The following is a 113815-nucleotide window of genomic DNA, read 5'->3' as shown; positions in this document are numbered from 1 at the left end:
CGGAAATAACCGCGATCGAACCAATAGTCGTGCATATCGTCGGCGATGTTCCGGAGCTTCAGCAGCGACGGGATCATGATCGCGCCGTCGAGGTCGTAGGGCACCGGCGTATAGTCGTAGATGAGAGCCTCGAAGCCCAGCTGCTTCATCGCCTCGAAGGCCTGGTCGATCCGGCCGTCCAGCGTCTCATGCGCCGTAAACTGCCGTCTGATCGTTCCGATGTCGTCAAGCATGGGCTGCTCCCGGTTTCGGCGTGGCGCCCTACCCTATCACTTCTTATAGCTGGCACGGAACGCGATTTACGGTAAAAAATTAACCACGCCCAAATATTGAGCAAGGGGTATTTTCTGCTGGAGCAATCAATGTGGCGTGAAATACAGCCGGACGCGCGATTTGAGATCGATGCCGGTGGCTATCGCGTCGTCGCCTATAGCTTCGGGACCGGCAACGAGACGGTGTTCTGCCTGAACGGCGGTCCCGGTCTGCCCTGCGATTACCTGCGCGAGGCGCACTCCTGCCTGATCGACAAGGGCTACCGCGTCGTCGCCTTCGACCAGCTCGGCACCGGCGCCTCCGATCGGCCGGACGATCTCTCGCTCTGGACGATCGGCCGCTATGTCGAGGAGACCGAAACGGTGCGCAAGACGCTCGGACTCGGAAAGGTCCACATGCTCGGCCATTCCTGGGGCGGGTGGCTGGCGATCGATTATGCCTTGACCTACCCCGAAAACCTCAAGACGCTGATCCTCGAGGATACCGTCGCCGACATGCCGCATCTGATCTCGGAACTGGAACGGCTGCGGGCAGCGCTTGGTCCGGAAACAGTCTCGATGATGCAGAAGCATGAGGCGCAGGGGACCTACGATCATCCGGAATATATCGCCGCCGTCACCATCCTCAACTACCGCCATGTCTGCCGCCTGGCCGAATGGCCGGCGCCGATACGCCGTTCGCTCGACGACTGGAACATGGCGCCTTACGCGACGATGCAGGGCCCGAACGAGTTTCTTTACATCGGCAACCTCAAGGACTGGAACCGCATCCCGGATCTGCCGCGGCTGACGCTGCCCGTGCTGATCACCACGGGAGAGCATGACGAGCTGACGCCCGCCTGCGCGCTCAGGATGAAGCTGGCGCTGCCGAATGCCGAGCTCCGGGTGTTCGCCAATGCCAGCCACATGCCCTTCTATGAGAACCCGCAGGACTATTATCCGGCGCTTCTCGATTTCCTCGACCGGCACAAGGCAGCCTGATGAAAATGAAAGCGGCTCAAACCGGACGAGGACAGAGGGGCGGCCGTGCTCATGTATCGCTATAAATTCGTTCTGACCCGACCGCTTCAGTTCCTGCCCGTCATCTTCGGCATCAGCGTCATCACCTTCATTCTGGTTCGGCTGATCCCCGGCGATCCGGCGCGCAACATCCTCGGTACGCGCGCCACACCGGCTGCCCTTGCCAGCATCCGTGCCCAATACGGTCTCGATCAGCCGATGTGGCTGCAATATGTCTATTTCCTCAAAAATCTCGCCAATGGCGAGATGGGCAAATCGATCCTCTACAAGATCGACGTGCTGAAGCTGATCGTCACCCGCATCGAGCCGACGCTTGCCCTCGTCGCCGCAAGCGTCGTGCTGTCGGTGCTGATCGCTGTGCCGATGGCGGCGATCGCCGCACGCAATGCCGGCCGGGCGCCGGACCATGCGGTGCGCATCGTCTCGACCTTCGGCATCGGCTTTCCGCCCTTCTGGTTGGGGCTGATGCTGATCATCCTCTTCAGCGTCGAACTCGGGCTGCTGCCGGTTTCCGGCTACGGCGCGACGCTCGGCGACAAACTTGCGCATCTCGTGCTGCCGAGCCTGACGGTGGCGCTGTCGCTCTCGACCGTTTTGACGCGCAGCCTGCGCGCCGCGATGATCGAGTCGCTGAAATCAGATGTCGCGACGGCGGCGCGCGCCCGCGGCATGCCCGAAGGCATCGTCTTCTGGCGGCACGTGCTGCCGAATTCGCTGGTGCCGACGATGAACCTGCTTGCCGTCAACATCGGCTGGCTGATCGGCGGCACGGTTGTGGTCGAGAGCGTCTTCGCGCTGCCCGGCATGGGCCAGCTCCTCGTCAGGGCGATCTTCTCGCGTGACTATATGGTGGTGCAGGGCGTCGCGATGGTCTTTGCCTGCGCCACCGTGCTGATCAACTTCATCGCCGATATCGTCACCGTTGCCGTCGATCCGAGGGTGAAGCTATGAGCGTCGAGGTGACAACACCCGCGTCCCCTGGCCGCCTCCTCCTCGGCCGGCGGCCGATGTTTGCCGTCGGCGCCGGCGTGCTGTTGTTCTTCATCCTGCTGGCGCTTGGCGCGCCTCTTCTCGCGCCCTATGACCCGATCATGCAAAATGCCGAGGTGCGCCTGCAGGCGCCTTCGCTGCTTCACCCCTTCGGCACCGACAATTTCGGCCGTGACATCCTCTCCCGCGTCATCTGGGGTGCGCGCATCGATCTGCAGATGGCGCTGATCGGCGTCGTCTTCCCGTTCCTGATCGGCACGACGGTCGGCACCATCTCCGGCTTCTTCGGTGGAATCGTCGATGCACTGTTCATGCGTCTGGTCGATATCATTCTTGCCTTTCCCTTTCTCGTGCTGATGCTGTCGATTATCGCGATCCTCGGCCCAGGACTCGGCAGCTTCTACATCGCAATGGCGCTGGTCGGCTGGGTCTCCTATGCGCGGCTGATCCGGGCGCAGATGCTGGTGCTGAAGAGCAGCGATTACGCAGTGGCCGCCGTCAGCCTCGGCTTCAGCCGCAGGCGTATCATGTTCCGGCACCTGCTGCCGAACGCGATTGCCGGCTCGATCGTCTTTTCCATGTCCGATGCGACTCTGGTGCTGCTGAGCGGTGCGGCCGTCAGCTATCTCGGCCTCGGCGTCCAGCCGCCGATCGCCGAATGGGGCGTCATGGTCGCGGAGGGGCAGAGCTTCATCACCACCGCCTGGTGGATCACGCTGTTTCCCGGCCTCTCCATCGTCTGCCTTGCCTTCGGCTTCAGCATGCTGGGCGATGCGCTCGGCGAATTGCTGGGAGTGCATGAATGAGCGGTCCTGTGCTCTCCGTTCGCGATCTCACCGTCAGAGCGCATCTCGATTCCGGCCCGCGCACGCTGCTTGATGCAGTCTCGCTCGATCTCGGTCGCGGCGAAATTCTCGGTCTCGTCGGCGAGAGCGGCTCGGGCAAGAGCCTGTTCTGCCGCTCGCTGGTGCGCCTCTTGCCCTCCTCGCTGCTGAAGATCGAGAGCGGTTCCATGCTGCTGGAAGGACGCGACCTGACGCGGATCCATGACGTTGAGATGCTGAAGGTGCGCGGCGGTGAGATCGGCATGATCTTCCAGAACCCGACCAGCCATCTCGATCCGGTCATGCGGATCGGCAATCAGATCGCCGAGGGCATCCGCTATCATCAGGGCCTTGGTGCCCACGAAGCTCGCGCCGCGGCGTTGGAAATTCTCGCGCAGGTCGGCTTTCCCGACCCCGGCCGGCAGTACGACAGCTATCCGCATGAATTTTCCGGCGGCATGCGCCAGCGGGCGATGATCGGTGTTGCCCTGTCCTGCAATCCGAAAATCCTGATCGCCGACGAACCGACGACGGCGCTCGACGTCACCATTCAGGCGCAGATCCTGCGGCTGCTGATCGATATTCGCGACCGCCGCGGCCTGTCGATCATTCTCATCACTCACGATCTCGGCATCGTCGCCCAGACCTGCGACCGCATCGCCGTAATGCGTGGCGGCAAGCTCATCGAAGAGGGGCCGAAGCGGACGATCCTCGCACAGCCGCAACATCCCTATACGATCAACCTGATCGACAGCCACCCGTCGATATCAGGCGGGATGCCGGCGCCGGCGCTCGAGATCGCCGAGGCACGCGCGCCGGCGAGACCCTTGCTCGAAATCGATGATCTGCACGTGCGTTTCAGAGCCGGTGGCAGCCTGGTCAAGGGTGGCGCCAAGACGGTCAGCGCCGTTGCCGGCGTCAGCCTGCAGATCATGCCGGGCGAGACGGTCGGCATCGTCGGCGAATCCGGCAGCGGCAAAAGCACGCTTGCCCGCGCCGTGCTCGGTCTCACGCCACTTTCCTCGGGTCATGTCACCTTCGACGGTGTCGATCTCACGCTGCAGAAAAGCGCTGGCCTGGCAAAGCTCAGGCGCGAAACGGCGATGGTGTTCCAGGACCCCTATAATGCCCTCAATCCCCGGCTGACGATCGGGCAGATGCTGGCCGAGGTGCTGAAGGTGCAGGGCAAGGTCGCCAAGGCCGATATTCCGGCGCGCATCGGCGAACTGCTCGATCTCGTCGGCCTCGAGCGCGAATTCGCTGAGCGCAAGCCGCGCAGCATGAGCGGCGGTCAGTGCCAGCGCGCCGGCATCGCCCGCGCGCTTGCCGTCGAACCGAAGCTGATTATCGCCGACGAATGCGTGGCGGCCCTCGACGTCACCATCCAGGCGCAGATCATCGAGCTTTTCCGCCAGCTCACCGCGAAGATGAACCTGACGCTGGTCTTCATCGCCCATGATCTGGCGATCGTGCGCAATCTCTGCGAACGCGTCGTCGTGATGTATCGCGGAGAGATCGTCGAGGAGGACCGCTCCGACGAGGTCTTCGCGCGGCCGAAGCATGCCTATACCGCGGCGCTGATCGCTGCCATTCCCGACATCGATCCTGACAAGCCGCTGCTGCAAGGGCACCGGCCGCAGGGACGAGGCGCAATCCATATCCATCAGACGCATGCCATAACAAAGAAGGGAACGAACTGATGCCAAACAGGTGGAAATCAATCGGGCTTGCCGCCATGCTCGCTGGCCTGACATTGAGTGCAAGCTATGCCGAAGCCGCCGGTGTGCTCACCATCGGCCGCCGCGAGGATTCGACGACATTCGATCCGATCAAGACGGCGCAGAACATCGACAACTGGGTGTTCTCGAACGTCTACGATGTGCTGATCCGCGTCGACAAGACAGGCACCAAGCTGGAGCCGGGCCTTGCCGAAAGCTGGACCGCCTCCAATGACGGGCTGACCTACACCTTCAAGATCCGCGATGCGAAATTCTCGGACGGTTCGCCGCTGACGGCGGAAGACGCGGCCTACAGCCTGCTGCGCATCCGCGACGACCCGGCCTCGCTCTGGAGCGATTCCTACAAGGTGATCGACACGGCGGCTGCAACCGACGCGCATACGCTGACGATCAAGCTCAAGAATCCGTCGGCGCCGTTCCTGTCGACTCTGGCGCTGCCGAACGCTTCCGTCATTTCGAAGGCGGGCATGGAAGCGCTGGGCGCCGATACCTATGCCGAAAAGCCGGTCGCATCCGGCGCCTTCACCGTCGAGGAATGGCGGCGTGGCGACCGCATTATCCTTAAGAAGAACCCAAACTTCTGGCAGGCCGACCGAGTCAAGCTCGACGGCGTCGAATGGATCTCCGTGCCCGACGACAATACCCGGATGCTCAACGTCCAGGCCGGCGAGCTGGATGCGGCGATCTTTGTACCGTTTTCCCGGGTCGAGGAGCTGAAGAAGGATACAAGCCTCAACGTCGACGTCGATTCCTCTACTCGCGAGGATCATCTTCTGATCAACCATGCGCACGGCGCGCTCGCCAAGAAAGAAGTCCGCCAGGCGCTCGACTTGGCGATCGACAAGAAGGCGATCGTCGACGCCGTCACCTTCCGCCAGGGCACGGTTGCCAACTCTTACATTCCGAAAGGCGCGCTTTATTATTTCGCCGATAATTTGCAGCGGCCCTACGATCCTGAAAAAGCAAAGGAGATGCTGCTTGCTGCTGCTGGCGCTTCCGACCTGACGCTCAATTATCTGATCCGCGCCGGTGACGAGGTCGACGAACAGACGGCCGTGCTGGTCCAGCAGCAGTTGCAGAAGGCCGGCATTACCGCCAACCTGCAAAAGGTCGACCCGAGCCAGGAATGGGACATGACGGTTGCGGGCGACTACGACATCTCCGTCAACTATTGGACGAACGACATCCTCGATCCGGACCAGAAGACAACCTTTGTTCTCGGCCACGATTCGAACAATAATTACATGACCAACTACAAGAATGAGGCGGTGAAGGAGCTGGTCGCCAAGGCGCGTCTCGAACTCGACCCGAAGAAACGCGAAGAGATGTATGTCGATCTGCAGAAGATGGCCAAGGACGACGTCAACTGGATCGACCTCTATTACAGCCCCTACATCAACGTCTCGCGCAAGAATATCGAGAACTTCCACCAGAACCCGCTCGGCCGCTTCTTCCTGGAAGACACGGTCAAGAACTGAGTTCGGGCAGCTCGCAAATGCTCCGCCGCCGTAGGGGCGGCGGAGCCTGATTTATTGCTGAAACAACCAGCTGGCACGGCTTGCTTATTCGGCAGCCGCCAGCTTGTCCTGCGTTTTGGTCTCGAAATCGCTGGCGTCGTGGCGCTCGTGCAACTGGCTCGACGGGTCGCCGGAGAGGCGGTTGACCATCCGGCCGCGCTGCACCGCGGGCCGGCTATAGATATTGTCGGCCCAGCGCAACACGTTTTTATAGTCCCCGACTTGCAGGAATTCCGCGGCCTCGTAGCTCCAGCCCTTCACCAAGCCGCCGTACCACGGCCAGATGGCAATATCGGCGATCGTGTATTGACTGCCTGCCACATATTCGCTTTCGGCAAGACGGTGATCGAGCACGTCGAGCTGACGCTTCACCTCCATCGCGAAGCGGTCGATCGCATATTCGATCTTGGTTGGTGCATAGGCGTAGAAATGGCCGAAGCCGCCGCCGAGATAGGGCGCGCTTCCCATTTGCCAGAACAGCCATGACAGGCATTCGGCACGCTCACTCGGCTCGGTCGGCAGGAAGGCGCCGAACTTCTCGGCGAGATAGGTGAGGATGGCGCCGGATTCGAAGACGCGGACCGGCTTCGGGCCGCTGCGGTCCATCAGCGCCGGGATCTTGGAGTTGGGATTGACGGCGACGAAGCCGCTGCCGAACTGGTCGCCCTCGCCGATCCTGATCAGCCAGGCGTCATACTCCGCACCGCCATGACCGAGCGCCAGCAGTTCCTCGAGCATGATCGTGACCTTCTGGCCGTTCGGCGTTCCGAGCGAATAGAGCTGCAGCGGGTGGCGGCCGATCGGAAGCTCCTTCTCATGTGTCGGTCCTGCGATCGGGCGATTGATGTTGGCGAATTGGCCGCCATTCGCCTTGTTCCAGGTCCAGACCTTCGGGGGGATATAGTCGGAGGTACCGCTCATCTTTTAAACTCCTGGCATTGATCAGACAGAGTGCGACGCCGGTTGGGTCGTCGCATTTTTCCTGACATAGCAGAGGCGATGAGGTTTTGTCACAGCTATCGGAGCGGCTTCACGCAATCGTCAGAGCCTTGGCAAGGTTGATGAAAATCTGCCGATTCAGGCCGCACCCTCGCCTTCATGATTGACCGCCGTCCGGGTACCGGAGGAGAACATGATCAGCGCGAAGAGCGGTTCGGTGCCGAGCGCGCGCGCCCAGTGACGGATATTGCGGGGAATGCGGATCGCATCGCCAGGTTCGAGCCGATAAAGCGCATCGCCGAGCTTGTGTTCGCAACTGCCGGAAACGACGTAGAGGATCTCCTCGCAGTCGGGGTGCGAATGCAGCTGGTTGCGTTCGCCGGGATTGATGCGACAGGTACCGAAGGTCATCTCGGCGCCGGGCGTGCCGTCGCCGGTGATCTTCCAGTTGAGTTCGCCCCAACTGGTCGGCATGAATTCACCGCCAGCTTTCCTGAAAATCACATCGGTATCGCTCAAGGCTGTCCCTCCCTGTCAGAGATTGGTGGTGACGCCGGCATTCGTGCGTCTGTAGAATTCGAAGAGCTTCATGATCTCGCGGGCGATTTCGAGCGTGCCCCTTGATATCTGGGTGCCGGCAAGGATCGCATCCGTCAGATGCAGGATCTCGGGCACATAGCCGAGATAAAAGAGATTGTTGTTATAGAGCTGGCCGAGCGAATGCTCAGGCTCATAGAGCAAAGCGGCATTCTCGTCCGGCTGGATGAAGCTTGCGGCGCGGCCATAGGACGGCAGGTCCGCCTTGCGGAAATACGTCAGACGGCTGCCGTTTTCGATGATGGCGTTGGCGCCTTCGCCGATGATCTCCACGCGCTCGAAGATGCTGCCGCCCGACTGGCCGGCGGCGAGGTGCAGCGTTCCGATCGCGCCGGAGCGGAAGCGCAGGCTGGTGACGCTTGCCCCGGCCAACGGCTCCCACTCATAACTGGCACGCTCTATCTCGCCGCCGAGGAAACTGAGGATCGCGCCTGGATGGTAGATATGGTCGAGAAAGCTCTGCATCTTGACGAGATCGGCGCGGTCTTCCGGCCTCGGCAGGCTCTGGGGATAACGGACATTGATCGAGGTCAGCCTGCCGAAACCCGGCGAGCCGATCAGATCCTTGAGTTTCTCGATCGTCGGAAAGAAGGTCTTCTTGAGACCGGTCATCACCATGCGGCCGGCCGCCGCACTTGCCGCCTGCAGCATTTCGATATCGTCGATGCTTGCCGCTGTCGGTTTTTCCATCCAGACGTGCGCGCCCGCTGCAAGGGCGTCGAGCGCCAGATCGGTCGCCTGGACCCGGCCGTCGGGATGATAGGCGGTGACGAGAAAGACCAGCTCCGGCTTTTCTCGCTCCAGCATCTCGCGATGATCGGTATAGGCCTTGCCGGCGCCGAAGAGTTTTGCGAATTTCTCGGCGCGGCCGAGATCGAGATCGCAGATGCCGGCAAGTTCCACCGGCGCATATCGCAGCGCCGGATAGACATTGCGATAGGCATGGCCGCCGGCGCCGATGAAGCAGGCCTTGATGCGATGGTCGAATTCGAAATTGTAGCGGATTTCCCGCTGGACGTGATGCGACATGGTCAGCCCTTGATTGCCCCCTGCGTCAGCCCCTCGGTGAAGCGGCGCTGCATCAGGATGTAGAGAAGAATGATCGGCAGGAACGAAATGACGGTGCCCGAGAAGACCAGGCGATAATCGGAGGCATAGGTGCTGGCGAAACGGACCAGCCCGAGCGGCAGCGTCTGTACCTCGGGGCTGATCAGCACGATCAGCGGCAGGAAGAAATCGTTCCAGGTGGAAAGCGCGCTGATGATGACGAGCGCTTGCACCGCGGGTGTCGAGATCGGCAGAAAGACCTTGGTGAGGATCTGGAAATGCGAAGCGCCGTCGATCTTGGCGGCCTCGATCAGATCGTCCGGCACGCCGATGAAGAAGCTCCGCATCAGGAAGATGCCGAAGGGAATGCCGTTGCTGACCTGCACCAGCACGATACCAGCAAGCGTGTTGACGAGATTCAGTCCGAAGAGCACCTGGTAGAGCGGGATGACGATCGCCTGGACCGGCACGGTGAGCCCGAGGATGAAGGCGTAGAACAGCCATTCCCGGCCGGGGAATCGGATCTTGGCAAGCGCATAGCCGGCCGGCGCGCAGGTGATGAGCGACAAGGCGACGACGCCGACGAGGTTGATGAGGCTGTTGCCGACGAGGTCCCCGAAGCCGCCGATCTGCCAGGCGTCGAGATAATTCCGCCACATCAGGTCGGCGGGCCAGGTGAAGGGATCGGCCTGGCCAATCTCGGCCTCTGTCTTGAAGCTCGAGATCACCAGCCAGACGAAGGGAGCGAGGATCAGAATCAGGACCGGGGTTAGCGCCAGCGCCACCGGCCATTCGCGATTGCGCACACTCATTGGGAAAGCCTCGCGCGCCAGCGGTTGAAGACGATGGTGATGGCGATCGCAAGCAGGCTGAGCAGGATGCAGAGCACCGCCGCAAGCCCGTGATCCTGGGACTGGAAGGCAAGCCGGTAGATGTAGGTGGTGATCAGTTCGCTCTGATAGAACGGGCCGCCATTGGTCATGACGAAGACCGTGGCGAAGCCTTTCAGGCCATTGATCATCGCCAGCGAGACGACGAAGGTGGTCACCTCGCGAAGCCCCGGCAGCGTGACATAGATCAGCTTCTGGAAGGCGTTGGCGCCGTCCACTTCCGCCGCGTCGTAAAGCGAGTGGTCGATATTCTGCAGGCCGGCGATGAAGAGCAGCATGTAGAGGCCGAAGCCCTGCCACGAGCTTGCGACATTGACGGAGAACAGCACCAAAGCGGGATCGGAAAGCCATCCTCGCGTGAACGCGCCGAGCCCGATCCGCGTCAGGGCCGTGTTCAGCAGGCCGAAAAACGGGTCGTAGATATTGGCCCAGATGACGCCGACGACGGCGAGCGACACCAGATGCGGCAGGAAGAAAGCGGTACGGAAGAAGACTTGTGTCACTCTCAGTCTGCTGACGGCAAGCGCCAGCAGCAGACCGAGGCCGCCGGCCATCACCACATGATAGGCCAGCCAGAGGAAGGTATGGACGAGGCTCTTCCAGACGATCGGATCCTGCGCCGCCTTGGCGTAATTGTCGAGGAAGACGAAGCTCGCGGAGGTATTGAAGCCGGCGGAACTGTTGAAGCTCAGCCAGAAGGTGGCGGCGATCGGCAGCAGCGTGAAGACGGCATAAAGGGTGAGCGCCGGCGCCATCAGCCAGAATGCGGTGCCGGCATCGCCATCGGCTGAGCCGGACCCGGCTACCCGGCGTTTGGACATACGGGCGGATGTGCCACCCGTATGTCCCGCCATGGCGGGGACGGTGCTGAGAGGAGCCACGACCTTGCCGCCGGGCGTTTCTGGGATGACCACTATTTCGCCTCTGCCATCTTCGCCTGGATCTGCTTCATGCCGTCCTCGCCGCCGATCTGGCCGGAGATCAGGCCCTGAATGACCTGGAAGTAGGTGTCGAGCACGGGGCCTGGCAGATAGACGCTCGGATTGTAGCCGACGCCGCCTGCGGCAGCCGCGAAGATGTCCTTCAGCACGGGGGTCGGCGGCTCGACACCGGGAATTTCGCGCGGATAGATCATCGTGCTTGCCGGATCCTGCGCGCGCTTCTTCATCACGGCATCCGAAAGCATGAAGTCGATCCACTTCATCGCAAGCTCCGGCTGCTTTGAGTTGACCGGAACGAGCCAGCTCCAGCCGACGCCGCCGGTGGGGATATCAGCACCCTTGATGTCAGAAGGCATGGGCGCATAACCGGCGTTGGCGAGGTCGTAGCCGGCCTTGCGGGCATTGGCGGTGAACCAGGGACCGGCAACGAACATGGCCGCACGCTTGTTGAACCAGAGGCGCGAGGCGCCGTCGAGATCGAGGCCTGCCATTTCCTTCTTGATATAGCCCGCCTCGATCAGCTTCTGCAGCCGGACGGCGCCGGCGGCGACCGATGGGTCGTCGAAAGCGATCTCGCGGCGCAGCGCCTTGCCGATCACTTCCTTGCCGCTCGCCGATTGCAGTAGGTTGCCGAAGAGGTGGCCGGCGCTGCCCGGTGTGCGCGGACCGATGGCGATCGGCTGCAGCCCGGTTTCTTCGATCGCCTTCATCAGCGTTTCGAACTCGGCCCACGTCGCCGGCATTTTCCAGCCCGCCTGCGCGAAGAGATCTTTGTGATACCAGATGCCGAGAGCATCGAGCCCATCCGGAACCTCGTAGATTTCGCCGCCGAACTGGCCCTTCAGCTCGGTGTAGAGCCAGGGATAGATCTCATCCTTCCAGCCGCGCTTTTCATATTGTTCGGTGAGCGGCACGACCTGCTTGGCGTTTTTGACGACGCTGATGCGGCCGATACCGGAATTGGTGAGGATTACGTCAGGCCCGGCATCCGACTGGATTGCCGCCTGCACCGCGCCGTTGCTGATCGTGCCGGTCGGCGGCATGAATTCAACCGTTACACCGGGATTGGCCTTCTCGAAATCGGCCTTGATGCCGTTCCAGAGCTGCGCGACCAGCGGTTCGGTGATCTGCTCCGGACCCCACATTTTCAGGGTCTCGGCATGCGCCGGCAAGCTTACGGCGATCATCGCCGCCAGTGCCGTTGTCCGGGCCAGAAATTTCAGCATTGTTCCCTCCTCCGGGCCGCTCCTTGGCCACGTTTTCCGCTCGTTGAAAGGAGACCTCCCTCTCCTTCATTCACCCGGCTAACGCGCCGGATTTTCTTTCTGAAAGCGCGCCATGACGGCCTGCTGGACGTCGCTGATATGCGCGTGCATCAGCGCCTTGGCGCCGGCGATGTCGCGCGCCCGGAAAGCCTGCAGGATCTGATCGCGCTCCTCGGCGGCCCTTTCGGCCAGGTCACGACTCTCATTGGCGATCGAGCGGCAGATCTGGATCTGCAGCGCGAGCCGCGCCAGCGTTTCGACCAGCGGCGCGCTTCCCGAAAGATCGGCGATGGTCTCGTGAAATTCCTTGTCGCGGATGCCATAGGTCGCCATGTCGCCGCGGCGCAGTGCCGCCACCGCCTCATCCAGGATGCGCTCGAAGTTTGCGATATGCCGGTCGCTCATCTCCGGAACGGCGAGCTCGACGGCGAAGCATTCGAGAGTCTTGCGCAGATTATAGAGGTCATCGATCTCCTTCGGCGTGAAGCTGCGCACGAAGAAGCCGCGATACGGCCTGATCTCGATCAGTCCTTCCTTGGCAAGCGTTCCTATGGCCTCGCGGAACGGCGTGCGGCTGACCTGCAGGCGCTCCGTCAATTCCTTCTCATCGATCGAGACGCCGCTCGGCAGTTCGCCGGAGACGATCAGGCGAACGATCTCCTCGTAGATCCGTTCACGAAGGGTGAGGTGGCGAGGTGCGTTCATGATTTCTGTTTCCGTCTGGCGTTCATGATTTAAGTATGCAATATGCGAAAGAATATACAATATGGAAAATACAAAAAGCAGGAACTTTATCGAAGTATGTGAAAATTGATCGAAAAGAGGAGGAAAAACAATGGGAAAGGTCTATATCGTCGGTACCTGCGACACCAAGGGCGCTGAATTGAACTATGCCAAGGAGGTGGTTCTTTCGGCCGGAGCCGATGCGGTGCTGGTCGATGTCGGCACGCTGGGGGACGGCGCGGACGCCGATATCAAGGTGCGCGTAGTCGCCCAATTTCATCCCGCCGGTGCGGCGGCCGTCCTTGGACAAACGGACCGGGGGACAGCGGTTTCGGCCATGGCCAAGGCGTTGACGGCGTTTCTCAATTCGCGTGGCGACATCGGTGCCGTGCTCGGTCTTGGCGGAACCGGTAATACCGCACTGGTCACGGAGGCGATGCGGGCACTGCCGATCGGGGTGCCGAAACTGATGGTCTCGACGGTCGCCTCAGGCAATGTCGCGCCCTATGTCGGGCCGAACGACCTCACCATGATGTATTCGGTCGTCGACGTCGCCGGCCTGAATGCCATCTCGCGCAAGGTGATCGGCAATGCCGCCAATGCGGCGGCCGGCATGGTCCGCAACCCCATTCCCGCCTCGGCGGATGACCGGCCGGGCATCGGCATGACCATGTTCGGCGTCACCACTTCCTGCGTCACCCAGGTTCGCGAGATGCTCGGCGAGACGCATGAAATCTACGTCTTCCATGCCACCGGCGTCGGCGGCCAGTCGATGGAGAAGCTTGCCGATTCCGGTCTGCTGCAGGGCGTGATCGACGTGACGACGACGGAGGTTCCCGATCTCCTTGTCGGCGGTGTTTTTCCGGCGACCGAGGATCGCTTCGGTGCCATCGTCCGCACCGGCCTGCCCTATGTCGGCTCGGTCGGTGCCGTCGACATGGTGAATTTCGGCGCGCGGGAAACGGTGCCGGCAGCCTTCCGCGACCGCAGGCTCCACATCCACAACGCGCAGGTGACACTGATGCGAACCACGCCGGAAGAGAACAGCAGGATCGGCGCCTTCATCGTCGACCGGCTCAACCGGATGCAGGGGCCGGTTCGTTTCCTGCTGCCGCTTCAGGGCGTTTCGGCAATCGACGCCGCCGGTCAGCCGTTCCACGATCCCGAAGCCGACGCGGCACTGTTTTCCGCCATCCGGACCGGCTGGCACGACGCGCCGAACAGGCGCCTCGTCGAGGTCGATGCCCATATCAACAGCCCGGAATTTGCCGTCGCACTCGTCGCCGGCTTCCATGAGATCCATGCCTGAGGAGAGAGTTTTGACCCGTATCGATAGAAACGACATATTGACCAAGCTTCGACGGAAGATCGCCGAGGGCCGGCCGATCATCGGCGGTGGCGCCGGCACCGGCCTTTCCGCCAAGAGCGAGGAAGCCGGCGGCATCGACCTGATCGTGATCTATAATTCCGGCCGTTACCGCATGGCCGGGCGCGGCTCGCTGGCCGGCCTGCTGGCCTATGGCAATGCCAATGAGATCGTCAAGGAGATGGGCCGCGAGGTGCTGCCGGTTGTGCGCCATACGCCGGTGCTTGCCGGCGTCAACGGCACCGACCCCTTCATGCTTCCCGATCACTTCCTCGACGAATTGAGGGCAATGGGTTTTGCCGGCATTCAGAATTTCCCGACCATCGGGCTGATCGACGGCACCTTCCGCGCCAATCTCGAAGAGACCGGCATGGGCTTCGATCTGGAAATCGACATCATCGCCCGCGCCCACGCCAAGGACATGCTGACGACCCCTTACGTCTTCAGCAGCGACGACGCCGTGGCCATGACCAAGGCCGGCGCCGACATCGTCGTCTGCCATCTCGGCCTGACCACCGGGGGCGCGATCGGCGCCGAAACGGCGCTGACGCTCGACGGCTGCGTGGAAAAGATCAACGCGTGGTCGGATGCCGCAAGATCGGTGCGCAACGACGTCATCGTGCTCTGCCACGGCGGGCCAATCGCCATGCCCGCGGATGCGGCCCATGTGCTCGCCCGCTGCAAGGGCTGCAACGGCTTTTACGGGGCAAGCTCGATGGAACGCTTGCCGACCGAGGTCGCGATCAGGGCGCAGGTCGAGGACTTCGCAAAGATATAGGCGCGGCTTCGTCCGGCTGCACGCCAACGGCCGGCGATGAGCTATGGCATGACCATCGCGCCAGAGGCTTGCTGGGAGCGAAGGATCTGGTCCAGCTGTGCGACGAGGGCGCGGCTGCCTTCCACATCCTCCGCCAACCTGGAGAAAACATCCGCCATGCCGCGGAAGATGGTTGCCGCCGGATCGCCCTCTCCGAGGAAATCGGCAATCTCCTGCATTTCGGCAACCCAACGATAGGCCTTGGGATACATGTCTGGAATGGATTTCGACAGCTTGCGGTCGAAATCGGGAAGGCTTTCGGAGAGCTCGGCCTTCAGGCTCTCAACCGCGCCCGAGCGCGATGCGGCAAGCAGCATGGCAGCGCCAAGGCCGATAAATCCCTTGTTGATGCCGGCATAACACATTTTCAGCGCCGAAGCTGCGCCGAGCGGTCCGTCCAGCCTGCGGACCCGTAAGCCGTAATCTTCGAGCAGTCTGCTTCGCTCCGCGCCGTCGCCGCTGACATAAAGGGTCGGACCTGATTTTCCGGCAACCGGCGGCCCTCCGATGATAGCGCCGTCCAGCACCGTCACGCCGATGCCGTCGAACCGGGCTGCAAGCGTCTGCATTGTCTTCGGTGCAATTGCATTGAGGTCGATGAAGGGCGGCGCCGGCGTCCTCGCCGATATGTCGGCAACCAGTTCGGCGACTCTGAGTGCCTCAGCTGGCGGAACGATCGACAGGATCAGCTCGGCTTCGGTCAGCTCTTGGCGGCCGACCGGCACCATGCCGGTTGTCTTGGCTCGCACGATCGTCTGCTCGCTTCGGCCATCGAGGCAAGTCAGCACCGTAGCGCCATGCTCGATCAATCGTTTGGCGACCGCGCTTCCCATTGCGCCCGCTCCGATAATGGCAAAGCTCGGCATCTGAAACCTCGATGTTGTGACGGCACCCGCATGAGAGTTACCGCCGATCGGGCGGTCGTCAACTGCGACAATGCGGCTGAATTCTCGCCTTGAGGCGGCCGATGGTTGCCAATATGCCGGCGGCAGTCCGGCTTGACTTTAGTCAAAGCAGACGCTGTGGATAGCCTTATGATCAGGCAAATGACTCGCATTCGAGGATATTGATCTCAATGTATCGCACGATCATCTGCTGCATCGGCATGGGCTCGAGACAGACGGCCAACCGTCTGCTGCGCCGGGCTGCGGCGCTGGTGGATGAAGGCGGAACGATCGTCGTCATGCATGTCATCGAGAATATCCCGCGCCACCACCTGACCGGTGTCCCTGAGGAATTCGAGACGGCTGCCATTATCGACGCCGAACGGAAACTTGCGTCGCTGTGCAAGGAGCTGGACATCCCGGCGATGATCGAAGTTCGCATCGGCGTTGCCGCCTCGCTGCTCGTCTCGGCCGCAAGGGAGAGAGCAGCCGATCTCATCCTGCTGTCATCCCACGTGCCCGATATCACCGACTATGTCTTCTCCTCGATCGTCGAGAAGGTCGTGCGCCATGCAGGGTGCTCGGTTCTCATCGACCGGCGCCTCGATCATGCCGGAGAAGATTCTGCGGCTCAAACAGAAGACGTCGTTTCGCTCTGATCCTGGCGAGCCTCCGCCGATCATGGCATGACGGGATTTTGACGCTTGGCATCCCCTCCCCTGCGGCGGCCCGGCAACCTATATCAATGCCAACCCAACCAGCAGTATTCACTGCCCGACCGGAGATATGCATGAGCCAGGATCCTTATGAGCTTCTGGGCGTGAAGCGAGATGCGACGCAGAAGGATATTCAAAGCGCCTTCCGCAAGCTCGCCAAGAAACTTCACCCCGACCTCAACCCCGGCGACAAACACGCCGAGGACAGGTTCAAGGAAATTTCGACCGCCTACGAGATTTTGAGCGATGAGGAAAAGCGCGGCCGCTTCGACCGCGGCGAGATCGATATGTCGGGCGCCGAGCGGGCCCAGCGCAACTATTATCGCGATTATGCCGCGGCAAGCGGTCCCAACGATCCCTATCACAACAGCGCCGGCTTCGCCGATTTCGGCGACGCCGATGACATCTTTGCGAGCTTCTTTTCGCGCCGCACCGGCGGTGGCCGGTCGCGCAGCCAGGGTCAGGATCGGCGGTTCTCCATGGAGGTCGATTTTCTCGAGGCCGTCAACGGCGCCAAGACCGAGATCAAGTTTCCCAATGGCCCCGCGCTCGAGGTGCAGATCCCGCCGGGAACCCGCGACGGCCAAACCTTGCGGCTGCGCGGCAAGGGTGAACCGGGCATTGGCGGTGGGCCAACGGGCGATGCGCTGATCGAGATTCGCGTGCGGCCCCATCGCTTCTTCACGCGTGACGGCGACGACATCCGCCTGGAACTGCCGATTTCGCTCAGCGAAGCCGTGCTCGGCGGCAAGGTTCGGGCACCGACGCCGTCCGGACCGGTCAGCCTGACGCTGCCGCCGCATTCCAACACCGGCAAAGTGCTGCGTCTCAAAGGCAAGGGTGCTCCGAAACGCGGCGGTGGACACGGCGACGTCTACGTCACCCTGAAGATCGTATTGCCCGACCGCCCCGACGAGCGGCTCACGTCTCTGGTGGAGGAATGGGCGGCCGCACATCCATACGATCCGAGAAAGAACATGGAGGCCTGATCATGGATGATCTCGAATTCCGTCTTTACTTGAAAATCGATATCGTCCAGCTCGACTTCTGGATCGAACACGGCTGGCTGATCCCGGAGACGTCGAGCGGAGGGCGGCAGTTTCGCGAAGTTGACGTCGCCCGTGCCCAGCTCATCCTCGATCTCATCGGCAATATGGGTGTCAACGAGGCCGGCGTCGACGTCGTCATGAACCTGGTCGACCAGCTCCACGGCCTGCGAGGAACGATGAGCAAGCTCATGACGGCGATCAGCCGCCAGGAGCGCGAGGTCCAGCAACGGCTGTTCGATAGTCTCCAGAATATCGACCGGCTTTAGAAATTGGCCACGTGCGTCTCTTCAGGTTGTGTACCAGTAGCGGACGATGTGGAAGAAAAGCGGCGCGGCGAAGGTGATAGAGTCCAAGCGGTCGAGCACGCCGCCGTGACCCTCGATTACATAACCCCAGTCCTTGGCGTTGAGGTCGCGCTTGATCGCCGAGAGTACGAAGCCGCCGAAGAAGCCCGCGACGACGATGACCGTGCTGACGGCCGCCGCCTGCAGCGGCGAGAACGGCGTCAGGCGATAGAGCAGCGTTCCGACAAGGATGGCCGAGGCGCCGCCGCCGAAGAGGCCTTCGAGCGTTTTCGATGGGCTGATATTCGGCGAGAAACGATGTTTTCCGAGAAGCTTGCCCCAGACATATTGGAAGACGTCGCTGAGCTGCACGACGATGACGAGATAGACCAGGAGAAGGGCCGAGGGCGTGCCGGTCTGCAGCATCAGAAGTGCGGGAGCATGGCTGATCGAATAGACTGTCAGCATCAATCCCCATTGCACCCTGGCGGTGCGCGCCAGGAATTCGTTGACGTCGCCTGTCAAAGTCGCCACTGCTGGCAGGATCAGGAAGGCATAGACCGGGATGAAGATCGCGAAGAGGCCGTACCAGAGTGTCCCGAGTAGCACATAGTGCACCGGCAGCACGACGAAGAAGGACAGGAACAGCGCCAGGTGATCGCCGCGCCGCGATGGCGTCAGCGTCCAGAATTCGCGAAGCGCCATGAAGGACAGGAATGCGAAGAGGACGACCACCGCAGTATCGCCGAGCAGTATCGCACCGCCGAATATTGCCACCATGATCCACCAGGAGCGGATTCGGGCATTGAGATTGTGGACGGTCGCGACGGATCCGGGCTCGGTCGCGCGCCGCTGAAGGATGAAGCCGATGGCCGAGGCGACCGCCAGCAGACCGAGGATTGCGGCAAGCACGATGGAGAAAAAGCTGCTCATGCGATGTGCTTTCCGTCCGCCAACTCGATGACTGCTGCACGGGCGCGGGCCAGGAACACGTCCTTTGCTTCGCCCGGTTCGATGCGCAGCGGCTTGCCGAAGCGCGCCGTGCAGGTGATCGGCACGATGAGCCAGCTTCCCTTCGGCAGGATGCGCTGAAGATTGTCGAGATGGATCGGCACGAGATCGACATCGGGGAAACGGCAGGCAAGGCGATAGATGCCGCTGCGGAACGGGGCGATCTCCTCGCTGGCGCTTCTCGTGCCTTCCGGGAAGATCAGGACCGAGCGCCCCTCCTCGAGCAGGCGCTCGACCGGCTCCAACGGGTTGCTCTCGGGCAGAGGCTTGCGGTCTATCAGGACGGCGCGCAGGCCTTTCTCGGCAATGAAACGCCGAAAAGCGCTCGTTCCCCAGTAATCGCGCGCCGCGACCGGGTGGGTCAGCCGCCGCACCGGCCACGGCAGCGCAGCCATGACGGCAACGGTATCGACATGGCTGTTGTGATTGGCGAAATAGATGCGGCGGCGGGGGTCGGGCGTACAGCCCCGCCACTCGCTTCGGGCGCCGACCATGATCCGGACGAACAGCACGAGAAGGCGACGGACGAGCGCGACCGGCCAGGACGACGACCGGCTCGCGATCGGCCGCCCCGAGGCGTCTTCTTCTTCACCCATTTCAATTTCCCCAACCCAATTGATCTATGCATAGCCTGCCGGAGTCGTCGCGCCAAGCCCTGCAAACCCGGCCCGAGAAGCACGGCGGCACCGCGCGTGCAGCCCTGCCATATCTCGTTCTTTCAGCCAGGTCGTGGCGACCGATCAGCCTGATTTTTAAGCTCATTCGTTGCTTGACACATTTTTGGGCGTTGCTATGATTTTTGAACCAAATGGTAAAAAAAGGGGAGCAATCAATGACCAAAGACATCCTGATTTCACGCCGGGCAGTCATCGCATCGGGCATTGCGCTTGGCGTCAGCGGCTTCGCCCCGCTGGCCAGGGCTGCTGCGCCGTTGAAAGTTGCCGGCATCCATGCGTCGCCGGTTGAAAATGCCTGGAACTCCTGTCTGCACAAGGCCCTCCAGGATGCGGCCAAGGACGGCGTCATCGAATATGTCTTCTCCGAGGGCGTCTCCGGCACCGATTATCCCCGCGCCATGCGTGAATATGCCGAACAGGGCAACAAGCTGATTATCGGCGAGGCCTATGCGGTGGAAAAGGAGGCGCGGCAGGTCGCGGCCGATTATCCCGATACCGCTTTCGTGCTGGGTTCAAGCGGCGAGCAGGCCGGCGACAATTTTGGCGTCTTCGGCACCTGGAACCATGACGGCGCCTATCTCGCCGGCATGCTGGCGGGCAAGATGACCAAGTCGAACATCGTCGGTTCGGTCGGCGCCATTCCGATCCCCGAGGTCAATATGCTGATCAACGCCTTTGCCGCGGGCGTCAAGGCGGTCAACCCCAATGCCAAGCACCTCGTCTCGTTCATCGGCACCTTTTTCGATCCGCCGAAGGCCCGTGAAGCCGGTCTTGCCCAGATCGACGCCGGCGCCGACATCCTGTTCGGCGAGCGCATCGGCACGGCCGACGCTGCCAAGGAACGCGGCATCAAGTCGGTCGGCTCGCTGGTCGATTACACGCCGCGTTATCCGGATACGGTGTTTGCCAACGCCATGTGGTATTTCCGCCCGATCCTCAATGCCGCGATCGCCGATGTCGCTGCCGGCAAACCAGTCGGGAGGAACTACACGTCTTACGGCCTGATGAAGGAAGGCGGCAGCGATATCGTCTTCGTCAAGGGCGTGGCGCCTGCCGAGGCGGAGGCCGCGATGGAAGCCAAGCGGGCGGAGATCAAGGCCGGCACCTTCGAAGTTCCGAAGTTGATGGAAGAGCCGAAGTAGTTCGCCCCATGCAGGGCGATGCGACGGAACTGGCGGCAGCGATCAGGCATGGCAGCCTGAGTGCTGCAGAAGCCTTGCAGATCTCCCTCGAGGCCGCCGCACGGCATGAGTCGCTCGGCGCGATCGCCTATCTCGATGCCGCCATGGGTTTCGCCGCGGCGCACGCCTGCGATCGGGAGCGGCAGAGCGCGCCCGGCGATTTTGCCGCCCGGCCCTTTCCCGGCGTGCCGACCTTGGCGAAAGATCTTGGCGGCCCCTTTGCCGGGTTGCCGGTGACGGCTGGTTCTCGCCTCTTCGAACGAAAGGGCGGCGAAGCCGATTCCGATCTTGCTTCTCGGTTCCGCGATGCTGGCTTCTGCCTGTTCGGCTTGACGACGAGCCCGGAATTCGGCCTTTCGCTCGCCAGCGAACCGGCAATCGGGCCTGTCTGCCGCAATCCGCTCGATCCGGCCCGCACCGCCGGCGGCTCCTCCGGCGGCGCTGCGGCGGCGGTTGCGGCCGGGATCGTCGCGATCGCCCATGCCACCGACGCCGGCGGCTCGATCCGTGTGCCGGCCGCCTGTTGCGGCCTCGTCGGACTGAAGCCGACCCGCGGCGCCATTCCGGGCGGACCATCCTTCGGCAACCACCTCGCCGGCATCGCCAGCGAACTCGCGGTCTGCCGCTCGGTGCGGGATACGGCACTGATTTTCAGCCGGCTGACCGGTCATGCGCGCGGCCCTGTTGCGGATCCCTCCCCTGTCGATACCGGCGCTGGCCGTTTGCGGATCGGCCTGCTGACCGATACTGGGTCGGCCTACCCGACCGAGGGCGATCGGCTCACAGCCGTCGAGGCGGCGGTGCGCGTGCTCGAGAACGATGGACATGTCGTCGTCCCGCTCGCCTGGACCGACTTCGAATGGAGCGTCATCGCCAGCAGCCGCGCCTTCGCCGATATCGTTTCCGTCAACCTCGCCGCGCTCATCGAGGCGGCAGTGCTCGATGAAAGCAGGGCCGAGCCTCTCACGCAGGCTTTCGCGGCGCGCGGGCGGGCACTGTCGGCCATTATGCTCTGGAACACCCTGAGCGACGCCGTCCTGGTGAGCCATCGTCTCTGGTCACTGTTCGACAGGGTCGATTGCATCCTGATGCCGATGCTCGCCGCCGCGCCCCTTGCGATCGGCTCCTTTCCGTCCGATCATGCCGACACGGAACTGCATCTCGAACGAATGGCGGCATTCGCGCCGCTTGCCTGCCTGGCCAATATTTCGGGTTTTCCTGCTTTGACGCTCCCTTTCGGACAGGATCAACAGGCTATGCCGCTGCCGCTGCAGCTCTTGGCGCCTATGGGCCACGAGCCACGCCTTCTGTCGCTTGCCGCACGCCTGGAGGCCGAGGGGCGATGGCAGCACCGGTTTCCGGTGGCGGGATTGTTGTCATGACCGGGTCTGTTCTCGAGATTGTCGGCGTCAGCAAACGCTTCGGCGCCAATCTCGCCAATGACGATATTTCCATGACCCTCGCCAAGGGCGAGATCGTGGCCCTGCTCGGCGAGAACGGTGCCGGCAAGACCACGCTGATGAGTATCCTTTTCGGCCATTACGTGCCGGATGCCGGCCGAATTCTGATCGACGGCGCCGAGCTGCCGCAGGGAAAGCCGCGCGCGGCAATCCGCGCCGGCGTCGGCATGGTGCACCAGCATTTCTCGCTCGCCCCCAATCTGACGGTCCTTGAAAATGTCATGACCGGCACGGAGGGACTATGGTCCTGGCGTTCGGCAACGTCAGCGGCGCGCAAGAAGCTCCTTGCCATTTCCGAGCGCTTCGGCCTCACGGTTGATCCCGACGCTCGCCTTGGCGATCTGTCGGTCGGCGAGCAGCAGCGAGTGGAAATCCTCAAGGCGCTCTACAACGACGCCCGCATCCTCATCCTCGACGAGCCGACGGCGGTGCTGACCAACATCGAGGCCGAGCGGCTGTTCACGACGCTGAAGGAAATGGCCCGCCAGGGCCTGTCGTTGATCTTTATCTCGCACAAGCTCGATGAGGTCATGGCTGCGGCCGACCGCATCGTCGTCTTACGCGGCGGCAAGATGGTCGCCGAACGCAGGTCAGCGGAAACCGGCAAGGCGGAACTCGCCGAACTGATGGTCGGGCGGCGCGTCACACGGCCCGTGCGCGAGCCGTCGACACCCGGGGCCATTGCCCTCGAAGCGGACGGCGTGACGGTGCGCACCGGCGGCGTCGATCGGCTGAAATCGGTCAGCTTTCGGCTGCATCAGGGCGAGATCCTCGGCATTATCGGCGTTTCGGGCAATGGCCAGGCGGCGTTGGCGCGCCTTCTGTCCGGCACGCTGGCGCGCAGCGGCGGCGACCTCAGGCTGTTCGGGGAAGCGGTCGGTCATCTCGGCGTCGCCGATGTCGTCGAAGCCGGCATTGGCCGCATTCCCGAGGACCGCAACCATGAGGGCGTGATCGGCGAAATGGCCATCTGGGAAAATGCGGTGCTGGAGCGCATCGCTTCGCCCACCTTCTCGCGCCGCGGGCTCGTCAACCGCAAGGCCGGCATGGCCTTTGCCCGCGAGATCATCGACGGCTTCGACGTTCGCGGCGGCGGCCCGGCAACCCGCGCGCGGCTGCTGTCCGGCGGCAATATGCAAAAGCTCATTCTCGGGCGCAGTCTATATCGGCGGCCGCGCATCCTGATCGCGGCGCAGCCTGCGCGCGGCCTCGATGAAGGTGCGGTTGCCGCCGTGCATGCGCGCCTGCTGGAAGCTCGTCGGCAGGGGACTGCGGTGCTGCTGATCTCGGAGGATCTTGACGAGGTGATTGCGCTTGCAGACCGCATACAGGCGATCGTCGGCGGCCGGCTGTCGCCGCCCGTCGACGCCGATGGCGCCGACGCCCGCAGGCTGGGGCTGATGATGGCCGGCGAATGGCAAGAGACCCGCGAGGCCGATCATGCGATTTGAGCGCCGCGAGCACCGCCCGCTTTACCTGCTGATCGCCACCCCCGTCATCGCCATCATCGCGGCGCTGGCGCTGGCGGGCATCTTGATCTCGATCGCCGGCGCACCTGTTCTCGACGCCTATTGGCGCATTCTGACCGGCGCCTTCGGTTCGCGGCTTTCGGCGACCGAAACGCTGACACGGGCAACGCCGCTGATGCTGACCGGGCTTGCTGCCGCCGTCGCCTTCCGGGCGCGGCTCTGGAATATTGGCGCCGAGGGCCAGTTCTATCTCGGCGCCATTGCCGTTGCGGCAGCAAGTTCGAAACTGCTGGGCAATCTTCCCGCGCCCATCCTCGTCCCGCTCCTGCTGCTGATCGGCGCAATCGCCGGCATGGTGCTGATCCTGGTTCCGCTATGGCTCAGGCTGCGCTTTTCCGTCGATGAGGTCGTCACCAGCCTGCTCATCAACTTCATCGCCGTGCTTTTCGTGTCGATGCTGATCGACGGGGTTCTCAAGGATCCGCTCGCTTTCGGCTGGCCGCAGTCGCAATCCGTCAGCGATCACGCCATGCTGCCGAAGCTGATCGCCCGCTCGCGCCTGCATATCGGCTTTTCGATCGCCATCGTTCTTGCCGTCGTCGTCCATTTCGTTCAGTCCCGTACGGTGTTCGGCATGCAGTCCCGCGCTGCGGGCCTCAATCCCGCCGGCGCGGTCTTCGCAGGTGTGCCCCTCGGCAGAACGCTGGTGAAGGTCGCCTGCCTCTCGGGCGGGCTTGCGGGGCTTGCAGGCGCGATCGAGGTGATGGGCGTCAAGGGTTACGTGACGACCGATCTGTCGCCCGGTTTCGGCTACGCCGGCATCGTGGTGGCGATGCTTGCCAATCTCAATCCGCTCGGTGTCGTCTTCGCCGCCATTTTCACGGCCACCATGTTCGTGGGCGCCGACGGCATGAGCCGGGGTCTCGGCATCCCGACCTATATCGCCGATGTCACAGTGGCGCTGTCGCTGCTGACGATGCTGATCGCGTTGTTCTTCACCCAGTACAGGATCCGGCGATGATGCAGCTGTTCGATATCATCGCCTCCGCCGGCCTCTGGGCGGCAATCCTGCGGATCGCCACGCCGCTGATTTTCGGCACGCTCGGCGCCCTGCTCTGTGAACGGGCGGGTGTGCTCAATCTCGGCATCGAAGGCATCATGACCTTCGGCGCGATGATCGGCTGGCTTTCCGTCTATCATGGCGCCGATCTTTGGACCGGCCTGCTGATTGCTGCGATCGCCGGCGGCGTCTTCGGTCTGCTGCATGCGGGGCTGACGGTGACGCTCGGCCTCTCGCAGCATGTCTCCGGTCTCGGCGTCACGCTCTTTGCATCGAGCTTCAGTTATTATGTCTTCCGGCTGATCGTGCCGCTTGCCAATACGCCGCCGACCATCGTGCCGTTCCAGCCGATCGCCATTCCCGGCCTCTCGACGCTGCCTTTCATCGGCCCGGCCTTCTTCACGCAGACCGCGCCGACCTATCTTGCGATCCTGATCGCCCTGTTGATGGCCTACATCATCTTCCGCACGCCCATGGGGCTTGCGATCCGCATGACCGGCGAAAACCCGCATGCTGCGGAAGCCCAGGGCGTCAATCCGATGAAGGTGCGTTACGGCGCGGTCATCGCCGGCAGCGCGCTGATGGGAATGGGCGGCGCCTTCCTGACCTTGTCGGCGTTCAACAGCTTCTTCCCGACCATGGTGCAGGGGCGCGGATGGATCTGCATCGCGCTCGTCGTCTTCGCCTCCTGGCGGCCGGGCCGGGCGCTTTTCGGCGCCCTGCTCTTCGCGTTCTTCGATGCCTTTCAGCTTCGGCTGCAAACCGTGCTGAGCGGGCTTGTGCCCTATCAGCTCTTCCTGATGACGCCCTATATTCTCTCCATCGCCGCGCTTGCCGTCATGGCCCGCCGCGCCCGCGTTCCGCAGGCGCTGATGCAGCCCTACCGCCGCGGCGAGCGCTGAGACCGTCCACATCCAACGAGGCTCCGATGTTCGATCTGATCGTCAGAAACGCAAATCTCCCCGATGGCCGCACCGGCATCGATATCGGCATCGAGGGCGGCAGGATCTTTGCCGTCGAGCCCAATCTCCAGGCGCAGGCTGGCGAAGAAATCGATGCAACCGGCAGGCTGATCAGCCCGCCTTTCGTCGATCCGCATTTTCATATGGACGCCACCCTGTCGCTCGGCCTGCCGCGCATGAACGTCTCCGGCACGCTGCTCGAAGGCATCGCACTTTGGGGCGAGCTGCGCCCCATCGTGACGAGGGAAGAACTGGTCGATCGCGCGCTGCGCTATTGCGATCTGGCGGTGACGCAAGGCCTGCTTTTCATCCGCAGCCATGTCGATACCAGCGATCCCAGGCTGGTGACGGTCGAGGCGATGATCGAGGTCCGCGAGAGGGTCGCGCCCTATATCGACCTGCAATTGGTCGCCTTCCCGCAAGACGGCTATTACCGCTCGCCGGGCGCGATCGACGCGCTCAACCGTGCTCTCGACATGGGCGTCGACATCGTCGGCGGCATTCCGCACTTCGAACGGACGATGGGCGAAGGGACGGCCTCGGTCGAGGCGCTCTGCCGTATCGCCGCCGATCGCGGCCTGCCGGTCGACATGCATTGCGACGAAACCGACGATCCGCTCTCGCGCCATATCGAGACGCTGGCCGCGCAAACCATCCGCTTCGGACTGCAGGGACGTGTCGCTGGCTCGCATCTGACCTCGATGCATTCGATGGACAATTATTATGTTTCCAAGCTCATCCCGCTGATGGCAGAGGGTAAGATCAACGTCATCCCCAATCCGCTGATCAACATCATGCTGCAAGGCCGGCACGATACCTATCCGAAACGCCGCGGCATGACCCGCGTGAGGGAGTTGATGGATGCCGGGCTCAACGTTTCCTTCGGGCATGATTGCGTCATGGACCCGTGGTATTCGATGGGATCAGGCGACATGCTGGAGGTCGGCCATATGGCGATCCATGTCGCGCAGATGGCCGGCATCCAAGACAAGAAGAAGATCTTCGATGCCCTGACGGTCAACTCGGCAAAGACGATGGGCCTTTCAGGTTACGGCCTGGAGAAGGGATGCAACGCCGACCTCGTCATCCTCCAGGCGCGCGATACGCTGGAAGCGCTGCGGCTGAAGCCGAACCGACTGGCCGTGATCCGCCGCGGCAAGGTTATCGTCCGCTCGGCGCCGCGCATCGGCGAGCTTTTCCTGGACGGGCGTCCGGCCCGGATCGATAGTGGTCTGGATTACGCGCCGCGCTATTGAGACGCGACGACGCCTGCGCGCTATCTCGTTGCGCGGCGGGCTGTGATGATCCAGGCGCGGGAGTCGAAAAACACACCCTCCGGCGCCATATGCGCCGCCAGCAAATCGCGCAGACGCTGCAGCGGTTTGCCGGGCGGCTCATCGGTGCGTGCGAGCGCGTCCTTCACAAGATAAAGGCCGGCGAGCGCCTCGGACGCCGCATCGACGTCCGGTCCATAGAAGACCGGCTCTCGCACGTCGGCAAAATCGATCGACGTAAAACCTGCGGTACTCAAAAGGTCCTTCGCAATGGGAGGATTGCCAAGCGAAAACGGATTGGGACCACCTGCCGAAATCGTAGTTGCGGGCGCCAGGGCCTGCCGGATGGCGCCAGACCACTCGTTATGCTCCCGGATTTGCCATACCATCCACACAAGGCGCGCGCCCGGACGCATCGCCCTGCCGATATTGGCAAATGCCGCCGCCGGATCGGCAAAAAACATCACGCCGAACCGGCTGATGCAGAGGTCGAAGCCGGCAGCCGGCATGGAATTGCGCGTCTGCCTGCTCGAATACCACATTTCGCAAACCTTCCGCAGCACTCCGTCGCCTTGCGACTTCGAGCATCTCGGCTGATGTATCCACTCCGACCGCTTTTCCTTGCGGCGCGGCGCGGGCGGCCTCGCGCGTCGTCTGTCCCGCGCCGCAGCCGATATCGAGCACCAGGTCACCGGGGGCAACGCCGGCAGCAATACGCAGGTGCCGATTGTGTCTCGCCGCGTCGTAAAAGTCGGCACGATCCAACGCCATAACACTCACTTTGCTTTGTTCGAGGATCAATCTTCAGTCTGATGGGGATTCGCGTGCCAAAACAGATTGCATATGAGGATCAGTTATGCAAGATGAAGACTGGTTGCGAATTGCAATCGGAAAGATGGGTATGGAAATGACCGGGTCAACTCTCGTCGCCGAAAAGATCGTCGCATTCGAAAATGTGCAACTGCACACCCAGGCCTTCGGCGATCCGGCCCACCCGCCCGTATTGTTGATCATGGGGGTGATGTCTTCGATGCTGTGGTGGCCGGAAAGGTTCTGCGAGGAACTCGCCGCACAAGGGCGCTACGTGATCCGCTACGACCAGCGCGACACCGGCCTTTCCACGTGTTATCCGCCGGGCGAGCCGGACTATTCGTTTAGCGATCTGGCCGACGACGCCATCGCCGTTCTCGACGGTTATGGAATTGAGGCCGCGCATCTGGTGGGCATGTCGATGGGCGGTTTCGTGGCGCAAGAGGCCGCATTGCGCCACCGCCGGCGCGTGCGGACACTTACCGTGATCAGCTCGTCGCCGGTCGGAGTCGACGGCCTGCCTTCTTCGACCAAAGCTTACAAGGAACATTCCGCCGCTGCCGAAAGTCTCGACTGGTCGGACCTTGGGACCATCGCCGATTTCCTGCGCCGCGATTCAGCCATGCTGGCCGGCACCAGGCATCCGCACGATGCCGAGGCGGCAACCGCCCTCATCGCACGCGACATGAGCCGCGCCGCGTCCTTTGTCAGCGCGATCAACCATTTCATGCTGTTGAGCGAGGATGGCGCCGCCACGTTGCATGCGTCCGGTATCGATGTGCCGGTTCTCGTAATTCACGGGACGTCGGATCCGCTCTTCCCGATCGAACACGGAGAGGCCTTCACCCGTGTCGCGCCGAGCGCTGAGCTGCACCGGCTTGTTGGTGGCGGGCACGAAATTCACGATCGGGACATCGACGAAATGGTGCGTATCATTGCCGATCGCACCGGGTTCTGACCCGCCTGCCGAGCGGCTGGACGCGCCATGCATGCCGGCATTGTTTCCGGCATGCATGCGCCAATTGCGTCAGGCAATCTTCTGGCGGGCCGGCAGCTTCCAGCCGGGCCGGATGAAATGGCAGGTATAGCCGTTCGGAATCCGTTCCAGATAATCCTGATGCTCTGGCTCGGCCTCCCAGAAATCGCTCACCGGCACGACCTCAGTGACGACCTTGCCGGGCCACAAGCCGGACGCGTCGACATCGGCGATCGTATCGCGGGCGACACGCTCCTGCTCCGGGCTGGTGTAGAAGATCGCCGAGCGATAGCTCGTGCCGACGTCGTTGCCCTGGCGGTTGCGCGTGCTCGGATCATGGATCTGGAAGAAGAATTCGAGGATTTCGCGATAGCTGATCCGGGCGGGGTCGAAGATGATCTCGATCGCCTCGGCATGGGTGCCGTGGTTGCGGTAGGTGGCATTCGGCACATCGCCGCCGGTATAGCCGACGCGGGTCGAAATAACGCCATTATAGCGGCGGATGAGGTCCTGCATGCCCCAGAAGCAGCCGCCGGCGAGCACTGCACGTTCTTCGGTCATTGGGTGTCTCCTTGTTTCCCGAGAGATAGTGTCTCGCACCTTAGATTTCCATATCTCGAGTCCGGCGACCGGCCTGGTTCACGCGTTGACCAGGAAGCCTTCCTTGAGCCAGGGATGCAGCGCCTTGCTGGCCGCGAGGATATCGCCGCGCCCGTCGACTTCAGCGCCGGAAAACCGCGTGACGATGCCGCCGGCCTCTTCGACCATCAGCGCCGAAGCGCCGAAATCATGGATCGAGAGCCCATCCTCGAAAAAGCCGTCCAGCCGGCCGCAGGCGACATAGGCGATCGACAGCGCCGCCGAGCCCAGGCGGCGCACGCCCGCCGTGTTGGCCATCAGGCGTTTGATGGCATCGAAATAGGTCTCCTCCGCAACCGCCTTCACCTGGCCGGGAATGGGCAGCCCGGCGCCGATCAGCACGTTTTCGATGTCGGAGACATCGGCGCAGCGGATGCGCTCGCCATTGAGATAGGCGCCGCCGCCGATCTCGGCGCTGAACAGTTCATCGAGCATGGCGTCGTAGACGACACCGGCGACCAGTCGCCCGCCTTCGGCAATTGAAATCGTCATACCGAAATGCGGAACGCCCCAGGCGTAATTGGTCGTGCCGTCGATCGGGTCGATGTAGATAATCGGGGTCTCCGGCCCAGCCGTGCGGTTACCGACGGCCTCCTCGCCCTGGATGGCATATTCAGGGAAAGCCTTGACCATCTCATCGACGATGATACGCTCGATGGCGACATCGATTTCAGTCTGATAATCGCGCGGCGCCTTGGCCAGTATTTCCCCGGATGTCCGCCGCCGCAGGGAAGCCCGGGCCGTCTCGCCCGCCTTCAACACCGTTTCGGCAAGCACGATGAGGCGGGGCGACGCGTTCGGGGAAAGGCGCGCTGAAGTCGGGGAGGATGCCATGAAAAAAATCCGGATGCTGTAGATATGAACGAAGTGAATCGTGCGGAGCCACTCCCTTCGCAGAGACCGATGATGGTTTTATGAAGCTGCCCGCGCCCGACAGGTCTTATATCAGGCGCTCGGTCGATGCGTCAAAAAGATGGACCTGGGCCGGATCGACCGAAAGTCCGATCATCTCTCCTGGTCTGACCTTGTCGCGCCGCGTCTCGACGATCGTCAGTTCCGGCTGCGTCGCCGCGACGATGAAGGTCGAGGAGCCCGTGGATTCGACGAAGGCGATCGGCACGTCCAAGCTGCCCTGCCCGGGCGCGACAACCTCGATATGCTCCGGCCGGATGCCGGCGACGAGCTTGCGTCCAGGTTCGATTGCGCGTGCCAGTGCAAGCTTCTGTTTTACCGCGCCGAAATCCAATACCAGGCTCTTGCCGTCTTCGGCGGCGATCGCTGGAATGAAATTCATCGCCGGAGAACCGATGAACCCGGCGACGAACCGGTTCGCCGGCCGGTCGTAAAGGTCAAGCGGCGCGCCCTGCTGTTCGATGATGCCGTCGCGCATCACCACGACATGGTCGGCCATCGTCATCGCTTCGACCTGGTCATGCGTGACGTAGACGAAGGTGGCGTTCAGCCGGTCATGCAACGCCCGGATTTCCTTGCGCATCGAGACACGCAACGCGGCATCAAGGTTGGAAAGCGGCTCGTCGAACAGGAAGGCTTGGGGGTTGCGGATAATTGCGCGGCCCATGGCGACGCGCTGTCGTTGGCCCCCGGAAAGCTGGCGCGGATAACGGTCGAGCAGTCTGGAAAGGCCGGTGATGGCAGCGACCTCCTCGGCTTTCTGTTTTGCCTCAGCCTTGGGGACGCGGTGCATCTTCAGCGAGTAGGTCAGGTTCTGTTCCACCGTCATATGCGGATAGAGGGCGTAACTCTGAAAAACCATGGCGATATCGCGTGCTCGCGGCGGCACGTCGTTCATCACCTTGCCGGCAATCTTCAGCGTGCCGCCGGTAATTTTTTCCAGCCCGGCAAGCGAACGGAGCAACGTCGACTTGCCGCATCCTGACGGACCGACCAGCGCCACGAATGTGCCCTTGGGAATTGATAGGTTGACGTTCTTAAGCGCGTGAAAGGCGCCGTAGTGCTTCTCGACGCCCGAGAGTTCGATTTGGATGTCCTGGCTCATACCGAAAACCTTGCAGGTCCCCAACCGGGACCGATGAGATGGTCAAGGGTGAAAAACGTCGTCACTTGACTGCTCCAGCGGCGATGCCGCGCGTCAGCGTGCGCTGGAAGATCAAGAAGAAGATCACGGTCGGTATTATACCCAGGAAAGCCGCCGAGGCCTGCAGCACCGGGTCCGACATGTTCTGACCGCGGGTGAGGCCCATGGCGACCGAGACCGTCTGGTTGTTATTCGATACCAACATGACGAGCGGGATCAAGAATTCGTTCCAAGTCCAGATGAAAAAGAAGGTTCCCAGGACCATGAGCGTCGGCCTCAGCATCGGGACGACGACAAACCACAGCGTTTTCCAATGGGTCGAGCCATCCATCTCTGCCGCTTCGAGGATTTCCTTGGGAAAGGTACTCAGCACGGTCGAGAGCAGGTAAGTCCCGAAAGCGCTTTGCAGGACCGCGAAAATGATGATCACGGAAAGCTGCGTATCATAGAGGCCGCTCGCTTTCGCCATGTAGTAAAGCGGGTAAATGATGGACTCCTGCGGCACCATAATGCCGAGAAGAAAGACCACCAAAATCACGCGCGAACCCGGCACCTTGCCGACCCCAATCGCATAGGCGTTGAACAGGCTTATCAGTACCCCCAACACCGATACAGCCAGACTGATCACCACGCTGTTGAGCAGCTTGCGGCCGAAATCAGACACCGTCCAGAATTTCTCGATCGCCGTGAGATCGATCGACCGAGGAATCGAAAGCGGTCCGCCGACCGCGTATTCGGCGCTCGCCTTGACGGCGTTGAGCAGAGCAAGGAAAAAGGGAAAGAGCGTAAAGGCGAGGAGCAGAATAAGGATGGCCAGCACCACCCACCGCATGGGATCGCGTCGGGCGCGATCGGCAGGTGCGGTCGCTTTTGCCTTGGTGGTACCGTCGCTGAGAACGGAGTAAGCCATGATCTACTCCTTCGCCTCCTGCTGGGACTGGAAACGTAGGAAAATCACGGCCAAAGCGATCGTCAGAGTCGTCTGCACGACCGCGATGGCTGCGGCATAGCCGACGCGTTGTGTTGTGAAGAAGTGGTAGTAAGTCAGATAGGATGGCACGAGGGTGGAATTGTCGGGGCCGCCGGCGGTGATGACAAAAATTGGCGCAAAGACTTTAAGCGCTGCGATCAGTGTGGTCAGCACAACGACGAAAATCTCCGGCGCCAGGAGCGGAATGGTGATCGTCACCAGCCGGCTCCACCAGTTTGCGCCATCGAGCTCGGCAGCCTCGTAGAGGGAAGGGTCGATGCGCGAAAGACCGGCCATGAAAACCACCAGACAGTAGCCGACCTGTATCCAGACAATGACGAGCGAGACGGCAGCAAGCGCGTATGTCGCATCGCCGATCCAGTTCTGGGCGAGGTTATCAAGGCCGATGGCCTTCAGCGTGATGTTGATGACACCGACGGGATTGAGAATCCAGCCCCAGAGCACGCCCGCGACCGTTACGGGCAGAATCTGCGGTAAGTAAAAACCGGCCCTGAAGAAGCTCGAAACCCATTCCCCGAATTGGTCCCTGACGTAGTCGAACAGCAGAGCGGCGAGCACCAGGCCGATACACACGGGTATCACGGTCATCGAGACGATGAACAGTAGCGTGTGATACATCGATCCCCAGAATTGATCGTCCGTAAGCAGGCGATGATAGTTCTGCAGGCCGACCGGTCGCGGCGTGCCAACGCCCTTCCATGCCGTGAAGCTCAGCCCGATATTGGCGAGCTGCGGTATGAGCACGATCAGAATGAAGCCGATCACCCCCGGGATGAGGTAGAGGCTATAGCTTCGTGAACCGTCGCTCGATCGCTGGCTGGATATAGCCATATCATTCTTCCTTCAGCCTACCACAATGGGCTGCGCCGGAGGCGCAGCCCAGCGTTCAAGGTCGCGCTACTGGTTCTCCTGCGCGTCGTCGTAGACCTGCTTGATCTCTTCGACGAACTGCTCCGCAGTCAGACTGCCCTGGAAAAGGCCGGTGTCTTTCTGATTGAGCACGTCGTAGTAGCCGGGGACCGGCCAGTCAGGATAGAAACCGAGGCCGTTTTTGTCAGAGATCTGCTTGAAAACCGCTGCGGCGTTCTTACCGATGGGATTGGTGATGGCGGAAAGATCAGCGGCGATCGGGACGCCGCCGGCATTGCCGAGTTCAGCTTGGTACTTCGGCGACAAGGTCAGGCTGATCCACTCGGCGGCGAGATCGGGATTCTTGCTACTTTTGGGAACGACCCAGAGATTGCCTGTCGAGCCGACCGAATATTTCGGTGTCGGAATGACGAACTGACCCCACTTGAAGTCCTTGATGGTCGAGGCAAAGGTGCCGAGATTCCACGTGCCCGAGACGTACATCGGTGCTTTGCCCGAGGTAAAGAGCAGAGCTGCATCCGGGTCCTTCATGCCCGTGGAGTCCTTGCTGATGTAGCCCTTGCTGACCCAGTCGACCAAGGTCTGGGCCGCATAGAGGTAGGGCGCGCCGTCGAGAGGCGCCTTCAAACCCTGATAATTCTGGATCCAGGCGTCATCGGCCTTGGTGTAGGCGAGAGAGGCAAGCAAGTGCTGGCCACTGGTGTCGATGGCGCCGAGCGCGAGGGGCGTGAGACCTTTCTGCTTGAAGGCTTCCAAGTCAGCGACCCACTCTTCAAGCGTGGTCGGCGGATTGAGGCCTGCCTTTTCGAACATGTCAATATTGTAGAAGCACGAAACATATTCGCCGAAGACAGAAACGCCCCAAACAGGGCCAGAGCCATAGATTCCCTTTTCGTCATAACGGCTGAGGACAAAATCGCCTTCGTTAAGGATCTTGTCCCAGCCCTCCTTCTTCACGTAGGCATCCAGATTGGTCAGCAATCCCTGGCTTGCAACCAGGCCAGCGGTCGCATTGCCCTTATTGTACTCAAGCACGTCGGGGGCCTGATCGGAATTGAGGATCATGCCGCCCGAGGCCTGCAACTGCTGAAATGTCTTTTGCTCAAAGCTGACGTTGATGTCCGGATGTTTCGCCTTGAACTCCTCGAGCGCCTTCTTCCAGACAATGCCCTGAGCCGTGGTCGGCTCCTCGAACCACCAGATCTTGAAGGTCTTCTGTTCGGCATGGCCGATCGATGTCATCAGCATCGCCGTGCCGAGCGCTAGCGCAAGTGTCGCAATTCTTTTCATGCCTTCCTCCCAAAAAAGCGGCTGCGCCGCGAAAAGACGAGTTAGTCAGTCATGGCGCCCCGCCCCGGCCTCCCAGCCCGGCGGCGCTCCATTTTAGTCGGTTGATCAGGGATCAACAATGAAATCTCCGCCCCGGCACTTCTTCAGATAGTTGAGCCCGTGAACCTGGCCAGTCATTTCGAGCTCGTCGCGATAGACCGGGTCGTGCCAGCCTTCGATGTCGATCGAGCCGGACCAGCCGGCGAGGCGCAACTCGGAGATGATGTCGGTCCAGTTGCTGTCGCCGAAGCCCGGCGTGCGCATGAAGACGAATTTCTCCTTGCCGAAGATGCCGTGTTCCTTGATGACCTCCCAGCGGATGGTCGCGTCCTTGCCGTGGACGTGGAAAAACTTGTGCGCCCATTTGCGGATCTGCGGCATGGGGTCGATCAGATAGACCATCTGATGGCAGGGTTCCCATTCCAGCCCGATATGATCATCCGGCGTTTCGTTGAAGATCAGCTCCCAGGCATCCGGATTGTGGGCGATATTCCAGTCGCCGCTCGCCCAGTTGCCGTCCATGGCGCAATTCTCGAAAGCGATCTTGACGCCCTTGTCGGCCGCCCGTTTGGCCAGCTCGCTCCAGATTTGTCTATAGCGCGGCAGGCTGTCGGTCAGTGGCTTGCCGCGGACGCGGCCGGTGAAGCCGGCAACGCAGGTGGCGCCGAAATGATGGGCATTGTCGATGCAATCCCTCCAGCCCTGCAGCGTCTCGAGATCGATTGCGCTCTCTTCCAGCGGATTGCCGAACATGCCGAGCGTCGAGATGGTGATGTCGCGGTCGCCGATCGCATCAAGGCAGCGCTTGCCGAGCTCGGCGAGGTTCTGCCCCTTGGTCGTCTGCCAGAAGAAAGGTTCGAAGCTTTCGAAGCCGAGGTCGGCAATCTGACCGATGCGCTGGGCGGCATCGCCCTTGTTGCCGCTGACCATGGTGCCGATGCGAATGGATTTTGCAGGGTTGCTCACGTCACGTCATCCTGTGCTGAATTTCGATGCGCCGGCCGGTCCTGGCGCTTTCGATCGCGCCGAAGACCATGGCAAGGCTCCTGATGTTGTCGGAATTGACGGTCTCGGGCTGCTTGCCGGTGCGGATCGCCGCGATGAAATCGGCGATGACGCTGGCGTGGCCGTGGGTTTCCTCGTGGTGTTCCGGACCGGGAACGTTTACGGAAGCAAAGCCGTGCAGAAGACCGGGCTCTTCACCGGCGACGGCGGCCTTGAAGCTCTCCTCGCCGTCCCAGGTCAGCATTCCCTTCGAACCGACGAGACGCCACTGGCTTTCCCAGCTGGTGCGCTCGCCTTCGGCGCACCAGGAGCCGCGATAGGTGAAGACGATGTCGTCGGAAAATTCGAAGATTGCGTTTGCCGACGCGCCGTGCCGGTACCAGGAACCCTTCGGGTTGCGCTCGACGCAATAGACGGCGAGCGGCTTCCTGTCCGCGACGTAGCGGGCAGCATCGAAGGTGTGGATCGCCATATCGAGAAGCAGCACATTGTCCATCTCCTCGCGAAAGCCGCCGAAATGCGGCGCGAGGAAGAAATCGCAGTGAATGGCGGTGAGTTCGCCGATCGCACCACTGTCGACGAAACGGCGCAGGCGCCTGACCCCCGAAATGAAGCGACGGTTCTGGATGACGGCGTGGATGCGGCCGGTCTCTGCAGCGAGATCGATCAGCGCCGCGCCTTCGGCCAGCGAGGTCGCCATCGGCTTTTCGCTGAGCACATGGCAGCCGGCCTTGAGCGCGGTCGAAACGACATCATACCGGGCGGGCGGAATGACGATGTCGAAGACGAGATCGGCTTTCGTGGCGGCAATCATCTCCGACAGGTCAGAGCCGATGACGGCGTCTTCCAGACCGAACTCGGTGGCGAGCTTTTCCGCCGTCTCCCGGTTCAGGTCGACGAGGCCGACGATGGCGATGGAGTCGGCGAGTTGAGGGTGGGACGCGATGGCGCGCAACCAACCTTTGGACATAGCTCCGCACCCGCACAGAATGGCACTGAATTTCACGATTTCCTCCGAGGGAATGGCGCCAACTCTCCTCGTGACACGCATCCCGTAAACGTTTACGACTGTAGGCGAAAACATTTTACGCTGTCAATAGAGGCAAAATGCGAAAATGCGGACCGGAGGAAAAGCGTCAGCCATGAAAGGGATTCGCCAGCTTGCCGAGCACCTGGATATCTCGATCGGCACGGTCTCCCGTGCGCTGAACGGCAAGCCTGACGTCAACGAGGAAACCCGCCGGCGCGTGCTGGCGGCGGCCGAGGAGCTCGGCTATGTCGCCAATCAGTCGGGGCGAAGCCTCCGGCAAGGAGAGACAAAGGTCATCGGCCTGATGATCGAAGCGAGCCGGGAAGCAGTGGAAAATGCCGATAACTTCTTCCTCGGCGTCACAAGCGGCCTGCAGCATGTTTTTGCCCGGCACAAGCTCGACCTCCTGATGCTCCCCTGCCCTGCCGACGAGGATCCGTGCGAATATCTGAAGCGCATGGTGGCGCGGCGCGTCGTCGATGCGATGATCATCTCCAACACGCAGCGCATCGATCAGCGCATCAATCTTCTGTCGCGAGCAAGGATTCCCTTCGCCGCCGTCGGCCGCAGCCTTTCGGCCGGCAATTTTCCCTGGATCGACCTCGATTTCGAAGGCGTTGCCGAAGGTGCTGTCGAAAGGCTGGTCGCGCGCGGCCATCGCCGGATCGCGATCACGGCGCCCTCAAGCGAAGTCAACCTCGGCTACGTCTTTGTCGAGAGCTATCGCCGCACGCTCGAACGGCACGGCATTCCCTTTGACCCGTCGCTCGTCATTCGCGTCCAGTCGAGCGAACAAGGCGGGTATCAGGCAGCGCACGAACTGCTGCAACTTGAAGATCGGTCGACCGCAGTCATCCTGATTTATGAGTTGATGGCGATCGGCCTTTACCGACGCCTGGGGGAATCGGGCGTCTTGCCTGGCCGCGATCTCGCGGTGATCGGCTTCCGCGACGCCCCCCGTGCCCGCTTCCTGCAACCCTCGCTCAGTTGCTTCCGCATGTCGCTCTACGATCTCGGTATTGCGCTCGGCCAGATGCTGCTCGCCAACATGCCGGCCTATCGCGAATTCTATCCGGATGGCGGCGGCAACATCATTTGGCCGCTGGAACTGGTACCGGGGCAAAGCGATGCCTTTGAGGTCGAGAACCAGGCCTGAGCGCTGCGGCGGCCGTTCCCCTCACGTGATCGAACCGTAGGGAAGGGGCATGCCGGCATCTCGTCGCGAAGGTCATATTCGGCCCTTGATAATCGCGGCCTGGCAAGGCAGGAGAGTGACATCACGGAGATTAGATGCAGATGACGAGATTGGCGGATTCGAAAGGCCTGGAGATTTCGCATGAGGGGCATCGCACCCGTCTGAAATGGCACCGGCTGCGCAAGCGGTTTGCCGATCCCCTGTTCTCCGCCGAGGTGATGGCGGAGGGTTTTGCGGCAGGCGCCTCGATGGAACTCGATCTGCGCGTGCGCGCCGACGGCGGCTTCGTCGTGCTGCACGACAGGGAGCTTGAAGGTGAGACGACGGGCCGTGGACCAATCGCTGCAAAGAACGCTGCCGACCTCCGCGATACCAGGATGAAGGACGGCACCCGGCCGCTGATCCTCAGCGAGGATCTCGCCGATATGATGCGGGCAACGCATCCGGCCGCATTGCTGCAATTCGATATGAAGGACAATTACGAAGCTGTCGGCACCCGCGGCATCGAGCATCTTGCCAGGCATTTCCGCAATATCGCCGCCTCGGTGATTGTCAGCGGCGGCAGTCTCGACCTCATCGTGGCAGTCAAGGAAAAGCTACCGCATCTGCTGCGCGGCATCGATCCGACCGACAAGCTCTACGACATCAGGAAGGCCGGCGGCTGGAAAGCTGTCGAAACAGAATTGCGCGCCGATCTAAACGGCCCGACCGAGCCGGACACGGTCTATCTCCACTGGCCGCTGATCCTCAACGCCGCTAAAGAGGGGCTGGATATGATCGCGCTCTGCCAGGACCACGGCAAGCGCGTCGATGCCTGGACCTTCACGCTGAAGCAGCCGGAGGCTGGCTTCAGCGAAGAGGAGTGGCTGAATTTTTTGGCACTGATGGCACTCAAGCCGGATCAGATCACCACCGACGAAGCGCCGGCGACCGAGCGCGCCTGGCGCCGCCGCATTAACGGGTAACGGGTGCCAGTCCTTCGATGTCGAGGATGAAGGCGAATTCGTCGGCAAGCCCCGGCGAATAGGCGATGACCGGTCCGCCTTGCGCAAGCGATTTATCGACCGACGGCATGGCCACGATCGCGCCGGCCTCTTCGGCGATCAGCGCCCCTGCGAGCATGTCCCAGGCATTGAGGTGGCGTTCGTAATAGAGGTCTGCCGCGCCTTCGGCGACGCGAAGGAGGTCGAGGGCGGCAGCGCCCATGCGGCGATAGTCCATTCCGCGCTCATGAAGTCGCTTGGAGAGCGCGAGATACTCATCGAAGCTCGTCTTGCGCGAATGACCGAGAATGACGAGCGCATTGGCCGGATCGGCAGTCGTCGCCGCATGGATCGCCAGTCCATCCTTGAAGGCGCCGCCGCCGCGTACCGCGTGAAATACTTTGTCCTCGGCAGCGTCGTAGACGACGCCGATCTCGACCTTGTCGCCGACGACAAAGGCGATCGAAACGCCCCAGTGGCGGAAGCCCCTGATATAGTTGGTCGTGCCGTCGATCGGATCGACGACCCAGGTGCCGGCCCCTTCCGATTGCCCGCCGCTCTCCTCTCCCATGAAGGTATCGTCGGGAAAGCGCGAGATGAGCCCGTGGCGGATCGCCTGCTCGGCCCTCCTGTCGGCGATGGTGACGAAGTCCTGCAATCCCTTGCTTTGGACGGCAAGAGTGCCGGGATCCGACTCGCGCCGAAACCCGGCCGTCTCCCGTCCGACCTCGAGCGCAACGGTAATCGCGGCCTCCGCCCGTGCGCGGATGGCAGCGGCGTCGAATGCGGCGTTCATCAGGCAGTCCTTCTTTTTATCAATGTCACCGGTGTGAATTCGACACGCGCCGTCAGCTCCGGTTCGGCCATCCGGCTTATCAACAGGTCGACGGTCTGTTCTGCCTGGAGGTCACAGGGTTGGCGGATGGTCGTCAGGTCGTAGGCGGTCCAAGCGGCCTGGGGAATGTCGTCATGGCCGATAATGGGGATCGGCGGCGCCTCGTCGCGGCCCCTGCCTTGCATGATGCGATCGATCACGCCGCAGGCCATGTAGTCATTGGCGCAGAACAGCCCATCGATGCCGGATGCGGCCAGGTCGGGCGCCGCATCATAACCGCTCCGGTAGTCATTGATTCTGACCTGCAGGAACTGCGCCTCGACGCCAAGCTGCTTGCAGTCGGCGATGAAGGTCTCGCTGCGACGTCGCGCGGTATAGGATTTGGCCGGGGCAGCCATCACGGCGGGCTTTCGCACGCCGCTGTCGATCAGGTGGCTGGCTGCCAGATGCCCGGCCATGCGGTCGTCAGAAATGATACGGTCGACCAAGGGAATGTCGTCGCCCTTGTTGATCAGTACGATTGGCACGCCTTCGGCCGCACATTGTTCGCAGATTTCGGTCGGCGGTGCGTCGGATGTGACAATGACGCCTGACACGGCGTAATGCAGCAATTGGCCGATGACCGTCGAGGTATCCGCCTCCTGTGAGGTCGGCAACAGGATCGGGCGGAAGTTACGGGCGAGCAGCGCCCGAGACAGATGCTCGATCTGCAGCGTGCGGAACGGGTTGTCGAAACCGGCGGCAACAAGACCGACGAGATCGGAGCGCTTGTTGGTGAGGCTTCGGGCAAGATAGTTCACTCGATAGCCGAGTTGCTTGGCGGCCTGATAGACCTTCTCGCGCGTTTTCGGCGAGACGCTGGCATCCGGCGTGAAGGCGCGCGACACGGCAGCGCGCGAGACGCCGGCCGCCCGCGCCACGTCGAAGGAGGTTGCCTTGCGCGGCCCCTTGTCCTTGTCAGCCAAGTGCTTTCTCCTTAATCGGAGGCGGCCGCATCGAATCGGGCAGATCGGTGCAGATGCCGAGAACCGGCAGTTTCATGAGGTCATCGAGAATGGTCCGCCGCTCCTCGTGCCAGAGCACGATCTCGCGGCCAGCCTCGAAGGCGCGGGCCATCAGCGCCTCGGTCACCAGATCCTGCGGGCGCTCCCCTGCCCTCTCCCAGCAGAGATGCAGAATATCCGCGCGGGCCTCCTCACCGAGAGCATGCGGATCGTGGCCGACACGGATCAGCACCGAGAGCGGAAAATCGCAGGCCGCGTCCCTGAGTTCGCGCACCTGCGCGGTATCGAAGGAACCAAGGCAGGCAAAGCGCTGGTTCATTTCGACAAGGTGCCGCCAGCATCGGATGCCCGTCCCCGGCGCCTTGAGCTCGACATAGAGGCCAGTCCCGGTCTCTCGGGCGAGAGCGGCGACCTCCGAAAAGGTCGGCACGTCGACGCCGTCAAGGCCGGCGAGCTCAGCCGCCGTCATTTCCGATATACGTCTGTCGATGCCATAGACCCGCTGCAGATGGTCGTCATGCGAGACGACCACCACGCCGTCAACGGTCAGCTGCGTGTCGAGCTCCCACATCTCCGCGCCGAGTTCGGCCGCGCGGCGGAAAGCGGCGAGGGTGTTTTCGCGTTCGTGGCCGCTGGCGCCGCGATGGCCGATGCAGAAGGGAAGCCGGCCCTTGGCCGTCGGCCAGCCGTAACGTTGGAAGAAGGCTGAAAAATCGCGGGTCATCAGAGCCTCGTTCCGTTCTCGTCGAAGACGAACACGCCGCGGCTGTCGATGCCCCAGGCGACATCGTCGCCGACGTGAACATCGTTGCGCGCCGGCTGGATCGAGCGCAGCAGCGGCCCGCCGGCAACACGCACGTCGTAAAGGTTTTCTCGGCCTTGTGTTTCGGCGAAGGTGATCTTGCCGGACACGGTGACGTCGCCCGCAGGCGTAAAATGCTCCGGCCGGACGCCGAGCATCAGCTTGGCGCCTTCGGCGGCGCCGATGGCTCTCGGCAACGGGACCCGGATCTCACTTTCCGGGATTGCGAAGGCGCCCTTGTCCATGACGCCGCGCAGGAAGGTGATCGGCGGATTACCGAGGAAGCCGGCAACGAAAGCGGTCTTTGGATCGTTGTACATCTCGGCCGGTGTGGCGATCTGGACGATCTCGCCCTCCTTCATGATGGCGATGCGGTCGCACATGCTCATCGCCTCCACCTGGTCATGGGTGACGAGGATGGCGGTGATGCCGGTCTCTCGCTGCAGGCGGCGGATCTCCGAGCGCATTTCGAGGCGCAGCTTGGCGTCGAGATTGGCGAGCGGCTCGTCGAGCAGCAGCACGTCGGGTTTGCGGATCAGCGCGCGGGCCAGCGCCACGCGCTGCTGCTGGCCGCCGGAAAGCTCGGCCGGCCGCCGGTCCATCAGCTTGCCGATCTGCACGAGGGTCGCGATGCGATCGACCTCTTTGCGGATCTCGGCGGCAGGCATGCCCTTGACCTTCAGGGGGAATCCGATGTTTTCGGCAACCGTCATGTGCGGGTAGAGCGCATAGGACTGGAAGACGACACCGACATTGCGGGCCTGGCTCGGGAGATCCGTGACATCCCGCTCGCCGAAGAGGATGCGCCCGCCGGTCGGCCTGTGAATGCCGCAGACCGCAAAAAGCGTCGTTGACTTGCCGCAGCCGGACGGTCCGAGCAAGGCCAGCATCTCGCCGCCGGCGACTTCGAGCCGCATGTTCTCGATGACCTTGGTGGAGCCGAAGCTCTTCGAGAAATTGTCGAGGAGGATGCGCATCAACCTTTGCTCCCGCCGCCGTAGATGTTCATGAGGTATTTGTTGAAGAGCGCGTAAACGATCAACACCGGAATCAGGTAGAAGAGGCCGACCGCCTTGAACATGTTGAAGTCATAATTGTTATCGTCGGCGAGGAAGCCAGCGAGATAGACCGACAGCACCTGCACCTGATTGCCCGGCGCCAACACCTGCGGCAGGATGAACTCGCCCCAGCCGGAGAGGAAGGAGAACAGGCCGAGGGCCATGATGCCGGGCTTGACCTGCGGCAGCACCAGGCTGCGCCAGACCCTGAAACGCGAAGCGCCATCAACGACGCCGGCCATTTCGATTTCCCAGGGCACGGTATCGTAGAAGCCCTTCATCAGCCAGATGCCGAGCGGCAGGTCGATCGCCGCCTTCACCAGGATGACGCCGATCAGCGAGTTATAGAGGCCGATCATCTGCAGCACGATGAAGATGGCGATGATCAGCGTTACCGACGGAAAGGCGTGCAGCACCATGACGCCGGCAAGGAAGAAGCCGCGTGCCGGCACGTTCAGCCGAGACAGCACATAACCGGCCATCGAGGAGACGAGCAGCACCAGACTGGTGGTGCAGGCCGAAAACAGCAGCGTATTCAGGGTCACGTGCCAGATGTTCGCCTTGCCCGCCGTTGTCTGCCACAGGAAACGCCAATGGTTGAGCGTCAAGCCGGAGGGCAACAAGGCGTCCGGCGGCTTCACCGTGACGGTGTCGAGGAAGAGATAGACATACATCAAGAGCAGCGGCAGGCTGACGATGGTCAGCGCCGTCAGGACAGGCCAGCCGCGATAATTTGCCGAGGGCTGCGAGCGTTCGGCCATGGTCAATCCTCGATCAAGGGCTTGGCGACAAGCGTGCCATAGTTGAAGACGCGCAGATAAAGCAGCGACAGCACCACGCCGATGACGACGAGCACCAGCGCCATGGCGGCACCCAGTCCGTATTCGAGATTGCCGGCATAGTTTCTGAGTGCGGTGTGATAGGCGGAGAGCGCCCAGACCTCGGTCGCGTTGCCCGGCCCGCCATTGGTGGCGAGCAGGATTTCATTGAAGGAGGCGAGCAGCGACAGCGTCTGATAGCAGGTGACGAAGAGGATCGGCCAGCGCATCTGGGGCAGGATGATGTAGCGGATCTGCTGCCAGCGTGAGGCGCCGTCGACCTCGCTCGCATAGAACTGGCTCTTCGGGATGGCCTTCATCGCCGACGAGAACACCAGCATGCCCATCGAGGCGCCGATGAAGCCGTTGATCAGCACGACGAAGAACCAGGCATTATAGGCGGTATCGAGCAGATAGTTCTTCGGGGGGTAGCCGAACTTGCCCATCAGGATGGAGATGAAGCCGCTGTCCCAGGCGAGCCACTTCCACAGCATGACGTAGATGACGACGGGCGTGATGCGCGGCAGGAGCCAGATGCCGCGAAAGATCGAGGCCGGCGTCGGAGGCATGTAATGCGTCCAGATGGCAAGCAGCAGCGCATAACCGACGTTGAAGAGCATCAATACTAGCGCGACATAGAGAACGGTATTGAAAAGCACACGCGCCATGTCGGGCGAGCTGGCCATGCGTGAGAAATTGTCGGTCGTCCAGGTCCAGCCGGTATAGGTGGTCTTGGCGACGGTTTCCTTCTGCTCCGGCGTCAGCTTGAAACCCAGACCGTCCAGCGACGAAAACAGCTGTTCCTTGCTGTCGAAGCGCGTGTTGAGGACGGAGCGGTTGAACTGTTCGGAGATCTGTTTGACCTCACGCGTCGAAGGGCGTTCTGCAAGATCCTTGATCATGCGTTCGACCTCGCGCCGCGTCGCAAAGATCTCGCCGGCGTGTTTGGCGCGCAACTCCGCCGCGATCGCAGGCGCAAGGCCGAGGCCCTCCACGGCCTTGAGGCCGGCTTCGTCGATCGTGTAGCGCGGCTCGGCCATCTCGGCCGCGATCTCCGGCATCGCCGATTTCAGCGTGATCAGCGAATTAGGTGCGATCTGATAGACGCCCCCTGAAATGCCAGTCGCCGTGGTCATGTTGGTCATGGAGAAGACTGCCGTCAGAACGACCGGCATCAGGAAAAACAGCACGATCATGACCGCCGCAGGCGCGATCATCACCAGTCCGAGCGTTCTGGACGTTTTCATGGAAGCCTCCTCGAAGGGATCGATCGGGCGGCGGGGTTGCCGCCGTCCGGAGGGATGCTTCGATCTCAGCGGATGACGATCTTGTCACCGAGCGTGCTTTTCAGCTCGCTTTCGGCATCGCCGATGGCGGCGTCGACGGTCTTGGCGCCGGTCCAGGAAGCTTCGAGGTTCTTCCACATGATGTTCCAATAGGTGCCGAAATCGGAATTGTTCGGCATCGCATTGGCATGCGGCAGCAGGCGTTCGGTGGCTTCGCGGGTCCAGCGGTCAGCCGAGTAAAAATCCACTTCAGACTCCGCCTCAGAAATGCCGAGATGGGCTGACTTGACCGCATGCAACGCATTGATGCGCGGCTCCGAGGCGATCGTGATCAGCTTGGCGGCGATATCGGTGTCCTCCTTGTCGTGGCCTGCGGTCAGGAGGTAGACGAGCGGATGCGTCAGCGTGTTGGCCTTGCCCCCTTCGCCGGCCGGGATCAGCGTGAAGATCACGTTGCCGAAGAAATCCTTGAGGCCTTCCTGATTGACGAGTCGGGCATAGTGCCAGGTGCCGCCGTCCCAGATGCCGGCCTTGCCGGTGGCGACTTCCTTCCACCACTGGTCGCCCGGCATGCCGATGTGGTTCTTCTTGGTGACGCCTGATTTAACAGCGTCGGCGAAGAACTGGTAAGTGCGTGCCATCGCAGCCTTGTCGAAAACAAGCTTGCCGCCTTCTTCCATCGTGCCGCCGAAGCTGGTGTAGAACTGCCAGTAATCCGGACCGTTGCTGGTGCGCGGATAAAAGCCGTAGCCGGGCTGGACGAGGCCCTTGTCCTGCATCTTCCTGGCGTCTTCGAGCAGGTTCTTCATCGTATACTTGCCGTCCTGCACGTTCTGCGGCAGGGCGTCGAGATCGGCGTCGCTGTAGCCGATCGCCTTCATATACGGTTTCCAGAAGAACATCGGCCGGGATTCTGCATCCTGCGGGATGCCGTAGACGGTGCCGTTGTAGGAGGCGATCTTCAGAAGATTTTCGTAGATGCCGTTCAGCGGCCAGGAGTCGAGGTCGACATAATCTTCGATCGGGACGATCAGGCCGGATTGCGACCAGGGCGCGATGTCCTCATGGCCGCTTACGACGATGTTCGGGGCGGTCTTGGCTTCTGCGGCAAGGGTGAGCGCCTGTTTGAAGTCTTCCCAGGCGCTATAGGGCTTCTTCTCGACGGTGATTTTCAGGTCTTCGCCCTTGAGGGCGGCTTCGCGCTGCAGCTGCTGCGCCGCGATCTCGATGGCATCGAGACGATAGACGTCGTTCGGGCCGGTGCCGCCGGCCCAGACGCTGATGGTAACATCCTTGGCGAATGCAAATACGGAGGTCGAGGCCAGGATGGCAGCCGCGATCGTAAGGGATTTCAACGTCGGCAAAATGGTCATCTTCTTCATCTCCCCAGAAGAGCAGTGTGAAGCCTCTTGACGGGTCATCACTGGTGTTGACGACCGCTTCGAGAGCCCGCGAAACGTGACAAGTCCCGCTCTATGGGCTTGATGTAACGGTCGAATGACAAAATTGAGCACGTGTGCAAAAATTATTATGACGATGTGCGCGGGACTTGCAAGCGGCAGTGTTCGACGGGCATCTTTTATGCTTCAAATTGCGGCTTTCCTGGTCTAGCATCGCCTCATGAGCCTTGAATCCGTCCGCGCCTTCCTCCGTGCTCACGCACCCGATATCGACATCATCGAAACCGCCGAGAGTTCCTCGACGGTTGCCCTTGCCGCCGAAGCCCATGGCGTCGAGCCCGCCCAGATCGCCAAAACGATCTGTCTGCGCGTCGGCGAACAGATGATGCTGGTGGTCGCCGGCGGTACGGCGCGGCTCGACAATCGCAAGTTCAAGGACACTTTCGGGGCCAAGGGGCGCATGCTCGATGCCGAAGAGGTGGTGGCGGTCACCAGCCACCCGGTCGGTGGTGTCTGCCCGTTCGGCCTGCCCGCGCCGCTGCCGATCTATTGCGATATTTCGCTGAAACGTTTCGATGAAGTGGTACCGGCGGCCGGCTCGACCAATTCGGCCGTGCGCATCGCTACGGGACGGCTGGCCGAGCTCACCGGCGCCAGTTGGGTCGATGTTTGTCAGTAAAACACTCGCAAAACTTCAAACAGAAGAAAGACGACCTATATTCTATCCCGACATGCCGTGATTGTGCATGACAGGAGACCAGGAATGCCGAGTGCCGTTTCGCGTTTTGCCAAGATGGCGGCCATTGCCGTACTGACGAGCGCTACCGTTTTTGCCACGATCAGCGATGCCGATGCGCGACGCGCCGGCGGCTTCGGCGGGTTCGGAAGCCGTGGCACCCGCACTTTCAGCGCGCCTCCGGTTACCCGTACGGCGCCTGCCCCGGCTGCCCCCATCGAACGATCGATGACGCCGCGCCCGCAAACGACGGCACCCTATAGCACGCAGCAGCCCGGCTACGCCCAGCAGCGCCCGGGTTTCTTCAACGGCTTCGGCCGTTCGATGATCGGCGGGCTGATCGCCGGCGGTCTCCTCGGCATGCTGCTCGGCCAGGGTTTCGGCGGCGGCTTCGGCTTCCTCGGCATGCTGCTGCAGATCGCTTTGATCGGCGGCGCCGTCATGCTTGCCATGCGTTATTTCGCCAACCGCCGCCAGCCTTCTTACGGCGCCAGCGGTCAGAGCCGGTCCTACGGCCAGTCCGTTAAAAAGTCGCCCACGAACTCTTCGTCGTTCCAGATCCCGGCGATCGGCTCGGGCGCCGGTTACGGCGGACTGCCGCGCGGCAATCGCCTAAGCGACGAGATCGGGCTGGTCCAGGCTGATCTCGACCAGTTCGAGGAGTTGCTGACGAGCGTGCAGACCGCTTACGGCGCCGAAGATTACGGCGCGTTGCGCCGGCTGACGACGCCCGAGGCCATGTCCTACCTTGCCGAGGAACTGGGAGAAAACGCCACCAACGGCGTGCGCAACCGTGTCTCCGACGTCAAGCTGCTGCAGGGCGATATTGCCGAGGCCTGGCGCGAGAACGGCCACGAATATGCGACGCTCGCTATGCGTTATTCCTCGATTGATGCGATGGTCGAACGCGACAGCGGTCGCGTCGTTTCCGGCGACGACCGCCGTCCGAGCGAAAGCACCGAGATATGGACCTTCGTGCGCAGGCCGGGCGCGGACTGGAAACTCGCCGCGATCCAGGGCACCGGGCAGCGCGCCGCTTAAAGAAGGCTCTTATTCACGCCGCCCAGGCTGTCAATCAGCTTGGGCGGCATCTTCAATTCACCGCGACCGGCTTGGAGCGCATGCGGGAGACCGTCTCGCGCTCCGCCCGTTTGCAGCGCATCGGCGGCAGGCCGCGATCCATCAGGTCCATGTCCTCGAGCACCATGTCGCCCATCTTCTTGAAGGCGCTGTCGAGCGCTCCGGCCCGGTGCGCCGAGCGGATGAAGCCCTTCAGGCTGCGTACCGGATGATCAGGCGGCAGCGGCTCTTCAGGGTAGACGTCGCTTGCCGCGACGATATGGCCTGACGAAACGGCCGCCATCAATGCGTCGAAATCGACAACGTCGGCGCGGCTGAGCAGGATGAAGGCCGCTCCCCTGCGCATGCTGGAAAAGGCCTCGGTACCGAGAAATCCCCTGTTTTCGCTGGTGACGGCTGCGACGACAAAGACGAAATCGCTCTTCGTCAGGACATCCTCCAGGCTTGCGGGCTCGACGCCGTTTTCTTCGAGGAACGAGCGGGGCAGCCAGGGATCGAAGACCCGGATGCGCGCCCTGAAACCGGACAGCAAGCGGCGTAGCGCCCTGCCGAGATCGCCGAAGCCGACAATGCCGATCTCGGAACCGGCGATCAGCCGCGCGCTCGCATTGCCCTCCCCGCCCCAGAGCTCGCTGCCCTGGCGAAAGGCCACGTCGGCATCGACGATGCCGCGCGCCAGGGCCAGCGCAAAGCCGAGACCGATTTCGGCCACCGGCTCGGCGAAAACCTGGCCCGTCGTCACGACATGGATGCCGCGCTCGAACAGCACGTCATAGGGCATGTTGTTGAGAAGATTGCTCTCGACGTTGAGGATCGAGCGTAGAGCCGGCATTCTGGCGAGCGTTTCCGCCGAGAGCGGCGGCTGACCGATCACATAGCGCGCTCTGCCGAGAATTTCGTCGCCAAGCCCGGCGATGTTCTTCGGATCGGCTTCGACAACTTCGTATTTCGCCTGCAGTTCGGCGCGTGCCTTATCGCTGAAGATCAGATCGAGCGTGCGCGGCTCGGGCGCGCTGATCGCCAGCGGTCGTTCGGCATTTGTCATCGGCATCTCCTCCGTCGCGGCGGCTTGCGTTGCCGGCTGGAGAATTGATAACCTCCGACCGCGGCCGTTTCCAGTTGGTGGACGAGAAATTGCAGAGCGAACCGCGCACCGGTGCTGATCATGAGTGGCCGAAGCAATGGAAAGCGGCATTTGCCTATCAGATAAGCAATTGAATTCTCTGGCTATTCGTGGCTTTTCTGTTGACGGTCCGAACTGCCTGAATTAGCTTGAGGCATCCCGGCAGGAAGTCGAAGAATTGCAAAGGAAACGAACCATGAAGTCAGTACTTAAGAGCGGCCTGCTTGCCTTGGCTGCCGCAGCGCTACCGGCTGTCGCTTCCGCCCATCCTGCCGTCGGCGACGCTGCCGGCTTCAGCCACGGCTTTGCTCATCCGATCTCCGGCCTCGATCATGTCCTTGCCATGGTGATGGTCGGTGTGGTTGCTTTCCAGCTCGGCGGTCGCGCCATCTGGCTCTTGCCGTTGACCTTCGTCCTGATGATGGCATTTGGCGGTGCTCTCGGCGTTGCCGGCGTTGATCTTCCCTTCGTTGAGACAGGCATTGCGCTTTCCGTCGTCGTTCTGGGGGGCATGATTGCAATCAATGTCAGGGCGCCGCTGGCTACGGCGCTCGGCATGGCGGGTCTCTTCGCCATCTTTCATGGCCATGCGCACGGCGCCGAAATGCCGGACGACGCTGCCGGCGCCGCCTATGCTGCCGGCTTCATGATGGCAACCGGACTGCTGCATGGCGCCGGCCTCGCGCTTGGCTGCGTGATCGGCCGCGCCGGCGAACGCCAGGGCGTTTTCGTCACGCGGGCGGCCGGCGGCCTTGCCGCCATCTCGGGACTGGGCATCCTGGCCGGTCTGATCTGATCTGTCCGCATTTCGGCAAGAAGCCGATACGCAGCTGACGCACCTCGCTCGGACAATTACGCTCGGCATGCGCGATGCAATGCCGGACATAGTTTTCGCATTATTGCGCTGACGAACCGCGGAGTTGCGCCGCGTAATCCGCTGCGGTCAATACCACGCGTGAATTGACAATATCCAAATTGACGCAGGCACCTCTTGCTGATTGTCGGCGGGAGGTAAAGCTCTGTATAGTGATTTCAGAAATTTCTGAAATCACAGACTCAACGGAAATTGACATGAACCTTCCGCCTCTCGTTCAGTCCTTTGTTCTCCATTTCGGGGAAATGGGATCGCGCTGGGGGATCAATCGCACAGTCGGTCAGATCTACGCCCTGCTATTCGTCTCTCCCGCCTCGCTCTGCGCCGAGGAGATCGCCGATTCCCTCAGCATCTCGCGCTCCAATGTGTCGATGAGCCTGCGCGAGCTGCAGGCCTGGAATCTCGTCCTTCTCAAACACAAGCCGGATGATCGCCGCGATTTCTTCACCACACCCGATGATGTCTGGCAGATATTGAGGACGCTTGCCGAGGAGCGGAAGAAACGGGAGGTCGACCCGACGCTGTCGGTTTTGCGCGAAATCCTGATGCAGCGCCCGGCAAGCGAAACCGAGCGCTATGCGCAGGAACGCATGGGCGAGATGCATACGCTGATCGAACAGCTGACGCATTGGTATGAAGACGTAAAACAACTTGAAACGGAAAGGCTCGCGACGCTACTCTCGCTGGGCGCGAAAGTGACAAAGCTTCTGGAGGCCAAGGACCGAGTCATCTCGCTCGGCCGCAGCCGCCGGCCGAATCCTGCGAACAAGAGTTAGCGGCATGGGCACTGCTTTCTTCGACGCGACAAACGAAGCGGATGGACGGCCGCGGGCTGGAAAGGTCGCGACACCACGCGCCGATGCGGGCAAAGGCCGGCTGCGCAATGCGGCGATGCTGCAGGCGCTGGCCGCTGTCATCTGGATCCCGCAGGCTGCGCTGCTGGCCGTCTCGGTTGGCCGTCTCGCCGGCGGCGGCGGGCAGCATGACGTTCTCTGGCCGGCCTTTGGCATTCTCGTTCTCGGATTGGTAAGAAGCTGTCTCGACGCGGCTGGGGGGCGCCTGGCCTTCCGCGCCGCGCGGAGCGAACTCAGCCGAAAGCGGCAGGCGGCGGCCGCTTCCCTCTCCTTGGCGTCGCCGGTCGACCGCGGCCGGCCGGCATCCGGCAAAGCCGCGAGTGTCATCGGCGAACAGGCTGAGCTCATCGTGCCCTATCTCGCCCGTTTCCAGCCGGCGCGGGTGAAAGCGAGCCTTGTGCCGCTCGTCATCCTTGTCTTTATCCTCGCCGTCTCCTGGATCGCCGCGCTGGTCCTGCTGTTTGCCGCGCCGCTGATTCCGATCTTCATGGCGCTGATCGGTTGGCGCGCCCAGGCGGCCAGCGAAAAGCAGCTTGTGGCGACCGGCGATCTCAACGGCTTCCTACTCGACCGCCTGCGCGGACTGACGACGATCCGTGCTCTGGATGCGGTCGATACAACGGCCCTGCGGCTGCGTCGCGAGGCGGAATCGCTGCGTGCGCGCACTATGTCCGTGCTGAAGATCGCCTTTCTGTCCTCGGCCGTGCTCGAGCTTTTGGCAGCGCTCGGCGTGGCTATGGTTGCCGTCTATGTCGGCTTCAGCCTGCTCGGCGAAATCCGTTTCGGCACTTGGACAGGACGGCTTGACCTGACAGAGGGACTGTTCATGCTGCTGCTGGCGCCGGCCTTCTTCGAGCCGCTGCGCGAACTCTCGGCCGTCTGGCACGACCGGGCGGCGGGGGAAGCGGCGCTGAAAGGCCTGGACGCGCTTGCCGCCGAAGGTCTGTCCATTCGAGGATTGGCCGAACCGGCGGCTCTCGCCAGCACCGAGGCGCCCGGCATCCGACTTGAAAATCTCGCCTTTGGTTACGGCGCCGACGAGCCGCTGATCCTCGACCGCTTCAACCTCGATATCGCCGCCGGCGAACATCTGGCGCTGCTTGGTGCCAGCGGCTCCGGCAAGTCAACGCTTCTTTCGCTGATAGCGGGACTGGCGCCCTGCGTCGGTGGCCGCATCGTCATCGGTGGCATCGAGCTTGGGGATGACACCGTCGCCACGCTGCGGGGCGCGATGGCTTGGATCGGCCAAAAGCCGCATATCTTTGCCGGTACCATCGCAGGCAATATCGCACTCGGCAGGCCTGGTATCTCGCGCGGCGACGTGGCGGACGCGCTTGCCGCCGCCAGCCTCGGAAAGGTTGCCGACGCTTATGGGGGCCAGCCGCTCGGCGAAGGCGGGATCGGTCTTTCCGGCGGCGAGGCGCTGCGGCTTGCGATCGCACGCGCTGCTTGCAATCCTGATCTGAAGATCATTCTGGCCGACGAGCCGACCGCGCATCTCGACGCGGACACGGCGGCTGATGTGACCGAGACCTTGCTCGCGCTGGCGCGGGGTCGTACCCTCATCGTCGCGACACATGATCCGCTGCTCGCCGCCCGCATGCACCGCGCCATCCGCATCGATGCGGATTTCGCCATGAGGGAGGCGGCTGAATGAGCTTCTTTGTTGCAGACATCAAGCCGATCCTTCGTCTGTTCTTGGCCGAAGGTCGACGCGCGTTGTTTGTCGGCGCCGTGCTTTCGGCGGCAACGGTGACGGCAGGGGTCGCGCTGCTCGGACTCTCCGGCTGGTTCATCACCGCCACTTCCCTTGCCGGGCTATCGGCCGCGGCCGCCATGACCTTCGACGTTTTCGCACCGGCCGCCGGCATCCGCCTGCTCGCCGTCGTCAGGACGGCGGCACGCTACGGCGAGAGGCTTGCGACCCATGATGCAACACTCGGCGTGCTTGCCGCGCTGCGCGAAAGACTGTTTCGCGGCTTTGCCGAACCGGGTGCTGCCCGTGCTCTGGCGCACCGTCCGGCGAGACTGCTGTTCCGGCTGACGGGCGATATCGATGCGCTTGATTCCCTCTATCTCCGAATTCTCGTGCCGGCTGCTGTCGCGATCGGCGCAACACTGACTGCGAGCGTGGTGCTGGGCCTGATGCATCCCCCGTTCGGCCTGTGTTTCGGCCTCTTTCTCGCCGGAGCCGGCCTTGGCCTGCCATTGATCGCGGGCCGCGTTGCGCGCAAACCCGCCCGCAGGCGTGCCCATGGCATCGAGGCGCTGCGGTCACGGACGATCGATCTCGTCGCCGGCCAGACCGACCTGCTGATGGCCGGCCGGCTCAAGGCGCAGAGGAGCGCCATCGCGGATGCCGACAGTTACGCGGCTCAAGCCGATGATCGGTTGAACCGTGTCGAAACCGGTCTGACATTCGGTTTCGGCCTCGTCTCCACGCTCCTGCTGACGGCATCGCTGCTCACGGTGGCCGCGCTTGCGGAAACGAAAGCGATTAGCGCGCCGGTCGCAGCCCTCGGCCTGCTCGTCGCCTTCGCGGCGGTCGAACCCTTCGCGGCGCTCCGCCGCGGGGCTCTGGAACTCGGCCGAACGCTGCTGGCCGCAAAGCGGATCGCACCGCGGCTTGCCGTCGCTGATGAGACCCAACCGCCAGCGACGCCGCTGCCGGGACACGCCTTTTCTCTGGCTGGCGTGTCCGCCTTCCATGAGAATTCCGCCGTGCCGGCGCTGGAGGACATCGACCTGGTGCTCAAGCAGGGCGAACGCCTTGCCGTCATCGGCAGCAGCGGCGCCGGCAAGTCGAGCGTGCTCGCTCTGCTTTCCCGCGAGTTGCCGGCAAGCGCAGGAAGCGTCGCCGCGATGAGGGCGACCTTGCTGACGCAACGGACGGAACTCTTCGAGGATAGCCTGCGCGGCAACCTTCTTCTTGCGAACCCGGATGCGAGCGAGGACCGCCTTCGCGAAGCGCTCGCCGCCGCCGGCCTGCTTGCCGATATCGAGGCCATGCCAAAGGGGATCGACACAAGGCTCGGCGAGTGTGGGCTCGGACTTTCGGGCGGCCAGTCGCGCCGGCTGGCGCTTGCCCGGCTGTTCCTGCGCGACACGCCGCTCTGGCTGCTCGACGAGCCGACCGAAGGCCTCGACGGCGCCACCGCTCGCGATGTGCTCTCACAGCTGTCGTTAATGGCGGCAGGCCGCTCGCTGGTGATCGCCACGCATATCCGCCGCGAGGCTGCGGTTGCCGACCGCATCGCCGTCATCGAGGGCGGCCGTATTTCGGAAGTTTCGCGCCGTGGGGAGGCGGCGTTCGAAAAGGCGCTCGACCGGCTTCGATCGGACTGAGCAAGACCCGCATGCCCTCACCCGCCGGCCGGCGCTGAGGAACGCTCCGTACCCCGTGGGACCGTGGGAGAAAGACAATGGAACTAGATATCGTAGCACTTTCGCGCTTCCAATTTGCGCTGACGGCGCTTTACCACTTCCTGTTCGTGCCGCTGACGCTCGGCCTGTCCGTGCTCCTGGCGATCATGGAAACCGTCTATGTGATGACCGGCCGCCAGATCTGGCGGCAGATGACAAAATTCTGGGGCACGCTGTTCGGCATCAATTTCGTGCTCGGCGTCGCCACCGGCATCGTCATGGAATTCCAGTTCGGCATGAACTGGAGCTATTACAGCTATTATGTCGGCGACATCTTCGGCGCGCCGCTGGCGATCGAAGGCTTGATGGCCTTCTTCCTGGAGGCCACCTTCGTCGGGCTGTTCTTCTTCGGCTGGGACAAGCTGTCGAAGGTCGGCCATCTCGTCGCCACCTGGGCTGTGGCGCTCGGCTCGAATTTTTCCGCCCTTTGGATTCTCATAGCCAATGGCTGGATGCAGAACCCGGTGGGATCGGCACTCAATCCGCAGACGATGCGCATGGAGATCACAAGCTTCTTCGACGTCGTCTTCAACCCGGTCGCCCAGGCGAAATTCGTTCATACCGTGTCGGCAGGCTACGTCTGCGCTTCGATCTTCGTGCTCGGCGTCTCGGCCTGGTATGTGCTGAAGGGCCGGCATATCGAGCTTGCCAAGCGTTCGATGACGGTCGCCGCCTCCTTCGGTCTTGCCTCGGCGCTGTCCGTCGTCGTGTTGGGTGACGAGAGCGGTTATCTGGCAACCGAAAACCAGAAGATGAAGCTCGCCGCGATCGAAGGCATGTGGAAGACGGAGCCGGCTCCGGCCGCCTTCACCGCCTTCGGCTTTCCGGATCAGGAAGCGCGCGAAACACATTTCGCCGTGCATATCCCCTGGGTCATGGGCTTGATCGGCACACGATCGCTGACGACGGAAATACCCGGAATCGATAAGCTCGAACAGCAAGCCGAAGCCCGCATCCGCGGCGGCATCAGAGCTTACGATGCGCTTATGCAGATCCGCGCAGCGCCGACGCAGGATCAGGTTGCGCAGGAAGTGCACACCTCCTTCGAGGATCTCGGCCATGATCTCGGTTATGCCCTTCTGCTGAAGCGTTATGTCGACGATCCCCGCCAGGCGACCGACGCGCAGATCGTTCAGGCGGCGCGTGATACGATCCCGCATGTGCCGACCCTCTTCTGGTCCTTCCGCATCATGGTTGGGCTCGGCATCTTCTTCATCCTGCTGACATCAACCTTCTTCTGGCTATCGGCGCGGCGCCATCTCGACAAATATCCGCTGCTGCTGCGGATTGCCGTGCTGGCGATCCCGCTTCCCTGGGTCGCCATCGAGCTCGGCTGGGTCGTCGCCGAATTCGGCCGCCAGCCCTGGGTGATCGAAGGCGTGCTGCCGACGGCGGCAGCCGTCTCCAGCCTCGGCGCCGGCACCGTGCTTCTGACGATCATCGGTTTTGCCGCGCTCTACACGGTTCTGATCGTCATCGAGATGAGTCTGATGATCAAGGCGATCCGCCAGGGACCGGAACCGGACGACGCGCCGCAAGCCGTGCTGATTTCCGAAACCCTCGTCCCGGCCGCGGAGTGACCTGTCATGATCCTTCACGAACTCCTCGATTATGAAACCCTGCGCGTCATCTGGTGGCTGCTGCTCGGCGTCTTGCTGATCGCCTTTGCGACGACCGGCGGCTTCGACCTCGGCGTCGGCACGCTCCTGCCCTTCGTCGCCAGGACCGATACGGAGCGGCGCCTGGCAATCAACACCATCGGCGCAACCTGGGAAGGCAACCAAGTCTGGTTGATTCTCGGCGGCGGCGCCATCTTCGCCGCCTGGCCGCCGCTTTATGCAGTCTCCTTCTCGGGCTTTTATCTCGCAATGTTTGCGATCCTCTTCGCACTCATCCTGCGTCCGGTCGGTTTCAAATACCGGTCGAAGCGGGAAAGTGTCCGCTGGCGCTACGGCTGGGACTGGGCGCTCTTCATCGGCGGCTTCGTGCCGGCGCTGATCTTCGGCGTTGCCGTCGGCAATGTGCTGCAGGGCGTGCCCTTCCGCTTTGCCGACGATATGCGGATCTTCTACGAAGGCTCGTTCTTTGCCCTGCTCAACCCCTATGCTTTGCTCTGCGGCCTGCTCTCCGTCGCCATGCTGACGATGCACGGCGCGGCCTGGCTGGTGTTGAAGGCGAGCGGGCCGGTTGCGGAACGCGCCAGGAGTTATGGCAGCATCGCCGCCCTGGCGGCCATCGTGCTATTTGCCCTCGGCGGGCTCTTCCTATGGGTCGGCGTCAGTGGCTATCGCATCAGCAGCGATATCAGCCCGATCGGGCCTTCCAATCCGTTGCTGAAGACGGTGGTGCCTGAGAACGGCGCATGGCTTGCCAACTACACCGCCCATTCATGGATGATCGTCGCGCCCGTCCTCGGCTTTGCCGGTGCGGCATTGGCCTTCATCGCCATGCGGGCAAGGCGCGAGGTGATGACACTGCTTTTCAGTAAGATCGCGATACTGGGGATCATCTCAACGGTCGGCCTGTCGATGTTCCCGTTCATCCTGCCCTCCTCCCTCGATCCGCGCTCGAGCCTGACGGTTTGGGATGCATCCTCCAGCCACATGACGCTGTTCATCATGCTCGTGGTATCGGCGATATTCCTGCCGATCATCTTTGCCTACACCGCCTGGGTCTATAGGGTTTTGTGGGGCAAGGTCGACGAGAAATCGATCACAGACAAGAACAGTCACGCTTACTGAGGGAGACGAAACGATGTGGTATTTCGCATGGATTCTCGGCCTGCCGCTGGCAGCCGCCTTCGCTGTCCTCAACGCCATGTGGTACGAGCTGATGGACGACGCAGCCGGAAGAAAGGCGTCCGAAACGCGCAAATAAATATGCGAAGGGCGCGGCTTCGAACCGCGCCCTTTCCCTGTTTTATCAGCCTTCCAGCCACTTCACCTGATCGGGTGTCAGCTTGATGTCGAGCGCCGAGAGGCTGTCCTCCAGCTCGGCGATGGTGCGCGGCCCGATCAATGGAATGACCGGGAAAGGCTGGGCGATCACATAGGCGAGCGCGATGTGGATCGGGTTGCGGCCGAGCTTGTTGGCAAGCTCGATGGCGCGGTCGCGGCGCCCGAAATTGCGCTCGGAATACCAGACCCGCACGATCTCCTCATCGTCCCGCTTGTCGCGGCCAGCGCGGTCGGTGAAGAAGCCGCGGCCCTGGCTGGACCAAGCGAAGTTCGGGATCTGCTTGTCGTTAAGCCACGTCTTCCAGTCGTCGTCGGAGGCGGCGACGCAGCCGGCCCAGATCGGATCGAGCATCTCAGCAAGCGAGAAGTTGTTGGAGAGCGCTGCCGGTGCCCTCTTGCCGGTCTTTTCGGCATAGGCGATCGCCTCGTCGAAACGTGCGCGCGTCCAGTTCGAGCCGCCGAAGATGCCGCGGATGCGGCCGCGTTTGACCTCGGCATCCATGGCATCGACGAATTCGCCGACAGGCACGTCGGTATTGTCGCGATGCATGAAATAGATGTCGACATAGTCGGTCTTCAGCCGGGCGAGCGACTGGTCGAGCTGCTTTGCAATCATGTCGGGATAGCAGAGCGGCGAATGCGCGCCCTTGCCGATCAGCACGATCTCCTCGCGCGGCACCTTGCGGCTGGTGTGCCAGTCCCCGAAGATCGCCTCCGTCTTGCCGGCGCCATAGACAAAAGCCGTATCGAAGGCGTTGCCGCCGGCTTCGTAGAAGGCGTCGAGCGTCAGGGAGGCGGCGGCAAAGTTCGGGAAGAACTCGAAGCCGAGGGTCACGACCGAAGCCGGCTTGGAGATGCCCGGAATCTGTCGCTGCGGAATGCTGTTGCCGCGCGTGACCGCGCCGCCTGATATATTGGCCGTGCGTTTGGCGGCTTTTTCGACGCCATATTCGAGCCCGACCGAGGCGCGCCACTGGTCGAGCACGCGCAGGTTTCCGATCGAATCGGCCCAGCTCATGCCTGGAGAACTGAACTCGGTTCTGCCGGCCCGGATCGCATCGCCCGCCGCGTCCGCTTCGAAGGAATAGAGCCAGCGCTCTTCCTTGACCTCTACCGTCTCCTGTTTGCCGCCCTTGAAGATCTCGATCTTGCCGACGCCGCCCTTGTGGCCGGAGGCGAACCAGAAATCCGCGACCTCGATCCGGCCTTCGGAGCCGATGATGCGCAGCACATTGTCCTGCTGAGCCATGATCGAGCAGGAGACTTCGGCGATGATCTCGTTCGGGAACTTGAGCACGGCCGACGCCCATTCGTCGACGCCGCTCTCTCCGAGATGGGCGACGCCCGACACCTTCTCCGGCTCGAGGAAGGCTTTGCCTTCCGCGGCGCCAGAGATCAACCGCGCCATGGAAACAGGATAGCCGCCGACATCGAGAATGCCGCCGCCGGCGGTATCATTGGCGAAAAGCCGATGCTCCGGCTTATAGCTGCCCATGTTAAAGCCGAAGCTCGAACGGATGATGCGGATCGTGCCGATGACGCCGCTCTTGATGAGCTGAACCAGCTTTTCCGTCTGCGGATGCACCCGGTACATGAAAGCTTCGCCAGCAAAGACGCCGGCTTTCTTGGCTTCGTAATAAACGGCTTCGGCATCATAGGCCGAAAGCGCGATCGGCTTTTCCACCAGGATGTGCTTGCCGGCGCGGGCCGCCTTGATCGCCCATTCGGCATGGCCGGTATGGGGCACGGAAATATAGACCGCATCGACTTCGGGGTCGGAAAGCAGCGCCTCGTAACCATCGACGATGCGGGCGCCCGGGAAGTTTTCGGCAAGTCCCAGCTTGGAAGGGTTGCGGGTGGCGATCGCGACCAGTTTGCCGGTGCGCGAGTGGGCAACGCCATCGGCAAAGGTGCGAGCGATGGTGCCGGGGCCGATGATGCCCCAGCGGATCGGTTGATCTGAAGTCATGGAAACCTCTTTCGTCTTTCTGCCTTGGGATTGCGGTTTAGCGGAGCCGTTTGCCAGCGCCGTCGAAAAGGAATGTGCGGCTGGCGGGAAGGCCGACGGTCAGCGTCTCGCGATTGCCTGATGTGCGCGATTCCGGCCGCTCGATGATCAGCTGTTCGTCGCCGACGGCGGCATAGATGTAGCTGGTATTGCCGAGGTGTTCGGCGACATCTATGGCAACGGTAAGATCGGTATCGCCGGCACCTGCATCGACGAAATGTTCGGGCCGGATGCCGAGGGTCACTTTCGCACCGGTTTCGATGCGATCGGCGACGGACAGCGGCAGGCGCGTCGCCGGATTGCTCTCCAGCGCGATCACCGCCCTGCCCGGCTGCGCCTCGACGACCGCGGCTTTCAAGAAATTCATCTTCGGCGAGCCGACGAAACCGGCGACGAACTGGTTGGCCGGATCGTCATAGAGGTCGAGCGGCGCGCCGATCTGCTCGATGTTGCCGGCGCGCAGCACGACGATGCGGTCGGCGAGCGTCATCGCTTCCGTCTGATCGTGGGTCACGTATATCATCGTCGTGCCGAGCTGTTTGTGCAGCCTTGATATTTCCACACGCATCTGCACGCGCAGCTCTGCGTCGAGGTTCGATAGGGGTTCGTCGAACAGGAAGACCTCAGGTTCGCGCACGATGGCGCGCCCGATGGCGACGCGCTGCCGTTGACCGCCGGAAAGCTGTTTTGGCCGCCGTTTCATCAGTTCGGTGATCTGCAGGATATCGGCGACATGGCTCACGCGCCGCTCGGTATCGGACTTCGGGTTGCCGTTCATGCGCAAGCCGAAGCTCAAATTCTCCTCGACCGTCAGATGCGGATAGAGCGCATAGGATTGGAAGACCATGGCGATGCCGCGATCGGCCGGCTCGACGTCGTTGACGACCTTGCCTCCGATCCGAAGCTCGCCCGATGTAATATCCTCGAGACCGGCGATCATCCTCAGCAGCGTGGACTTGCCACAGCCGGAAGGGCCGACGAAGACGACGAATTCGCCGTCCTTCACCTCCAGATTGGCGCCATGGATGATCTCGAAGCCGCCGAAGCGTTTGACGATGTTGGTCAATGAAAGCTCTGCCATTCGGCTTCCCCGATTACTTGATTGCGCCGGCCGCGATGCCGGCGATGAAATGGCGCTGGAGCGCCACGAAGACGACGAGGATCGGCGCCGTCAGCAGCACCGCGCCGGCCATGATGCCGCCCCAGGACACCTTGGTGAGGCCGATCAGCGTTCCCAATGCCACCGGCGCCGTCATCATCCCCGGTCTGGAATTGATGAGCAGCGGCCAGAGGTAATTGTTCCACGAATGCAGGAAGAGAATGATCGCCAATGCCGCCATGGTCGGACGCGCCAGCGGCAGGGCGATGCGCAGGAAGATCTGCCATTCCTTGACGCCCTCGACGCGGGCCGCGTCGAAGAGCTCGCCCGGCATCATCGAGAAAGACTGCCGCATGAATAAGACGCCGAGGGAATTGAAGAGCGGCGGCACGATCAGTGCCACCCAGGTGTTTGCCAGCTTGAACTCGCGCGCCACCATGATGAATTGCGGGATGACGACCACGGAGAACGGCAGTGTGATCGTACCGAGGATGATGGCGATGACGACGGAGCGGCCGACAAAACGGTAACGTGCCAGCGCCCAGCCGGCCATCGACGTCAGCATCACCGAGAGCACGGTATAGATAAGCGCCACGCCGATGGAGATCACCATTGCGCCAACGAAATCGGTATCGGCCTGCAGATTTTTGAAATTCTCGACGAAGTTGGTCGATGGCCACAGCACGATCTCGGGATTGAAGATGCCGTTGTCGGGCATTGTCGAGAAAACGAACATCATCCACAGCGGAAACAGCCAGATCAGCGCCAGCGGCGCCAGCGCGGCGTGCAGCGCGATCTGACGGATGAGAAGGGATTGCGACTTGGATCTCATTTCGGGTCCCTCCCGATCCAGAGATTGAAAAAGGAGATCACCACGGCGAGAGCGGCCATCGTATAGGCGATCGCCGAGGCATAGCCGAAGTTCAGCGAGGTGAAACCCTGGCGGTAGAGGAAGAGGCCGAGTGTCTCCGTGCCGCCGCCCGGACCACCGCGATTGGTGATGAGGAAGGGTTCGGTAAAGAGCTGCATGGTGCCGATCACCGAGAGCACCACACAGAAGAGGATGATCGGCTTTAAGAGCGGCAGGGTGATGTGGAAGAATTGTTGTGCCTTGTTCACCCGGTCGAGCGTCGCGGCCTCGTAGACATCGTCGGGGATGGCCTGCAGGCCGGCCAGGATGATGATGGCGTTATAGCCGGCCCAGCGCCATGTGACGGCGAGGATGATTACGCCCATTGCGGCATTGGCGTTGTCGAACCAGGAGATCGGGCTGAAGCCGACCGCTGAGATCATCTTGTTGACGATGCCGAAATCGAGGCTGAACATCAGCCGGAACACGGCCGCGTAGGCAACCTCACCGACGACGACGGGGGCAAAGAAGGCGAAACGGAAAAGCGGGCGCGCTTTCAGGAGCGGCGAATTGAGCAGTACGGCCATGACGGTGGCCAGCGCGATCATTACAGGCACCTGGATCACCAGGATGATCAGCGTGTTGTACAGAGCATTATAGAAGGCAGGGTCGTAGAAGAGCCGGCCCCAATTGGCCTGGAAACTGTATTTCCACGGATTGATGCGCGTGTTCTGAAAGGAAATCAGGAACGAGTCGATGATCGGCCAGACCCAGAAGGTGGCGAAAACAAGCAGATAGGGGGCGAGGAACGCATAGGCGCTCCGGGTTCTGAACGGCATCGAGCCTCCTCCTCACGAACGAATGAATGACCGGGCGGTTGCAAGCCGGGAGAAAGCCGGGCGCGGGAAGCGCCCGGCATCGTCATTCATTGCGCGATCGGAAGTCCGGTTGCGGAAGCGATCTGCTTGGCGGCATCGTCGAGAGCCGCTTTCGCGTCGGGGTAGCCGCCCGCGAAGAATTTCGCCTGCGTTGCCTTGAAGATGCCTTCGGCATCGCTCTGGAAGGCGGTGCCGCGGCTCGGCACGATCTTCGGCAGTGTCGCGAGGATGTCGGCCCAGACTTTCTGGCCGCCCCAATAGGGCTGCGCCTCGTTGACGAAAGAATCCTTTTCGGCAGAAAGCAGCGACGGCACCAGACCGAATTCCTTCAGCATGGTGACCTGACCTTCATTCGTGCCGAGGGCGTAATTGACGAATTTCCAGGCGGCATCCTTGTTTGCGGAAGTCGCCGAAATGGCGAGCGAGGAACCGCCGAGGTTGGCGGCATGCGGACCATCGGCCGTCAGGCTCGGCATTCTGTAAACGCCCCACTTGCCCTTGAGGTCAGGCGAGGTCGAGCGCACGGTGCCTTCATACCAGCCGCCATAGAGCTGGCTTGCGGCCTTGCCGGCGGTATTAGCCTGGATCTTCTCGTCCCAGTTGGCCGCCGTCAGCGTGCCCGCATCCTTCATCTCTTTCACCTTTTGCAGCGCGGCGACGCAGGCCGGCTGATTGATGGTGATGTTCTGGCCGTCGGTCGAGAAATAGCCGCAGCCCTGTTCGTTGGCGATCATGCGGAACCATTCGCTGTCGCCGTTGAAATCCGCCTGCGCCATGACGACGCCGGGATTGGCGGCGGAAATCTTCTTGCCGGCCGCGATGAAATCGTCCCAGGTGCTGATCGTGCTCGGATCGACGCCGGCCTTTTCATACATGTCGCGGCGGTAGAAAACGGCGACGGGGCCGGAATCCCACGGCATGGCATAGGCGACATCGCCGACCTCAAGTTCGGTGCGCTTGAAGTCGGGGAACTTCGCCTGGATATCGGCCGTGTAGCCGAGCTCCTTCAGATTGGCGAAGCAATCGGGGAAACGGCTCCAGAAGATTTCAGCCTCGAAATTCTCGATGCTGACAATGTCGGGCAAGCCGTCGCCGCCGGCAGCGCAGGCCGCGAGCGTCTTGTCGAAAACCTGGCTGTTGCCAAGGTCTTCGACGGTGACCTTGATATCGGGGAATTGTTTGTTGAAACCGGGCAGCGTGGATTTCAACGCCGATGCGGCGACATTCCAGCTCCAGATTGTGAGATTGGCCGACTCAGCGAAGGCGGAGCCGGAAGCAAGCAGTGCGACAGCTGCGGTCGCAGCGAGAAGTTTGAAGCGCATTGAAAATCCTCCCTTTTCAATTGCCGATCTTTCACGAACGCGGTTAGACTATCCGCAAGGGAGCGGCTGTCTCCTAAAAAGGGAATATGGATTTGGCGGAAAGTAAGGTCGGCACGGCTGCAATCTATCAGCCCGGCGCAAGCAGCATCGAGGGTTCGCCGACGGCGCTGCAGATGTTTCATGCCCATCCGCTCGTCATGGCCATGCCGCACTGGCATGCGCAGGTCGAGGTCAATTACGTCATGCGCGGCACTGTTCATTATCGGATGAGCGACCACGAATTCCGGCTGAGCGCCGGTCAAATGTGCCTGTTCTGGGGCGGGCAGCCGCATCAGATGGACGAATCCTCGGATGATTCGCTCTATGCCGGCGCCCATCTGCCGCTCATCTATTTCTTCCGGCTGCGTCTGCCGATCAGCATTTCCAGCCGGCTAATGAAGGGCGAGACGCTGTTGACTTCGGCAACCGATGCCGCCGACAACGAGAACTTCGCCCGCTGGTCTCGCTATTCCAAGTCTGGCGATTCCGCCAAGGCCCAGCACGCAGTCGACGAACTGCTGCTGCGCATCGAGCGCATCGCGCTCGAACCCTATTCGATGACGACATCGAAAACGGCCGTCAGCCTGGAAGGCGATCAGCCGCAACCCAACTCCTCGCGCAGCGTCGCGCGCATGTGTGATTTCATCGCCGCCAATTTTCTGCAGGACATCGATTCGGTCGATATCGCCCGCGCCGCCGATCTGCATCCGAAATATGCGATGAACCTTTTCAAGCGATCGACCGGCATGACGCTCAGCAAATATGTGACGCTGCTCAGGCTGTCGCGCGCCCAGGCGATGCTGATGAGCGAAGGTGCCAACGTTCTGCAGGTGGCGATGGACAGCGGCTTCGGCTCGATCAGCGCCTTCAACAAATCCTTCCGCCACATCGCCGGCATGTCGCCGTCCGATTTCCGCCGCGACATCCGGCTGGTGACGACGATGCCCGCCGGCGCCTTCCGCAATTAACGCACGCTCCGCCTCATCGCCCGTCAGGGAGGATGCCAAGCGCCGCCCGGCATCCTCCGCATGATCATTCAGCGGCTGCCAGCCGCGCGCTGTTCTTCCGGAAGCCAGGAGCGATAGAGCGGATGATCGGCGGCGATCGGCATCGGCGTCGGCTGGCCGGTGCGCTGGGAGAAATAGGCAGCCGTCACCAGCTCCAGCGAATTGCGGGCATCCTGCAACGTCACCGGCGGTTCCGTGTCCTCGACGATCGCCTTGTGGAAGAGCTCGAACTGGCGGGTATAACCATCTTCGCCCGGCACATAGGCGGCGAGCGCCGCATCGACCCGCGCCTGGTGTTCTTCGGTTCCGGCGGTAAAGACCCAGGGATCGCGGCCCATCGTATAGGGTTCGAGGATGCTTTCGGCGACGAGATCGCTGAAGCAGAAACGCAGCCGCGAGATTTCCTTGCGTGAGCCGAGCGTCATCGACAGCGTCGCCAGCGAACCGTTCTGCATCTTCACCGAAAGAGCGGCCGTATCCTCGACCTCGATCGGATTGACCAGCGTCGCGCCATAGGAAAACACCTCGGCGCAAGGGCCGTGCACGTAGTTCAGCATGTCGTGGGCGTGGATCGCGTGGCCGAGAAGGCCGCCGCCGAGTTCACTCGCCCATTTGCCGCGCCACGGCACGGCATAATAATCCGGACCGCGCCACCAATGGGTCTCGATCGTCGTCAGGAACGGCTTGCCGGCGAGGCCCTTCTCGATCAACAGTTTCAACTTCTGCAGGCCGGAGCCGTAGCGATACTGAAAGATCGGCATCAGCTTCCGGCCGGGGAAGCTGGTGAGGATGCGGCCCATCTCGTCGACCTCGGCAATCGAGCCGAAGAGCGGCTTTTCGCAGATCACATGCTTGCCTGACACAATGCCTTTGCGGCAGAGCTCGAAATGCGAACTCGGCGGCGTCGAAATGTCGATGATGTCGAGATCGTCCCGGGCAAACAGCGAATCCGCATCCTGCGTATATTCCCGAATGCCGAATTCGTCGCACAGCGCCCGGCCGCGATCCTCGTCCAGCGAGCAAAGGACGGGAACCTCGAAGAGATCCTTGTTCCAGCCGAAGCCGGTCAGGTGCCGCGCGGCGATGCCTGCGCCGATGACGCCGACGCGTAATTTTCTGGCCATGATATCCTCCTCAGCGGGCGCCGATGCGCGCGGCCTTCGTCTGGGCTTCGAGCGAAAGGCGGCAGACTTCGAAAACGTGATCCTGCGTCATCGCCGTCTGCGTGCGGTTCGCGACATCGGCAGTGAACGCGTCGAAATAGTCGAGCTTCTCACCGCTGCAATCGATATGGGTCATTTCCTTGCCATTGACGAGGAAGAGGTGATCCTTGCCCGGCCGGCCGGCAATATCGATATATTTGCGAAGCTCGATATAACCCTCTGTGCCCAGGATGGTAAGACGGCCGTCGCCCCAGGTCGGCAGCGCCTCCGGCGTGAACCAATCGACGCGAACGTAGCCCGCCGCCCTGTCGGAGCGCAGCAGCACCTCGCCGAAATCCTGGAAGGCGGGTTTATCGGGCATGCCGAAGTTGCCGATCGAGCTGGCGATGACTTCGCCCGAGGTCGAGCCGGTATAGAACAGGAATTGATCGACCTGGTGCGAGGCGATGTCGACGATGATGCCACCGAAGGCTTCGGGCTCGAAGAACCAGTCGGGACGTGTCGGCAGCTGCAGCCGGTGCGGACCGACGCCAAGCGTCTGAATGACCTTGCCGATCGCGCCTTCCTTTACCAGCTTGCCGGCCTTGACGGCGGAGCGCACGCAATGGCGCTCGGAAAAGCAGATGGAGAAGATTTTGCCGGTCTCGGCAACGGTGCGCTTGACCTCTTCGAGCTGGGCAAAGGTCGTCACACCAGGCTTGTCGGTCATCACATCCTTGCCCGCTTTCATCGCGCGGATGGCAAGCCCGGCCCGGTCGCGCGGAATGGCGGAAATGCAGATGACGTCGATCGACGGATCGTCGAACAGTTTCTCTCGGTCGATCTGCGGTGCATCGGGATAGGTCTTCTCAAAGGCTTCCCGCAACGCCGGCACGGAGGTCTGCGGGCAATAGCCGACGAACTCGCCGCCTGCGGCGAGCAGTCCCTTCACGTGATCGAACGTATGCCCATGGTCGATTCCGACGACGGCAAATCTCAACATCGCTGCAATATCCTCCCGGGATTTTCGTGCGGCCGGCTGATGCCGGCGTCCTCCATCTCGGCCAAAACAGATAACGAAAGCGGGCTGCTGTCAAGGCGAGTTGCGGGATGAAATCGTTGGTGCTCATATCTAAATGTTTGTAAAATAACGACTATTATGTATCTAAATAGTTATTTGTGGCCTTCGTTCGAATGGATGCAGGCAGTTCCTCTTTTCGATCCAATCCGGCAAAAGTCTTTTTCCCCCGCCTATCTTGCTCCATTCGGCCGAATGTGATCGATTTCGGCCGCCGCCAGGCTGGAGGGCGGCAATGATCTCGGAATTCTTTCAAGAGCGCTCGCCGCTTGCCTGTGACGGAGGATCACCATGACTCATCCCCTTCTCGATGCTGCCGTTTCCGGCGGAATTTTTGTTGGCCGCGTCTGGAATCCCGAAGTTGCCGGCCCGAGCATCGTGACCCTTCGCGACGGGATGCTCGTCGACATCACCTCGCACGAGGCGCCGACACTGAGCGCCCTCTTCGAGACGCAGGATGCTGCGGGCTTCGTCCGAGCCGCAAATGGCAAGGCGATCGGTTCGCTGGAGGAGATTGCCGCCAACAGCACCGGAAAACCGGATGCTGGACGGCCCTGCCTGCTTGCGCCCGCCGACCTGCAGGCGGTCAAGGCCTGCGGCGTCACCTTTGCCCAGTCGATGATCGAGCGCGTCATTGAGGAGAAGGCGGCCGGCAATCCCGATCGCGCCGCTTCGATCCGCGAGCGCGTCAGCGCGCTGATCGGCGGCAGTCTCACCAATCTCAAGGCCGGTTCGCCCGAGGCCGCCAAGGTCAAGCAGGCGCTGATCGACGAAGGCATGTGGTCGCAATATCTCGAAGTCGGCATCGGTCCCGATGCCGAGGTCTTCACCAAGGCACCGGTGCTCTCTTCCGTCGGTTGGGGTGCCGATGTCGGCCTGCATCCGATCTCGACCTGGAACAATCCGGAGCCGGAAATCGTGCTCGCGGTCAACAGCCGCGGCGAGATCAAGGGTGCGACGCTCGGCAATGACGTCAATCTTCGCGATGTCGAAGGCCGCTCGGCCCTCTTGCTCGGCAAGGCCAAGGACAACAATGCCTCCTGCTCGATCGGTCCGTTCGTCCGGCTGTTCGATGCCGGTTACGGGCTCGACGAGGTACGCAAGGCCGAACTCGATCTAAAGGTAACCGGGCAGGATGGCTTCGTGCTGCATGGCAAGAGTTCGATGTCGCAGATCAGCCGCGACCCGACCGATCTCGTCGAACAGACGCTTGGCCCTCATCATCAATACCCCGATGGTTTCATGCTCTTCCTCGGCACGTTGTTTGCGCCGACGCAGGACCGTGACGCGCCGAAGCAAGGCTTCACGCACAAGATCGGCGATGTCGTCGAGATTTCGTCGGCCGGGCTCGGCGCGCTCGTCAATACCGTGCGCCTCTCCACCGAATGCCCGCCCTGGACGTTCGGCATATCGGCGCTGATGCGCAACCTTGCGACGCGCGGGTTACTCTAAGCAAAGTGCGCAGCGGTTTGCCTCCGGCTGCGCAGATTTTATGAATTACTGGTTTCGCCGTTTGCCCTCTAGCAGGTCGAGAACGGAGTTCGCCGCTTCCAGAACGTTCGTGCCTGGGCCGAACACGGCCGCAACGCCGTGTTCGTGGAGGAATTCATAGTCCTGCCGCGGAATGACGCCGCCGCAGACGACGATGATATCGTCACCGCCCTTTTCCCTGAGCCTGTCGACCAACTGCGGCAGCAGCGTCCTGTGGCCTGCGGCGAGCGACGAGACACCGACGACATTGACCTTGCGATCAAGCGCCAACTCGACAGCCTCGTCAGGCGTCTGAAACAGTGGACCGGCGAGCACGTCGAAGCCGATATCGCCGAAGGCCGAGGCGATTACCTTGGCGCCCCGGTCGTGCCCGTCCTGACCGAGCTTGGCGACCATGATTTTCGGCCGGTATCCCATCGCTTCCGTCACCTCTGCCATACGCTCCCTCAGGACGGCAAGTTCCGGCTCGTTGTCATAGGCCTCGCCATAGACGCCCTTGATGACATCAGGTGTCGCGGCGTGATCGCCAAAGGCGGCGCGCATCGCATCCGATATCTCGCCGACAGTGGCGCGGGCCCGTGCCGCCTCGATGGCGGCGGCCAGCAAATTGCCTTTGCCGCTGCGTGCGGTTTCTGCCAGGGCGGCCAGCGTTTCGCGCACGGCGCTGCTGTCACGCCGCCGCTTCGTCTCCTCGATGCGGCGGATCTGCGCGGTGCGCACCGCGCTGTTGTCGATTTCCAAAATGTCGATCGGCTGTTCGTTGTCGAGCCTGTAGCGATTGACGCCGACGATGACCTCCTCGCCCTTGTCGACGGCCGCCTGGCGGCGCGCCGCTGCTTCCTCGATCAGCCGCTTTGGCAGACCTTCGTTGACAGCCTTCGTCATGCCGCCGAGCGCTTCCACCTCCTCGATCAGCGCCCAGGCCTTGTCGGCAAGTTCCTTCGTCAGGCTCTCGACATAATATGAGCCGGCCAGCGGATCGACCACCTTGGTCACGCCGGTTTCATGCTGGAGGATCAGCTGGGTGTTGCGGGCGATGCGGGCGGAGAATTCCGTCGGCAGCGCGATCGCCTCGTCGAAGGAATTGGTGTGCAGCGACTGCGTGCCGCCAAGCACGGCCGACATCGCCTCGAAAGCGGTGCGAATGATGTTGTTGTAGGGATCCTGCTCCTGCAATGAGACGCCGGAGGTCTGACAATGGGTGCGAAGCATCAGCGAGGATGCCTTCTTCGGCTGGAACTCCTCCATGATACGGGTCCAGAGCAGCCGGGCGGCGCGCAGCTTTGCCGCCTCCATGAAAAAATTCATGCCGACCGCAAAGAAGAAGGAGAGTCTTCCGGCAAAATCATCGACGTTGAGACCCTTGGCGATCGCCGCCCTGACATATTCGCGGCCGTCGGCCAGCGTGAAGGCAAGCTCCTGGACCAGTGTCGCGCCGGCCTCCTGCATGTGATAGCCGGAGATCGAGATCGAATTGAATTTCGGCATCTCCCTTGCCGTATAGTCGATGATGTCGGCAACGATCCGCATCGAAGGTTCGGGCGGATAGATATAGGTGTTGCGGACCATGAACTCCTTGAGGATGTCGTTCTGGATGGTCCCCGACAGCTCGGCCCTCGGCACGCCCTGCTCTTCGCCGGCGACGATGAAGGAAGCGAGGATCGGAATGACGGCGCCGTTCATGGTCATTGAAACCGACATGTCGCCAAGCGGAATACCGTCGAACAGGATTTTCATATCCTCGACGCTGTCGATCGCGACGCCCGCCTTGCCGACATCGCCCTCGACGCGAGGATGGTCGCTGTCATAACCGCGATGGGTGGCAAGATCGAAGGCGACCGACAGGCCCTTCTGGCCGGCTGCGAGATTGCGGCGATAAAAGGCGTTCGATTCCTCGGCTGTGGAGAAGCCGGCATATTGGCGGATCGTCCATGGCCGGCCGGCATACATCGTCGCGCGCGGTCCGCGGGTAAATGGTGCAAAACCGGGCAACGAGCCGAGATGCGCGGCGCCTTCGAGATCCTCGGCGGTATAAAGCGGCTTGACAGCGATGCCTTCCGGCGTCTGCCAGGTCAGTGTCTCGGGTGAGGCGCGCAGTTCCTTCTGCGCAAGCTCCGCCCAATCCGACAGCGTCTTCTTCGTCATGCGTTCCTCCGGCTGCTTCATCGCCACCTTATCACTTCACAGGTGGCTGATGCGATACGGCCTTAGGACAATTAAAGCAGCCGCACGCCTGCGGTTTTGACCTATCTGTGGTCGAGCTTGGCGACCAGTCGGTCGCCGAGCCACTGGATGCCGCAGACGAGGATGACGAGGACGGCGACCACTGCGATCATGACATTGGTTTCGAAGCGCTGATAGCCATAGCGAATGGCAAGGTCGCCGAGGCCGCCGGCGCCGATCGCGCCTGCCATGGCCGAGGCGCCGATCAGCGTCACCAGCGTGACGGTGAAACCGGCGACGATGCCAGGGAGCGCTTCAGGCACCAGCACCTCGCGGATGATGGTCCAGCGATTGCCGCCCATGGCGCGGACGGCATCGATCAGCCCGCGGTCGACCTCCCGCAGCGATACTTCGGCGATGCGCGCATAATAAGGTGTCGCGGCGATGGCGAGCGGCACGATGGCCGCTCCGGTGCCGAGCGCGGTGCCGACGATCAGCCGCGTCAGCGGGATCAGCGCCACCAGCAGGATGATGAATGGCACCGAGCGGAAGCCGTTGATGACGGCGCCGAGCATGCGATTGATCCAGAGATTTTCGGCGATGCCGCCGCGCGCCGTGACGACGAGGGCAAGGCCGAGCGGCAGCCCGGCGAAGAGCGAAATCACCCCCGAGGCGACAGTCATCAGGACCGTCTCCCAAAGCGAGCGAAGAAGCAGTTCAAGCATGATCGGTGTCATAACCAAGCACCTCCACCCGGGCAGACCGGGCTGTCAGGAATTGTTCGACCTTTTCGGCGAGCGCGGGGTCGCGCGCGGGGACGGCGATGAAGAACCGCGCCACCGGCTGGTTCTGGATATGGTCGATGCCGCCATGGACGAGGCGGAAGGAATGCGGCAGCATCGCCGAGAGTTCCGCAAACAGCGCCCCTTGCGCTTGCGGCCCGGCGAGATCAACACTGAGGATCACTTCGCTGCCTGTCTTCGCCGACAGCCGGCCGAGAATGTGATCGGGAAGTTGCGGGCGGATGCCGCCCAGCAAGCTCCTGGTGATGTCAGTCTGCGGATTGGCGAAAACCGACCAGACCTGGCCCTCCTCGACGATCCGCCCGGCATCGATGACCGCGACGCGATCGGCAATGCCGCGCACCACTTCCATCTCATGGGTGATCAGCAGAACGGTCAGTCCGAGCTTACGGTTGATATCCCTGAGCAGCGCCAGAATCGATCGTGTTGTCTCCGGGTCGAGGGCCGATGTCGCCTCGTCCGACAGCAGCAGTGCCGGGCGTGCTGCCAGGGCCCGAGCGATGCCGACGCGTTGTTTCTGGCCGCCGGAGAGTGATGCGGGATAGGCTTGCGCCTTGTCGGCAAGCCCGACGAGCTCGAGCAGTTCGTGGGCCCGCTTCACGCGTTCGGCCTTGGCAACACCCTCGATCTTCAGCGGCAGCGCGACATTGTCCTCGACCGTTTTGGCGGACAGCAGGTTAAAGTGCTGAAAGATCATGCCGATGCGGCGGCGCAGCGACTGCAGCTCCTGCTCCTGAAGTCGGGTGATATCGCGGCCCTCGATGCGGATCTCGCCGCTGTCGGCGCGCTCCAACCCGTTCAGGCAGCGGATCAGCGTCGACTTGCCGGCGCCGCTGCGGCCGATGATGCCGAGGATCTCGCCCCTCTTTACGCTCAGCGAAATACCGTCGAGCGCCGGCGTGGTGCCGAACCGCCGCTTCACATCGATCAGCCTCACCACCTCTTCGGTCACCGTCGTCTGCGGCTGCGCCGCGACCGCAGTGGTGGAAACAAACGAATTCATGTGCTTTTCCTTGCAAACGCCGAAGGCGGTCCGAGCGGGGAATGCCCGAACCGCCTTTAGGCAGGCCTTAACCCCGGCCTTCTCTCGGATCAATAGGCGCTGAGACCGGTCCCTTTGTAGACCTTGTCGAACTCGGCCTTGACGGTGTCGTTCTGGTAGGACGACACCAGCGTCTTGACCCAGTCCGCATTCTTGTTCTCTTCCTTGACGGCGATGAAGTTGCGGTACGGGTTATCGGCGGTCGGCTCCTGCGCGATGCGCTCGGCCGGAGAAAGACCGCTTTTCAGCGCCCAGTCGGTATTGACGACGCCGGCATCGAGATCGTCGATCGAACGGCCGACGATGCCGGCATCGAGCTCCTTGATCTCGATCTTCTTCGGATTGTCGCTGACGTCAGCAACTGTCGCAAGAATGCCGGTGCCGTCCTTCAGCTTGATCACGCCTTCATTCTGAAGAACTCGCAGCGCCCGACCTTCGTTCGAGGGATCGTTCGGCACGCCGATGACGGCGCCTTCGGGGATCTCAGCGACGGCCTTGTGCTTCTTGCTATAGAGACCGATCGGCCAGACGCCGGTATAGCCGACGGGGACGATGTGATAGCCGTGCCGCTGGATCTGGTTGTCGAGATAGGGTCGGTGCTGGAAGGCATTGGCGTCGATTTCGCCGCGCTCCAGCGCTTCGTTCGGCTGAGTATAGTCGTTGAAGGTGATGGTCTCGATCGTCAGGCCCTTCTTGGCCGCCTCGCTGGTCACCACGCGCCATACATCCTCATCCTCGCCGGCCATGATGCCGACCTTGATCGACTTGTCCTCGGCAAAGGAAAGTGCGGGTGCCGCAAGGGTAAAAAGTGCAGCCGCGGAAACAGCGACGGCCGCAAGAGCCGCGCGGCGCGAAAGGTGGAAGCCGTGAAGATTTTTGTTCTTGGTCATTTTATATCCCGTCTGACTGAATGAGGCCGAACGCCCCGAGCTGGTCGATCATGGCAAATGGCTGGGTCGCGGGCGAAGCAAGAAAGTCTGATGTGGAGGAAAGGTCGGAAAAACTCTTGCCCCGTCATCAATACCGGCAGGATAAATTTTCCATCAAATTTATGGATTAATTGCGGCTTGTGAGCATCCCCTAAAAAAGGAAAACGTCGCCTGTGGCCGCCGTTTGCAACCACGGCGGCCAAAGGGGACGACGGACTTCTCAGACCCGCTCCGATACGGCAATCGTGACGTCCCGGATGACCTCAGGCCGGCTTCTGCTTCGGAATGCGCGGCAGGAAGATCGTCAGCAGGCCGAGCAGCGGCAGGTAGGAGCAGATGCGGTAGACGAAGGCGATGCCGTGAGTGTCGGCAAAATCGCCGAGCAGCGCAGCCCCTAACCCCCCTGCCCCGAATGCAAAGCCAAAGAAAACGCCGGCAATCAGCCCAACGCGGCCGGGCACCAGTTCCTGCGCGAAGACGACGATCGCTGAAAAGGCCGACGCGAAGACCAGGCCAATGACGATGCTGAGCACGCCTGTCCAGAAAAGATCGGCATAGGGCAGCAGCAATGCGAAAGGAATGACGCCGAGGATCGAAAACCAGATGACGAAACGGGCACCGAAGCGATCGCCGATCGGCCCGCCGAGGAAAGTGCCGACGGCGACCGAACCGAGGAACAGGAACAGCATCAGCTGCGCCTGCTGCACGCTGAGTTCGAACCTGTCGATGACATTGAAGGTGAAGTAGCTCGACACGCTCGCCATGTAGACATTCTTCGTCGCCGTCAGCAACACGAGGATCAGCAGCGCCCGGACGACCCGGCTCTGCGATAACGGCAGAGTTCGACTCGCGGCCGGTTTGCTGGCGTTTTGTCGCCTGTGGCTCATATACCAGCTGCCTACCCAGCTCAGCACGATCATGCCGATCATCGCGATGGCGGCAAACCAGGAGACGCTGTGCTGCCCGAGCGGCAGCACGATGAAGGCGGCGAGCAGCGGACCGATCGCCTGGCCGGCATTGCCACCGACCTGGAAAAAGGACTGCGCGAAACCGTGGCGGCCGCCGGAGGCAAGACGGGCAACACGCGAGGATTCCGGATGGAAGACGGCCGAGCCAAACCCGATCAGGCTTGCCGCGACCAGCAGCAGCGCGAAATTGCCGGCATTGCCGAGCAGAATGAGTCCGCAAAAAGTGCTCGCCATGCCGACCGGCAGCGAATAGGGCATCGGCCAGCGATCGGTGACGATGCCGACCGCCGGCTGCAGCAGAGACGCCGTGACCTGGAACGTCATGGTCAGCAGGCCGATCTGGACAAAATCGAGGTCGTAATTTGCCTTGAACAGTGGATAGAGCGAGGCGAGCAGCGACTGCATGATGTCGTTCAGCATATGGCAGAAGCTGACAGCCATCAGAATGGACATCGTTGTCTTTTCGAAACGGGGTGCGCGCTCGGCAACGCTTGCCATCAACATCCTCCTGCACAGGCACGATCAGTGCCGTCGTTTTCGATGGATTTTGGGCGATCGGGGCTGGCAAGACTATCAAGCGACGGTCGCTGAAAGATACTTAACGCAGGTCGGCCAACGATCACCAGCCCGGTTTGGCCAGGATCGGTACGGCTTTTGTCTGATTTTCCCCACCGCCGACCGGTTCCTGCGTCGCTGGCGTTTGCCGGATGGGGGTTTTCATATCACAGTCAGCCGTGATCATCGCAGATATGCTATGCTACATGGAAACAACCGTGGAAAACTGCTTGCAGGGGTACTACAGCTGCGCCGATTGAAATTGATCGAGGCTGAAAACACGCGATGAATGTCAAGACACCGAATGCCATAGACAGCTACGTCGGAGCGCGCATCAGAACACGCCGGCAGCTGCTTGGAATGAGCCAGGAGCGGCTTGCCGAGCAGATCGGCGTGACTTTTCAGCAGGTTCAGAAATACGAGAAGGGCATCAACCGCATTGGTGCGAGCCGCTTGCAGCGAATCGCCGAAGTGCTTCACACCTCACCGAGCTTCTTCTTCCAGCAGAACGAGTCACAGCCATTGAGCCTGCAAGGGCTGGATCTGCCGGACCGCGCCGACCCCGTCGCTGAATTCCTGCGGACGAAGGAAGGGCTGGTGCTTAATCGGGCCTTTCTGAAGATTGCCGATCCCGATATCCGTGAAACGATCATCGCATTGGTGAAAGCGATGGCGCAGGCGGAAAGCCGCCCGGCTTTGCCGTCGATAGCGAATATCACCCGTCCGCCTCTCGAGTAACGGGCCGGCGGGCAATTCTCCTGCGAGCTCAGCCTCGCGTGATCTGGCAAGTTGCGGCTGATCGGCCAGAGCCCGGCACCTTACCGCCGCGCCGTGCTCTATGCCGACGAACCGGTGGCTTGCCGCTGCGGACATGCCGCAAAGCGCTTTGCCCACCCGACATTGCGATTTGGATTATCATGCCGGTGTTTCCAGCCGACCTCGTCCGATTCGGCCCGTGAACGTGCGATTGCACCGGCCAGCGACAGGCGCGGCCTGCGCAACCGCTTGAAAAAGATTGGACAACCTTTTGATAGGGTCTTGTTAACCCTATTTGCCTTGCCACTCCTCCAGAATCGGCGCTAAATGCGGTTTCTCAGCGCGTAGAGCTTTTAAATCGCATTTTCGAGATTTCCATGAATATGGCACCGCAAATAGACAAAGCAATTTCCGATGTCGATCAGCTGATCATCGGTCAGGCGCAGGAACTCTCCGACAAGCTGAAGCAGCATCGGCTCGAAATGTTTCCTCCGCGCGCGCTGAAGGGTCTGCGGGAATTTCAGCTCGCCGAGGTGGCGCGGTTTCTCGGCGTGACCAGCGGCTATCTTCGAAATCTCTCGCTCGAGGGCAAGGGTGCCCTCCCCCAGGTCACGCCGTCCGGCCGCCGATCCTATACGGCGGAGCAGATGGAAGAGATGCGCGGCTTTCTCGAGCACAATGCGCGGGCCGGAACGCATTATATACGTCATCGCCGCGGCCACGAACATCTGCAGGTCGTCGCCGTCGTCAACTTCAAGGGCGGCAGCGGCAAGACGACGAGTGCCGCGCATCTTGCCCAGCATCTTGCCCTGACCGGTCACCGCGTCCTTGCCGTCGATCTCGATCCGCAGGCGTCTCTTTCCGCCATACACGGCTTTCAGCCGGAGTTCGACGTCAACGAAAACGAGACGCTCTACGCCGCCATTCGCTACGACGATCAGCGGCGTCCGCTGCGGGACATTATCCGGCCAACCAACTTCCCGAACCTTCACCTTGTGCCGGGCAATCTTGAACTGATGGAATTCGAGCACGATACGCCGCGGGTCCTCGCTCAGGGTAAAGCGAGTGATTATGGGCGCGTTTTCTTCGCACGGCTGGATGAGGCACTCGCTTCGGTCGCGGACGATTACGACGTCGTCATCATCGACTGCCCTCCGCAGCTCGGCTTTTTGACCATGAGCGCCATTTGCGGTGCGACGGCGGTGCTGATCACCGTTCATCCGCAGATGCTCGATGTCATGTCGATGTGCCAGTTCCTGCAAATGCTTGGCGAAGTGCTGAACACCCTGAAGGGAGCCGGCGGCAACATGAACCTCGACTGGTTGCGTTATCTCGTGACCCGCTACGACCCGCAGGACGGGCCGCAGACGCAGATGGTCGCCTTCATGCGCTCGATGTTCAAGAGCCATGTGCTCACCAACCCGATGCTGCGCAGCGTCGCGATCTCCGATGCGGCGATGACAAACCAGACACTGTATGAGGTCGAGCGAAGTCAGTTTACCCGCGCGACCTATGACCGCGCCATGGAGGCGATGGAGGCGGTCAACACGGAAATCGTCGATCTCATTCACAAGGCATGGGGCCGGAAATGAGCGGGAAGTTTACTGCGGTAAACCCGGGCAAGGAGCTGGCTGATGGCGCGTAAAAATCTTCTGTCGGGCCTGATGGATGATTCCAAGAAGTTTACCGCGGTAAACAATGAGGATGAGCCGGCCCATCGCGACGAGAGGCAGCATATCACCTATAAAGGGATTGGCGCACTCGGGGCGGTCACCCGCAGCATCGATGCCTTGGCCGCCAAGGCCGATGCCGCCAAGGCGATCGAAGAGCAGCTGGCGAGCGGCGAGACGGTGATTGATCTCGACCCGGCGCTGATCGAAGATTCCTTCGTGAGCGACCGGCTCGCGCATACCGACGAACAGTTCCGGGAACTGGTCGAGGCGATCCGCCTGCGCGGCCAGGATTCACCGATCCTCGTGCGCCCGCATCCCGAGAGGGAGGGGCGATACCAGATCGCTTTTGGCCATCGTCGCGCACGGGCGGCAAAGGAGCTCGGCCGACCTGTTCGGGCGGTGGTCAAGAAACTCGACGACCGCGACCATGTTATTGCGCAGGGCCAGGAGAATTCGGCGCGCGCCGATCTCTCCTTCATCGAGAGGACGATGTTTGCCGACAAGCTCGATACGTTGGGTTTCGATCGGGAAACGATCATGTCGGCACTCAGCGCCGACAAGACGACGGTGTCCAAGATGCTGTCGGTCACGAAGCGGATTCCGGCCGAAGTCCTGACCGCGATCGGCGCAGCCAAGACGACCGGTCGCGATCGCTGGCATGATCTTTCGGTAAAATTCGAGACGGAAAACATTGCCGCCCGGGCGATTGCGTTCACCAGATCGGCGGAGTTCGAGACGGCGGAGCCGGACGCCCGCTTCGACATGCTCGTCGCCTTCATCAGCAGGAAGCAACAGGCTTCGTCCGCCGCCGCAATTCAGCCCGTGGCTCACGCCTGGCAGCGCCAGGACGGAGCCGTCAAAGCGAAGATCAAGGATGATGGAAAACAGTTCACCATCGCGCTGAAGGCGGAGAAGGCATCTGCCTTTGGCGCCTACATCGCCAGCAATCTGGATCGTCTCTACGAGGCGTTCGAGAAGACACAGGATTTGACGAAGAACGGAGATCAATAAGCAAAAGAAAAGGCCCCCGAACGTTGCCGCCGCGGAAGCCCTCTCTGATCTAGACACCCAGAGAATCACATTTCCGCGAATCATAGTCAAGAGTCTTTGGCACCGAATTTGGTGAGCCGTGATCTTTTGCCTTGAAGAAGGCGAAGAAAATGGAAAGCGGAAGTGTGACGACGCCCTTCGGGCGGCGGCCGATGACGTTTGGCATGTTGGCAAACCAGGCCGCTGCCCGAAGGATCGAGCCGGGCCGATCGATTGACAAGTGGAAACTCTATCGCGCCCTGTGCGAGGCCAGACCGCTGCTCGGCATTACCGATCGGGCGCTCTCTATCCTGAACGCCTTGCTGAGCTTTTATCCCAAGGGAGAGCTCTCCGAGGACAATGGCCTGGTCGTCTTTCCTTCGAATGCGCAGCTCTCTTTGCGCGCGCATGGAATGGCGGAGCAGACGATCCGCCGCCATCTGGCGGCGCTGATCGAGGCCGGATTGCTGATCCGCAAGGACAGCCCGAACGGCAAGCGTTACGCCCGCAAGGAGCAGGGCGGGGAGATCCGTGAGGCATTCGGCTTCTCGCTGGCGCCGCTGCTTGTGCGCGCTGACGAGATCGAGCGGCTGGCGGCGGAGGTGGCAGCCGAGCGATTGCAACTGCAGCGGCTCAAAGAGCGCCTGACGCTTTGCCGGCGCGACATCGCCAAGCTCATCGAGTTGGCCGTGGAAGAGGGGGCCTCTGGTGATTGGAGCGGGGTTCACCTGCATTTTCGAGGCGTCGTCGAACGGCTGCCGCGGTCGCCATCCTTCGAGAAGATCGCCGCCGCGCTCGACGAACTGGAACTGCTGCGCGAAGAAATCACCAATCAGTTGGAAATGCAGGTCAAAGCTCCAAATCAAAGCGGCAATGCCCGACATTCTGAGCGGCACATACAGAATTCAAATCCACACTGCATTACTGAACTTGAACCAAGCTTCGAAACGAAGCAGGGAGCAACGGCAGACGACCAATCGGAAGGTTGGGCCGAGCCGATGGCCAGAATAGCGACACATGAAGGGAAGGGCAGGCCCGTGCCGGCTGCAAGCTCAGCCTCGACTGCCGGCGGCGGGCTCAAATCGTTCCCGCTGGGCCTGGTGCTGCAGGCCTGCCCAGAGATCACTGCCTATGGACCGCAGGGCTCGGTGGGCACATGGCGCGATCTGATGGCGGCAGCTGTCGTCGTGCGCTCGATGCTCGGAGTGAGCCCCTCGGCCTATGAACAGGCCTGCGAGATCATGGGGCCTGAAAATGCGGCTACCGTCATAGCGTGCGTGCTTGAAAGGGCAGGGCACATCAATTCCGCCGGTGGTTACCTCCGTGATCTGACCCGCCGCGCCGAAAGAGGCGAATTTGCCATCGGACCGATGCTGATGGCGCTTGTCCGCACCAATTCGCCAATCAGGGGTAAGACTGGATGAGATTGCCATGCGGTTTGCCCGCGTCGGCTTATGGTTAACGAAAGGTGACGGAAATAAACGGGGAGATAACTTCCCGTTAAGTTCTTCTTCCTTTAAGATCAAGAGGTTACAAGATTTTTGATCGACAAGGCGAGGAAAGGATCTGATCGACGATCGGCTGTCGTTCTCTGGAGAAACGATGCGGTTGGAGTTGACGTGAAATGCCTTTTTGACGATACGGCGCGGTGGCGTATGGCGAAAATCCGCTGAAGAGGCAATGGAAGAAGTACGGCGATGGGCTTGAAACGGGCAGTGGATTTTTTGCTGGCTTTGGTGGCTTCGGTCATCCTCCTCGTTCCGATCCTTGTTGTCGCTCTTTGTGTCCGGCTAACGTCGCCAGGACCGATCCTCTACTGGTCAAAACGGATCGGGCGTTTCAATCAGATCTTCCTGATGCCGAAATTCCGCAGCATGCGCGTCGACACGCCGACCGTCGCGACGCATCTACTCGAAAACCCCGAGCGGTTTCTGACGCCGATCGGGTCGTTTCTACGCAAATCCAGTCTCGACGAACTGCCGCAGCTCTGGTGCATTCTGGGCGGCAAAATGAGTTTCGTCGGGCCGCGGCCGGCGCTCTACAACCAGTATGATTTGATCGAATTGCGGACGGTCCATGGGGTCGACCAACTCCTGCCCGGATTGACCGGATGGGCGCAGATCAACGGGCGGGACGAACTGCCAATTCCGGAGAAGGTGAAATTCGATGTCGAATATCTTGAGCGGCGCTCGATCGGCTTCGACATGCGCATCCTGTTTCTGACGGCCGAGAAGGTCATCCGCCGTAGGGGAATAAAGCATTAAGTTACCTACTTCTGATAGATAAGAGGTGCGGAACACCTTGATTTCCGATTATTTCAGTTGCGCTCGTTGTAGAAAATGACAAGAAGGTGGTTGTCTATTTGATCCGCGAGACGCTGGGAAGCAATGCCTGAAAATACCCCCACTGAGACGCCACGCTCGGGATGGTTCTTAGTGCCGATGCAGGCGCTTGTCGCCCCTTTGCTGGCCATGCCGCGTGCTGCCAAACGCGCGCTCGCCCTGCTGGTGGATTCCGGCCTTTGCGTTCTGACGATCTGGCTGGCTTATTGCTTCCGCCTGAACGAATGGACGGTGCTAACCGGCGTGCAGTGGTTGCCGGTCTTGGTTTCCCTGTGCATGGCCCTTCCGATCTTCATCGTCATGGGCATGTATCGGGCGATCTTCCGTTACGCCAACATGGCCGCTTTCATTGCCGTTCTGAAGGCCATTGCTATCTACGGCGTCGCCTTCATGACGATCTTTACGGCGCTCAGCGTCCCGGGCGTTCCGAGAACCGTCGGCATTCTTCAGCCCTTCCTGCTGCTGATAGCGATCGGCCTGTCACGGTTGGGGATCCGTTATTGGCTCGGGGATACCTATCAGCGTATTCTTCACCAGAATACGCTCGCCAAGGTGCTGATCTATGGGGCGGGAAATGCCGGACGGCAACTCGCCGGCGCTCTGACGAGCAGCGCCGAACTCAATGTGGTCGGTTACCTCGATGATGATCCGCGCCTTAAGGGCGGCATCATGGGCGGTTTGCCGATCTATGACCCGTCGGATCTTCCGGTGCTCGCTGAAGCACTTGGCGTGCACAACGTGCTTCTTGCTCTTCCATCCGCATCGCGGCAGCGTCGCAATGAAATTCTCGAGCATATCCGTAAAGCCAGGGTGAACGTCCGGACATTGCCGGATCTCACAGCGCTGGCTCAGGGACGAGTCGCCGTTTCCGATATTCGTGAGCTGGAGATCGAAGACCTGCTGGGCAGGGAAGCGGTTGCGCCGCGGCAAGAGCTGCTCGACAAGGCGATGCGCAACAAGGTGGTGATGGTCACGGGCGCCGGCGGCTCTATCGGCGGCGAGTTATGTCGCCAGATTCTGCGCAACGCGCCTTCGAGCCTCATCCTCATAGATCAGAACGAGTTTGCGCTTTATAATATTCATGCCGAATTGCTGAAGCTGGCCGAAGCTTACAAGCATGAGAGCCTGCAGATCGTGCCGATCCTTTGTTCCGTCCGCGACCAGGATCGCATGGAACATATCATGCAGAGCTGGCGGCCTCAGACGCTTTATCACGCCGCCGCTTACAAGCATGTGCCACTCGTCGAACACAATGCCGTGGAAGGCATCAAGAACAATGTCATGGGGACATTGATCACCGCACGTGCGGCAAATAAATGCGGCGTCTCGAATTTCGTGCTGATCAGCACCGACAAAGCCGTGCGCCCGACAAATGTGATGGGCGCCAGCAAGAGGCTGGCGGAGATGGTGCTGCAGGCGCTCGCGGCAGAGCTGACCGCTGATAGACTGCGGACAAACTTCTCGATGGTCCGCTTCGGAAATGTTCTCGGTTCCTCCGGATCCGTCGTGCCGCTGTTCAGGCAGCAGATCAAGGAAGGCGGCCCGGTTACCCTGACGCATCCGAAAATAACTCGCTACTTCATGACCATTTCGGAAGCCTCGCAACTTGTCATCCAAGCGGGTGCCATGGCCGAGGGTGGCGATGTTTTCCTGCTCGATATGGGCGAGCCCGTCCGCATTGCGGATCTCGCCCGCAAGATGGTCGAACTGTCCGGATTGACCGTCCGGGACGTGGATAATCCAGAAGGGGACATCGAGCTAGCCGTTACCGGCCTGAGGCCCGGCGAGAAGCTTTATGAAGAACTGTTGATCGGGGATAACCCCGAGACAACTGAACATCCGCGGATTATGAAGGCGCGCGAGGATTTCCTGTTCTGGGCGGAACTTTCGAAGAAGCTCAACTCGCTCAATGCGTCCTTGGACCGAAACGACATGGTCGCGGCACGGGCGACCTTGGCAGAACTCGTTTCCGGCTATTCCTCAACGGGTGAGGTTTCAGACCTTGCGTTCACCGGCGCCGAAACCAATCCGGCGCAAGAAGATATCAACGCGCTAGCCTCAGGCGCAGGAAATTAGCTTCGAACGACAGCTGCATAGCGTGTACTGCCCCGATCCGCGCAAATAAGAGCGACCATATAGGCGAAGATCGGATCCAGTGCCTTTTGGTTGAACATGATGCCGAAGCTGCCGGTAATAATGTAACTGGTGGTGAGCAGAAGAGCGATCGCCATGGCTAGATCCCGGCCAGGGCCGGGTTCCTTTTTCCACGCACCGATCACGGGCGTCAGCAGCAGCAGTGAAAGCGCCGCGATGCCGACAAGGCCGGCGTCGATTCCCGCTGTGAGAAAGCCGTTATGGACATGGGAATAGGGCAGTTGCGGCCTTAGGCCCTCAGGGACTTCTGCCAGGACAGCAGCCATCCGGTTCTGCGGGCCATAGCCGGTCAGCGGATCCTTGGTGATTGCGGATAGGGCGCCCTTGTAGAGGGCAACGCGCGCGCTCAGCGAGGTGATATCACCATTGGTGCTTTCGAGCGACGACAGATTGTCCTGGAGCTCACGGACGCGATAGACAACCTGGTCGCTGCCCAGGGCGAGAAGTCCCAGCAGCAATACCGAGCCGGTGATGGCGAGGCTGCGCAGACTGATATGAAATCGGTTTTTGGGAAAATACCAGAGAAAGATGACGAGCTGGACGGGGATGACCAGCCAGGCCGAGCGCGTTCCGGAAAGCAGCGCGCAGCCGAGACCCGCGGCATACCCCAATATCGCGATCTTTTGCTCCATGCTTTTGGGAGATTGAATATTGAGTAGCGCGACGCCGCCGAAAAGCACGCCGATAACGCCGAGCAGCGCCGCGTTCGAGGTTCCCGCCTCCGCCCTGGGCATCAGGAACAAGACTTGAAGCAGGCTGAAAAGGAAAGTAACAATCATCCCGAGGCCGGCGGCGAGGATAAAGAGCGGTACAAGGCGGCCATCGGGAGATTGACGCATACGCGGCAAAATCAGCCAGATCGAAAAGAACGGCAGGAGCCGGAAAATCCAATCCAGTTCTTCCGAGAAAGGCGGATTGACGAATATGCTGACGATCATCACCACCGGGTAAATCGTCATGCAAATGGCAACCACCAGATCGGACTTCGACAGGTTCAGAGGACAGCGGGCTCTTGCCAGACAATAGAGGCCCGATAGCATCGACCCGAGGAGAATGAAGGAATTGAAGTTCGGCGAAAGTCCGGGCAGGATTGCAAAGAGAAAGACCGCAATGCCGTTGGTTCGATCAAGCGCGCTTCCAGATCCGTTTCCAGGATGAAGTACCGCAATCACGAGTTGCCTGAAATAGTTCACTTTGGTAGCCCTGAGGTGTTGCTTTCCAGCCTCGCTAAGGACGGTTGCCACCACTGTCAAGCCGTGAACGCGGGCAGAACCCGTGCTTTTTGCACTGTCGTATTCCGGCAACAGCAAGCCCGGATGCACTTTGCTCACTTGGCAATGGGCCGCAATAGCTTGCTATAGCAAAGCCGTGCCGATCGGAAAACACGTTTGAAGTGCGATCGAGAAGCTTTGTCATCGTGCGGCGCGATCCGGCCCATGGGGACACCTTTCGAGCACGACCTTGACCTCCCATCATCACCGAGTATCGGGCGATTTGTCAAAACTAACATCGTTGAAGTCTGCAGCTACCGCCAATATAGGCGCGAGTTTTCCACCGATGACCGGCCGAGGAGATAGCCGAACCCGAATGCGACAATACCTATAGTGAGCAACAATGCGCTTGCGGTCTGCGGGTGGTTTCTTGCCCCGGCCGTGACTGCATAGACCTCGCGTTTCACCCCGCTGGCCGCCGATTGGGCAACCTTGGCCAATCCTTCCGGCGGCTCGACGGGTGTGCCGGTGAATCCGGCGTCCAAGTCTCTTTTATCGACCATGTCGGGACCTTTCCTGCATTGACTCAAGACTGCAATTTAATCCTGCTCGCGTGTGCCGGGTGAGGCTTCGCGTTGATCGGCGTCTTCGAGATCCGTCTTGACCAGGAACGTATCGCTATGTTCGCGCGAGGCCTCTCGCAACGCTTCGAGCTTGGGAGGATTGTCGGCCTCGCCATGCCGCGTATCGAGCTCTTGTTCGGCGCGGGTCCAATGATCCTGATGCCTGCCCTCCGGCCTGCCGTCCTTCTCCCACAGCACGTATGCTCTTTTGCGGATCTCCTCCTCGCGGCCAGCGGCCGGAGAATCGGTGCGCTGCCCGACGGTCTGGTGTGCCGCTTGCCGCGCCATCTTCCCTTTCCGCGCACCGGCGGGGGAGGAATCCTTCAGCCGCGTGTCGTCAGTCGTGCCTTCACTTCTTTTGCGTACCGGGTTCTTCATCGGCGCCTCCTTGATTGGATCTCAACCAATTCGGCTGATCTAAGTTCCAACCAAGAGACGCGGCCAGCATCGAAACGGCGGTTGAAGCGACGCGGAACCTCAAAATGTAAACCAGTTCCTCCGCAGCTCTTGGCAAGGCGCTGAGGCTGATATACTAGTATGTCAGAACGCCACCACCGGTCTTGAGTATGCGGCAGTCCCCAGAAGCCGAAGCGCCCTGCTGTTCCGATTTCCCAAGGAGTCGGTCCGAAGTTGCGACGCGTCACCACGGCCGGCGCCATCTACGAACGGCTCTATGCCGACATCGTCTCGCTCAGGATGCCGCCTGGCCTGTTGCTGCAGGAGAAGCGGATTGCCGAGGATTTCAGGGTCAGCCGCACGCCGGTGCGCGAGGCACTGCTCAGGCTCTCCGAAGGCGGGCTGGTCGACATCTATCCGCAGTCGGGCACGGTCGTATCGCGTGTGCCTGTCGCGTCGATCCCGGAGGCGGTGGTCGTGCGCAAGGCGCTCGAAGGTACGACCGTCGAGGCTGCGGCCGAAACCGCCAGCGCTGCCGATATTGCCCATCTGGACGCCATCATCTCCCGGCAGCGGTCGCATGCCGCGGTCGGCAACGCCTCGAACTTTCATGAGGAGGACGAGGCCTTTCACGAAGCGATTGCTGAGATAGCAGGTTATCCCGGCATCTGGGCGATTCTGAAGACGGTCAAGGTGCAGATCGACCGGGCGCGGCGGCTGGCGCTGCCGGCGCTTGGGCGGATGGACAATGTGATCCGCGAACACATCGTCATTCGCGACGCGCTCGTCGCCCATGATGCCACGGCTGCGCGCGGCGCGATGATCCATCACTTGAGCGCCGTCATTCCCGATGTCGATGAGCTACGCTCGCGTTACCCCGATTATTTCTGCTGACGGCAGGATCACCACGAAACGAAGAGTCGAGGGAAGGAAGAAAGATGCGACAGGGTTGGAGATGGTTCGGACCGGAAGCGCCGGTGACGCTGGATGATGTCCGCCAGACGGGCGCCACTAATATCGTCTCATCGCTCCATCAGGTGCCGATTGGCAGGGCCTGGACGGAGAAGGAGGTGCGCGAACGCCAATCGCTGATCGAGACGACGCCAGCCGACCGCTCGCCGCTCGTCTGGTCGGTCGTCGAAAGCATTCCGATCCCCGATGCCATCAAGCGCAGGGGCGGGGAGGCGAAGGCCGAAATCGAGGCGTGGATCGCAAGCCTCGAAGCGGTCGCCGCCTGCGGCATTCCGATCGTCTGCTATAATTTTATGCCCGTCGTGGACTGGACCCGCACCGAACTCGATTTCGTGACGCCGACCGGGGCCACCGCGATGCGCTTTGATCATGAGCGTTTCGCGGCCTTCGATCTTTTCATTCTGGAACGGCCGGATGCGGCACGGGACTATGCCGATGCAGATCGGGAACGGGCGCGCATCGTCTTCGAGGCGATGTCGGAGGAGGAGATCGCCGAGATCACCCGCATCATCACATCGGCTCTGCCGGGTTCGACCACCGAACCTCTGACCATTCCGGCCTTCCGGGAAAAGCTTGTCGCCTATCGCGGTATCGATGCCGCAAGGCTGCGCCGGCACCTGATCGAATTCCTCGAGGCGGTGACGCCGGCCGCCGAAGCACGCGGCGTCAAGCTGACGCTGCATCCCGACGATCCGCCGCGGTCGCTGTTCAGTCTGCCGCGCATCGCCTCGACGGCCGATGATTATGCTGCTCTCTTCGATGCGGTGCCGTCGAAGGCGAACGGCATGTGCTATTGCACCGGCAGCCTTGGCGTGCGCGCCGATAACGATCTGCCGGCGATCGCCCGCCGTTTCGCCTCACGGATATATTTCGCCCATCTGCGCGCTACGACGAGAGAGGGCGATGGCCGAACATTCCATGAAAGCGCGCACCTGGAGGGCGATGTCGACATGGTTGCCGTTCTCCGGGAACTTGTCACGGAAGACCGCCGCCGTGGCGCTCAAGATACCATCGTCTTCCGCTCGGACCATGGCCACCGCATGCTCGACGATCTCGACAAAACAGTCACGCCCGGCTACCCCGCCATTGGCCGCATGCGCGGCCTTGCCGAGCTTCGCGGCATCCTGCATGCACTGGATGCCCCGCCGACCTGAGGGCATTGGCGTCGCTTGGCATAGAAAATCATTGCGCTCTGGAGCCCAAGCGACACTTCAGAGCGCGCAACCCTTCAGGAACAGATCCGTGCACATCTTCGCCCTTGCGGCGATCTCCTTGATCCCCGGCGGCTGTTGCTGGCGCAGCATCGCTGCACGCTGTGGCTCCATGATCATCATCCCACGGAGCATCCCGCAGGCGGCATGTGGATCGTCGAGTGCGATCAGCCCGCGATCGATCTGTCTACGCAGCCAGTCCTCCATCAGCGCGTTGGTCCTGACGATCGCTTTCTCATAGAAGGTCGTGGCGATCTCGGGAAAGCGGTCGGACTCGCTGATGACGAGCCGAGTCACGGTGATCGTGTCCAGCGAGAGCGTCAGCATGCCATAGGCCATCAGCATGCGCTCCAATCCTTGCCTGAGGTCCAATACCGCAAGCGTTCCGGGATCGAGCGACATGAGGAAGCGCCCCGTCCGCTCGATGATCATCTCGGAAAACAGATCCGCCTTGGTCGGAAACAGCCGGTAGAGCGTCTTGGTCGAGACACCAGCCCCTTGCGCGATCGCGGCGATGCTTGCCGCGGCATAACCATTCTCGTGGAACTGCCGGTTAGCCGCCTCGATGATCACGCTTCTCGTATCGTCGTCGCAGCGGACTTGCGGTCGTCCTCGCGGTCTCTTCTCGATTTCGTGATTTTGGACCATGACTATTTTCCAAATTCTTGTTGACACCGATTTTATAAAGCATATTTTGGAAAATAACAAGTTTCCAAAAGTGGAACTGACATGAATTTAGAGGCCGCAGCCGGTAGCGACAGCGACCAGTAATAGGAGAAAGGCAATGTCCATCAGTACGCTGCAGGCCCTGAACAACAACGCGCCTGTCACCGAAACCACGGCGGAGGCCGCGCCGGCAACCCTTGATACCGGCAACACGTCACGCATCGTCGAAGCTGCCGCCGTTTTGGAGCATCCCGCCCCCAAGCGCCGTGGCCGCGGACTGTTGCTGGGCGCGACCGCCATCGCCCTGATCGCCGCCGCCAGCTATTACGGCCATAGTTACTGGACCTTCGGCCGCTTCGAGATTTCCACCGACGACGCCTATGTGAAGGCCGACAATACGACTGTCGCACCAAAGGTTTCGGGCTACATCGCGGAAGTGCTCGTAGGTGATAACCAGGTGGTCAGGGCGGGTCAGCCGCTCGCACGCATCGATGATCGCGATTTCCGTGCCGCTCTCGATCAGGCCAAGGCCGATGTCGCCGCCGCCGAGGCGACGCTCAACGCCAAGCAGGCGTCGCTGGATATTCAGCAGTCGACGATTGCCGCAGCCCGCGCCACGGTCGAGGTCGACAAGGCAAACGAGACCTTCGCCGAACAGAACAACAGGCGTTACGCCAATCTCGCCACCAATGGTTATGCGCCAGTTCAGACGGCACAACAGGCCGCTTCCGCCATTGCCGCCGCCCAGGCAACCATTGTTCGCGACAACGCTGCGCTCGACGCCGCCGTCAAGCAAGTCGACCTTCTCAATGCCGAACTCGCCCAGGCGAAGGCGACGCTCGCCCATGACCAGGCTGTCCAGCATCAGGCTGAACTGAACCTCTCCTATGCAGAGATTACCGCCCCTGTCGACGGCACCGTCGGCAACAGGACGCTGCGGGTCGGCCAGTATGTGCAGGCGGGCACCCAGCTGATGTCGGTTGTACCCACGAGCGCGATCTATGTGATCGCCAACTACAAAGAAACGCAGCTGACCGATGTTCGCGCCGGCCAGCCGGTGGATATCGAGGTCGATACTTTTCCAGGCCGCATCTATCGGGGCCATGTCGATAGCCTTGCTCCGGCAAGCGGCCAGGAATTCGCGCTTCTGCCTCCCGACAACGCGACCGGCAACTTCACAAAGGTCGTTCAGCGCATTCCGGTCAAGATCGTGCTCGACGGCGAAGCCGCCAATGGCGACTTGCGACCCGGCATGTCCGTTCAGCCGAGCATCGACACCAAGGCCGATGCCGACCGCAGTTAGGCGCGGGGATTAGGAGATCGCGTCATGTCCACTACCGCAGCAACAGCCGCCCCCATATCGCAGCCGGGCGCCGGCACCAAGGAATGGATCGCCGTTCTCGCCGGCATGATCGGCGCCTTCATGGCGATCCTCAACATCCAGATCACCAATGCCTCCCTCCTCGACATCGAGGGCGGCATCGGAACGGGCGTCGACAACGGCGCATGGATATCGACCTCCTACCTGATTGGGGAGATCGTCGTCATTCCGCTGACGGCCTATTTCAGCAATGTCTTCTCGTTCCGCCGCTATATCCTCGTCAATTCCATTCTCTTTCCGCTATTTTCGATGGCTTGTGCCTTCGCGCATGATCTCGGCACGATGATCCTGCTGCGCGGCCTGCAGGGCTTTGCCGGTGGCGTACTGATCCCCATGGCCTTCACCATGGTGCTAACCAAATTGCCGAAGACCCAGCAGCCGCTGGGGCTCGCGATCTTCGCGCTGTCGGTCACTTTCGCCCCGGCCATCGGCCCGACGATCGGCGGCTACCTGACGGAGAATTATGGCTGGCAGACGATCTTCTTCATCAACACGATCCCGAGCCTCATTATGGCGGCCGCTCTCGCCCTGACGCTGGAAAAGCAGCCGATGCAGCTCCACCTTCTGAGGGAAGGCGACTGGGCCGGCATCTTCACCATGGCCGTCGGCCTCTCGGCGCTGCAGACCGTGCTGGAGGAAGGCAACAAGGAAGACTGGTTCTCTTCGCCCTTCATCGTCAAGCTCAGCCTTGTCGCCTTCGTCTTTCTCGCTGTCTTCATCTGGATCGAGCTGACGGTCAAGAAGCCGCTGGTAAAGCTGCGGCTGCTCACTCAGCGCAATTTCGGCATCGGCGTGCTGGTCAACGTCCTGGTCGGCGTCGCGCTCTTTGGCACAGTCTATATCCTGCCGCAATATCTCGGCCAGGTGCAGCGTTATAATGCCGAGCAGATCGGCAACGTACTCGCCTGGACCGGCCTGCCGCAGCTGTTGCTCATTCCGCTGGTGCCTGTTCTCATGAAGCGTTTCGACGCCCGCTATATCGGCTTCCTCGGTATCTCGATCTTCGCGATCAGCTGCTTCATGAACATCATGCTTTCGGCTGACAATGCCGGCGACCAGTTCTGGATCCCGAATATTGTCCGTGCCGTTGGCCAGGCCCTGGTGCTGACCCCGATCACAGCCATTACGACGGCCGGCATTGCTCCATCAGATGCCGCCGCCGCCTCTGGCCTGACCAACATGCTGCGCAATCTTGGCGGCGCGGTCGGCACCGCCTCTCTCGGCACCATCCTGACGAAGCGCGAACAGTTCCATTCCAATATCATCGGCCAGTCGATTACGCTGAGCCGTGACGAAGTTCGCGATCGCCTGGGCAAGCTTACCGGCTACTTCATCCAGCACGGCGTCACCGATCCGGCTGTTGCATCGCAAAAGGCGGTCGTTGCGATGGGTCAGATCGTCAAGCGCCAGGCATTGATCTTGGGCTTCAGCGATACTTTCGCTATCATCGGCGTGGTGCTTGCAGTGGCGGCATTTGCCCTGCTCCTCACCAAAAAGCCTCAGGCCGGCGCCGGTGCGGGCGCCCATTGAAACCCGGCGGACGCCGCAGGAAGATCCTCCGTAGGGAAAGCCCTCCTTTGCCGTCATGCGAAGGGGGGCTTCACACGTGAACGCTAATGGCCGATCTCGACCGTGAAGGCGAAACGCGCAACGGCGCCCGGTGCAAGCAGCGTCGTCGAGGGCCGCTTCGACAACTGGCTCGATGCTCCGGCTTGCGCAGCCGTGCCATGCCATGGCTCGACGCAAAGGAAGGGCGCGCCCGGCTTGGTCCAGAGAGCGAGGTTGGGCAGGTTTTCGAAGCGGAACCGCAGGATTGGCCCGCCTTCGGCCCCGTAGCGCAGCCCTTCGCCCGCACCCTTGGGGAAGATCATCGCATCCTGCTCGAACAGCGCGTGATTCAGAACCAGACGTCCGGCATGAAACGGCGAAGGCAGCGCTGGGGGATTGATAAGGCCGCCCGCCAGCCGCACGAGTTCCGGCTCGCCCTGATTGTCGAGCGTGATGATGTGGGCGCGTCCGGTAGCGCCGGGCAGCGGCCAGGCGAAGGCGGAGTGGAATCCAAGCCCGAAGGGCATCGTCTTCCGGTCGCGGTTGGTCACCTCGGCGCTGACCGTCAGCGCCCGGCCTTCCACCGCATGCTCCACGGCCAGCAGGAATTCGAACGGATAGACCGCCCGGGTACTCTCCGAGGCGGCAAGCTCGTACCGACACATCGTTGCCGCGGATGCCGCGAGGGAAAACTCGCTGCGGCGGGCAAAACCATGCTGGGCCATCGGATAGATCGTGCCGTCGATTGCGATCTTGTCGTCCGGGGCCTTGCCGACGATCGGAAACAGGATCGGCGAACGCCCGGTCCAGAAGGCGGCGTCGCCCGTCCATAGCCACGAGCGTCCGTCGCTTGATTTAAGTGCCTGCATCTCGGCGCCGAGGGAGGAGACATCGACAGTGAGGTCCTGATTGCCGATCCGGATTGAGGCTGGCATCGCAATTTCCCTTTCGTAGGTTGGTACCAAGTCATCTCATTTCCGCACCGTTAGTTTCGACTCAATCGGTGAGGGTGGTAATCACACGCAAGCTGGCGCTCATTCGTTACTTCCGTATCGCGCCCAACCTTGCGATCACTTCGTTCGGAATTCCGTAGCGCTGAATGGCGTCGCGGTTATTTTTCATTCCGCAGATTTCACGCTGGATGAAGAATGCCCAGACCGCGTCGGAGGCGTCATTGAGAAGTCTCTCGCGCTCCGCACTTTGGCGTTCGCCGGTCCAGGCTTTCAAGGCGGCGAGGGCCGCCTCCACCTTCAGCCCGTGACGCCCGAGTGAGTCGGCGCGCTCCGACATCAGCTCGTATTCGAGGACGCTGAGGCCGTTCCTATCCTCCTGGGATTGTCTGAAAGACTGCGGGGGCCGAACGCTCATGGGCACGGATTCCTTATCAGCGTAGGCGACAACCTTATCCAATCCGGTCTTTGAGATCGAGAGGGCAGGGGAACGGACCTTTCCCGCCATTTCCCGGCGTGGTAAGGGCGCCGTAACTTTCTTTCAGGCCCATAGCAGACCGTGATTCGTATCGAGAATATCAGCAAGCAGCTCAGCCACCGGATCCTCTTCATTGAGGCGTCGGCCGCTCTTAACAAAGGCGAGAAGATCGGCCTCGTCGGCCCGAACGGCGCCGGCAAGACGACGATCTTCCGGATGATCAACGGTGAAGAGCAGCCCGACGAGGGACAGGTCTCCTGCGAGAAGGGCGTCACCATCGGCTATTTCGACCAGGACGTCGGCGAAATGTCAGGCCACAGCGCCGTCGCCGAAGTGATGAACGGCGCCGGGCCGGTCAGCATCGTTGCCGCTGAACTGCGGGAGCTGGAGGCGGCCATGGTCGACCCCGAGAGGGCCGGCGACATGGAGGAGATCATCGAGCGCTACGGCGAGGTGCAGGCGCGTTACGAGGAGCTGGACGGTTATGCGCTCGACGGGCGCGCCCGCGAAGTGCTTGCGGGCCTGAGTTTCAGCCAGGAGATGATGGACGGCGACGTCGGTGCGCTGTCGGGCGGCTGGAAGATGCGCGTGGCGCTTGCCCGCATCCTGCTGATGCGTCCCGACGTCATGCTGCTGGACGAACCGAGCAACCACCTGGATCTCGAAAGCCTGATCTGGCTCGAAGAGTTCCTGAAGGGTTATGAGGGGGCGCTGCTGATGACCTCGCACGACCGCGAGTTCATGAACCGCATCGTCAACAAGATCCTCGAGATCGACGCCGGCTCGCTGACCTCCTATTCCGGCGACTATGAATTTTACGAGCAGCAGCGGGCGCAGAACGAAAAGCAGCAGCAGGCCCAGTTCGAGCGCCAGCAGGCGATGCTCGCCAAGGAAATCAAGTTCATCGAGCGGTTCAAGGCGCGCGCTTCGCATGCTTCGCAGGTGCAGAGCCGCGTGAAGAAGCTGGAGAAGATCGACCGGGTGGAGCCGCCCAAGCGCCGTCAGTCGGTCGCGTTCGAATTCCAGCCAGCGCCGCGCTCCGGCGAGGACGTGATCAGCTTGAAGAACGTCCATAAGAAATATGGCAGCCGAAGCATCTATGAGGGGCTGGATTTCATGGTACGGCGGCGAGAACGCTGGTGCATCATGGGCATCAACGGCGCCGGCAAATCGACGTTGCTGAAGCTGGTGACGGGCACCACGACGCCCGACGAAGGCAGTGTCGCTCTCGGCGCCAGCGTCAAGTTGGGCTATTTCGCCCAGCATGCGATGGATATTCTCGATGGCGAGCGCACGATCTTCCAATCGCTGGAAGATCGCTTTCCCCAGGCAGGGCAGGGGCCTTTGCGCGCGCTCGCCGGATGTTTCGGCTTTTCCGGTGACGATGTCGAGAAAAGGTGCCGGGTGCTGTCGGGCGGCGAGAAGGCCCGGCTGGTCATGGCTATGATGCTGTTCGACCCGCCGAACCTGCTCGTGCTCGACGAGCCGACCAACCATCTCGACCTCGACACCAAGGAAATGCTGATCAAGGCGCTCGCGCAATATGAGGGCACCATGCTCTTCGTATCCCACGACCGGCATTTCCTAGCTGCGCTCTCCAACCGCGTGCTGGAACTGACCCCGGAGGGCGTCCATCAATATGGCGGCGGCTATACGGAATATGTGGCGCGCACGGGTCATGAGGCGCCTGGCCTGCGCAGCTGACGGCTATTTTTCCGGCGGCACGGCGAAACCATTGAAATCGAAACGACCAGCAGAGCGCGTCCGCATATTGTTGGACGGCCGGCGCTTTATCGGCGGTTGTGAAAGCCGTTTATGTGAACGAAGAAGAGCGCCGGCCGACATTGCCGGCGCTCTGCCACGATGATGACCCATTTCCATGGTGTTCGGGCCTTCTTCAAACAATCGGGGCGGGCACATCAGCATGGACTGGATCAATCGTCATATCGATCAGCCGTTATTGAACGGCGCGGCAGGCTTGCTGCGGCAGTGGCACATTCGTACACGGCAGTCGCCGGAGCTGCTGGAGCCGACGTGGAACCTTGTCGTGCTATCCTTTCTCCTTATCGCGAGCGGACAGGTCATGACGGGCAAGCCTTTCGCGCTCAGCATTGCCGCGCTGATCATGCTGGCCCTGCCTTCAGCCAAGAAGTTGCTTTCGGCGGTCAAGGCAGGGGGAAGCGCCTATGGCGCCCGGGAATACAAATCGTCAAGGGCGCGCGCCGTCGCCAAACGGGAGGCGGAATGGTCGGTGCGGATCATCGTGCTGTTTTCATCCGCCTGCCTTCCGTTCATCGCCCGCATCGATGATCCGGTGGGCGCCTGTTTCATGCTCGGGGCAAGTGTCTGGTTCGTGCTGACCGGGCCGCTCAAAACTTACCTCGATGCGGCCGAACCTCCCGAACCGACCGAGGGCGACCGGATGTACAGCGGCGTCTTTCATTTCGGCTGAAAGCCGCCGATGCGACGTTCCATCGGCCGGCCATGAGAGTGAGGGAACCAAACCGGACGGCCGCCGTTATCTCCGCAGCAACGTAAAAGGAGATTGCGATGCTTTACTACGCTCTGGTGTTTCTCGTTGTGGCCTTGATTGCCGGCGTCCTCGGATTTGGCGGCATTGCAGGGGCTTCAGCTTCCATTGCCCAGGTTCTGTTCTTCATTTTCCTGGTGTTGTTCGTCGTCTCGCTTGTCATGCGCTTCATGCGCAGAGTATAGTGAAGATGGTTCAAGTATAAAAGCCCGGTGATAATTATCGCCGGGTTTTGCTTTCCTTGATGGTCCCGCAGTGGTCGGTGAAACTCGCTTCGAGCGAATGTGCTTTTCGTGCAACCATCCCTAACAAGATCGTGAAAGACCGCATGCTGGTCGCATGTGCCTTCGAAATGTCCCAATGGGGCTGAACCGTGGGGCTGTCGCTTGCGCCTTCCCACGCGCTTTGACACGCGACGCGAAAACGGCGCCGTCCGGGATTGCTCTGCAGTCCCCTCCGATATCCGGTGCCGCCAGCCGGGTGTTCCCGTCACGATTTGAGAAGGAGAGACTTATGAAAACAACTCTTGCGGCGGCGTTTGCCGCGGTATCGTTGACGTTTTTTGGCGCGGGGGCGGCCAATGCCGCCGACCCTGTCACCAGAACATATGAAGAGCCGGACCTGCGCAATGGCGTGAAGATCGGTTATCTCACTTGCGATATCGGCGGCGGCACGGGATATGTGCTCGGTTCGTCCAAGGAAGCCGATTGCGTCTTTCAGTCAATTGTCGGCAATGAGCTTTTCGATCACTACACCGGCGAAATCCGAAAGCTTGGCATCGACCTCGGCTTCACCACGCGCAGTCGCTTGATCTGGGCGGTGTTTGCGCCGACGGCTGGTTATCATCGTGGGTCGCTCGCCGGACTTTATGTCGGCGCCAGCGCAGAGGCGACGGTTGGTGCCGGCGTCGGCGCCAACCTCCTGGTCGGTGGCACCTCCGGTTCAATCCATCTGCAGACGGTCAGCCTGACGGGCCAGCTCGGCCTGAATGTCGCGGCCGGCAGCGCGTCGATGACACTGACACCGGCGGATTGACGGGTTTTGTCGCCCCCTGCCGCGACGGGGCGGGGGCGTCACGAGATTATTGGGTTGGCTTGCTGGCGACGAAACGATGGATATCCGAATTGCAACGCCGGGCGAGGATGAGATCCTGGTCGGCCACTATCTGAAAATCTGGGACAGCTATGGCACGCCGCCGGAACATTACAGGCCGGATGCGGCGGCGCGGATATTGGCGTTTTTGAGAAGCGGTCGCCAGGAGCGACGCCTCGCCTCGTTCCTGGCCGTTGTGGACGATGGAATCGCCGGTTCCGTATCTTGTCAGCTGCACCAATCGCCGTTTCCGGAAGTCATTCGGTCGGAGCAGCGGTTGCACGGTTATATCTGGTCCGTCTATGTCGCCGAGGCTTTCCGCCGGCGCGGCATTGCTTTGGCGCTGACGAACAGGGCCGTTGATTATCTGAAATCCATCGGCTGCACGACTGCCGTCATTCATGCCTCGGATGTGGGGGAGCCAGTCTATCGCAGCGCCGGCTTCGAGCTGGCGAAGGAAATGCGCCTGAAGTTTCCTGTGGAGTGAGCCGCATAGCCGAAGCGCCTACACACGGCTGAGGCATGTGCGCGGCGGCGCGTTTTCTGTTTACGCTTTCGGCTTGCCGGGCGCGATAAAGGCGTTGATCGCCGTCTCGTCATGGCCGGCTTCGCGTAGGAAGCGGCTGGCGAATTCGATGGCAGGACTTCTCAATGCATCGTCCGGCCGGATCAGGTGAAAAGCGACATGGGAATCGAGGGTGCGCTGTGACACTGCGACGACGCGCCCGGCGGCAAGCGCAGCATCCGACAACGGCGGCCGCGCAAGCGCAATGCCGAGCCCTTGCGCGCAGGCATCGACCACCAGATTGTAATCTTCGAAGCGTCGGTCCTGGCCACGCGGCGTATAGTCGACGCCCTCACGCGCTAGCCAGCGCCGCCAGCCCTCGATATTGGAGTCGTGAAGAATCGGCAGATCGAGCAGCGAAAGCGCATCCGAGCGTTGCCCGAGTCGTGCTGCCATTGTCGGTGAGGCGATCGGAAAAGATTTCTCCTGCCACAGCGGCAGGGCGCGCACGCCCGCCCATGGTCCCTTGCCGCAGCGGACGGCAAGGTCCGTGCCTTCGCCGAAGTCCGCCAGGCGGTGTTCGAGCGTCAATTCGACATGCAGCTCATTTCCTTCGAGCTTTGCCAGGCGCGGAAACAACCATAGAGAGGCGACGGACGGAGTAACGGAAAGGCGCACCACCGCCTTGTTCGGCCGTGGCAGCCAGCGCTCGCCGGTGTTCCCGAGCAGGGAAAGAGCTTCCTCGGCACGTGCGAAGAACCGCATGCCCTCCGGGGTGAGGCGCACACCGCGAGCTTCACGCGCGAAGAGCCGCACGCCCATCCAGCGCTCGAGCCGCGAGACCTGCCGCGATACGGCGCCATGGGTGATCCCGCTTTCCTCGGCCGCGGCCGAAAACGATCCGAGCCGAGCGGCGCGGGCAAAGGTCTCGAGCGTATCGAGCGGTGGGAGCACTGGCGAGCTGTGAACCATGCGCACATTTGATCATCGATTGCGGTGCTTTTCAAGCATGTATCGAAGCCCTAATTCGTTGTCGCACGCACAGATGGAGGCGAACATGAGCATGGCGGCAAGCGCACCGGTTTCGGCAAAACAGCAAGGCGGCTTCGATCTGATCGCCTTTGCGGCGATTGTCGTCACCATTCTCTTCTGGGCCTCTTCCTTCGTGGTGATCCGTATCTGTCTCGGGCCGCTGACGCCGATCGAACTGGCAACGGCGCGTTATGTGGCGGCAGGCGTCCTCGCCCTTGTCTATCTCGCCATCTACCGGCCGATGCCGGAAAAGCGTGAATTCGTCCGCCTCTCGGTCGCTGCCGTCCTCTTCATCGCCGCCTATGCGGTTCTCCTGAACACCGGCGAGCAGACCGTGGCGGCGGGGCCGGCGAGCTTCATCATTAATACCATGCCCGTCTTCACCGCCCTGATTGCCACATTCGCGCTCGGCGAGCGTTTCGGCCGCTGGGGCTGGGTTGGCACCGCGGTTTCCTTCGGCGGCGTGGCGCTGATCGCCGTCGCCTCCGACGGCGGCTTCACGCTCGATCCGAACGCTGTGCTGATCCTCGGTGCGGCGCTCTGCTCGGCGATCGCCAGCGTGTTGCAGAAACCGCTGCTCGCTCGCCTGCCGGCGCTTGCCGTCACCGCCTGGATCCTGTTGATCGGCTCCGTGCCACTCTTTCCGGCCGTCCCGGCGACGATCCGCGCGCTGGCGGCGGCGCCGGCAGAGGTCAATTGGGGCGTTGCCTATCTCGTCATCTTCCCGACTGCGATCGGCTATCTTACCTGGGCCATCGCCTTGAAGCGGCTGACCGCTGCGCGCGCCTCGAATTTTCTCTACGGCGTCCCGCCTGTCGCAACGCTGATCGGGTTCGTCGGGCTGGGTGAGACGCCGACCGCACCGGGTGCTGCCGGCGGCGTCATGGCGATCCTTGGCGTGCTCGTGGTCAACGTGATGCGGAAACGATAACCGTAATCGCGCTGCCGCCACGTTCGGAGTGCCGCAGTCGGGCAACTGACAAATAGGCATTGCGCTGCCGTTCGCTTTCTTTAAAAACGAAAGCAGAGCGAAAGGGGCGCGGATGTTCTTGACCGACCGACAAACTGAAATCGTGGCGATTGCGAAATCGAGCGGCAGGGTTCTGGTCGAGGAGCTCGCCTCCCGCTTCTCGGTGACGCCGCAAACAATCCGCAAGGATCTGAACGATCTCTGCGACGCGCAGGTGCTGACGCGCATTCATGGCGGCGCGACATTTCCGAGCGGAACGGAGAACGTCAAATACGAGGCGCGGCGGCAGATCGCCGCTTCGGAGAAGCAGGCGATCGGTATGGCGGCAGTCGAGCTGATCCCGAGCGGAGCCTCGCTTTTCATCAACATCGGCACGACGACCGAAGCGGTGGGCGAGGCGCTCGCCAATCACCACGAGCTGATGGTGATCACCAATAATATCAACGTTGCCAACAGGTTGCGTCTCTTTCCGGCCATCGAGGTGGTGATCGCCGGCGGCGTCGTGCGCGGCTCGGACGGCGGCATCGTCGGCGAAGCGGCGGTCGACTTCATCCGGCAGTTCAAGGTCGATTATGCCGTCATCGGCGCATCGGCAATCGATATTGACGGCGCGCTCCTCGATTATGATTTTCGCGAAGTGAAGGTCGCGCAGGCGATTATCGCCAATGCCCGGCATGTCATCCTCGTTGCCGATTCGACGAAATTCGAACGCACCGCGCCGGTCCGGATCGGCCAGCTTTCCCAGGTCCATACCTTCATCACCGACCACTGTCCGGTGCCGTCCATCCGCAATCTCTGCCTCGAAAACAATGTGAAGCTGATCGAAACGAGCACCAGATCGCGCTAGGTCACGCGAATGGAACAAACATTCGTTTGACATTCGCATTCCTTTCGTTTTAACTGTTATCACTTTCGCAATCGCGCAAGTTTTGTGCGATGCGAAATCAGCAGTGGGCTCGGAGGGGCAATTGGGCCGGGAGATACACGACATATTCGTCATTGGCGGCGGCATTAACGGCTGCGGCATTGCGCGCGATGCCGTCGGGCGCGGCTATTCCGTCGCGCTGGCGGAGATGAACGATTTTGCCTCCGGCACCTCGTCCGGCGCCACCAAGCTGATTCATGGCGGCCTGCGTTATCTCGAGCATTACGAGTTCCGGCTGGTGCGAGAATCGCTGATGGAGCGCGAGATCCTCTGGGCGATGGCGCCGCACATCATCTGGCCGCTGCGCTTCGTATTGCCTTATCACAAGGGCGGCATCCGCCCGGCCTGGCTGATCCGACTCGGCCTCTTCCTTTACGATCATCTCGGCGGCCGCAAGCTGCTGCCGGCGACGTCGGTACTCGACATGCGCAAGGACCCGGCCGGCAAGCCGCTGAAGGCGCTGTTCACGAGGGCGTTTGAATATTCCGACGGCTGGGTCGATGATGCCCGCATGGTCGTGTTGAACGCCCGCGACGCAGCCGACAAAGGGGCGGCCATCCTGCCGCGTACGAAGGTGGTGTCGGCGCGGCGTGAGAATGGTCTCTGGCACATTGAAACGACCGATACGGTGACTGGCCGCAATGACAGCCATCAGGCCCGCATGCTGATCAATGCCGCCGGTCCCTGGGTCGATCATGTCATCCGTTCCGCCTTCGGCCAGAACGAGGCCCACCACGTTCGTCTCGTTCAGGGTAGCCATATCGTCGTCAGGAAGAAGTTCGACGACCCTCGTGCCTATTTCTTCCAGAATCCTGACAACCGCATCATTTTCGCCATTCCCTATGAGGGCGATTTCACCCTGATTGGCACCACCGACCGCGACTACACCGCCGATCCCAAGGACGTCCGGATCTCCGAGGAAGAGACCGTCTACCTCTGCAACGCGGCTTCGGAATATTTCAAGGAACCGGTGCGGCCGGAAGATATCGTCTGGACCTATTCGGCGGTCAGGCCGCTTTATGATGACGGCGCCTCGAAGGCGCAGGAGGCGACACGCGATTATGTGCTGAAGCTGGAAGGCGAAGGCGGGGCTGCGCCGCTGCTCAACGTCTTCGGCGGTAAGCTCACCACCTATCGCCGGCTTTCCGAGCATGCGCTGGAGAAAATCGGTGCCGCGATCGGGGTCAAGGGCAGCCCGTGGACGGCAAAGAGCCATCTGCCGGGCGGCAATTTCGCGGTCCAGGGTTATGAGGGCGAAGTCGCCAAGTTGAGGCGGCGTTACCCCTTCCTTGCCGATCCGCATGCGCGCCGGCTGGTGCGCCGCTACGGCACCAGGGCCGAGACGCTGCTCGGCGATGCCCGCGGCATTGAAGACCTCGGGCAGCTGTTCGGCGCCGATCTTTACGAAGCCGAGGTCAAATACCTCGTCGAACATGAGTGGGCCCGGCACGCCGAAGACGTGCTGTGGAGGAGAACAAAGGATGGTCTGCGCCTTTCGAAGGAACAGGCTCAGTCACTGGAGGAGTACATGGCTGCCATACCGGCGATGGCCGGATAAGGTGGCGTGTGGTCCCCGCTGCGTGGAGGCACGGGAATCGGAATGCTGGAACTGCGAAACGCCGCCAAGATGGTGGGCGCGGACTATCATATCTATCCGACCGATCTGGTCCTCGAGCGCGGCACGCTGAACGTCCTGCTCGGGCCGACGCTGTCGGGCAAGACGTCGCTGATGCGGCTGATGGCCGGGCTCGACCGTCCGACCGCCGGCTCCGTCCGTTTCGACGGCGCTGATGTCACTGGCATGCCGGTGCAGAAGCGCAATGTCGCCATGGTCTACCAGCAGTTCATCAATTATCCGGCGCTGACCGTATACGAGAACATTGCCTCGCCGATGCGCATATCGGGCAAGGATGCCGCCACCATCGACCGCGAAGTGCGCAAGGCGGCCGAGCTTCTGAAGCTCACGCCCTATCTTGATCGCACGCCGCTCAACCTGTCCGGTGGCCAGCAGCAGCGCACTGCGCTGGCGCGCGCGCTCGTCAAGAATGCCAGCCTCGTGCTGATGGACGAGCCGCTTGCCAACCTCGACTACAAGCTGCGTGAGGAATTGCGTGAAGAGCTGCCGAAGATCTTCGCCCAATCCGGCGCGATCTTCGTCTATGCCACGACCGAACCGTCCGAAGCGCTGCTGCTCGGCGGCAACACGGCGACATTGAACGAAGGCCGGGTGACCCAGTTCGGGCAGACGATCGATGTTTACCGCCGGCCTGCCGACCTCGCTACCGCCGGCATCTTCGCCGACCCGCCGCTAAACACGCTCGACGTCACCAAATCCGGCAATGCCTTTACGCGTCCGGGCGGGGCAGCCCTTCCGGTTCCCCCGCATCTGGCCGTCGTGCCGGACGGGCCGGTGACGGTCGCTTTTCACCCGCATCATCTCGGCTTCAAGCCGCAGACGGGTGACGCGGCCTGCCTGCAGGCGCGCACGCTGGTTTCGGAGATCACCGGTTCGGAGAGCTTCGTTCACCTGGAATATGATGGCGTGCGCTGGGTAATGCTGGCGCACGGGATTCACGACATCGATCCCGACATGGAGATCGAGGCCTTCCTCGACATGCGCCACCTCTTGGCCTTCGGCGCCGACGGCCGCGCCATCGCTTCGGCCGGCCGCGATGCCGCAACGACCGGAAAGGCATAGGAGAGCACAATGGCACGCATTACGCTCGACCATATCCGCCACGCCTACGGAGCCAATCCGCAGACGGAGAATGATTATTCGCTGAAGGAAGTCGACCACGAGTGGAACGACGGCGGCGCCTATGCGCTGCTCGGTCCTTCCGGCTGTGGCAAGACCACGCTGCTCAACATCATCTCCGGTCTGTTGCAGCCTTCGCATGGCCGCATCCTCTTCGACGGCAAGGATGTGACGAATCTTTCGACGCAGAGCCGCAACATCGCGCAGGTCTTCCAGTTCCCTGTCATCTACGACACGATGACCGTTTACGACAATCTCGCCTTCCCCCTGCGCAACCGCGGCGTGGCGGAAGCCGATGTCGACCGGCGCGTGCGCGACATTCTCGAAATGATCGACCTTGCCGGCTGGGCCAAGCGCAAGGCGCAGGGGCTGACGGCCGACCAGAAGCAGAAGATCTCTCTCGGCCGCGGCCTGGTGCGCAACGACGTCAACGCCATTCTGTTCGACGAGCCGCTGACCGTTATCGATCCGCATATGAAATGGGTGCTGCGCTCGCAGCTGAAACGGTTGCACAAGCAGTTCGGCTTCACCATGGTCTACGTCACCCATGACCAGACCGAGGCGCTGACTTTCGCCGAGAAGGTCGTCGTCATGTATGACGGCCAGATCGTTCAGATCGGCACGCCCGCCGAACTCTTCGAGCGGCCGAGCCACACCTTCGTCGGCTATTTCATCGGTTCGCCGGGTATGAACGTCATGCCGGCGCAGATCGACGGCAGCGCCGTCAAGGTCGGAGACGAGGTGCTGGCGCTCGATTACGCGCCGAAGACTGCAGGTAGCTCCAAGACCGAGCTCGGCATCCGCCCGGAATTCATCCGCCTCGGGCGGGAAGGCATGCCGATCACCATCACCAAGATCGAGGATATCGGTCGACAGAAGATCGTGCGCGCTCGCTTCGCCGGCCAGCCGATTGCGATCGTCGTGCAGGAGGATACGGACATCCCCACGGATGCTCGCGTCACCTTCGATCCGTCCGCCATCAGCATTTACGCCGACAGCTGGCGTGTCGGCAGGGAGGCCTGAGCCATGCAGAAGACGTGGAACAACAAAGCCTGGTTTCTGGTCCTGCCGGTGCTGTTGCTCGTGGCCTTCTCGGCCGCCATCCCACTGATGACCGTGGTCAACTATTCGGTCCAGGATACGTTCGGCAACAACGAGTTCTTCTGGGCAGGTACCGACTGGTTCGTCCAGACGCTGCATTCCGACCGCTTCTGGGAAGCGCTCGAGCGAAACCTGCTCTTCTCCTTCATCATCCTGGCGCTGGAAATTCCGCTCGGCATCTTCATCGCGCTCAACATGCCGAAGAAGGGTATCGGCGTTCCGGTCTGCCTCGTTCTGATGGCGCTGCCGCTGCTCATCCCGTGGAATGTCGTCGGCACTATCTGGCAGGTCTTCGGACGTGTCGATATCGGCCTCCTCGGCCATACGCTCGAAGGGCTCGGCCTCGATTACAACTATGTCCGCGATCCCGTCGATGCCTGGGTCACCGTCATCGTCATGGATGTCTGGCACTGGACGAGCCTCGTCGTGCTGCTCTGCTATGCCGGCCTCGTCTCGATCCCCGACGCCTATTATCAGGCCGCCAAGATCGACGGCGCCTCGCGCTGGTCCGTATTCCGCTACATCCAGCTTCCGAAGATGAAGCGGGTGCTGCTGATCGCCGTGCTCCTGCGCTTCATGGACAGTTTCATGATTTATACCGAGCCCTTCGTCGTCACCGGCGGCGGCCCCGGCAACTCGACGACCTTCCTGTCCATCGATCTCGTGAAGATGGCCGTCGGCCAGTTCGATCTCGGCCCCGCCGCGGCGATGTCGATCATCTACTTCCTGATCATCCTGCTGCTGTCATGGATCTTCTACACGGTCATGACCAGCAGCGACGCCAACGCCTGAGAAAGGAGAGATCCATGGCTGCGACAATGAAATACAAGCCCGCCGGAAATTTCTCCTGGGTGGTCACGACGCTCTACATCGTCTTTCTGCTCCTGCCGATCTACTGGCTGATCAACATGAGCTTCAAGGAGAATGCCGAGATCACCGGCGCCTTCTCGCTGTGGCCGCAAAACCCGACGCTCCGGAACTACGCCGTCATCTTCACCGATCCGTCCTGGTATAGCGGTTATATCAACTCCATCATCTACGTGGTGATGAACACTGTTATCTCGGTGCTTGCGGCGCTGCCGGCGGCCTATGCCTTCTCGCGCTACCGGTTCCTCGGCGACAAGCACCTGTTCTTCTGGCTGCTGACCAACCGGATGGCGCCGCCCGCCGTCTTCGCACTGCCCTTCTTCCAGCTCTATTCCGCCTTCGGCCTGATCGACACGCACATCGCCGTGGCGCTCGCCCACTGCCTGTTCAATGTGCCACTGGCAGTCTGGATCCTCGAAGGCTTCATGTCTGGCGTGCCGAAGGAGATCGATGAAACCGCCTATATCGACGGCTACTCCTTCCCGCGCTTCTTCGTGAAGATCTTCATGCCGCTGATTGCGAGCGGGATCGGTGTCGCCGCCTTCTTCTGCTTCATGTTCTCCTGGGTCGAACTGCTGCTGGCCCGCACGCTGACGACGACCGCGGCAAAGCCGATCTCGGCGATCATGACACGCACGGTTTCGGCGGCCGGCATGGACTGGGGCGTACTGGCGGCAGCCGGCGTGCTGACCATCATTCCCGGCGCGCTCGTCATCTATTTCGTTCGCAATTACATCGCCAAGGGCTTTGCCCTGGGCCGCGTCTGAGGAGGAGACGGCCATGAATTTTTCCTGGATGGCTTGGACACTGCCGACGGCGCTGTTCTTCCTGACGATCCTGGCGCTGCTGATAGCCATGAGCGTCTGGGAATATTTTTCGCCGGGCGGCACGCCGCGCACAGGCGTGCTGCGGTTCGAGACGACGCGCGGCGACCGGCTTTTCATTTCGCTGCTTGGGGCAGCATTCATTCATCTTGCATGGCTTGGGCTCGCTGGGCCCAACCTGTGGTGGGCTCTTGCTATTTCCGTAGTCTACGCCATTGGCGTGTTCCGCTACGTGTAACGGCAGGGAGAAGACAGATGGCCGGGGGTACTGGCCGCCTGAGACGTGACTGCAATCGCAAACCCTGGGAGGATATTATGCGACGGCACTTATTGACGACGACAGCAGGCTTGCTGCTGGCGATGACAGCATCGGCCTATGCCGGCATGGACGAGGCCAAGACGTTCCTCGACAAGGAAGTCGGTGATCTCTCGACGCTTACCCGCGCCGACCAGGAAAAGGAAATGCAGTGGTTCGTCGATGCCGCGAAGCCCTTCGCCGGCATGGACATCAAGGTCGTTTCCGAAACGATCACCACGCATGAATATGAATCGAAGGTGCTGGCTCCGGCCTTCACCGCGATCACAGGCATCAAGATCACCCATGACCTGATCGGCGAAGGCGATGTGGTGGAAAAGCTGCAGACGCAGATGCAGTCGGGCGAAAACATCTACGACGCCTACATCAACGACTCGGACCTGATCGGCACCCATTGGCGCTACCAGCAGGCCCGCTCGCTGACCGACTGGATGGCCAATGAAGGCAAGGATGTCACCAATCCTGGTCTCGACGTCGACGACTTCATCGGCAAATCGTTCACGACGGCGCCTGATGGCAAGCTTTACCAGCTGCCGGACCAGCAGTTCGCTAACCTTTACTGGTTCCGCTACGACTGGTTCAACGACGAGAAGAACAAGGCGGACTTCAAGGCGAAGTACGGCTACGATCTCGGCGTGCCGGTCAACTGGTCGGCTTATGAGGATATTGCCGAGTTCTTCACCGGCCGCGAGATCGACGGCAAGAAGGTCTATGGCCACATGGACTACGGCAAGAAGGACCCGTCGCTCGGCTGGCGCTTCACCGACGCTTGGCTTTCGATGGCCGGCAACGGTGACAAGGGTATTCCGAACGGCAAGCCGGTCGACGAATGGGGCATCAAGGTCGACGAGAACTCCCGTCCTGTCGGTTCGTGCGTCGCACGCGGCGGCGACACCAACGGCCCGGCAGCGGTCTATTCCATCCAGAAGTATCTGGACTGGATGAAGGCCTATGCACCGGCCGCCGCTCAGGGCATGACCTTCTCCGAATCCGGACCGGTCCCCTCGCAAGGTGAAGTCGCCCAGCAGATGTTCACCTACACGGCCTTCACGGCCGACTTTGTCAAGGAAGGCCTGCCGGTCGTCAATGCGGACGGCACACCGAAATGGCGCTTCGCACCAAGCCCGCACGGCGTCTACTGGAAGGACGGCATGAAGCTCGGCTATCAGGATGCCGGCTCCTGGACGCTGATGAAGTCCACGCCCGTCGATCGCGCCAAGGCGGCCTGGCTCTATGCCCAGTTCGTCACTTCCAAGACTGTCGACGTGAAGAAGAGCCACATGGGCCTCACCTTCATCCGCCAGTCGACGCTCGATCATAAGTCCTTCACCGATCGCGCGCCGAAGCTCGGCGGCCTGATCGAATTCTACCGTTCGCCGGCCCGCCTGCAGTGGTCGCCGACCGGTACGAACGTTCCTGACTATCCGAAGCTCGCGCAGCTGTGGTGGCAGGCGATCGGTGACGCCTCTTCCGGCGCCAAGACGGCGCAGGAAGCGATGGACTCGCTTTGCTCCGAGCAGGAAAAGGTGCTGCAGCGCCTGGAACGCGCCAAGGTCCAGGGCGATATCGGTCCGAAACTCGCCGAAGAGCATGATCTCGCTTATTGGAATGCGGATGCGGTTAAGAAGGGCAACCTGGCACCGCAGCTGAAGATCGAGAACGAGAAGGAAAAGCCGCTGACCGTCAACTACGACGAGCTCGTCAAGAGCTGGCAGAAGAAGTAAGGCGGACCCGGCCGGAGGCGACGAGGCCTCCGGCCATCACTTCCTTGCCACCGGCAGCAAGCCGGTGGCATCCCACAATCTTTCTCTCATCAAACCCGGCGTCCTGCCGCTGAGCGGCAGGCTGAGCGGTTTCGTGCGAGCCGGAGATGGATGTATGAGCGGCTATATTCTTTCGATCGACCAGGGCACGACGTCTTCACGCGCCATCATCTTCGATGGCGGCATGAAAATGGCCGGCTCGGCGCAGGCGGAGATCACCCAATATTATCCGCAGCCCGGATGGGTGGAGCATGACGCCGCCGAAATCTGGGAGTCCGTCGTCGTCACGGTGCGCAGCGCGATCGCCGATGCCGGCATGAACGCCGCCGCGATCGCGGCGATCGGCATTACCAATCAGCGTGAGACGGCAGTCGTCTGGGATCGCAAGTCCGGCGCGCCGCTTCACCGCGCTATTGTCTGGCAGGACAGGCGCACGGCCGAAATGTGCGAGAGCCTGAAGGCCGACGGATATGAGAAGCTGTTCAGTGCCAAGACAGGCCTGCTGCTCGATCCCTATTTCTCCGGCACGAAGCTGCGCTGGCTGCTCGACAATGTCGATGGCCTGCGGGAAAAGGCGGAGGCGGGCGAGGTCTGCTTCGGCACGATCGACAGCTGGCTGATCTACAAGCTGACTGATGGTCGCGTGCACGCTACCGATGCGACCAATGCGTCGCGAACGCTGCTCTATAATATCGATGACGGGGCATGGGACGAGGAGCTTCTCGGCATTCTCGGCATTCCCTCCGCCATGCTGCCCGAGGTCAGGGAATGCGCCGATGATTTCGGCCGGGTCGACGAGGCGCTGTTCGGCGCCGCGCTTCCGATCCTCGGTGTCGCCGGCGATCAGCAGGCTGCGGCCGTCGGCAATGCCTGTTTTGATCCTGGCATGATGAAATCCACCTATGGCACCGGCTGCTTCGCTCTGCTGAACACCGGCCGGGATCGCGTTTCCTCCTCCAACCGGATGCTGACGACCATTGCCTGCCGGCTCGACGGCGAAACGACTTATGCGCTCGAAGGCTCGATTTTCATTGCGGGTGCGGCCGTGCAATGGCTGCGCGACGGCCTCGGCATCATCAGCCAGGCTTCCGAGGCAGGGGTTCTTGCGACCAAGGCGGACCCCGGCCAGCAGGTCTATATCGTTCCGGCCTTCACCGGCCTCGGCGCGCCCTATTGGGATCCAGCCGCGCGCGGCGCGATCTTCGGCCTGACGCGCAACAGCGGGCCGGCGGAATTCGCCCGCGCCGTGCTTGAATCCGTCGCCTACCAGACGCTCGACCTGCTCGTTGCGATGAAGAAGGACTGGGGCGCCAACCAGTTGGAAACCGTCCTGCGTGTCGATGGCGGCATGGCCGCGTCCGACTGGACGATGCAGTGCCTGGCGGACATCACGGGAAATCCCGTCGACCGCTCGGCGATCCGCGAGACGACGGCGCTGGGAGCCGCCTGGCTCGCCGGCTCGAAGGCCGGCATCTGGCCCGGCAGGCGGGAGTTTGCACAGGCCTGGGCCTGCGACCGCCGCTTCAATCCCTCGATGGAGGAAGGCGAGCGGCAGACCAAGATCATCGGTTGGAAGAATGCCGTGTCGCGCATGATTTCGGACACGGCGGCAGGATAGCGGCGAGATCGATGCCGTGGGTGTCAAACCACCAATCCGCACTCATGGCGGAATAGCGGTCGCGAAGGCGCAGATATTTAACGCGGAACCGCTTCTGGCGTTCGACTTCGTCCTTAAAGAAGGGATGGTCGAGCGTGCCGCCCATCTTATGGATGCGGCGGAGCAATTTCCGCAGAACATATCCCTGTTCCTTGTTGCCCGGCCGATAGCCGCTTTCCACGATTGTCGTGACGGTCTCGCACGATGTCTCCAGCGCATCGCTTTGCGGCGTGCCGTTGGCGATCATATCGAGACGTTCCCCGCCGAAGCCGACGTCTATGCAGATTCTGAGCGGATTGACGATGTTTCCGATCTCGACCCCATCTTTGTAGAACGCGGTGCAGTATCCCGTGATGCTGCCATCGCTCCAGATGCATTGCGAATCTGGAACGACGGGCACGCGCCACTATAGAACGGCGTCCATTCAAGCAGGTGGTCCGGATGGATCGTTACGTGATCCGGCGTGATGCCCAGTGTTCCCAGAAACGCAAGCCAGAAGTCGATGGCATCGCCGACTGCCATTTCTCTAAGCGAAAAAAGGCCAAGCATGGTGAAGTGGAGAAGAGGTCCCGTCGCCGATCTCATCAAGGTCGCCCATGCGCAGGCAAGTCTGGCTGTTTGCGACAGTTCTACGGTAGGAAGGATCGGAGAAGAGAGATTTGTCCTGCTGCATTCCAGCGCTGCAGAAGAGCGTTGTATCGTCATGCGGCCGTACGGATCCAATGCGTGTGAAATCAATGCCCTTGGAAAGGCAGAAGTCTTGATAGTGCTGGATCAGGCGTCCCGCGGTGACATAGGCAACCTCCTTCGCTGTTCGTGTCTTTCTGCAACATAGCGGTATGACGCGCATGCAGACAGGCTCTTGAACATTGGCTCATTTGAGACTAAATATACCCTCAAGTGAATTGGAGCCATTGTCATGACCGGATTTGCAGTCGTTGCCGATGTTCTCGGCTTGCCAGCCAGGGAGCCGGCCTCACGTTCGGCGTTCGGGCTGCTTTCCAGCATCGAGGAGGGATTGCCGGTCAAGGCGCTTGACCGGATGGCGCTGCTTCTCGCCCCGAGCGATGCGCAGTTCAAGTACCGACTGGTGCCGAAGGCCACCTATGAGCGGCGCAAGTCCAAGCATCGGCTTTCCTCCGACGAGGGCATAAAGCTCGCTCGCCTCGCGCGCGTCTGGGGGCTGGCGCTCGATGTCTGGCAAAGCGACATCGAGGCGCGAGATTTCCTGTTCCGCCCCCATGCGATGCTGGAGGACAGGCGGCCGATCGACGTCGTTATCCAGAGCGAAATCGGCGGCGAACTCGTTCTCGATATCCTCGGAAGCCTGAAATACGGCAGTGCTGCGTGAGCGCGCAACGCCTGGATCGCACGCTGACATCTGTCCGCATCGGAGATCCTGACGGAACCTATCCGATCTTCGACGCGACCGGCTCGACCATCGCGCCGGGGCGGTGGAATACGGCAGGTAGCCCGATCATTTACACGAGCGAACACTATTCGACGGCGCTTCTTGAAAAGCTCGTGCATGGCAGCGGGCGGCTGCCGCCCAACCAGCATTATGTCACCATCACCATACCGCGCGGGGTTAGCTACGAGGTTTTCTCCGAGCCCGCGCTCTCGGGCTGGGACAGCATGCCGGCCAGCGTCAGCAAGGACTTCGGCGAAGGCTGGTGCCAGGAGAAGCGCAGCGCTATCCTGCTGGTGCCGAGCGTCGTCGCCCGCGTCGACCGCAACGTGCTGATCAATCCGGCGCATCCGGAATTCTCCTCGATCACGGCAAGTCTCCACGAGCCAGTGTTCTGGGATCGCCGTCTGTTCGGCATGTGACGCGGCAGCAGGAAAACGTTTCCCCCGAGCAATGGCGCTGTCGCTCCTCTCTAATGTTGCGATCAGGTCTTCTGGCGCGGCGAGCGGGCCATCAGCCTGGCATAGGCAATAGCCGACAGCATGTTGACGTGATTGGCTTTGCCGGTACCGGCGATGTCGAAGGCGGTGCCGTGATCGACCGAGACGCGGTCGATCGGCAGACCGAGCGAGACGTTGACGGCCGTATCGAAGGCAACGAGCTTGATCGGTATATGGCCCTGATCGTGATACTGGGCAATGACCAGATCAAAGGCGCCGTTATAGGCGCGGGCGAAGACCGTGTCGGCGGAGATCGGGCCGACAACGTCGATACCCCTGGCCTGCGCCTGCTCGACGGCCGGCGCCAGGAATTCCATGTCCTCGGTGCCGAACAGGCCATTTTCGCCGCAATGCGGATTGAGGCCAGCGACGGCAATGCGGGCCTTCTTGCCCAGGCGCAGGAAATGCCTGTGGCCGGCTTCGATGGTGGCGAGCACCCGCTCGGTCTTGGCGCGTTCGATCGCGCCCTTTAGCGAGATATGGGTCGAGACATGGATGGTGTTCAGCCGCTCGGAAGCAAGCAGCATGAAGGAGCTCTTCGAGCCTGTGAGGTGTGCGAGAAGCCCGGTATGGCCGTCATGGTGATGGCCGGCAAGGTTCATCGCTTCCTTGTTGATCGGGGCGGTGACGATGACATCGGCCTGTCCCGACATGGCGAGATCGACGGCGCGGGTGATGTAGCGTACCGAGGCATCGCCGGCGACCGGGCTCACCTTGCCGATCTCGGGCAGGGCGGCGCCGAGCGAGACCTCGTCGACCGCGATCCTGTCGCCGGCGGCCTCGGCGGGTCCGAATTTCAGGCCCGAGCCGGTAACACGATCGGCCCGCTCCAGCGCTTCCACATTGCCGACGATAACGAAATCGCGACGCTCTTCGCTTGGAAGCGCCGCCAAGGCCTTGACGATCACTTCGGGGCCGACGCCGGCGGGATCACCGAGTGTCACGGCGACTTTCGCATTCCTGTCCATCAATCGAGTTCCTTCTGAAACCGTTGCTTAGGTCCGAAGCATGATGTCGAAAACCGCCCACACTTTTCGGCATCATGCTTTAAAAGGCGGCCGCGTAAATCGAGCGAATGTCGGCGCGGGTTAGATCGCGCGGATTGTTGTCGAGCAGCCGGCGAATGGCAAAGGCGTCATCGGCCATCGCATCGAGATCGCTTTCCGGCACGCCTAGGCCGGAGAGCTTCATTTCGATGCCGAGTTCGGCGCAGAAAGCGTAAGCCGCATCGAAGACGGAGGCGATGTTTTCCGCGGTTTCGTAGCCGAGCGCTGCCATCACCGCTTTCGTCTTCTCCGCGGCTGCCGGCGTGTTGAAGGCGAGAACATGCGGGAAGATCAGAGCATTCGCGGCACCATGAGCCACGTGCCAGCGCGTGCCGAGAGGGTAGGCGAGAGCATGGCCGCCGGCAGTATTGACCGGGCCGAGACAGAAGCCGCCGTAAAGGGAGGCGAGCGCGAGACCGGCGCGCGCCTCCGCGTCGCCGCCGTTCTTGACGGCACGGGCAAGATATCTGCCGACGAGCCGCGTTCCCTCGATCGCATAGATGTCGACCATCGGATGGGCTTTGCGGTTGGTGAAGGCTTCGACACAATGGGCCATGGCGTCGACGCCGGTTGCGGCGGTGGTGCGCGCCGGCACGCTGAAGGTCAGCGCCGGATCGACGATGGCGATGTCGGCCAGCATATGAAAGCTTTCAACGGCGAGCTTCGCCATCGTCTTGGGATCGGTGACGAGCGCGCGGATGCCGGCCTCGCTGCCGGTGCCGGACGTCGTCGGCACCTGGGCGAGCCCGACTTTGCGCGGGCCGTTGACCTTGTTCGGACCGACAACCTCGTGCAGCGTCTGCGTCGAGCCGGCAAGAACGGCGGCGAGCTTTGCCAGATCCATGGCGCTGCCGCCGCCGAAGCCGACGATCAACTCGGCATCGGCGGCGTTAGCCACTCCCAATACTTTGTCGAGATTGGCCGTATCCGGCTCGGGCGTCACCTCGGAAAACACCGTGACCTCGCCCTTCAGTTCCAGCACATCGATGCGCGAAGCGTTGAACGCATCCGAGATCACAAGCGTGCGCCTGTAGCCCTTTTCGGCAGCCCATCTGCCGAGCTTTCCCGCCGTGCCGATGCCGAACTCGATCAAATGCGGCCGAACTATCGTGATTGGCGAACCCAAGCTGGCCATGAATCAGTCCTCCCTGCGGATCTTGCGGCAACAGTGTCGCCTTCTTTAATGTAAAGTTGTAATGTCAATGTCAAGTCGGCATTCCAGAGAGCTGAAAATTTTGTCGCCTGATATCGGAACGTTGAAGCTCTCATGCGGAGAGAATATACATAAACATCAGGTAAATCTGCAGGTTATCGGATCTCTGTCTTTGAATTCCAATAATCCGCTCAGGCCGAACCTGCCTATCGTATGTTCGAGGAGCCAGTCGAACTTGTTATCAAGCTCAAGCCGTTCGACCGGTCGAAGCCGTTGAATCCCGCGTTCTTCTCCCTCTCCGGACGCAGATTTACAATTGCTCAGCCGCCGCCTCGCTTACGGCAAGGATTGCGGGGCGAGGCGCACATATTTGATGGCGCGCCGATAGTATGTGTAGGCGATATGGAGTGTGCCGTCGCCGCCTTGGACGACTGAGGGATAGGAGAATTCGCGGTTCAGCGAATCCTTGGAATTGTTGCTGAGGCAGAAGCCATCGCCGGTATCGAGATCCATGCGATGCGGAAAGCTCTTGCCGCCATTCCTCGATATCGCGAGGCTCAGCGGCGCACGCGGGACACCCCAGACCGCCTTGCGGCCGACATCGGAAGCAGGAACGGTAGCTGTCGCTCCAGCCTCGTCGCCCTCGATTTCATCGTAGAGAGACTGGCGCCGTGCATCCGACACGGCTGCATTCGAATGGTTATAAACCATTGCAATCGCTCCATCATCCAGGACTGTGGCCTGGATCGAGGAATTGTTGTTCGGCAGGTCCGTGGGCTCCGGAGCGCTCCACGTCCTGCCGCCGTCGTTCGATCGGCTGGAAAGAACGGTCTCGGCGAAACGGTTGCGGTAGAAGGCGATCATCTCGCCGCCGCCGAGTGGAAGGATGTTCATGTGCACGGCGCCGATGCTGTCGGGAACGTCGTTCATCTGCCAGCTCGCGCCGCCGTCGCGCGAGATCAACACCGCTGCCGTATCGGCGTCGCCGCTCCAGCGCCGGCCGTCGAGGCCGACGCAGCGGAAGATTGGGAGCAGCCATTCGCCTCTGTCGTTCACGACGATCTGCTGGCGAACGAAGGTACCGGGGCTGTCGCAGAGGATACGGACCGGGCCGAACGTCCGGCCGCCGTCATCGGAGATCCGGCATTTGACAACGGAGCCGTCCTGATTGCCCGAGGTCTGCGAGGTAAAAAGCAGCCATGTCTTTCCGTCAGGAGCATTGAAAATCAACGGGTTCTGCTCGGATTTCTCCGGATCGTCGCTCATCTTCTCCGGTTCGGACCAGCGCTCGGAGCCCGGCGCCAGCCGCGACATGTAAATGGAGATATCGCCCATGCCCTCCATAGTTCCGCCGAACCAGACGCAGGTCAGCGCGCCATCGGGCAGAAAGGCGAGATTTGCCGCGTGGTTCTGGATGCAGGGCGAGGGCAGATAGGTGTCTGCGCGGCCCTCGACAGCGGGGTGGGCTGTGATGGCCCCGGTCATCAGGGCGGGAACGG

General features: G+C 61.6%; 106 protein-coding genes and 2 pseudogenes (2 of these 108 only partly in view). 57 read left to right on the top strand and 51 right to left on the bottom strand.

What is annotated here, in order from left to right; translation table 11 throughout:
* A protein-coding gene (locus HJC00_RS23475; RefSeq protein WP_210633562.1) for a LuxR family transcriptional regulator crosses the window boundary here: on the bottom strand, positions 1–233 show its start. It extends 526 nt beyond the left edge of the window; 233 of the gene's 759 nt are visible here — the first part of the coding sequence; its start codon is at positions 231–233; the stop codon falls past the left edge of the window.
* A gap of 129 nt (positions 234–362) precedes the next feature.
* Here HJC00_RS23475 and HJC00_RS23470 point away from each other — a divergent pair, with 129 nt between their 5' ends.
* From HJC00_RS23470 to HJC00_RS23450, 5 genes are read left to right on the top strand one after another with little or no spacing between them, the layout of a single operon-like run.
* The gene (locus tag HJC00_RS23470; protein WP_210633563.1) at positions 363–1253 is read left to right on the top strand and encodes a proline iminopeptidase-family hydrolase; all 891 of its coding nucleotides are present in this window, start codon (positions 363–365) and stop codon (positions 1251–1253) included.
* A 51-nt stretch (positions 1254–1304) separates the two neighbouring features.
* Positions 1305–2243: an ABC transporter permease gene (locus tag HJC00_RS23465; RefSeq protein WP_221164676.1), complete on the top strand. Its 939-nt coding sequence runs from the start codon at positions 1305–1307 to the stop codon at positions 2241–2243.
* Positions 2240–3088, top strand: coding sequence for an ABC transporter permease (locus tag HJC00_RS23460; RefSeq protein WP_210633565.1), 849 nt, complete (start codon positions 2240–2242; stop codon positions 3086–3088). Before HJC00_RS23465 ends, HJC00_RS23460 begins: the two co-directional genes overlap by 4 nt.
* Positions 3085–4806 carry a dipeptide ABC transporter ATP-binding protein gene (locus HJC00_RS23455; protein ID WP_405048795.1) on the top strand — a complete coding sequence of 574 codons (1722 nt, stop codon included), beginning with the start codon at positions 3085–3087 and terminating at the stop codon, positions 4804–4806. The genes HJC00_RS23460 and HJC00_RS23455 overlap by 4 nt, the downstream gene beginning before the upstream one ends.
* Complete coding sequence (locus HJC00_RS23450; protein WP_221164675.1) at positions 4806–6323, top strand: ABC transporter substrate-binding protein; 1518 nt, start codon at positions 4806–4808, stop codon at positions 6321–6323. The genes HJC00_RS23455 and HJC00_RS23450 overlap by 1 nt, the downstream gene beginning before the upstream one ends.
* A gap of 84 nt (positions 6324–6407) precedes the next feature.
* Here the strand turns inward: HJC00_RS23450 and yghU are convergent, their stop codons facing one another.
* From yghU to HJC00_RS23415, 7 genes are all read right to left on the bottom strand, one after another.
* On the bottom strand, positions 6408–7283 hold the full coding sequence (yghU, locus tag HJC00_RS23445) for a glutathione-dependent disulfide-bond oxidoreductase (RefSeq protein ID WP_210633567.1): 876 nt from the start codon (positions 7281–7283) through the stop codon (positions 6408–6410).
* Between the two features lie 156 nt (positions 7284–7439).
* A complete protein-coding gene (locus HJC00_RS23440; protein WP_210633568.1) occupies positions 7440–7820 on the bottom strand; it encodes a cupin domain-containing protein in 381 nt (126 codons plus the stop codon).
* A gap of 15 nt (positions 7821–7835) precedes the next feature.
* On the bottom strand, positions 7836–8927 hold the full coding sequence (locus HJC00_RS23435) for a Gfo/Idh/MocA family protein (RefSeq protein WP_221164674.1): 1092 nt from the start codon (positions 8925–8927) through the stop codon (positions 7836–7838).
* A 2-nt stretch (positions 8928–8929) separates the two neighbouring features.
* A complete protein-coding gene (locus tag HJC00_RS23430; protein WP_221147510.1) occupies positions 8930–9757 on the bottom strand; it encodes a carbohydrate ABC transporter permease in 828 nt (275 codons plus the stop codon).
* On the bottom strand, positions 9754–10689 hold the full coding sequence (locus HJC00_RS23425) for a carbohydrate ABC transporter permease (protein WP_221164687.1): 936 nt from the start codon (positions 10687–10689) through the stop codon (positions 9754–9756). The genes HJC00_RS23430 and HJC00_RS23425 overlap by 4 nt, the downstream gene beginning before the upstream one ends.
* Positions 10690–10748: 59 nt before the next feature.
* On the bottom strand, positions 10749–12002 hold the full coding sequence (locus HJC00_RS23420) for an extracellular solute-binding protein (protein WP_221164673.1): 1254 nt from the start codon (positions 12000–12002) through the stop codon (positions 10749–10751).
* A gap of 78 nt (positions 12003–12080) precedes the next feature.
* Positions 12081–12746, bottom strand: a complete 666-nt coding sequence (locus HJC00_RS23415) for a GntR family transcriptional regulator (protein WP_221124352.1) — start codon at positions 12744–12746, stop codon at positions 12081–12083.
* A 130-nt stretch (positions 12747–12876) separates the two neighbouring features.
* Between HJC00_RS23415 and HJC00_RS23410 the strand changes: the two genes are divergently transcribed.
* The gene (locus tag HJC00_RS23410) at positions 12877–14073 is read left to right on the top strand and encodes a Tm-1-like ATP-binding domain-containing protein (protein ID WP_210633573.1); all 1197 of its coding nucleotides are present in this window, start codon (positions 12877–12879) and stop codon (positions 14071–14073) included.
* Positions 14066–14908: a phosphoenolpyruvate hydrolase family protein gene (locus tag HJC00_RS23405; RefSeq protein WP_210633574.1), complete on the top strand. Its 843-nt coding sequence runs from the start codon at positions 14066–14068 to the stop codon at positions 14906–14908. The genes HJC00_RS23410 and HJC00_RS23405 overlap by 8 nt, the downstream gene beginning before the upstream one ends.
* Before the next feature lie 41 nt (positions 14909–14949).
* Here the strand turns inward: HJC00_RS23405 and HJC00_RS23400 are convergent, their stop codons facing one another.
* Complete coding sequence (locus HJC00_RS23400) at positions 14950–15813, bottom strand: NAD(P)-dependent oxidoreductase (protein ID WP_210633575.1); 864 nt, start codon at positions 15811–15813, stop codon at positions 14950–14952.
* 209 nt (positions 15814–16022) lie between these two features.
* On the opposite strand from HJC00_RS23400, the gene HJC00_RS23395 reads away from it, so the two are divergent.
* From HJC00_RS23395 to HJC00_RS23385, 3 genes are all read left to right on the top strand, one after another.
* The gene (locus HJC00_RS23395) at positions 16023–16490 is read left to right on the top strand and encodes a universal stress protein (RefSeq protein WP_210633576.1); all 468 of its coding nucleotides are present in this window, start codon (positions 16023–16025) and stop codon (positions 16488–16490) included.
* A 131-nt stretch (positions 16491–16621) separates the two neighbouring features.
* Entirely contained in the window at positions 16622–17536 is a 915-nt protein-coding gene (locus HJC00_RS23390; protein ID WP_221124348.1) for a DnaJ C-terminal domain-containing protein, read from the top strand.
* Between the two features lie 2 nt (positions 17537–17538).
* Complete coding sequence (locus HJC00_RS23385) at positions 17539–17862, top strand: chaperone modulator CbpM (protein ID WP_221164672.1); 324 nt, start codon at positions 17539–17541, stop codon at positions 17860–17862.
* 21 nt (positions 17863–17883) lie between these two features.
* Here HJC00_RS23385 and HJC00_RS23380 read toward each other — a convergent pair whose 3' ends face one another.
* Together HJC00_RS23380 and HJC00_RS23375 are read right to left on the bottom strand one after the other, a co-directional pair.
* On the bottom strand, positions 17884–18813 hold the full coding sequence (locus tag HJC00_RS23380) for a phosphatidate cytidylyltransferase (protein ID WP_210633579.1): 930 nt from the start codon (positions 18811–18813) through the stop codon (positions 17884–17886).
* Entirely contained in the window at positions 18810–19487 is a 678-nt protein-coding gene (locus HJC00_RS23375) for a 1-acyl-sn-glycerol-3-phosphate acyltransferase (RefSeq protein WP_247241822.1), read from the bottom strand. The genes HJC00_RS23380 and HJC00_RS23375 overlap by 4 nt, the downstream gene beginning before the upstream one ends.
* 236 nt (positions 19488–19723) lie before the next feature.
* Between HJC00_RS23375 and HJC00_RS23370 the strand changes: the two genes are divergently transcribed.
* Genes HJC00_RS23370 through HJC00_RS23345 form a run of 6 tightly spaced genes read left to right on the top strand, consistent with a single transcriptional unit; the run spans position 19724 to position 26956 of the window.
* Positions 19724–20710 carry a BMP family protein gene (locus tag HJC00_RS23370; RefSeq protein WP_210633580.1) on the top strand — a complete coding sequence of 329 codons (987 nt, stop codon included), beginning with the start codon at positions 19724–19726 and terminating at the stop codon, positions 20708–20710.
* An 8-nt stretch (positions 20711–20718) separates the two neighbouring features.
* Complete coding sequence (locus HJC00_RS23365) at positions 20719–22131, top strand: amidase (RefSeq protein ID WP_210633581.1); 1413 nt, start codon at positions 20719–20721, stop codon at positions 22129–22131.
* On the top strand, positions 22128–23660 hold the full coding sequence (locus HJC00_RS23360) for an ABC transporter ATP-binding protein (protein WP_221124346.1): 1533 nt from the start codon (positions 22128–22130) through the stop codon (positions 23658–23660). The genes HJC00_RS23365 and HJC00_RS23360 overlap by 4 nt, the downstream gene beginning before the upstream one ends.
* On the top strand, positions 23650–24699 hold the full coding sequence (locus tag HJC00_RS23355; RefSeq protein ID WP_210633583.1) for an ABC transporter permease: 1050 nt from the start codon (positions 23650–23652) through the stop codon (positions 24697–24699). Before HJC00_RS23360 ends, HJC00_RS23355 begins: the two co-directional genes overlap by 11 nt.
* Entirely contained in the window at positions 24696–25640 is a 945-nt protein-coding gene (locus HJC00_RS23350) for an ABC transporter permease (protein ID WP_221147516.1), read from the top strand. Before HJC00_RS23355 ends, HJC00_RS23350 begins: the two co-directional genes overlap by 4 nt.
* 26 nt (positions 25641–25666) lie before the next feature.
* A complete protein-coding gene (locus HJC00_RS23345; protein WP_221164671.1) occupies positions 25667–26956 on the top strand; it encodes an amidohydrolase family protein in 1290 nt (429 codons plus the stop codon).
* A 20-nt stretch (positions 26957–26976) separates the two neighbouring features.
* Here HJC00_RS23345 and HJC00_RS23340 read toward each other — a convergent pair.
* Positions 26977–27745 (bottom strand): annotated as a pseudogene (locus tag HJC00_RS23340) (class I SAM-dependent methyltransferase).
* 130 nt (positions 27746–27875) lie between these two features.
* On the opposite strand from HJC00_RS23340, the gene HJC00_RS23335 reads away from it, so the two are divergent.
* Positions 27876–28742 (top strand): alpha/beta fold hydrolase, encoded by an 867-nt coding sequence (locus HJC00_RS23335; protein WP_221147571.1) that lies wholly within the window; start codon positions 27876–27878, stop codon positions 28740–28742.
* A gap of 69 nt (positions 28743–28811) precedes the next feature.
* Here HJC00_RS23335 and msrA read toward each other — a convergent pair whose 3' ends face one another.
* From msrA to HJC00_RS23295, 8 genes are all read right to left on the bottom strand, one after another.
* The gene (gene msrA / locus HJC00_RS23330; protein ID WP_210633589.1) at positions 28812–29321 is read right to left on the bottom strand and encodes a peptide-methionine (S)-S-oxide reductase MsrA; all 510 of its coding nucleotides are present in this window, start codon (positions 29319–29321) and stop codon (positions 28812–28814) included.
* Positions 29322–29399: 78 nt separating this feature from the next.
* Positions 29400–30233 carry an inositol monophosphatase family protein gene (locus tag HJC00_RS23325; protein ID WP_221164670.1) on the bottom strand — a complete coding sequence of 278 codons (834 nt, stop codon included), beginning with the start codon at positions 30231–30233 and terminating at the stop codon, positions 29400–29402.
* 106 nt (positions 30234–30339) lie between these two features.
* On the bottom strand, positions 30340–31416 hold the full coding sequence (locus HJC00_RS23320; protein WP_221164669.1) for an ABC transporter ATP-binding protein: 1077 nt from the start codon (positions 31414–31416) through the stop codon (positions 30340–30342).
* A gap of 61 nt (positions 31417–31477) precedes the next feature.
* Positions 31478–32365: a carbohydrate ABC transporter permease gene (locus HJC00_RS23315; protein ID WP_210633594.1), complete on the bottom strand. Its 888-nt coding sequence runs from the start codon at positions 32363–32365 to the stop codon at positions 31478–31480.
* A 3-nt stretch (positions 32366–32368) separates the two neighbouring features.
* Positions 32369–33277, bottom strand: coding sequence for a carbohydrate ABC transporter permease (locus HJC00_RS23310; protein ID WP_210633596.1), 909 nt, complete (start codon positions 33275–33277; stop codon positions 32369–32371).
* A gap of 66 nt (positions 33278–33343) precedes the next feature.
* On the bottom strand, positions 33344–34606 hold the full coding sequence (locus HJC00_RS23305; protein WP_221164668.1) for an ABC transporter substrate-binding protein: 1263 nt from the start codon (positions 34604–34606) through the stop codon (positions 33344–33346).
* Between the two features lie 105 nt (positions 34607–34711).
* Complete coding sequence (locus HJC00_RS23300; RefSeq protein ID WP_210633598.1) at positions 34712–35611, bottom strand: sugar phosphate isomerase/epimerase; 900 nt, start codon at positions 35609–35611, stop codon at positions 34712–34714.
* Position 35612: 1 nt separating this feature from the next.
* Positions 35613–36656 (bottom strand): Gfo/Idh/MocA family protein, encoded by a 1044-nt coding sequence (locus HJC00_RS23295; RefSeq protein ID WP_221164667.1) that lies wholly within the window; start codon positions 36654–36656, stop codon positions 35613–35615.
* Positions 36657–36792: 136 nt separating this feature from the next.
* Here HJC00_RS23295 and HJC00_RS23290 point away from each other — a divergent pair, with 136 nt between their 5' ends.
* Positions 36793–37836, top strand: a complete 1044-nt coding sequence (locus tag HJC00_RS23290; RefSeq protein WP_221164666.1) for a substrate-binding domain-containing protein — start codon at positions 36793–36795, stop codon at positions 37834–37836.
* Between the two features lie 134 nt (positions 37837–37970).
* Positions 37971–38840, top strand: a complete 870-nt coding sequence (locus HJC00_RS23285; RefSeq protein WP_221164665.1) for a glycerophosphodiester phosphodiesterase family protein — start codon at positions 37971–37973, stop codon at positions 38838–38840.
* Here HJC00_RS23285 and HJC00_RS23280 read toward each other — a convergent pair.
* From HJC00_RS23280 to HJC00_RS23250, 7 genes are all read right to left on the bottom strand, one after another.
* A complete protein-coding gene (locus HJC00_RS23280; protein ID WP_221156003.1) occupies positions 38830–39654 on the bottom strand; it encodes an inositol monophosphatase family protein in 825 nt (274 codons plus the stop codon). The two genes, HJC00_RS23285 and HJC00_RS23280, sit on opposite strands and share 11 nt — an antisense overlap.
* Complete coding sequence (locus HJC00_RS23275; protein WP_221156004.1) at positions 39654–40658, bottom strand: LacI family DNA-binding transcriptional regulator; 1005 nt, start codon at positions 40656–40658, stop codon at positions 39654–39656. The genes HJC00_RS23280 and HJC00_RS23275 overlap by 1 nt, the downstream gene beginning before the upstream one ends.
* A complete protein-coding gene (locus tag HJC00_RS23270) occupies positions 40651–41421 on the bottom strand; it encodes a glycerophosphodiester phosphodiesterase (RefSeq protein WP_221164664.1) in 771 nt (256 codons plus the stop codon). The genes HJC00_RS23275 and HJC00_RS23270 overlap by 8 nt, the downstream gene beginning before the upstream one ends.
* Positions 41421–42476 (bottom strand): ABC transporter ATP-binding protein, encoded by a 1056-nt coding sequence (locus HJC00_RS23265; RefSeq protein ID WP_221147524.1) that lies wholly within the window; start codon positions 42474–42476, stop codon positions 41421–41423. Before HJC00_RS23265 ends, HJC00_RS23270 begins: the two co-directional genes overlap by 1 nt.
* Positions 42476–43318, bottom strand: coding sequence for a carbohydrate ABC transporter permease (locus tag HJC00_RS23260; RefSeq protein ID WP_210633613.1), 843 nt, complete (start codon positions 43316–43318; stop codon positions 42476–42478). The genes HJC00_RS23265 and HJC00_RS23260 overlap by 1 nt, the downstream gene beginning before the upstream one ends.
* A 2-nt stretch (positions 43319–43320) precedes the next feature.
* Positions 43321–44622 carry a carbohydrate ABC transporter permease gene (locus HJC00_RS23255; protein WP_221156005.1) on the bottom strand — a complete coding sequence of 434 codons (1302 nt, stop codon included), beginning with the start codon at positions 44620–44622 and terminating at the stop codon, positions 43321–43323.
* A gap of 65 nt (positions 44623–44687) precedes the next feature.
* Entirely contained in the window at positions 44688–46034 is a 1347-nt protein-coding gene (locus HJC00_RS23250; RefSeq protein WP_210633616.1) for an extracellular solute-binding protein, read from the bottom strand.
* A 247-nt stretch (positions 46035–46281) separates the two neighbouring features.
* Here HJC00_RS23250 and HJC00_RS23245 point away from each other — a divergent pair, with 247 nt between their 5' ends.
* Both HJC00_RS23245 and HJC00_RS23240 read left to right on the top strand, forming a co-directional pair.
* Positions 46282–46740, top strand: a complete 459-nt coding sequence (locus HJC00_RS23245; protein ID WP_210633617.1) for a YbaK/EbsC family protein — start codon at positions 46282–46284, stop codon at positions 46738–46740.
* Between the two features lie 84 nt (positions 46741–46824).
* Entirely contained in the window at positions 46825–47838 is a 1014-nt protein-coding gene (locus HJC00_RS23240; protein WP_221164663.1) for a Tim44 domain-containing protein, read from the top strand.
* Positions 47839–47890: 52 nt separating this feature from the next.
* Here HJC00_RS23240 and HJC00_RS23235 read toward each other — a convergent pair whose 3' ends face one another.
* The gene (locus HJC00_RS23235; RefSeq protein WP_221164662.1) at positions 47891–48922 is read right to left on the bottom strand and encodes a hydroxyacid dehydrogenase; all 1032 of its coding nucleotides are present in this window, start codon (positions 48920–48922) and stop codon (positions 47891–47893) included.
* A gap of 274 nt (positions 48923–49196) precedes the next feature.
* Between HJC00_RS23235 and HJC00_RS23230 the strand changes: the two genes are divergently transcribed.
* The 7 genes from HJC00_RS23230 (at position 49197) to cydX (ending at position 57028) form a co-directional block, all read left to right on the top strand.
* Positions 49197–49796 (top strand): HupE/UreJ family protein, encoded by a 600-nt coding sequence (locus HJC00_RS23230; protein WP_210633622.1) that lies wholly within the window; start codon positions 49197–49199, stop codon positions 49794–49796.
* Positions 49797–50071: 275 nt separating this feature from the next.
* The gene (locus HJC00_RS23225; protein WP_210633624.1) at positions 50072–50650 is read left to right on the top strand and encodes a GbsR/MarR family transcriptional regulator; all 579 of its coding nucleotides are present in this window, start codon (positions 50072–50074) and stop codon (positions 50648–50650) included.
* 4 nt (positions 50651–50654) lie between these two features.
* Positions 50655–52385, top strand: coding sequence for a thiol reductant ABC exporter subunit CydD (gene cydD / locus HJC00_RS23220; protein WP_221164661.1), 1731 nt, complete (start codon positions 50655–50657; stop codon positions 52383–52385).
* Positions 52382–54073 carry an amino acid ABC transporter ATP-binding/permease protein gene (locus HJC00_RS23215; RefSeq protein ID WP_221164660.1) on the top strand — a complete coding sequence of 564 codons (1692 nt, stop codon included), beginning with the start codon at positions 52382–52384 and terminating at the stop codon, positions 54071–54073. Before cydD ends, HJC00_RS23215 begins: the two co-directional genes overlap by 4 nt.
* Positions 54074–54150: 77 nt before the next feature.
* Entirely contained in the window at positions 54151–55731 is a 1581-nt protein-coding gene (locus HJC00_RS23210) for a cytochrome ubiquinol oxidase subunit I (protein ID WP_221164659.1), read from the top strand.
* Between the two features lie 6 nt (positions 55732–55737).
* Entirely contained in the window at positions 55738–56892 is a 1155-nt protein-coding gene (cydB, locus tag HJC00_RS23205) for a cytochrome d ubiquinol oxidase subunit II (protein ID WP_210633631.1), read from the top strand.
* 13 nt (positions 56893–56905) lie between these two features.
* Positions 56906–57028 carry a cytochrome bd-I oxidase subunit CydX gene (cydX, locus tag HJC00_RS23200; RefSeq protein WP_210633633.1) on the top strand — a complete coding sequence of 41 codons (123 nt, stop codon included), beginning with the start codon at positions 56906–56908 and terminating at the stop codon, positions 57026–57028.
* A gap of 45 nt (positions 57029–57073) precedes the next feature.
* On the opposite strand, the gene HJC00_RS23195 is transcribed toward cydX, so the two are convergent.
* From HJC00_RS23195 to HJC00_RS23175, 5 genes are all read right to left on the bottom strand, one after another.
* Complete coding sequence (locus HJC00_RS23195; RefSeq protein WP_221147531.1) at positions 57074–59077, bottom strand: aldo/keto reductase; 2004 nt, start codon at positions 59075–59077, stop codon at positions 57074–57076.
* A 37-nt stretch (positions 59078–59114) separates the two neighbouring features.
* A complete protein-coding gene (locus tag HJC00_RS23190; protein WP_210633636.1) occupies positions 59115–60197 on the bottom strand; it encodes an ABC transporter ATP-binding protein in 1083 nt (360 codons plus the stop codon).
* 13 nt (positions 60198–60210) lie between these two features.
* Positions 60211–61047: a carbohydrate ABC transporter permease gene (locus HJC00_RS23185; protein ID WP_064806618.1), complete on the bottom strand. Its 837-nt coding sequence runs from the start codon at positions 61045–61047 to the stop codon at positions 60211–60213.
* Entirely contained in the window at positions 61044–61904 is an 861-nt protein-coding gene (locus tag HJC00_RS23180; RefSeq protein WP_221147532.1) for a carbohydrate ABC transporter permease, read from the bottom strand. Before HJC00_RS23180 ends, HJC00_RS23185 begins: the two co-directional genes overlap by 4 nt.
* Before the next feature lie 86 nt (positions 61905–61990).
* Positions 61991–63265 (bottom strand): extracellular solute-binding protein, encoded by a 1275-nt coding sequence (locus HJC00_RS23175; RefSeq protein ID WP_221156011.1) that lies wholly within the window; start codon positions 63263–63265, stop codon positions 61991–61993.
* A gap of 86 nt (positions 63266–63351) precedes the next feature.
* On the opposite strand from HJC00_RS23175, the gene HJC00_RS23170 reads away from it, so the two are divergent.
* Entirely contained in the window at positions 63352–64272 is a 921-nt protein-coding gene (locus HJC00_RS23170; protein ID WP_210633642.1) for a helix-turn-helix domain-containing protein, read from the top strand.
* A 68-nt stretch (positions 64273–64340) separates the two neighbouring features.
* On the opposite strand, the gene HJC00_RS23165 is transcribed toward HJC00_RS23170, so the two are convergent.
* Both HJC00_RS23165 and HJC00_RS23160 read right to left on the bottom strand, forming a co-directional pair.
* Complete coding sequence (locus HJC00_RS23165; RefSeq protein WP_210633644.1) at positions 64341–65435, bottom strand: Gfo/Idh/MocA family protein; 1095 nt, start codon at positions 65433–65435, stop codon at positions 64341–64343.
* A 10-nt stretch (positions 65436–65445) separates the two neighbouring features.
* Positions 65446–66456 carry a Gfo/Idh/MocA family protein gene (locus tag HJC00_RS23160; protein ID WP_210633646.1) on the bottom strand — a complete coding sequence of 337 codons (1011 nt, stop codon included), beginning with the start codon at positions 66454–66456 and terminating at the stop codon, positions 65446–65448.
* Between the two features lie 366 nt (positions 66457–66822).
* Between HJC00_RS23160 and HJC00_RS23155 the strand changes: the two genes are divergently transcribed.
* On the top strand, positions 66823–67983 hold the full coding sequence (locus HJC00_RS23155) for a fumarylacetoacetate hydrolase family protein (protein WP_221164658.1): 1161 nt from the start codon (positions 66823–66825) through the stop codon (positions 67981–67983).
* A 45-nt stretch (positions 67984–68028) separates the two neighbouring features.
* Here the strand turns inward: HJC00_RS23155 and scpA are convergent, their stop codons facing one another.
* The 5 genes from scpA to HJC00_RS23130 form a co-directional block, all read right to left on the bottom strand.
* Complete coding sequence (gene scpA, locus HJC00_RS23150; protein ID WP_221164657.1) at positions 68029–70167, bottom strand: methylmalonyl-CoA mutase; 2139 nt, start codon at positions 70165–70167, stop codon at positions 68029–68031.
* A 101-nt stretch (positions 70168–70268) separates the two neighbouring features.
* On the bottom strand, positions 70269–70922 hold the full coding sequence (locus HJC00_RS23145) for a methionine ABC transporter permease (protein ID WP_210633650.1): 654 nt from the start codon (positions 70920–70922) through the stop codon (positions 70269–70271).
* Positions 70903–71991, bottom strand: coding sequence for a methionine ABC transporter ATP-binding protein (locus tag HJC00_RS23140; protein ID WP_221164656.1), 1089 nt, complete (start codon positions 71989–71991; stop codon positions 70903–70905). Before HJC00_RS23140 ends, HJC00_RS23145 begins: the two co-directional genes overlap by 20 nt.
* A gap of 89 nt (positions 71992–72080) precedes the next feature.
* Positions 72081–72920 (bottom strand): MetQ/NlpA family lipoprotein, encoded by an 840-nt coding sequence (locus tag HJC00_RS23135; RefSeq protein WP_221164655.1) that lies wholly within the window; start codon positions 72918–72920, stop codon positions 72081–72083.
* 302 nt (positions 72921–73222) lie between these two features.
* Positions 73223–74425 carry an MFS transporter gene (locus HJC00_RS23130; protein ID WP_221164654.1) on the bottom strand — a complete coding sequence of 401 codons (1203 nt, stop codon included), beginning with the start codon at positions 74423–74425 and terminating at the stop codon, positions 73223–73225.
* A gap of 342 nt (positions 74426–74767) precedes the next feature.
* Between HJC00_RS23130 and HJC00_RS23125 the strand changes: the two genes are divergently transcribed.
* The 6 genes from HJC00_RS23125 to HJC00_RS23100 all read left to right on the top strand — a co-directional run bounded on the left by HJC00_RS23125 (position 74768) and on the right by HJC00_RS23100 (position 82358).
* The gene (locus tag HJC00_RS23125) at positions 74768–75220 is read left to right on the top strand and encodes a helix-turn-helix domain-containing protein (RefSeq protein WP_210633657.1); all 453 of its coding nucleotides are present in this window, start codon (positions 74768–74770) and stop codon (positions 75218–75220) included.
* Positions 75221–75615: 395 nt separating this feature from the next.
* The gene (gene repA / locus HJC00_RS23120) at positions 75616–76830 is read left to right on the top strand and encodes a plasmid partitioning protein RepA (RefSeq protein ID WP_210633659.1); all 1215 of its coding nucleotides are present in this window, start codon (positions 75616–75618) and stop codon (positions 76828–76830) included.
* Between the two features lie 42 nt (positions 76831–76872).
* Entirely contained in the window at positions 76873–77922 is a 1050-nt protein-coding gene (repB, locus tag HJC00_RS23115) for a plasmid partitioning protein RepB (protein ID WP_210633661.1), read from the top strand.
* A gap of 149 nt (positions 77923–78071) precedes the next feature.
* Positions 78072–79364, top strand: a complete 1293-nt coding sequence (repC, locus tag HJC00_RS23110; RefSeq protein WP_210633663.1) for a plasmid replication protein RepC — start codon at positions 78072–78074, stop codon at positions 79362–79364.
* Between the two features lie 273 nt (positions 79365–79637).
* Positions 79638–80204 carry a sugar transferase gene (locus HJC00_RS23105; RefSeq protein WP_221147539.1) on the top strand — a complete coding sequence of 189 codons (567 nt, stop codon included), beginning with the start codon at positions 79638–79640 and terminating at the stop codon, positions 80202–80204.
* 123 nt (positions 80205–80327) lie between these two features.
* The gene (locus HJC00_RS23100) at positions 80328–82358 is read left to right on the top strand and encodes a nucleoside-diphosphate sugar epimerase/dehydratase (RefSeq protein WP_221164653.1); all 2031 of its coding nucleotides are present in this window, start codon (positions 80328–80330) and stop codon (positions 82356–82358) included.
* On the opposite strand, the gene HJC00_RS23095 is transcribed toward HJC00_RS23100, so the two are convergent.
* From HJC00_RS23095 to HJC00_RS23085, 3 genes are all read right to left on the bottom strand, one after another.
* Entirely contained in the window at positions 82355–83629 is a 1275-nt protein-coding gene (locus HJC00_RS23095) for an O-antigen ligase (protein WP_210633804.1), read from the bottom strand. The genes HJC00_RS23100 and HJC00_RS23095 overlap by 4 nt on opposite strands.
* 332 nt (positions 83630–83961) lie before the next feature.
* Positions 83962–84210 (bottom strand): hypothetical protein, encoded by a 249-nt coding sequence (locus tag HJC00_RS23090; protein WP_210633668.1) that lies wholly within the window; start codon positions 84208–84210, stop codon positions 83962–83964.
* Between the two features lie 36 nt (positions 84211–84246).
* Positions 84247–84648: a DUF2934 domain-containing protein gene (locus tag HJC00_RS23085; protein ID WP_210633670.1), complete on the bottom strand. Its 402-nt coding sequence runs from the start codon at positions 84646–84648 to the stop codon at positions 84247–84249.
* 228 nt (positions 84649–84876) lie between these two features.
* On the opposite strand from HJC00_RS23085, the gene HJC00_RS23080 reads away from it, so the two are divergent.
* Together HJC00_RS23080 and uxuA are read left to right on the top strand one after the other, a co-directional pair.
* Positions 84877–85560, top strand: a complete 684-nt coding sequence (locus tag HJC00_RS23080) for a GntR family transcriptional regulator (RefSeq protein WP_221164686.1) — start codon at positions 84877–84879, stop codon at positions 85558–85560.
* Between the two features lie 44 nt (positions 85561–85604).
* Positions 85605–86792: a mannonate dehydratase gene (gene uxuA / locus HJC00_RS23075; protein ID WP_210633674.1), complete on the top strand. Its 1188-nt coding sequence runs from the start codon at positions 85605–85607 to the stop codon at positions 86790–86792.
* A 57-nt stretch (positions 86793–86849) separates the two neighbouring features.
* Here the strand turns inward: uxuA and HJC00_RS23070 are convergent, their stop codons facing one another.
* On the bottom strand, positions 86850–87497 hold the full coding sequence (locus tag HJC00_RS23070) for a TetR/AcrR family transcriptional regulator (protein WP_210633676.1): 648 nt from the start codon (positions 87495–87497) through the stop codon (positions 86850–86852).
* A gap of 136 nt (positions 87498–87633) precedes the next feature.
* On the opposite strand from HJC00_RS23070, the gene HJC00_RS23065 reads away from it, so the two are divergent.
* A complete protein-coding gene (locus tag HJC00_RS23065) occupies positions 87634–88818 on the top strand; it encodes an HlyD family secretion protein (RefSeq protein ID WP_221164652.1) in 1185 nt (394 codons plus the stop codon).
* Between the two features lie 24 nt (positions 88819–88842).
* Positions 88843–90426, top strand: a complete 1584-nt coding sequence (locus HJC00_RS23060; protein ID WP_210633680.1) for a DHA2 family efflux MFS transporter permease subunit — start codon at positions 88843–88845, stop codon at positions 90424–90426.
* 83 nt (positions 90427–90509) lie between these two features.
* Here the strand turns inward: HJC00_RS23060 and HJC00_RS23055 are convergent, their stop codons facing one another.
* Positions 90510–91379 (bottom strand): aldose 1-epimerase family protein, encoded by an 870-nt coding sequence (locus HJC00_RS23055; protein WP_221164651.1) that lies wholly within the window; start codon positions 91377–91379, stop codon positions 90510–90512.
* A gap of 106 nt (positions 91380–91485) precedes the next feature.
* Complete coding sequence (locus tag HJC00_RS23050) at positions 91486–91812, bottom strand: DUF6665 family protein (protein ID WP_210633683.1); 327 nt, start codon at positions 91810–91812, stop codon at positions 91486–91488.
* Positions 91813–91953: 141 nt separating this feature from the next.
* On the opposite strand from HJC00_RS23050, the gene HJC00_RS23045 reads away from it, so the two are divergent.
* From HJC00_RS23045 to HJC00_RS23025, 5 genes are all read left to right on the top strand, one after another.
* Entirely contained in the window at positions 91954–93576 is a 1623-nt protein-coding gene (locus HJC00_RS23045; RefSeq protein ID WP_221147544.1) for an ABC-F family ATP-binding cassette domain-containing protein, read from the top strand.
* A gap of 220 nt (positions 93577–93796) precedes the next feature.
* Entirely contained in the window at positions 93797–94324 is a 528-nt protein-coding gene (locus tag HJC00_RS23040) for a hypothetical protein (RefSeq protein WP_085781420.1), read from the top strand.
* Positions 94325–94422: 98 nt separating this feature from the next.
* Positions 94423–94587 carry a DUF1328 domain-containing protein gene (locus HJC00_RS23035; RefSeq protein WP_003571841.1) on the top strand — a complete coding sequence of 55 codons (165 nt, stop codon included), beginning with the start codon at positions 94423–94425 and terminating at the stop codon, positions 94585–94587.
* 328 nt (positions 94588–94915) lie between these two features.
* Positions 94916–95437, top strand: a complete 522-nt coding sequence (locus HJC00_RS23030) for a DUF992 domain-containing protein (RefSeq protein WP_210633686.1) — start codon at positions 94916–94918, stop codon at positions 95435–95437.
* Positions 95438–95513: 76 nt separating this feature from the next.
* Complete coding sequence (locus HJC00_RS23025) at positions 95514–95981, top strand: GNAT family N-acetyltransferase (RefSeq protein ID WP_221164650.1); 468 nt, start codon at positions 95514–95516, stop codon at positions 95979–95981.
* A gap of 60 nt (positions 95982–96041) precedes the next feature.
* Here HJC00_RS23025 and HJC00_RS23020 read toward each other — a convergent pair whose 3' ends face one another.
* Positions 96042–96971: a LysR substrate-binding domain-containing protein gene (locus tag HJC00_RS23020; protein WP_210633690.1), complete on the bottom strand. Its 930-nt coding sequence runs from the start codon at positions 96969–96971 to the stop codon at positions 96042–96044.
* 73 nt (positions 96972–97044) lie between these two features.
* On the opposite strand from HJC00_RS23020, the gene HJC00_RS23015 reads away from it, so the two are divergent.
* The 10 genes from HJC00_RS23015 to glpK all read left to right on the top strand — a co-directional run bounded on the left by HJC00_RS23015 (position 97045) and on the right by glpK (position 108170).
* Complete coding sequence (locus HJC00_RS23015; RefSeq protein ID WP_221164685.1) at positions 97045–97962, top strand: DMT family transporter; 918 nt, start codon at positions 97045–97047, stop codon at positions 97960–97962.
* Positions 97963–98074: 112 nt separating this feature from the next.
* A complete protein-coding gene (locus HJC00_RS23010) occupies positions 98075–98848 on the top strand; it encodes a DeoR/GlpR family DNA-binding transcription regulator (protein ID WP_085781425.1) in 774 nt (257 codons plus the stop codon).
* Between the two features lie 121 nt (positions 98849–98969).
* Positions 98970–100484: a glycerol-3-phosphate dehydrogenase gene (gene glpD / locus HJC00_RS23005; RefSeq protein ID WP_221164649.1), complete on the top strand. Its 1515-nt coding sequence runs from the start codon at positions 98970–98972 to the stop codon at positions 100482–100484.
* A 42-nt stretch (positions 100485–100526) separates the two neighbouring features.
* The gene (locus tag HJC00_RS23000) at positions 100527–101624 is read left to right on the top strand and encodes an ABC transporter ATP-binding protein (protein WP_210633692.1); all 1098 of its coding nucleotides are present in this window, start codon (positions 100527–100529) and stop codon (positions 101622–101624) included.
* 9 nt (positions 101625–101633) lie between these two features.
* A complete protein-coding gene (locus HJC00_RS22995; RefSeq protein WP_210633694.1) occupies positions 101634–102704 on the top strand; it encodes an ABC transporter ATP-binding protein in 1071 nt (356 codons plus the stop codon).
* A 3-nt stretch (positions 102705–102707) separates the two neighbouring features.
* A complete protein-coding gene (locus HJC00_RS22990; protein WP_210633696.1) occupies positions 102708–103574 on the top strand; it encodes a carbohydrate ABC transporter permease in 867 nt (288 codons plus the stop codon).
* A 14-nt stretch (positions 103575–103588) separates the two neighbouring features.
* On the top strand, positions 103589–104416 hold the full coding sequence (locus HJC00_RS22985) for a carbohydrate ABC transporter permease (RefSeq protein ID WP_210633698.1): 828 nt from the start codon (positions 103589–103591) through the stop codon (positions 104414–104416).
* 13 nt (positions 104417–104429) lie between these two features.
* Positions 104430–104711: a DUF2160 domain-containing protein gene (locus HJC00_RS22980; protein WP_064806467.1), complete on the top strand. Its 282-nt coding sequence runs from the start codon at positions 104430–104432 to the stop codon at positions 104709–104711.
* 77 nt (positions 104712–104788) lie between these two features.
* Positions 104789–106513, top strand: a complete 1725-nt coding sequence (locus tag HJC00_RS22975; protein WP_210633699.1) for an ABC transporter substrate-binding protein — start codon at positions 104789–104791, stop codon at positions 106511–106513.
* 154 nt (positions 106514–106667) lie between these two features.
* The gene (gene glpK, locus HJC00_RS22970) at positions 106668–108170 is read left to right on the top strand and encodes a glycerol kinase GlpK (RefSeq protein WP_221164648.1); all 1503 of its coding nucleotides are present in this window, start codon (positions 106668–106670) and stop codon (positions 108168–108170) included.
* Here glpK and HJC00_RS32730 read toward each other — a convergent pair.
* Positions 108115–109059: pseudogene (locus HJC00_RS32730) on the bottom strand (alanine--tRNA ligase-related protein). The gene glpK and the pseudogene HJC00_RS32730 overlap by 56 nt on opposite strands.
* A 69-nt stretch (positions 109060–109128) precedes the next feature.
* Between HJC00_RS32730 and HJC00_RS22960 the strand changes: the two are divergent.
* Positions 109129–109560 carry an antitoxin Xre-like helix-turn-helix domain-containing protein gene (locus tag HJC00_RS22960; protein ID WP_221156024.1) on the top strand — a complete coding sequence of 144 codons (432 nt, stop codon included), beginning with the start codon at positions 109129–109131 and terminating at the stop codon, positions 109558–109560.
* On the top strand, positions 109557–110039 hold the full coding sequence (locus tag HJC00_RS22955) for an RES family NAD+ phosphorylase (protein ID WP_210633704.1): 483 nt from the start codon (positions 109557–109559) through the stop codon (positions 110037–110039). The genes HJC00_RS22960 and HJC00_RS22955 overlap by 4 nt, the downstream gene beginning before the upstream one ends.
* Positions 110040–110101: 62 nt before the next feature.
* Here the strand turns inward: HJC00_RS22955 and pdxA are convergent, their stop codons facing one another.
* From pdxA to HJC00_RS22940, 3 genes are all read right to left on the bottom strand, one after another.
* Positions 110102–111085, bottom strand: coding sequence for a 4-hydroxythreonine-4-phosphate dehydrogenase PdxA (gene pdxA / locus HJC00_RS22950; RefSeq protein WP_221156025.1), 984 nt, complete (start codon positions 111083–111085; stop codon positions 110102–110104).
* A gap of 79 nt (positions 111086–111164) precedes the next feature.
* Positions 111165–112298 (bottom strand): iron-containing alcohol dehydrogenase, encoded by a 1134-nt coding sequence (locus tag HJC00_RS22945; protein ID WP_221164646.1) that lies wholly within the window; start codon positions 112296–112298, stop codon positions 111165–111167.
* Between the two features lie 354 nt (positions 112299–112652).
* Positions 112653–113815, bottom strand: the 3' portion of a protein-coding gene (locus HJC00_RS22940) for an exo-alpha-sialidase (protein WP_221164645.1). It continues 28 nt past the right edge of the window; 1163 of the gene's 1191 nt are visible here — the last part of the coding sequence; its start codon lies beyond the right edge, outside the window — the gene reads right to left on this strand; the stop codon is at positions 112653–112655.

It is taken from the genome of Rhizobium sp. NLR22b, assembly GCF_019685295.1.
In the GTDB taxonomy this organism is placed as follows: Bacteria; Pseudomonadota; Alphaproteobacteria; order Rhizobiales; family Rhizobiaceae; genus Rhizobium.
This window is presented reverse-complemented; position numbering and strand designations above follow the sequence as displayed.

Excerpts from the sequence above, each read along its gene's own strand:
- HJC00_RS23470 (WP_210633563.1), top strand. The coding sequence starts at position 363 with ATGTGGCGTGAAATACAGCCGGACGCGCGATTTGAGATCGATGCCGGT.
- HJC00_RS23465 (WP_221164676.1), top strand. The coding sequence starts at position 1,305 with ATGTATCGCTATAAATTCGTTCTGACCCGACCGCTTCAGTTCCTGCCC.
- HJC00_RS23460 (WP_210633565.1), top strand. The coding sequence starts at position 2,240 with ATGAGCGTCGAGGTGACAACACCCGCGTCCCCTGGCCGCCTCCTCCTC.
- HJC00_RS23455 (WP_405048795.1), top strand. The coding sequence starts at position 3,085 with ATGAGCGGTCCTGTGCTCTCCGTTCGCGATCTCACCGTCAGAGCGCAT.
- HJC00_RS23450 (WP_221164675.1), top strand. The coding sequence starts at position 4,806 with ATGCCAAACAGGTGGAAATCAATCGGGCTTGCCGCCATGCTCGCTGGC.
- yghU (WP_210633567.1), bottom strand. The coding sequence starts at position 7,283 with ATGAGCGGTACCTCCGACTATATCCCCCCGAAGGTCTGGACCTGGAAC.
- HJC00_RS23435 (WP_221164674.1), bottom strand. The coding sequence starts at position 8,927 with ATGTCGCATCACGTCCAGCGGGAAATCCGCTACAATTTCGAATTCGAC.
- HJC00_RS23430 (WP_221147510.1), bottom strand. The coding sequence starts at position 9,757 with ATGAGTGTGCGCAATCGCGAATGGCCGGTGGCGCTGGCGCTAACCCCG.
- HJC00_RS23425 (WP_221164687.1), bottom strand. The coding sequence starts at position 10,689 with ATGGCGGGACATACGGGTGGCACATCCGCCCGTATGTCCAAACGCCGG.
- HJC00_RS23420 (WP_221164673.1), bottom strand. The coding sequence starts at position 12,002 with ATGCTGAAATTTCTGGCCCGGACAACGGCACTGGCGGCGATGATCGCC.
- HJC00_RS23415 (WP_221124352.1), bottom strand. The coding sequence starts at position 12,746 with ATGAACGCACCTCGCCACCTCACCCTTCGTGAACGGATCTACGAGGAG.
- HJC00_RS23410 (WP_210633573.1), top strand. The coding sequence starts at position 12,877 with ATGGGAAAGGTCTATATCGTCGGTACCTGCGACACCAAGGGCGCTGAA.
- HJC00_RS23405 (WP_210633574.1), top strand. The coding sequence starts at position 14,066 with ATGCCTGAGGAGAGAGTTTTGACCCGTATCGATAGAAACGACATATTG.
- HJC00_RS23400 (WP_210633575.1), bottom strand. The coding sequence starts at position 15,813 with ATGCCGAGCTTTGCCATTATCGGAGCGGGCGCAATGGGAAGCGCGGTC.
- HJC00_RS23395 (WP_210633576.1), top strand. The coding sequence starts at position 16,023 with ATGTATCGCACGATCATCTGCTGCATCGGCATGGGCTCGAGACAGACG.
- HJC00_RS23390 (WP_221124348.1), top strand. The coding sequence starts at position 16,622 with ATGAGCCAGGATCCTTATGAGCTTCTGGGCGTGAAGCGAGATGCGACG.
- HJC00_RS23385 (WP_221164672.1), top strand. The coding sequence starts at position 17,539 with ATGGATGATCTCGAATTCCGTCTTTACTTGAAAATCGATATCGTCCAG.
- HJC00_RS23380 (WP_210633579.1), bottom strand. The coding sequence starts at position 18,813 with ATGAGCAGCTTTTTCTCCATCGTGCTTGCCGCAATCCTCGGTCTGCTG.
- HJC00_RS23375 (WP_247241822.1), bottom strand. The coding sequence starts at position 19,487 with ATGGGTGAAGAAGAAGACGCCTCGGGGCGGCCGATCGCGAGCCGGTCG.
- HJC00_RS23370 (WP_210633580.1), top strand. The coding sequence starts at position 19,724 with ATGACCAAAGACATCCTGATTTCACGCCGGGCAGTCATCGCATCGGGC.
- HJC00_RS23365 (WP_210633581.1), top strand. The coding sequence starts at position 20,719 with ATGCAGGGCGATGCGACGGAACTGGCGGCAGCGATCAGGCATGGCAGC.
- HJC00_RS23360 (WP_221124346.1), top strand. The coding sequence starts at position 22,128 with ATGACCGGGTCTGTTCTCGAGATTGTCGGCGTCAGCAAACGCTTCGGC.
- HJC00_RS23355 (WP_210633583.1), top strand. The coding sequence starts at position 23,650 with ATGCGATTTGAGCGCCGCGAGCACCGCCCGCTTTACCTGCTGATCGCC.
- HJC00_RS23350 (WP_221147516.1), top strand. The coding sequence starts at position 24,696 with ATGATGCAGCTGTTCGATATCATCGCCTCCGCCGGCCTCTGGGCGGCA.
- HJC00_RS23345 (WP_221164671.1), top strand. The coding sequence starts at position 25,667 with ATGTTCGATCTGATCGTCAGAAACGCAAATCTCCCCGATGGCCGCACC.
- HJC00_RS23335 (WP_221147571.1), top strand. The coding sequence starts at position 27,876 with ATGGAAATGACCGGGTCAACTCTCGTCGCCGAAAAGATCGTCGCATTC.
- msrA (WP_210633589.1), bottom strand. The coding sequence starts at position 29,321 with ATGACCGAAGAACGTGCAGTGCTCGCCGGCGGCTGCTTCTGGGGCATG.
- HJC00_RS23325 (WP_221164670.1), bottom strand. The coding sequence starts at position 30,233 with ATGGCATCCTCCCCGACTTCAGCGCGCCTTTCCCCGAACGCGTCGCCC.
- HJC00_RS23320 (WP_221164669.1), bottom strand. The coding sequence starts at position 31,416 with ATGAGCCAGGACATCCAAATCGAACTCTCGGGCGTCGAGAAGCACTAC.
- HJC00_RS23315 (WP_210633594.1), bottom strand. The coding sequence starts at position 32,365 with ATGGCTTACTCCGTTCTCAGCGACGGTACCACCAAGGCAAAAGCGACC.
- HJC00_RS23310 (WP_210633596.1), bottom strand. The coding sequence starts at position 33,277 with ATGGCTATATCCAGCCAGCGATCGAGCGACGGTTCACGAAGCTATAGC.
- HJC00_RS23305 (WP_221164668.1), bottom strand. The coding sequence starts at position 34,606 with ATGAAAAGAATTGCGACACTTGCGCTAGCGCTCGGCACGGCGATGCTG.
- HJC00_RS23290 (WP_221164666.1), top strand. The coding sequence starts at position 36,793 with ATGAAAGGGATTCGCCAGCTTGCCGAGCACCTGGATATCTCGATCGGC.
- HJC00_RS23285 (WP_221164665.1), top strand. The coding sequence starts at position 37,971 with ATGCAGATGACGAGATTGGCGGATTCGAAAGGCCTGGAGATTTCGCAT.
- HJC00_RS23280 (WP_221156003.1), bottom strand. The coding sequence starts at position 39,654 with ATGAACGCCGCATTCGACGCCGCTGCCATCCGCGCACGGGCGGAGGCC.
- HJC00_RS23270 (WP_221164664.1), bottom strand. The coding sequence starts at position 41,421 with ATGACCCGCGATTTTTCAGCCTTCTTCCAACGTTACGGCTGGCCGACG.
- HJC00_RS23265 (WP_221147524.1), bottom strand. The coding sequence starts at position 42,476 with ATGCGCATCCTCCTCGACAATTTCTCGAAGAGCTTCGGCTCCACCAAG.
- HJC00_RS23260 (WP_210633613.1), bottom strand. The coding sequence starts at position 43,318 with ATGGCCGAACGCTCGCAGCCCTCGGCAAATTATCGCGGCTGGCCTGTC.
- HJC00_RS23255 (WP_221156005.1), bottom strand. The coding sequence starts at position 44,622 with ATGAAAACGTCCAGAACGCTCGGACTGGTGATGATCGCGCCTGCGGCG.
- HJC00_RS23250 (WP_210633616.1), bottom strand. The coding sequence starts at position 46,034 with ATGACCATTTTGCCGACGTTGAAATCCCTTACGATCGCGGCTGCCATC.
- HJC00_RS23245 (WP_210633617.1), top strand. The coding sequence starts at position 46,282 with ATGAGCCTTGAATCCGTCCGCGCCTTCCTCCGTGCTCACGCACCCGAT.
- HJC00_RS23240 (WP_221164663.1), top strand. The coding sequence starts at position 46,825 with ATGCCGAGTGCCGTTTCGCGTTTTGCCAAGATGGCGGCCATTGCCGTA.
- HJC00_RS23235 (WP_221164662.1), bottom strand. The coding sequence starts at position 48,922 with ATGACAAATGCCGAACGACCGCTGGCGATCAGCGCGCCCGAGCCGCGC.
- HJC00_RS23230 (WP_210633622.1), top strand. The coding sequence starts at position 49,197 with ATGAAGTCAGTACTTAAGAGCGGCCTGCTTGCCTTGGCTGCCGCAGCG.
- HJC00_RS23225 (WP_210633624.1), top strand. The coding sequence starts at position 50,072 with ATGAACCTTCCGCCTCTCGTTCAGTCCTTTGTTCTCCATTTCGGGGAA.
- cydD (WP_221164661.1), top strand. The coding sequence starts at position 50,655 with ATGGGCACTGCTTTCTTCGACGCGACAAACGAAGCGGATGGACGGCCG.
- HJC00_RS23215 (WP_221164660.1), top strand. The coding sequence starts at position 52,382 with ATGAGCTTCTTTGTTGCAGACATCAAGCCGATCCTTCGTCTGTTCTTG.
- HJC00_RS23210 (WP_221164659.1), top strand. The coding sequence starts at position 54,151 with ATGGAACTAGATATCGTAGCACTTTCGCGCTTCCAATTTGCGCTGACG.
- cydB (WP_210633631.1), top strand. The coding sequence starts at position 55,738 with ATGATCCTTCACGAACTCCTCGATTATGAAACCCTGCGCGTCATCTGG.
- cydX (WP_210633633.1), top strand. The coding sequence starts at position 56,906 with ATGTGGTATTTCGCATGGATTCTCGGCCTGCCGCTGGCAGCCGCCTTC.
- HJC00_RS23195 (WP_221147531.1), bottom strand. The coding sequence starts at position 59,077 with ATGACTTCAGATCAACCGATCCGCTGGGGCATCATCGGCCCCGGCACC.
- HJC00_RS23190 (WP_210633636.1), bottom strand. The coding sequence starts at position 60,197 with ATGGCAGAGCTTTCATTGACCAACATCGTCAAACGCTTCGGCGGCTTC.
- HJC00_RS23185 (WP_064806618.1), bottom strand. The coding sequence starts at position 61,047 with ATGAGATCCAAGTCGCAATCCCTTCTCATCCGTCAGATCGCGCTGCAC.
- HJC00_RS23180 (WP_221147532.1), bottom strand. The coding sequence starts at position 61,904 with ATGCCGTTCAGAACCCGGAGCGCCTATGCGTTCCTCGCCCCCTATCTG.
- HJC00_RS23175 (WP_221156011.1), bottom strand. The coding sequence starts at position 63,265 with ATGCGCTTCAAACTTCTCGCTGCGACCGCAGCTGTCGCACTGCTTGCT.
- HJC00_RS23170 (WP_210633642.1), top strand. The coding sequence starts at position 63,352 with ATGGATTTGGCGGAAAGTAAGGTCGGCACGGCTGCAATCTATCAGCCC.
- HJC00_RS23165 (WP_210633644.1), bottom strand. The coding sequence starts at position 65,435 with ATGGCCAGAAAATTACGCGTCGGCGTCATCGGCGCAGGCATCGCCGCG.
- HJC00_RS23160 (WP_210633646.1), bottom strand. The coding sequence starts at position 66,456 with ATGTTGAGATTTGCCGTCGTCGGAATCGACCATGGGCATACGTTCGAT.
- HJC00_RS23155 (WP_221164658.1), top strand. The coding sequence starts at position 66,823 with ATGACTCATCCCCTTCTCGATGCTGCCGTTTCCGGCGGAATTTTTGTT.
- scpA (WP_221164657.1), bottom strand. The coding sequence starts at position 70,167 with ATGACGAAGAAGACGCTGTCGGATTGGGCGGAGCTTGCGCAGAAGGAA.
- HJC00_RS23145 (WP_210633650.1), bottom strand. The coding sequence starts at position 70,922 with ATGACACCGATCATGCTTGAACTGCTTCTTCGCTCGCTTTGGGAGACG.
- HJC00_RS23140 (WP_221164656.1), bottom strand. The coding sequence starts at position 71,991 with ATGAATTCGTTTGTTTCCACCACTGCGGTCGCGGCGCAGCCGCAGACG.
- HJC00_RS23135 (WP_221164655.1), bottom strand. The coding sequence starts at position 72,920 with ATGACCAAGAACAAAAATCTTCACGGCTTCCACCTTTCGCGCCGCGCG.
- HJC00_RS23130 (WP_221164654.1), bottom strand. The coding sequence starts at position 74,425 with ATGGCAAGCGTTGCCGAGCGCGCACCCCGTTTCGAAAAGACAACGATG.
- HJC00_RS23125 (WP_210633657.1), top strand. The coding sequence starts at position 74,768 with ATGAATGTCAAGACACCGAATGCCATAGACAGCTACGTCGGAGCGCGC.
- repA (WP_210633659.1), top strand. The coding sequence starts at position 75,616 with ATGAATATGGCACCGCAAATAGACAAAGCAATTTCCGATGTCGATCAG.
- repB (WP_210633661.1), top strand. The coding sequence starts at position 76,873 with ATGGCGCGTAAAAATCTTCTGTCGGGCCTGATGGATGATTCCAAGAAG.
- repC (WP_210633663.1), top strand. The coding sequence starts at position 78,072 with ATGGAAAGCGGAAGTGTGACGACGCCCTTCGGGCGGCGGCCGATGACG.
- HJC00_RS23105 (WP_221147539.1), top strand. The coding sequence starts at position 79,638 with ATGGGCTTGAAACGGGCAGTGGATTTTTTGCTGGCTTTGGTGGCTTCG.
- HJC00_RS23100 (WP_221164653.1), top strand. The coding sequence starts at position 80,328 with ATGCCTGAAAATACCCCCACTGAGACGCCACGCTCGGGATGGTTCTTA.
- HJC00_RS23090 (WP_210633668.1), bottom strand. The coding sequence starts at position 84,210 with ATGGTCGATAAAAGAGACTTGGACGCCGGATTCACCGGCACACCCGTC.
- HJC00_RS23085 (WP_210633670.1), bottom strand. The coding sequence starts at position 84,648 with ATGAAGAACCCGGTACGCAAAAGAAGTGAAGGCACGACTGACGACACG.
- uxuA (WP_210633674.1), top strand. The coding sequence starts at position 85,605 with ATGCGACAGGGTTGGAGATGGTTCGGACCGGAAGCGCCGGTGACGCTG.
- HJC00_RS23070 (WP_210633676.1), bottom strand. The coding sequence starts at position 87,497 with ATGGTCCAAAATCACGAAATCGAGAAGAGACCGCGAGGACGACCGCAA.
- HJC00_RS23065 (WP_221164652.1), top strand. The coding sequence starts at position 87,634 with ATGTCCATCAGTACGCTGCAGGCCCTGAACAACAACGCGCCTGTCACC.
- HJC00_RS23060 (WP_210633680.1), top strand. The coding sequence starts at position 88,843 with ATGTCCACTACCGCAGCAACAGCCGCCCCCATATCGCAGCCGGGCGCC.
- HJC00_RS23055 (WP_221164651.1), bottom strand. The coding sequence starts at position 91,379 with ATGCCAGCCTCAATCCGGATCGGCAATCAGGACCTCACTGTCGATGTC.
- HJC00_RS23050 (WP_210633683.1), bottom strand. The coding sequence starts at position 91,812 with ATGAGCGTTCGGCCCCCGCAGTCTTTCAGACAATCCCAGGAGGATAGG.
- HJC00_RS23040 (WP_085781420.1), top strand. The coding sequence starts at position 93,797 with ATGGACTGGATCAATCGTCATATCGATCAGCCGTTATTGAACGGCGCG.
- HJC00_RS23035 (WP_003571841.1), top strand. The coding sequence starts at position 94,423 with ATGCTTTACTACGCTCTGGTGTTTCTCGTTGTGGCCTTGATTGCCGGC.
- HJC00_RS23030 (WP_210633686.1), top strand. The coding sequence starts at position 94,916 with ATGAAAACAACTCTTGCGGCGGCGTTTGCCGCGGTATCGTTGACGTTT.
- HJC00_RS23025 (WP_221164650.1), top strand. The coding sequence starts at position 95,514 with ATGGATATCCGAATTGCAACGCCGGGCGAGGATGAGATCCTGGTCGGC.
- HJC00_RS23020 (WP_210633690.1), bottom strand. The coding sequence starts at position 96,971 with ATGGTTCACAGCTCGCCAGTGCTCCCACCGCTCGATACGCTCGAGACC.
- HJC00_RS23015 (WP_221164685.1), top strand. The coding sequence starts at position 97,045 with ATGGAGGCGAACATGAGCATGGCGGCAAGCGCACCGGTTTCGGCAAAA.
- HJC00_RS23010 (WP_085781425.1), top strand. The coding sequence starts at position 98,075 with ATGTTCTTGACCGACCGACAAACTGAAATCGTGGCGATTGCGAAATCG.
- HJC00_RS23000 (WP_210633692.1), top strand. The coding sequence starts at position 100,527 with ATGCTGGAACTGCGAAACGCCGCCAAGATGGTGGGCGCGGACTATCAT.
- HJC00_RS22995 (WP_210633694.1), top strand. The coding sequence starts at position 101,634 with ATGGCACGCATTACGCTCGACCATATCCGCCACGCCTACGGAGCCAAT.
- HJC00_RS22990 (WP_210633696.1), top strand. The coding sequence starts at position 102,708 with ATGCAGAAGACGTGGAACAACAAAGCCTGGTTTCTGGTCCTGCCGGTG.
- HJC00_RS22985 (WP_210633698.1), top strand. The coding sequence starts at position 103,589 with ATGGCTGCGACAATGAAATACAAGCCCGCCGGAAATTTCTCCTGGGTG.
- HJC00_RS22980 (WP_064806467.1), top strand. The coding sequence starts at position 104,430 with ATGAATTTTTCCTGGATGGCTTGGACACTGCCGACGGCGCTGTTCTTC.
- HJC00_RS22975 (WP_210633699.1), top strand. The coding sequence starts at position 104,789 with ATGCGACGGCACTTATTGACGACGACAGCAGGCTTGCTGCTGGCGATG.
- glpK (WP_221164648.1), top strand. The coding sequence starts at position 106,668 with ATGAGCGGCTATATTCTTTCGATCGACCAGGGCACGACGTCTTCACGC.
- HJC00_RS22960 (WP_221156024.1), top strand. The coding sequence starts at position 109,129 with ATGACCGGATTTGCAGTCGTTGCCGATGTTCTCGGCTTGCCAGCCAGG.
- pdxA (WP_221156025.1), bottom strand. The coding sequence starts at position 111,085 with ATGGACAGGAATGCGAAAGTCGCCGTGACACTCGGTGATCCCGCCGGC.
- HJC00_RS22945 (WP_221164646.1), bottom strand. The coding sequence starts at position 112,298 with ATGGCCAGCTTGGGTTCGCCAATCACGATAGTTCGGCCGCATTTGATC.